We start from the raw sequence: 115343 nt of genomic DNA, 5'->3' as shown, positions 1-115343 counted from the left end.
CCGGACTGTCCGGGGCGGAGCACGTCGTGGTCACCGGCACGCTCTCGAAATCCCTCGGTTCGCAGGGCGGTTTCGTGCTCGGCTCGGCGGCCGTGCGGGAGCACCTGGTGAACGTCGCCCGGCCGTTCGTCTACGACACCGGGCTCGCGCCGGCCGCCGCCGGCGCCGCACTGGCCGCCCTGCGGGTGCTGCGTGACGAACCGGAACGGGTGGACGCCGTCCGGCACGTCGCCGCCTCGCTGGCGCTGGCCGCGTCGACCCCGGAACCGGCCGCCGCCGTGTTGTCGGTGGCCATGCCGAGCGCCGCCGCAGCCGTCGCCGCCGCCCAGGTGTGCGCCGAGGCCGGGCTGCGGGTGGGCTGCTTCCGCCCGCCCTCGGTCCCGGACGGCATCAGCCGCCTGCGCCTGACCGCCCGGGCCACCCTGACCGACGCCGAACTGGCCACCGCCACGGGCACTCTCACCCGCGCCCTCACCACCGCCCTGGCCGCCCGATGACGCGGTGTGCCCAGCCAAAGCACAGAAATATGGCGTCCCACGGCGGGATTTCTGTGCTTTGGTTCGGCACGCCGGATGACGGGGCGGGCCGATGAGCGAGATCGTCGCCGTCACCGGGACGAACACCGAGATCGGCAAGACGGTCGCCACGGCGGCGCTGGCGGCGGCCGCCCTGCGCGCCGGCCGCAGCGTGTGCGTCGTGAAGCCCGTGCAGACCGGCGTACGCGGGGACGAGCCCGGTGACGTCCACGAGGTCGCCCGCCGGGTGGCCCCGTTGGGTGCTCCCGCACTGGTCGAACTGCTGCGTCTGCCCGAACCGATGGCCCCCGAGGCCGCGGCCGACCGGGCGGGCGTCGCCCTGCCGCCGATCGCCGAGCACGCCGAGCGCATCGAGAAGCTCGCCGCCGAGCACGATCTCGTGCTGGTCGAGGGGGCCGGGGGAGTGCTGGTCCGGCTCGACACCCGGGGCGGCACCCTGGCCGACCTGGCCCGGCTCATCGGTGCACAGGCCGTCGTCGTCACCCCACCGGGGCTCGGCACGCTCAACGTCACCGAGCTCACCGTCGAGGCCCTGACCGCCCGCGGCGTCACCACCCGCGGCATCGTCGTCAGCCGCTGGCCGGTGGAACCCGGCCCGGTGGAGCAGCAGAACCTGCGCGACCTGCCCCGGCTGACCGGCGTCCCCCTGCTCGGCGTCGTCCCCGAACTGGCCCCGGGTGACGTCCCGACCATCACTCGTACTCCCGCTGACCACGCGTAAGCGGCCCGTGCGGCTCCCTTACCGGTGGCGTACGGGAGTATCAGCGGGGGAGGGGCAGGCCGTCCTCGAACCGCTCGGCGCGTAGCCGGCCGTCCAGCAACGGACAGCTCGCGCACACCGACCCGGACGACGGGTGCCCCGAGCAGTCCCGGTAGTGCAGGCAGCACGAACCCCGGACGGGGGCGAGAGCCGTTCCGCGGGAGGCGGTCTCGACCTCCTGCGCGACGCCCCGCCGCCGGATCGGGGCGCCCCGTGACACGAGCGCGTCGACGAGGGCCTCGCCGATCTCGCGACCGGCCGCCTGGGAACCGCCGGCCAGCAGCGGGGCGACGGTCGACGGGCCGAGCGCGGTGTCGGCGGCCAGGTTCCACATCGGGACCACACCGAACCGGGTGCGGCGGTGCAGGTCGTCGATCAGCGGGGTCAGCACCTCCAGCGCCCGGTCGGCCAACCAGCCGACGAGCGCGGCGTCGTCCGGTACCACCACGGCGTCCGCGTGCCCGGACAGCGGGTCGTGCGCGCGCATGGCGACCACCGGCGAGCCGACGGCCGCCTGCTCGACGAGGCCGTCGTCGTCCAGACGCAGCAGGAGGGAGCCGGCCGAGACGTCGGGTACCCGGCGCATCAGCGCCAGCCCGACGGCGGGGCGGCCGAGCGCCGCATAGGCCAGCGACGTCGTCACCCGGGCCGCGGAGACGGCGGGTGAGATCCGCAGGTGCGGGGCGGCCGGGGCGAGCATCGCGTCGAGCACCGTCGCGGGACGGTGCCACCCGTCGGGCAACGTCGCCGGGTCGAGCAGGTCCATCGCGTAGAGGAAGGGCCGGTCGGGGCGCAGCGCGCGGACCCGGTGGGCGAGCCCGACCGCCGGGCGCTGGTAGCCGCGCCGGGCGTACCCGGCGGCGCGCGGGCCGACCAGGCTGATCCCCACGGTGACGGTCGACACCCGACCTCCCCTCACGGTCATATGGCTGAGGTTAGGCAAAGCTAATCACATCCATGGGAGAGACTGCGCACGTGCCGATCGTCGTGCTGGCCCGCAACCCGACCGACTCGTTCATCGCAGGGCTCCTTCCCGCGCTCCGGAGGACCGACCTCGGCGTCGTCCTGCTCACCGACCACCCCGACGAGCACGAACGGCGGATCGCGGGGCCGGCCGTGCAGATCGTCGGCTGCGAGGTGACCCGGCTTGACCGTGTTCTCGCGGCCCTTCCGCCCCGCTGCGACGCGGTGCTGAGCAACAGCGACCACCTGCAGACCCAGACGGCCCTGGCCGCCGACTACCTCGGCCTGCCGGGCAAGGACTGGCGCTCGGCGGCGCGGGCCCGGGACAAGGGGCTGATGCGGGCCACGCTCGCCGCCTCCGGGCTGGACGACACCGTCGTGCACCGCCTCCACGGGTCGCAACTCCCGGCGGGAGTGCCGTTCCCGGCCGTGCTGAAGCCCGCCGCCGGGGTGGCCAGCGAGGACGTCGTGCTGGTCCGCGACGCCGCCGACCTGGCCCGACGGGTGCGGGCCGTGCGCGCGCACCGCGACGGCGACCTCCTGGTCGAGGCGCTGCTGGAGGGCCCGCTGCACACGCTGGAGACGCTGGGTGACGCCGCGACGGTCCGCCCGTGGGGCGGGTACCGCACCACGGTCTCGCCGCCGCCGGCGTTCATCGAGCAACGGCTCACCTGGGCGCCGCCCGGACCGGCCGAGGTGGCCGCCGTGCTGGCCCGGTTGCGGTGTCTCGGTGCGGGTTTCGGGGCCTGCCACACCGAGTACGTCGTCACCCCCGCCGGGGTGCGGCTGGTGGAGGTGAACGACCGGTTGATCGGCGACCACTGCGACTTCACCATGGCCGAGATCGTCGGCGAGGACGTCTTCGACCAGGTGGTCGCCGTCCACCTCGGCGCGCCGGTGCCCGGCCAACCGGTGGCCGGAGGTCGCGCCGGGCTGGTGCACTGGGTGCTGGCGCCGGGCGACGGCCGGCTGAGGACGACGGCCCGCGCCGGTGAGCACCCGGCCGCCGGAGGAGCGATGGTCACCTACCACCCGATCCGGCACGACGGCGACGTCGTGCGCGTCACCGGCACCAACCGCGACTACCTCGGGTCCGTGCAGGTCGTGGCCCCCGACGACGTGACCGCCACGCGGGCCCTGGCCGACTTCGTGGCCCTCCACGAATGGGTGGTGCGGTGAACTCGGTCGACTCGATCAACACGGTCTCCGACGGTCTGGCGCTGCGGTTCCTCGACACCCTGCTGCGGGAGGACGTCGCGGGCGTGCGCACCCGCGGCCGGGTCGTCGGCGGGTTGCTGCTGCACGGCCCGTTGCGGGTGCCGGTCCGCCCCGGATCGCCCGAACGCGGCGACCTGCTCGCCGATCTCGTCGTGCGGGCCCCCTGGGTGGAGGTGACCCGCGGCGTGCGGGTGCACCGGTTCACGGGCCTGCCCGGCGTGGTCGCCGGGGTCCGGCGCGGGCTGGCCGGACGCCTGCCGGACGAGGGACTGCGCGCCCTGCAGGCCGAGGCCGGCGCCGCCCTGACCGCCACCCAGGCCCGGGCCCGGGCCCGCCCCCGCGTGCTACGCGCCCTCCGGAACCGGCCGGACGACACCCGCTTCGAGACCCTGGCCGCCTTCGCGGACCACCCGCTGCACCCCTTCTCGCTGGCCCGGGTCGGCGCCGACGGCCGCCCGGTCACGCCCGCGGCGCTGCGGAGGTTCGCCCCCGAGCACCGGCCCGAAGTCGTGCCGCGCTGGCTGGCGGTCCCGGCCGACCGGGTCGAGCAGCACGGCAAGCTGCCCGACTGGTGGCCCGAGCGGCCCGGGGGTGTAGCCGTCCCGGTGCACCCGCACAGTTCCCGCGCCCTGCTCGAAAGGGCCTGCGCGGAAGCCGGGTTTCGCTTGAACGAGCTCGAGCCGGCGGAGCCGCCGCGCGGGGTCCCGATGCTCTCCGCGCGGACGCTGGCCCTGGCCGGGCATCCGGGGACACAGCTGAAGCTGCCGCTGGCGCTCAGCTCCCTCGGCCGGTTGAACCTGCGCCGCCTGGGCCGGGCCGGCCTGGCCGACGGTGCACTCGTGCAGCGCCTGCTGGAGTCGCTGACCGGGCTGAGCGACGGCTCGGACGACGGTCTGGACGACGGGCTGAGCGACGGGCTGTGCGTCGCCGACGAGTCGACCTGGGTGTGGGCCGGGCACCCGATGCTGGCCGCCCTCGTACGGCGGCAGCCGTCCGGCGGCCGGACCGTACCCGTGGCCGCCCTGGCCGCCCGGGGGCTCAGCGGGCGTCCGGTGGCCGCCGAGCTGGCCGACGCCGACGGTCTCGACCTGCGCAGCTGGCTGTCCGGGTACCTCGACACCCTGCTCGTACCGCAGCTGCGGCTGTGGCTGCGCGACGGCGTGGTGCTGGAGTCGCACGGCCAGAACGTGGCCCTGGTCGGCAGCCCCGGCGCCGGTTCCCGCCTGCTGGTGCGGGATCTCGACAGCGGACGGCTCGACCTCGACGTGCTGGCCGACCGGCTGGGGCCGCTCGCGCCGGGCCGGGACGACGTGGCCGACCCGCGCCTGGCCGCCATCGACCCGGGGGAGCTGCGCGACCTGTTCGTCACCACGACCCTGCACCAGGCGGCCGCGTCCGTGCTGACCGGCGTGGCCCGGGCGCTCGGGTGGTCGCCCCGGGCCGCGCTCGGGCTGCTGCCCTCGGCCCTGGTCCGGGCCCGCGACCGGCTCGCCGCCGAGGGGGTGCCCGCGGCCCGGCTCGCACAGGTCGACGCCCTGCTCGGCGCGCGACGGCTCCCCGTGAAGTGCGGGATGTCCGCCGCGACGCTGCTGCCCAAGTCGGTGACCGGGCCCGGGGACGTGAACAAGTACTACGCCGCCGACGGGCCCACCTACCTGAGCGTCGAGACCGGCTCCGCCCCGGACGTATCCGAGGCCTTCGACCCCGACGCCGCCACCACGTCCGCCCTGCTGTCCTGCCTGACTCGCGAACTCGCCGTCCCGGCCGGCCGGGCCACCCTGGAACGGGGGACGCTCCGTCTGTGGACCGGCGCCGGTCTGCTCCAGGTCGCCGCCCGTGGCCTCGACCCGGCCACGGCGCGCCCCTTCGGCGCCCCCACGCTGGCGTCGGGACCGGCGCCGACGCCCGTCACCTGGTCGCAGCTGGCCGCCCTCGTCGACGCCGAACTCGCCGACCGGGAACCGGCGGACCGCTCGGGCGGGCCGGGCGGGTCGGGCGGGTCGGGCGGGTCCGGCGGGTCGGGCCTGGCCGAACAGGTCCGGGCCAGCCACGCCCTGATGACCGCCTTCGGTGAGCACCCGCCCGCCGCGGAGCCGCTCGACCTGTACCTGGCGAGCGAACAGTCCCTCGTGGCGGGGCACCGCCACCATCCCGCCCCGAAGGCGCGGACGGCGTCGGTCGCCGAGGCCCTCGAGTTCGCCCCGGAGACCGGAGCCCGGTTCGGGCTGCACCACCTCGCGGTCCGCGCGGATGCGGCCTGGGCGCGCACCACCGGGCCGGGGGCGGCCCGGCTCGATGCGCTGGTGGCGGACGACGTGCGCGTGCCGGACGGGTACCTCGCCCTGCCCGCCCACCCCTGGCAGGTCCGGCTGCTGCGCCGCCGGCCGGCGACCGCGGCGGCCTTCGAGCGGGCCCTGGCGGACGGCGTCCTGCTCGACCTCGGGCCCGGCCGTCTGCCCTGGACGCCGACCGCCTCCGTCCGCACCCTCGTCCGGGCCGACGTCGGCGCCGCCGCCGGGTTCCTCAAGGTCGGCCTGTCGGTGCGGATCACGAACTGCGTCCGGGTCAACCCACGCCCCGAACTCGATGCGGCGGTGGCCCTCACCGGCCGGCTCGTCCCGCTGGTGGCCGACCTGGCCGCGACCAGTCCGGGGGTCACCGTGATGCGCGAACCGGAGGGGCGGACGCTGCTCATCGACGGCCCGCTCGCCGACGGCCTGGGCGTGCTGATCCGTGAACCCGTGCTGCCCGACGACGGCGTCCGCGCCGTCCTGGCCGCCGCGCTGGTCGAACGCCGCCCGCTCGACCGGTTGGACCAGGTGCTCACCCGGGTCACCCGGCAACCGGGGCAACTGCTGGACTGGTGGCGGCGTTACCTGCGGCTGCTGCTGCCGCCCGTCTGGCGGGCCCTGGCCCGGCACGGGGTCGTTCTGGAGGCCCACCTGCAGAACGTCGTCGTCGGTCTCGACGGGCACGACCGCCCGGTCCAGCTGTGGTTGCGCGACCTGGAGGGGGCGAAACTGACCGGGCCGCAGCATGAGTCGTTCCTCGCGGCGCTGGCCCCGGCCACCGCGGCCCACCTGCGCTACACGCCACGGCAGGCCTGGCACCGCGCGTCGTACTGCCTGCTCGTGAACCACGTGGCCACCGTGCTGGGCGCCCTCAGCGACCGGGCCGGGGCGGGGGCGACCGTCGAACGTGCCCTGTGGGGGGCGGTCACCGACGAGCTGACCCGCTGCCTCGCCACGACCGGTGACCTGCCGGGCGAGCCGCTGACCGCCGTCCTGGCCGGGGCCCCCGTGCCCGCGAAGACGAACCTGCTGACCCGCTGGCACGACCTGCCCGACGGCGAATCCGGGTACGTCCCGGTTCTTCTCCCGTTGGGAACCGGCCGGTGAACCGGATCGACGAGCTCGCGGCGCAGCTCGCGGCCGTCGGTGACCTGCCCGCCTTCGTGACCGACCTCCAGGCGTTGGGGGAGCAGGGCGCAGCCATCCGGGCGGCCCTGGGTCCGGACGTCGAGTGGTACTACGCCGCCAAGGCCAATCCCGACCCCCGGGTGCTGCAGGTCCTGACCCCGTACGTCGACGGCGTCGAGGTCGCATCCCTGGGGGAGCTGCGCCACGTGCGCGCGCACCTGCCCCGGGTACCGCTCGCGCTCGCCGGCCCGGTGAAGCCGGAGCCCGTCCTGGCCGCCGCGCTGGCGGCCGGGGTCGAGCTGGTCCACGTGGAGAGCGTCCGGGAACTGACGACGCTCGCCGCCGTCGCCGAGGACCGCGTGGTCGACGTCCTGCTGCGCGCCAACCCGGCGCTCGCGGTGGCGGAGGGGGCCGCCCTCGTCATGGGCGGCCGCCCGTCCCCGTTCGGCCTCGACCCCGCCGCCCTCGACGCCTGCGCCGCCCTGCTGCCGCAGCTGCCCGGCGTCCGGTTCCGCGGCCTGCACACCCACCTGGCCAGCGGCCTGACCGCCGCCCAGCACCTCGAGCTGGCCGCCGGCGTCCTCGAGTGGGCCACGGCCTGGTCGGCACGCCACGGCCTGCCGCTGGAGGTCGTCAACCTCGGCGGCGGGATGGCCGTCGACTACCGGGCCGACCGGCGCGAGCCGGGCGCCCGGTTCGACTGGGCCGCGGAAGGCGCCGGACTGCAGGCGCTCTCAGCCGCCTACCCCGGCGTCCGGTTACGCCTCGAACCGGGCCGGGCGGTGTCGGCCTACTGCGGCCACTACCTGGCCCGCGTGGTCGACGTCCGGGCCTCGCACGGCGAGTGGTTCGCGGTCGTGGACGGCGGGACGCACCACCTGCGCACCCCGGCGGCGCGCGGCCACAGCCAGCCGCTGAGGGTCGTCCCGCTCGGCGAGAACCGTTCGCACGTGGCCCCTCTGACCGTCTCGGGGGCGCTCTGCACGCCCCGGGACGTGCTCGCGCACCTCCCGGAGGGGGCGACGGTCGGTCCGGGGGACGTCGTCGTCTTCGAGATGGCGGGCGCCTACGGCTGGAACATCAGTCACCACGACTTCCTGATGCATCCCCATCCGTCGTTCCACCACGTCGGCTGAGCGACAGCACCTGCACGGCGAGCGCGACCCCGGCCGCGGAGAACGCACCCAGCGCCCCCCACCGGTCGGCCAGGACCCCGGCCGCCGACGCGCCGACCGCGATCCCGGTGACGCCCGCGGAGGCCAGCAGCGCCATCGCGGTGGCCACCCGGCCGGCCGGGGCCAGTTCCCCGACCCACGAGTTCAGCGTGATCATCGCCGGGCTGACGAACACGCCCGTGAACAGCACGGCGGCCGCGACCAGCGGCAGCGAACCCGCCCGCGCCGCGGCGCCCATCGCGAGAACGCCCATCAGCAGGCCGGTGCCGGACACCAGCGTGCGCACCCGGTGGTCGAACCGGGCCGGGACGCGCGCCATGAGCACCGCGCTGAAGGCCGAGCAGACCGCCATGCCGGAGTAGAGCAGCCCGCCCGCCGACGGCCGGTCGACGGCCTCGGCGAACGCGGTCAGGGCGGTCTGCGAGGCGCCGAACAGCACGCCCACCGCGCTCATCGACAGCAGCGGCACGAGCAGGCGCCGGACCAGCGCGGAGACGCCGTGACGGTCGGCCCGGGACCCGGCGACCGGTTCCGGACGCGGCAGGGCGAGCGCGTGCGTCGGGTGCAGCGCGAAGGCCAGGCCGGACCCGGCGGCCAACGAACCGGCCACGGTCAGCGCCGCGGCGGGCCCGGCGAACGCCGTGAGCAGCCCCGCCAAGGCGGGGCCGGCGATGTACGAGACCTCGTCGGTGAGGCCCTCCCAGGACATGAACACGCGGGTCAGCTCGTCCCGCGGGGCGCGCCCGGGCCGCAGGGCGGTCAGCGCGATCCACCGGGTCCGGGACATGGCCCCGATCTGCGGCGCGGTCACCCCGGCCAGGACCCCGAGCCCGATCAGGGCCGCGGCCCCGCCGGTCACGGGCAGGGTGAGCAGAGCGCCGGCGTTGAGAAGCGTGGCCAGGGTGAGCACCGGACGCTGGCCGAACCGGTCGACGAGCAGGCCGCTCAGCGGCGCGCCGAGCGCGGTGCCGAGCGCGCACCCGGTGACGGCCAGCCCGGCCGTCGCGAAGGAGCCGGTCCCGGCCGCCACGAAGGCGAGCACGGCGATCGGGGTCATGGCGGACGGGAGCCGGGCGAGCAGGGCGATCGGCAGGTACGCCGATCCCGCCAACCGGGGGAGGTCGCGGTAGCCGGTGCGCGTCTGCGCGGTCGACGCAGTCGGCGCATGGGGAACGAGGAGAGTCATTTCAGGGCACCACCGGTGTACGTGGCCTGCCACCCCACCACTGGCAAACCGGGGACCCTGTGCAGCGAGCGGACGGCCGCTCGCATGGTCGAGTGTACTCGAACCGGGCCCGCCGGATTCACCGGCCCGTGGCATCCTCGAGCCCGTGGAGATCCGCGTGATCGACGGCGAATCCGCCCGGTCGGCGCCGGAGTCCGACCTGGCCGGGTGGCTCGCCGCTGCGGGGGATGTCGAGGGGGATCCGGGTCGGGCCGCCGGGCTGCTGTGGGTCGATGTGCCGTGCGACGACCCGGAGGGCGAGCGCGTGCTGCGCGAGGTGTTCGAGTTCGACCCGCGGGCCGTGCGCGACTGCCTGCGGCGCAACCCGACGCCCAAGTTCCACATCTACGACGGCCGGCACGTGTTCATGGTGCTGCACGTGCCCTACCCGGGGGCGCAGGGCCACGTGCACTCGATCGAGCTGGACCTGTTCATCGGACCCGGGTACCTGGTCACCGTGCACGGGCCGCTGAACCCGAAGGTCGACCCCGGGGTCGCCCAGATCGAGGTGGACGCCGTGGCGCGGCGGCTCTCGGACGGCCGCTGGCTCCCGTCGTCGATCGACCAGCTGGTGCACGCCGTCGTGACCGGCCTGAACCGGCAGATGAACGCCCAGCTGGCCCAGTTGCGCTACGAGACGTGGGAACTCGAGCGCCAGGTGACGTCGGGGGCGCTCGGCGACCCGGAGGCGTTCCTGGAGGAGATGTTCAGCGTCCGGCTCGGGTTGCAGGCGATCCGGACGATGGCGGCCCTGAACCACACCGTCTACGCGCGGATGAGTCGCCTGCGGGTGCTCGGCGACGAGGCCCGGTTCACGGTCAAGGACTCGCTCGACCAGTTCGAGCGGGTGATGGCCTCGGCCGACATCCAGACCGAGTACCTGCAGGGCGTGATCGAGTTCTACCAGACCCGGATCAACACGAAGATGACCGTGGCCGCCGAGCGGCTCGCGGTCATCGCGGCGGTCACGCTGCCGGTGACGGCGCTGTCCTCGATCATGGGCATGAACGTGATCGTCAACGACAGCACACACTGGGGCGAGCTGATCGTGCTGCTCGCCGTGATGCTGACGATGTCGGCCGTGCTGCTCGTCTGGGCCCGTCGTCAGGGTTGGTGGTAGCTGCCTACCCCTGGTTGAAGGCGACCGTCAGTTGCTCGACCGACAGCGGCGTCGAGGGCAGCGGGGCGTCGTCGGCCCGCCCGCTCAGGCCCGCCCACAGGACGGCGAACTGCCGGCGCCACTGCTCGGGCGCCAGGTCGGCGGTGATCGAGCCCGCGCTGGTGACCATGAAGACGGCCAGCATCACGTCGGCCAGTTGGACGTCGGGCCGCAGCGACCCCTCCTGCTTGGCCCGCTCGATGACCCGGTTCAGCACGGGCACGATCGTCGCCTGGTGCTCACCCATCCGGGCCGCGCAGTCGGCCTGGCTGAACATGAGCTCCTTGAGACCTCGGTCGCGCACGTGGTTCTCGATCAGGGTCTCGATCAACCGCCGGAGCCCGGCCCCGGCGTCGCGGGTGGCCTCGCACTCCTCGACCAGCGTGACCATGGCGTCGAGGTGAGCCTCGAAGAGAGCCAGCAGCAGGTCGTCGCGGTGGGGGAACCGCCGGTAGACGGTGCCCACCCCCACGCCGGCCTCGCGGGCGATCTCGTCGAAGCCCGCCTCGAGCCCCGAGCGCGCGTACACCACGGCGGCCGCCGCGAGGATCCGGCGCCGATTGCGTTCGGCGTCGGCCCGCAGCGGCCGCGCGGCGGCCGTATCGAGCGTGTCGGTCAAGGTCAGCCCATCATCGCCGCGTTGACCTCGGCCTGGGCCTCGGCGTCCAGCGGCTCCGGCTTCGACCTGGGCAGCAGGATCGCGGCCACCACGATGGCGATGGCCACGAACGCGACGGCCCAGATGAAGGTGTTGCCGAAGGCGTTGGCCAGCAGCGGGTCGATCACCTTGCGGACGTTCTCGGGCAGCGAGGCCGTGTCGCCGATGTTGGCGCTGCCGGAGGCGCCGGGCACGGTGGCGAACTGGGACACGATCTGACGGGTCAGGATGACCGACAGCACCGCGGTGCCGAAGGACGCGCTGACCTGCTGCACGATGTTGAGAGTCGTGCTGGCAGAGGGGATGTCGGCGTGCTTGAGGGTCTGCATGGCCCCCGAGAACGTCGGCATCATGCTGAAGCCCATGCCCAGGCCCATGACGAACAGCAGCCCGCCGAAGGCCCAGTACGACGTGTCCGCGGCCAGCTGGGTCAGACCGATGAACGACGCCAGGACGGCGAGCAGCCCGAACGGCACGATCCGGCCGATGCCGGTGCGGTCGGCCAGGGTGCCGGCGATCGGCATCGCGATCATGGCGCCCAGACCCTGCGGGGCCAGCAGCAGGCCGGTCGACAGCGCCGTCTCCCCGCGGACGGTCTGCAGGTACAGCGGGGCCAGCAGCATGCCGCCGAACACCGACACGATCAGCAGCGCGAGCGTGATGTTCGAGGCCGCGAACACGCGGTTCTTGTAGAGCCGCAGGTTGACCAGCGGCTCCTCGGCGGTGAGGGCGTGGGCGATGAAGAGACCGAAGACCACGACGCCGGCGACGATCGGGACCAGCACCTTGGCGTGGCCGAAGCCACCCTCGGTGGCCGACTCCGCGAGGCCGTAGATGATCGCGGCCAGGCCGGGGGACAGCAGCAGGACGCCGAGCCAGTCGAGGCGGTGCTCCGGCGACGGGGTGTCGGCGGGCAGGACGCGGATTGCCGAGACGATGGCCGCGGCGGCGATCGGGACGTTGATGAAGAAGATCCAGCGCCAGCTCACGGCGTCGACGAGCCAGCCGCCGAGGATCGGGCCGAGCACCGGGCCCAGCAGCATCGGGATGCCGATGACGGCCATGACGCGCCCGAGCCGCTGCGGGCCCGCCTTGCGGGTCAGGATCATCATGCCGATGGGCATGATCAGCCCGCCGCCGAAGCCCTGCAGCACCCGGAAGAGGATGAGCTGCCAGTCGTTCTGGGCGAGGCCCGAGAGCACCGAACCGACCGCGAACAGCGCGATGGAGGTCATGTACACGCGCTTGGTGCCGAACCGTTCGGCGGTCCAGGCGCTCAGCGGGATGACGGTGGCCAGGGCCAGGGTGTAGCCGGTCGCGACCCACTGGATCGTCGACAGCGGCGACGAGAACTCCTGGGAGAGAGTCTTGATCGCGACGTTCACGACGGTGACGTCGAGGATGGACATGATCGCGCCGAGGACGACGACACCGGCCACGGCCAGTACGTCGCGGGTCAGCCCCTCGTCTACGGCGGGTGCCTCCGGCGTGGCCGGGGCAGGCGTTTCTGACATTTCGCTCCTCGGTAGAGGTGTCCGCGCCGATGGGGCGGGCCTCGGGATGTACGGTCGTCGTCGACCTGTAACCACCCTAGACCAAAGCGGAAAGACTTTTCCACTTTACTGTCGCCTGCACGGGTCAACTTCCCTCGGCGCCGTTACTGTTCCCGGTATGGCCTCGGGCGCCGACCTCGTGATCGGTGTCGACATCGGCACCACCAGCACCAAGGCGGTCGCCTTCGACACCGGTGGGGCACCGCACGGTTCGCACGGCGTCGAATACCCGCTGCACGAGCCCCATCCGGGGCATGCTGAGCAGGATCCGGAGGAGATCCTGGCCGCCGTCCTGGAGTGCGTGCGCACGGTGGCGGAACCGCTGGCGGGCCGGGTGGCCGGGCTGTCGTTCAGCTCCGCCATGCACAGCCTGATCGGGCTCGACCCCGACGGCGTGCCGCTGACCCCCTCGATCACGTGGGCCGACTCGCGGGCGGTCGCCCAGGCCGAGCGGATCCGCGCGTCCGCCGGTGGCCTGGCCCTGCACCGGCGCACCGGGACGCCGGTCCACCCGATGGCGCCGCTGGCCAAGCTCGTCTGGTTCCACGAGCAGGAGCCGAAACTGGCCGAGCGGGTGGGCCATTGGGTGCAGATCAAGGACTACGTGCTGAGCCGGCTGTGCGAGGCGCTCGTCGTCGACCGGTCCCTGGCCTCGGGCAGCGGCCTGATGAACATCGGGACGCTGGCCTGGGACGACGAGGCCCTCGCCCTCGCCGGGGTGCACGCCGAACAACTCCCGGAGCTCGTCCCCACGACGCACGTACTGCCCGGACTCGGTGCCGAGGCCGCGCAGGCGACCGGGCTCCCGGCGTCCACCCCGGTCGTGGTCGGCGCCGGTGACGGCCCGCTCGCGAACCTCGGCCTGGGTGCCGTCCGGCCGGGCGTCGCCGCGTGTTCGATCGGGACCAGCGGAGCCATCCGCGTGATGGTCGAGCGGGCGGGCGTCGACCCCCTCGGCGGGGTCTTCTGCTACGCCCTGACCGACGACCGGTGGACCGTCGGCGGCGCGATCAACAACGGTGGCAACGTGCTCGGCTGGACCGGCGAGTGCCTGGCCCCCGACCTCGGCGAGCACCCGGAGGAGGAGCTGCTCGCGCTGGCCGCGACCGCGCCGCCCGGGTCGGGAGGGTTGATCATGCTGCCCTACCTGCTCTCCGAGCGGGCCCCGCACTGGAGCGCCCTGCCGCGCGGCGCCTACGTCGGGCTGACCAGCGAGCACCGGCGCCCCCACCTGGTCCGGGCCGCGCTCGAGGGTGTGTGCCAGCAGCTCGCCCTGGTGCTCGGTTCCATCCGGGCGGCCGGCATCGACATCCGGGCCGTGCGGGCCACGGGCGGGTTCGCCCGCAGCCCGCTGTGGCGGCAGATGCTGGCCGACAGCCTGGGGATGCCGGTCGAGTTCCCGGCCGGTCACGAGGGCTCGAGCTTCGGGGCCGCCCTGCTCGGCCTGCAGGCCCTCGGGATGCTCGAAAGCATTGATGCCGCAGCGGAACTCGTGCAGATCCAGGACGTCGTCCAGCCCGACCCCGCAGCCCGGGCCGTCTACGCCGCACTCCAACCCACGTTCGCCGAGCTCTACCAGGCGCTGGTCCCCGCCTTCACCACGTTGCGTCGGCTGGCGCCGTCCCTGCCCCTGGGGGACCCTCGCTAGCAGAGCCCCTGGAGGAGTCATGAACGTGCTCGCCGCCGACGCGCCGGCCTCCGGCAACACGCAGCTCCTGACCGCCGCCCTGCTGGGCATCGCGGTGGTCGTCCTGCTCATCACGTGGGCCAAGGTCCACCCCTTCCTGGCCCTCATCCTGGGGGCCGCGGTGCTCGGTCTGGTGGCGGGTTTCTCGCCCGAGGAGACGATCGACAGCTTCACGGGCGGGGTGGGGACGACGGTCGGCGGCGTGGGGCTGCTCATCGCGCTGGGCGCGATGATCGGCGGGCTGCTCGCCGAGTCCGGTGGGGCGGACCGCATCGTCGACGCGGTGGTGGGCCGGTTCGCCGGTCATGCGCTGCCGTGGGCGATGGCCGGGGTGGCCGCCCTGATCGGGTTGCCGCTGTTCTTCGAGGTCGGGGTCGTGCTGCTCGTCCCCGTCGTGCTGCTCGTCGCGACCCGGACCGGCCTCCCCGTCCTGGCGATCGGCATCCCGGCCCTCGCCGGCCTGTCCGTGCTGCACGGGCTGGTCCCGCCGCACCCCGGGCCGCTGGCCGCGATCGACGCGCTGAACGCCGACCTGGGCCTGACGCTGCTGTTCGGCCTGATCGTCGCGGTGCCGACCGTCGTGCTGGCCGGGCCGGTGTTCGGCGGCCTCGTCTCGCGCTACGTGCACACCGAGGTGCCTGCGGCCCTGGTGCCCGGCCGCGACCAGCAGGAGCGCGCCGAGGGGGCCGACGGTGTCGACCGGCGTCCCGGGGTGGCCGCCGCAGTCCTGGCCATCCTCCTGCCGGTCGTCCTCATGCTGCTGCGGGCGATCGCGGAACTGACACTGCCGGAAGACGATTCGGTCCGCAAGGCGCTCGAGGTGGCCGGTGAGCCGGTGGTGGCCCTGCTGGCCGGGGTGCTGGTCGCGATGGTGACGCTCGGCTACGCGACCGGGCGCAGCCGGGCCGAGGTGTCGGCCACGCTCGGCGGGGCGTTGCCCGCGATCGCCGGGATCCTCCTGATCGTCGGCGCCGGCGGCGGGTTCAAGCAGGTGCTGGTCGACGCCGGGGTGGCCCAGGTCATCACCGACTGGGCCTCGGGCGCGAACCTCTCGGCCCTCGTGCTGGCCTGGCTGGCGGCGGTCGGCATCCGCGTGGCCACCGGGTCGGCCACCGTGGCCACCATCACGGCCGCCGGCATCGTGTCGCCGCTGGCGCAGAACCTGGACAAGCCGGAGGTGGCCCTCATGGTGCTGGCCGTCGGCTCCGGGTCGCTGTTCTTCTCGCACGTCAACGACGCCGGGTTCTGGCTGGTCAAGGAGTACTTCGGGATGACCGTGGGGCAGACCCTGAAGACCTGGTCGGTGATGGAGACCATCATCTCCGTGGTGGGCCTCGCCGGGGTGCTGCTGCTGAACCTGGTGGTCTAGCTCGTCGAGCCGTCCGTGCCCCGGCCGGTCTCCTGCTGGAGCCGGTCGATGAGCTCGGAGGCCTGGGCCTTGGTCAGCTCGTCCGGGATCTGCTCATCGGCCTCGCGGGCCAACGTCGCCAGGTAACTCAGCTGCGGCCCCGTGGCCGGTTCGTCCCCGGTCACCCACTCCTCGACCGGCTTGCTGGCGTCGGCGCCGGTCGGGCCGGCGGTGGCGGGGGCGGACGGGCTGTCGAGGCCGGGTTCCTCACTCATGCGGCGACGCTACGTCGGGCCGGCGCAGGGTGCATGACGACCGGTCATGTTCCGGGACGGTTCCGAGCCTGTTCCGACACTGTTCCGGTCCACCCACAACTCGATCACGAAACGGCCACAGACCGCGGATTTCGTCATTTACCCGCTTGTTCGGATGGTCAAAGCGTGGCCGCAGGTTTACTGTCCAACAAATTCGCGTGGTGCGCCTGGGTCGAGAGGAGGCTGCGGATGAGTGCCCCGCTTGATCTTTCCGGCAGTGCCGCCGAGGCCCAGCCGGAGGCCGTGGTCACCGGCGGCGTGCCGGTCACGGGCCGGTCGCTCGGACAGATCGCCTGGATGCGGCTGAAACGGGACCGGGTCGCCCTCACGGGCGGCGCCGTCGTCCTGTTCCTGGTCCTGGTGGCGGTCTTCGCGCCGCTGATCGTGGCCCTGCTGGGCCACCCCCCGAACGAGTTCCACCAGGACCAGGTGAGCCCCGACCTGCAGATCGCCACCGGCCCGTTCGGCGGGGTGAGCAAGGACTTCCTGTTCGGGGTCGAGCCGATCAACGGCCGTGACCTGTTCAGCCGGGTCGTCTACGGCGCGCGGATCTCGATGATCATCGGGGTGTTCTCGACGCTCTTGTCGGTGGTCATCGGGGGCACGCTCGGGGTCACGGCCGGGTACTTCGGCGGCTGGGTCGACACGGTGCTCAGTCGGCTGATGGACCTCTTCCTCGCCTTCCCGATCCTGATCTTCTCGATCGCGATCGCCGGGGTGGCGCCCGACCGGGCCTTCGGGGTCTCCGGCGACGCCCTGCGGGTCCTGCTGCTGATCTTCATCATCGGGTTCTTCCAGTGGCCCTACATCGGCCGCATCATCCGGGGCCAGACCCTCTCCCTGCGCGAGCGGGAGTTCGTCGACGCGGCACGGTGCCTCGGCGCCTCGGACGCGCGCATCCTGCGCGCCGAGCTGCTGCCCAACCTGTTCGCGCCGATCCTCGTCTACTTCACGCTGCTCATCCCCACGAACATCCTGTTCGAGGCGGCCCTGAGCTTCCTCAACGTCGGCATCCGGCCGCCCACGGCGACCTGGGGGCAGATGCTCTCGGACGCCACGCAGTGGTACCAGTCCGACCCGTGGTTCATGGTCGTGCCGGGCACGGCGATCTTCATCACCGTGCTGGCCTTCAACCTGTTCGGTGACGGCCTGCGCGACGCGCTGGACCCGCGGGGCGGCTGACCGCCGTCCCTCGAAGCTTTCTGCCCAGTTCCCGACACGACGAGGGTTCCGACCTCGTCTGAGAAGAAAGTGGTGGTGGATTCTGATGATCCGTAGGCGCTCAGCTGTGGCCGTCGCGGCTGCGGCCGCCGCGAGCCTCGTGCTCGCCGCGTGCGGCGGGGGCTCCAGCGGGGGAGGGTCGTCCTCCACGGAGCTCAAGCAGAACGCAGGCCTCAACGCTCTCGTCAACCCGTCCGACGCCAAGGGCGGCACGATGCGCATCGCCCAGTCCGGTGACTGGGACTCGCTGGACCCGGGCAACATGTACTACGCGTTCGCGTGGAACTTCGCCCGCCTCTACACCCGCAGCCTGACGACGTTCTCGCCCGAGCCCGGCCCGCCCAAGGTGGTCCCGGACCTGGCCGAGTCGCTCGGCAAGTCGAGCGACGACGGCAAGACCTGGACGTACACGCTGCGCCAGGGCGTCAAGTTCGAGGACGGCACGCCCGTCACCTCGAAGGACGTCAAGTACGGCGTCGAGCGCTCGATGGACAAGACGACGTTCCCCAACGGGCCGACGTACTTCAACGACTGGCTGGCGCTGGGCAGCTACAAGAACGCCTACGACAGCAAGGGCAAGACCGACCCGGCCATCGAGACGCCTGACGACCGGACGATCATCTTCCACCTGAAGAAGGCCTACACGGGCTTCGACTTCTTCGGGACGATCCCGGCGACGGCCCCGGTGCCGGCCGACAAGGACACGGGCAGCAAGTACCAGGAGCACGTCGTCTCCAGCGGCCCGTACATGTTCAAGACGTACAGCGCCGGTAAGGGCTTCACCCTCGTCCGGAACCCGAACTGGGACCAGGCGACCGACCCGATCCGCAAGGCGCTGCCGGACGGCTACGACGTCAGCGTCAACGTGAACGCCGACGACGTCGACAACCGGCTGCTGGCCGGGGACCTCGACATGGACGTGGCGGGCGCCGGTGTCCAGCCGGCCGCGCAGGCGAAGATCCTGGCCAACAAGGACCTGACGGCCAACACGGACATCATCCCGGAGACGCGGCTCAACTACCTGACGCTGCACGACACGGTGAAGCCGTTCGACAACATCAACTGCCGCAAGGCGATCGAGTACGGCGTCAGCCGGCAGAGCTACTACCGGGCCTACGGCGGCAAGACCGGTGGCGAGATCGCCACCAACATCACGCCGCCGAACATCGCGGGCGCCAAGTCCTTCGACCTGTACCCGCGGGCCAACAACGGCGCCGACGTGGCCAAGGCCAAGGAGGCACTGGCCGCCTGCGGTCAGCCCAACGGCTTCTCGACGACCATGGCCTACCGCGGTGAGCGGCCGAAGGAGAAGGCCGTCGCTCAGGCGGTCCAGCAGGACCTCGCGGCCATCGGCGTGAAGGTCACCCTGAAGACGTACCCGGCGGCCGACTACTTCGCTCTCTACGCCGGCAACAACGCCTTCGTGAAGAACAACAAGATCGGCCTCAACACGATGGCGTGGGGTGCGGACTGGCCCGACGGCTTCGGCTTCCTGAGCCAGATCGTCGACCCGCGGGTCATCCGCCCGGCCGGTAACACCAACCTCGGTGTCACCGACCCGGCCGTGGCCACGGCGATCGACAAGGCGCTCACCGCGCCGGACCTCGCGGCCCAGCAGGCCGCCTGGGTCGAGGTCGACCGCAAGACCATGGAGGGCGCCTACATCGTGCCCGGGTCGTGGGGCTCTGCCCTGTACTACCGGCCGACCAACGTCACCAACGTGTTCGGTCCGGGTGGTTACGGGATGTACGACTACCTGAACATGGGTCTGAAGAGCGCGTCCTGACGGACGTTCTCGACCCGTAACAGGTAGGCCGACCACGGTGGTCGGGGTGGTGCTCGCGGGCGCCACCCCGACCACCCGGTGTCGGCGTGGGCCAGGCAAGGGAGGTGGGTAGGCGTGCTCGCGTACATCGTGCGACGACTGATCGGCGCGGTCCTCGTGCTCCTCGTCATCACGGCGATGGTGTTCATCATCTTCTACGAGGTGCCGAAGCTGGGCGGCGCCTCGTCCAACGACCTGGCCGCCCGCTACGTCGGCAAGAGCGCCACGCAGGAGCAGATCGAGGCCGCGGCCGAGAAGCTGGGTCTCAACGACCCGATCTACGTGCAGTACGGCAACTTCCTCAAGGGCCTGTTCGCCGGCGAGGACTACGACACCGGCGTGGGCACCGACCACTGCTCGGCGCCCTGCCTCGGCTACTCCTTCCAGACCCAGCAACCGGTCCTGCCCGACCTGATGAGCCGGCTACCGGTCACCTTCTCGCTGGCCATCGGTGCGGCCGTGATCTGGTTGACCCTGGGCGTGGGCACCGGCGTCCTGTCGGCGCTGCGCAAGGGCACCGTCTTCGACCGGGCGGCCATGGGCGTCGCGCTGGCGGGCGTCTCCCTGCCCATCTTCTTCACCGGCCTGCTGTCGCTGTCGGTGCTCAGCTACCGGTTCGGCTGGTTCCCCGGCGGCGGGAGTTACACCCCGTTCCACGAGAACCCCCTGAATTGGGCCTACGACCTGTTCCTGCCCTGGGTCACGCTGGCGTTCCTGTACGCCGCGCTGTACGCCCGGCTGACCCGCGCCGGCGTCCTGGAGACCATGAACGAGGACTACATCCGCACGGCCCGCGCCAAGGGGCTGCCGGAGAAGACGGTCATCGGCAAGCACGTGATGCGCTCGGTCCTGACGCCGGTCCTGACGACGTTCGGTCTCGACATCGGTGTCCTGCTCGGTGGCGCGGTGCTGACCGAAACCACGTATTCGCTACCGGGTCTCGGGTCGTACACGGTGCAGGCGCTGGGCCACAACGACCTGCCCAAGCTGCTGGGGGTCACCCTGCTGCTGGCCATCTTCGTGGTGTTCGCCAACCTGATCGTCGACGTGCTCTACGCCGTCGTCGACCCGAGAGTGAGGCTCTGATGGCCGAACCGGTCCTGGAGGAGATCCCGCCGTTGTCCGGTGGCCGGGCCTATCTCGAGGTCGAGGACCTGAAGGTCCACTTCCCCACGGACGACGGTCTGGTGCGCTCGGTCGACGGTGTGAGCTTCCGGGTGGAGCGCGGCCGCACCCTGGGCATCGTCGGTGAGTCCGGTTCGGGCAAGAGCGTCACCAGCCTGGCCGTGATGGGACTGCACGGGGCCGGCTCGCGCGGCGGGCGGGCCCAGGTCAGCGGCGAGATCTGGCTGGACGGCGAGCAGCTGGTCGGGGCCGACCCCGAGCGGGTGCGGACGCTGCGCGGCCAGAAGATGGCGATGATCTTCCAGGACCCGCTGTCCTCCCTGCACCCCTTCTACCGGGTCGGGGCCCAGATCGTGGAGGCCTACCGGATCCACAACGACGTCTCGAAGGCCGAGGCCCGGCTGCGGGCCATCGAGCTGTTGGACCGGGTCGGCATCCCCGAGCCGCAGAAGCGGGTCGACGGCTTCCCGCACGAGTTCTCGGGCGGGATGCGCCAGCGCGTGATGATCGCGATGGCCCTGGCCTGCAACCCGCAGCTGCTGATCGCCGACGAACCGACCACGGCGCTCGACGTCACCGTGCAGGCCCAGATCCTCGACCTGCTGCGCAGCCTGCAGGCGGAGTTCAACTCCGCGATCGTCATCATCACCCACGACCTCGGTGTGGTGGCCGAGCTGGCTCACGACGTGATGGTCATGTACGCCGGCCGGGCCGTCGAGCAGGCCTCGGTCGAACAGATCTTCGCCCGCCCCGAGCACCCCTACACGTGGGGCCTGCTCAGCTCCATGCCGCGGCTGGACCGGGCCCGCCAGGAACGCCTGATCCCCGTGAAAGGCGCTCCGCCGAGCCTGATCTCGCTCCCGCCCGGGTGCTCTTTCAGTCCTCGCTGCCCCTATGAGCCGCGCACGAACGGAAAGGCCACGCAGTCGATGCCGGAGTTGCGTCCGACCACCGAGCCGGGGCACCTGGTGCGCTGCCACCTCCCGGCGGCCGAGCGGCAGGAGATCTGGCGCGAGGAGGTGCAGCCGTCGTTATGAGCGAAACCACCCAGTCGCCCACCCAGGCGCCCGCGCAGCCGGGTGAGGAGCTGATCCGCGTCGAGGGGCTGCGCCGGTACTTCCCGGTGCGCGGCGGCCTGTTCGGCCGGGTCCGGGGCAACGTCCAGGCCGTCGACGGCCTCGACTTCTCCGTGTACTCCGGCGAGACCCTCGGCGTGGTGGGGGAGTCGGGCTGCGGCAAGACGACCACCGGCCGGCTGCTGGTGCGGCTCGACGAGCCGACCGAGGGCACCATCCACCTCAACGGCCAGGACATCACGCACCTGTCGCAGGCCAAGCTGCGGCCGCTGCGCCGCGACGTCCAGATGATCTTCCAGGACCCGTTCTCGTCGCTGAACCCGCGGCACACGGTCGGCACGATCATCGGGGCGGCGTTCCGGCTCCACCACCTGGCCGAGCCGTCGCAGATCAAGCCCAAGGTGCAGGAGCTGCTCGAACTCGTGGGCCTCAGCCCCGAGCACTACAACCGCTACCCGCACGAGTTCTCCGGCGGTCAGCGGCAGCGCATCGGCATCGCCCGGGCGTTGGCGCTGCGGCCGAAGCTGATCATCGCCGACGAGCCGGTCTCCGCGCTCGACGTCTCCGTGCAGGCCCAGGTGATCAACCTGCTGGAGGACCTGCAGGACGAGTTCGGCCTCACGTACGTCGTGATCGCGCACGACCTGTCGGTGGTCCGGCACATCAGCGACCGGGTCGCCGTCATGTACCTGGGGAAGATCGTCGAGCTGGCCGACCAGGCCGACCTGTACGAGCGGCCGATGCACCCGTACACCAACGCTCTCCTGTCGGCCGTGCCCGCCCCCGACCCGGACATCGCGAACCGACGCGAGCGGATCCGGCTGAACGGCGACGTCCCGAGCCCGCTGAACCCGCCGCCCGCGTGCCGGTTCCACACCCGCTGCTGGAAGGCGCAGGAGATCTGCCGGACGACGGAGCCGCCGCTGGCAAGTGTCCCGGGAGCCCCCGAGACCCAGCTCGTGGCCTGCCATTTTCCGGAGAACGCGCCCGCCGGCATCGAGGTCGCCCCCCCGGCGGTCGCAAAGTAGCGCTCAGGCGTGCGCGTGCCGGATCGTGTCGATCAGCTCGGCGTAGCGGCGGGCGCTGGCCCGCACCCGACGCTCCATCGTCCTCCGGTCGACCTCGACCAACCCGAACCGGGGGCCGAAACCGTGGTCCCACTCGTAGTTGTCGAGCAGGCTCCAGTGCAGGTACCCGCGCACGTCGACGCCCGCCGTCAGGGCCTCCGCGAGGCTGCGCAGGGTGGCCTCGATGTACCAGGTGCGGCGTGAGTCGTCGGCGTCGGCCAGCCCCGACTCCGTGACGTAGAGCGGTAAACCGTACCGGGACAACGACTCGAGCACCGGCCCGTGCAGCTCCGGCACCAGGGGCCAGCCCATGTCGCTGCGCGGCACGTCCGGGCCGCGGCGGGGGCCGACGGCCACCCGGTTGTAGTACTGGACTCCCAGCCAGTCGCAGGTCGGGGTGAGCCGGTCGAGGAACCAGTCGTTGTACAGCCGCGACGCGGCCCGCGCGACCGGCTCCAGCACGGAAGTGGTTGCCACGAAAGGGTTCTGGCTGCAGCAGTAGCCTATCGAGAACCTGCTGTCGGCCTGCCGCAGAGCCGCCGTGGCCAGCCGGTGCCCGTCAGCCAGCCCTCGTCGCACCCGCAGGTAGCGCCGCACCGCCAGCCGTCCACCCCCGGGCCACACACCGGCCAGGCACGTCTTCATCGACAGCACCTCGGGCTCGTTGAGCGTGCACACCGACTCGACCCGCCCGCGCAGGGCCTGGCCCACCACACCGCAGTAGATCCCGAACCGCTCCGCCACCTCCGGGGCCGACCACCCGCCCGCCGTCGCCACCCAGCGCGGGAGGGTGAAGTGGTTCAGGGTGATCATCGGCTCCAGGCCGAGCTCGCGGCAGGCGTCGACCACGTCCGAGTAATGCTGCAACGCATCGGGATCGTAGACGCCGGGCCGGGGCTCGACCCGGGCCCACTCCACCGAGAACCGGAACGCGTCGAGCCCCAGGGAGGCGGCCAGCCGCAGGTCCTCGCGGTAGCGGTGGTAGTGGTCGACCGCCGCGCCGCTGACCTCCGGCACGTGCCCGGGTTCCCACGCCGTCCAGTCGTTGTCGTTGCCACCCTCGACCTGGTGCGCGGAGACCGCCGCGCCGAACAGGAACCCCGGGGGGAAGGCCCTCCCGAAACCCGTCGCCGAATCAGTCACAGCGCACGGTGAGCCGGCGGTAGGCCGGGTTGATCACGCCGACCGAGTAGCGCCGTCCGGTCACCGTCCAGGGCCGGCCCACGGCGATCAGCTCGCGCAGGAACATCGCGATCTCCGCCCGCGCCACGGGCGCCCCCACACAGATGTGCCGGCCCGCGCCGAACCACAGCTGCTGGTAGCCCGGCCCGGGGGCGCGCGTCACGTCGAACGGCCCGCTCGCGTTGTTGGCCGTGTGGATGAGCATCAGCACCCGGTCGCCGTCGTGCAGCTGCCGCCCGTGCAGCGCGACGTCACCGGTGACGTGCCGCCCGACCACCGTGGCCGGTGAGGTCACCCGCAGCACCTCGCGGACGACGTCCGCCAGTTCGGGCTCGGGCAGCTCGCCGCCGTGGGCGGCGGCCGAGGCGAGAACCCCGTGCTGCTGGCCGGTGTCGTGCAACAGCGCCACCGCCCGCGTCATCGAGGTGGCGCCGGTCTCGGTGGCCGCCACGAGCATCAGCACGCACAGGCCGCGGGCCTCGGCGAACGACAACCCGATCTCGCGGCAGCGGCCCAACATCGTCGTGTCCGGCGCGGTGCGGAACGCCCGCTCCATCCCGACGGCGAGCCGGTCGACCAGGCGCCGGCTCTCGGCGATCACCGCCTCGTCCTGGTGCGTCGACATCAGGGTCTTGATCGCCAGCCCGGTGAAGTCGCGCACCACGTCGAATACCTGCTGGTACGAGTCGTCCTCGGGGGCCTGTGGGTCGTGTCCGGCGCGCGGGGCGAAGTCGGTGGTGCGGGCCAGGTCGAGCCCGACCAGGTCGGCGGCCATCCGGCCGACCAGCACGCGGGTGACGTAGGCGACGTCCACCTCCTCGCCGGCGGCCAGCCGGTGCCGCATCCGCGCCAGGGCCGGCCCGAACGAGCTCTCCACCAGCGCCCACGAATTCGCCTCGGTGAAGAGGTCTTTCGTCCGCAACCGGGTCGAGCGGTGCCCGGCGTCGGTGAACATCTCGTCCACCTCGGCGCCCAGCACCTGCCGCCACAGGTGCCCCGAACCGCCCTCCTCGAACACCGTGAAGTGGCGGGCATCCGTGAGGACCGTGCGGGCGACGTCCGCATCACTGACCACCCACCCGAGCTTCGGGAACCGGCGTACCGGGCCGAACACGGCCCCGGCCCGGAACAGGGCCCAGGCGCCGGGCCGGGCCAGGTACTGCAGCCGGGCCTCGTGCCGGTGGGCCGCACGCAGGTTGGTCAAAGTGCTCATCAGGACTCCAGTTCCACCACGAGCTTCGCGTACGCGGGGGTCAGCACGCCGCGGCCGTACCGGCGCTCGACGACCCGCCAGGGCGAGCGCAGCCGGGCCATCGCCTCGAGGAACACCCCGATCTCGGCGCGGGCCAGGGGTGCGCCCATGCAGATGTGGCGGCCGCCGCCGAACCAGACCTGGCGGTTCTCCGGCACCGGGTCGCGGTCTAGGTCGAACCCGCCCGCGGCGTTGTTCGCCGGGTGGATCAGCAGCAGGACCCGGTCGTCGGCGCGCAGCGTCCGGCCCTCGACCGTGACGTCGCCGGTGACGTGGCGACCGATGACCGGCGCGGGTGAGGTGACCCGCAGCGTCTCGGCCACCGCGACCGCCAGGAGAGTCTCGTCGTCCGGGGCCGCCCGCAGCCGGTGCTGCAGGCCCGTGTCGTGCAGCAGGGCGAGCGCCCGGGTCATGGACGTCGCCCCGGTCTCGGTGGCCGCGACCAGCATCATCGCCGCCAGGCAGCGGGTCTCGCCGACGGTCAGGCCGACGTCGCGGCAGCGGCCGATGACTGTGTCCGGCGCCGCCACGCCGAAGGCGGCGTCGATCCCACCGGTCAGCTCGGCCAGGTAGCCCTGGGCGGTGGCCACGGCGTCCGCGGGGACCTCCGTGGACCCCAGCGTCCCGAGGGCGAGCGTGGTCAACCGGCGGACCAGCTCGAAGATCGCGCGGAACCCGTCGTCCGGATCGCCGTCCGAGGCCGGGGCGAACCGGGGGTCACGGGTCAGGTCGACGCCGACGATGTCGGCGGCCATCCGGCCGACCAGCACCCGGGTGGCGTCGACGACGTCCACCTGCTCCCCGGCGTCCAGGCGTTGCCCCAACCGGGTCAGGGTGGGGCCGAACGACCGCTCGACGATGCCCCGGGAGTTCTCCTCGGTGAACAGGTCCCGGGTCCGGCGACGGATGTCCCGGTGCCCGGCGTCGTTGAAGATCGCCTCGGCGTCCGGGCCCAGCACCTGCGACCAGAGGTGGCCCGCGCCGCCCTCTTCGAAGACGGAGAAATGGGTCGAGTCGGTCAGCACGCCGCGGGCCACGGCCGGGTCGCTCACCACCCAGCCCAGCCGGGGGATCCGCCGGACGGAGCCGAGCCGGGGGCCCAGCCGGAACAGCAACCAGGCCGCCGGTCGGGCCGCGAACAGCAGCCGGGACTCGTGCCGGCGGGCGGTCCGCTGCAGGTCGAGGGCGGTCACCGGGCGGATGATGCGCTACGACCGCCGCACGGGGCAAGAGCACCTCGGCGTAGCCGTTGACCCGTTCACAGGCGACTCCTACCGTGTGGCTCCGGTTACCGGATGGGGTGTTCATGGGGTTCGAGGGGCGACTGTTCGTCGTCATCCCGGCGTTCAACGAGGTCAAGGGCATCACCAGGACGTTGGAGGCCCTGGCGGCGCAGGGGGACCGTGACTTCGAGCTCGTCGTGGTCGACAACGACTCCACCGACGGGACGGCCGAGCTCGTCCGGGCCTTCCCGGGGCTGTCGGCGCACGTCATCCACGAGGCGCAGAAGGGCACCGGGGCTGCGGCCGACACCGGGATGCGCGCCGCGATCGAGCTGGGAGCCACCCATCTGGCCCGCACCGACGCCGACTGCCTGCCGCTGCCGGACTGGACGGCGGCCGTCAAGCGCGCCTTCGGTGAGGGGCTCGACCTGGTCTCCGGCCAGCTGCTGCCCCGTCTCGACGAGCCGGACGTGAAGCGTTACCAGCGCTGGGTGCTGCTCGGCGCCGTCGAGCTGGCCTCCGCGGTCGGCAAGGTGCGCCCCGGCAACCGGGACCCCGAGTACCTCGGGCCCTACGTGATGACGCCCGGCTGCAACATGGCCATCACCGCCGACCTGTACCTGAGGGCGGGCGGGTTCCCGCGGACCAAGATCGAGGACCTGCACGAGGACCGGGCGCTGGTCAACGCGGTCCGGAAGCTGACCACCGCCTACGGGTTGCGCCGCTACGTACGGGTGCGCGGCTCGTCCCGCCGGGTCGGCGCCTGGGGGCTGAGGAACACGCTGGCCTGGTACGCCGACCACCGGTACCGGCCCGAGCACGTGGACATCCGGTGAGCGGCCCGTCCGATGCGTTCGGCGGGGACGTCGTCGACCGCTGGGAGCGGAAGGTCCAGCTGGGGGCCCACCCGCTGGCCTACCCGTTCATGCGGGCCATCGCCCGGCGCGGCCCGGTCGTGCGGGTCCCGCGGATCGGGGTGGTGGTCAGCGACGCGACGCTGGCCCGACAGGTGATCACCGACACGGAGACGTTCAGCAAGGCCGCCAAGGGCTCGCCCGCCGACCTCTGGACGCCGGTGCTCGGCCCGGCGGTCCTGCTGAACATGACCGGCGACGACCACGCGCGGATGCGCAAGCAGCTGTCCGGGATGTTCACGCCCGGCTACGTGCGACGGGTCTGCGAGCGGACGCTGTCGGGCGTGCTCGAGCGGATGCGCGCCGACCTGGTGGCGGGCCGGGAGGTGGACGTCGTGCTGCAGGCCCGGCTGTGCGCCGGGGCCGTGATCAGCGAGATGGTCGGGATGCCCTACGATCCGGAGGCTTTCGAGGACCTGTACGAGCGCACCACCAGCATCACCGGGCTGGTCCGGTTGCACCGGGCCGGGTTCACCCGCAAGCAGGTCGTCTACGCGCGGTCGGTGCTCGACGAGCTCACCGCGCCGGCCGAGATCGCCTACCACCGCACGGACGTCGAGACGGTCGCCGGCCGGATGCGGGAGCTCGGGCTCAGCCCCGAGGAGGCGCGCTCCACCGTGGCCGCGTTCGTGCTGACCGGCACCGAGACCCTGGTGTCCTTCATCCCGCGCCTGATCGCGATGGCCTACGACGGCGGCTGGCTGGACCGGATGGCGTTCCAGCCCGAGGTCGTGGACCCGGTGGTCACGGAGGCGTTCCGGGTGGCCGTGCCCTCGCCGGTCATGTTGCGCGGGGTGGTCGCGGAGGGACGCGTCGGGTCCGTCGACGTGCACCCGGGCGACCGGATGGTGATCTCGACGCTGTCGAGCGCGCGGGCACTGGGCGGTTTCGACCCGGACCGCCCGCACCCGCCGGCCCTGCGCCAGCTGTGGTTCGGGGCGGGCGTGCACTTCTGCCTCGGGATGCCGCTGGCGATGGCCGAGATCACCCGGGTCCTGGACACGGTGCTGGCGGCGCGGCGAGAGGTGAAGGGGCTGGACGTCGTCCGCCGGGAGGTGGGCCGGCACCGGATGATCCCGGGGTACGAGACGCTGTTCCTGCAGGCCCGGACCACGTGAGCTCAGACCGCGTGAACTCAGACCGCGTGAACTCAGACCGCCTGAACGACGTCCTGGCCGACCTCTTCGCGGCCTGCGACCGGCACGGGCCGCTCCCGGCGCTCAGCACGGAGGCGTCCGGGACGTTGACCTACGGCGAGCTGGCTGCGCAGGTGCGCTCGGTGGCCGCGGGGCTGCGGGCCCGGGGGCTGCAGGACGGCGACCGCGTGCTCTACTCGGTGCGTCCCGAGCCGCTCGGCGTCGTCCTGGCGCTGGGCATCGTCGCCGCCGGGGGAACGGTCGTCTTCGCCGACCCGGGAGTCACGCCCTCCCTGTTCGCCGCGCGACTCGAGTTGGCGGCCCCCCGGTGGGCCGCGAGTGAGTCGCTGCTCTACTGCGCGAGTGGTTTCCGGCTCACCCGGGCGCTGGCCCGGCGTCGTGGGCTGCTGCTGCCCCGGCTGAGTTCCCTGACGTTGCAGCACCTCTACGTCGGCCGGTGGTTGCCCGGCGTCCCGCGCGGCGCGGTGAACGCCCGCGACCTCCTGACCGCGGCACCCGCTCTCGAGGTGTCGGCCGCGCCCGAGCAGGAGGCCGTCATCGTCTTCACCTCGGGGACGACGGCGGCGCCGCGGGCCATCGTGCACAGCCGGGGTTCGCTGGGGGCGGCCGCCGCCTCCATCCGCCGGCGTTCGCCCGCCGGCCCGGGGGACGTCGTGCACACCGACCAGCTGATGGTCGGCCTGCCCACGCTGACCACGGGCGCGCACTGGACCATGCCGCCGTTCGGGCTCGCCGCGCGGGCCGACGTCGTGCGCTACGCGGCCGGGCTCGCCCGGGCCACGGCCACGTTCACGGTGCCCGCCGACTTCGCGGTGCTGCTCGACGCGGTCGAGGCCGGAGTCGTGCCCGCGCCGACGGCGCTGCGCCGGGTGCAGCTCGGGGGAGCGCCGGTGCTCGCCCCGCTGCTGGAGCGGGCCGCGAAACTCCTTCCGGGCGTGGAGTTCGAGGCGGTCTACGGGATGACGGAGATCGTCCCCGTGACCGTCGTGTCGGGGGCCGAGAAGGTGGCCTTCGACGGGCCCGGCGACCTGCTGGGGGAGCCGCTGCCCGGGATCGGGGCGCGCATCGCGGACCACGGGGAGCTGCTGCTGTCCGGGCCGCCGCTGGCCCCGGCCATCCTCGGGGAGGGGCCGCTGCGCGAGCACCCGACCGGCGACCTGGCCCGGTGGGACGGCGACCGGCTCGTGCTGGTGGGCCGCAAGAAGGACATGATCATCAGGCGGTGGACGAACGTGTACCCCGGCCTCTACGAACCCGCCCTGTCCCGGTTGCCCGGCGTCGCGGCCGCGCTGCTCGTCGGGCTGCCCGACGAGGTGGGTGACGAGCGCGTGGTGCTGGCCGTCGTCCCGGAAGGTCTTGCCGGAGAGTCCGACTCCGATGTGCGGGTGCTGCCGGACGACGGTCTCGCGGCCCGCGTGCGGGCCGCGGCCGCCGACGTCCTGGACGTCGACGCGATGCCCGACGACGTCGTCCTGATCTCGGCGGTGCCGGTGACCGGCCGGGCCCGTAAGCCCGACCGGCCGGCGCTGCGGGAGCTGCTCAGTCGCCCTTCACGTTGACGAGCTGCCGCAGCGTGTGCCGGATCTCGACGAGGTCCTCGGCGTCGGCCATGACCTGATCGATGTCCTTGTACGCCGCGGGGATCTCGTCGACGAAGGCGTCCGTGTCCCGGTACTCGATACCCGCCATCGCCTTCCGCAGGTCCACCTGCGTGAACTGCTTCCGGGCCGCCGACCGGCTGTACTGGCGACCGGCGCCGTGCGGGGACGAGTTGAGGGACAACGGGTTGCCCTTCCCGGTGACCACGTAGCTGGCGGTGCCCATCGAACCCGGGATCAACCCGGGCCGGCCGGCATCCGCCTTGATGGCCCCCTTCCGGGACACCCACACCGTCTTCTTGAAGTGCTCCTCCTGCTCGGTGAAGTTGTGGTGGCAGTTGATCGACTCGTCCGCAACCACGGGCTCGCCCATGAACTGCCCGATCACGTCCACGACCCGGTCCATCATCTCGGCCCGGTTCTGGAACGCGAAGTCCTGCGCCCACCGCATCTGCCGGATGTAGGCCCAGAACTCGTCGGTGCCCTCCACCAGGTAGGCCAGGTCCGGGTCGGGCAGCTGGATCCACCACTGCCGGCACAGCGCCCGGGCGACCGCGATGTGGTGCTGGGCGATCTTGTTGCCCACACCCCGGCTGCCCGAGTGCAGGAACAACCACACCCGGTCGGTCTCGTCGGCCGTCACCTCGATGAAGTGGTTGCCCGACCCGAGCGTGCCCAGCTGGAGCCGCCAGTTCCCGGCGTACTGCGCCGGGTCGAAGCCCAGCGAGGCCGCCTGGTCGGCCAGCGCGTCCGTCCGGGCCCGGGCGGTGGTCGTCAGCTCCCGGTTGTACCGGCCGGCCGACAGCGGCACCGCCGCCTCGATCCCCTCCCGCAGCGCGCTCAGCGACCCCACCGCCAGCACCTGGCCGACGGACCACTGGGTGCGCACGGCGACCATCCCGCAGCCGATGTCGACGCCGACCGCGGCGGGGATGATCGCCCCGAGGGTCGGGATCACGGACCCGACCGTGGCGCCCTTGCCCAGGTGGGCGTCGGGCATCAGGGCCAGGTGCGGGTGGATGAAGGGCATGGCGGCAGCCTGCTCGGCCTGCGCCCTGGTCTTCTCCTCCAGGATCGAGGCCCAGCTGAAAAGCCGCTTGCTGAGCTGGTTCACGGTCATGGTCGACGATGATGACGGATGAACCCCACTTGGGCACATGAATTACGCGCGCGCCGCCTTGGCGAGGTTGCAGGCCTGGCAGAGGCCTTGGGCGTTGTCGGCGCACGTCTTTCCGCCGGCTGCGGCCGGGGTGATGTGGTCGATCTGGCGGATGGGCGCGGCGCACCAGGGCGTGGTGCAGTACTGGTCCCTGGCCACGACGAATCGGCGCAGTCCTTCCGGGAAGAACCTGCTTCGCGATTCCATCGCCACCAGTTGCCCGGTGTCGGGTTCGGCCCACAACCTTCGGATCCATCGTTGCGCGTCTCGGTCGGGTGGGTCGGCCAGCTGCCGGGCCAGCGGTGCCGGTATCGGCCCGAACCCGTTCACGTGCCCCGGCTCGTCACCCCCGCCCAGCGTCCGAGCCGGTATCACCAGCTGCACCTCGACCGGCACCGGTTCACTCGAACCCAGGACCCGCTCGCGCAGGGTGTCGGCCATGACCTGCCCCTTGCTACGCCCATCGCCAGGGTCGACCGCCGCCGCATCCGCCGCCCGGGTCAACGCGGCGTAGACCGCGACCCCTTCGGCGACCGGCAGGACCGCGGTCAGGATCGTCATGCAGTCCGGCGCCGGCCGCAGGCTCACCCGCCGCTGCACCTGCGCGGCCTTCGCCCGCTTGTAGGCCAGGCCCGGTTCGAGCGCGAACCCCAGCTTCCGCGCCTGACGCGCCACCCCGGCGTCCCCGACCCCCGACAACCGCAGCCGGGCATCCACCAGCGCCCGGTTCTCCCGCGACAGCAACGCCGTCTCGCGCACGGCGATCGTGGCCCGCCACTCGTTCGTCTCACCCGCCCGCAACGCCGCCAGGGTGCAGGGCATCTCCTCGACCAACACCCTCGCGACCCCGACCAGCGGTGCGGGTCTTCTGCGGCGACTCGTGCCGCGCCGCGGCCACGTCGGCCACGACCCGCCGGGACTCCTTACCCACCGCATACACGACAGTCGTCTCGGCCTGCACCGCAGCCGCCGCCGCCTTCAGGACCTCCAACGTCTCGATCAGCTCCAGCCGACCGGCATCATCCGCGGGCAGCTCAGCGCCGACGAGCCAGTCCGTGAACTCACGGACCTCGGCAGCCGTCGACGGCAAGGCGTGTGGGAACTCAAGAACAGCCACCACGCACCCCGTTTCCCCGCCGAGCCCCTCGAACCTCTGTTCGATTCTTGCCCATCACCCGGCCCGGCGCAATACCTCACGCGAATCTGTGGACAACCCCAAAAGTATTACAGATGAGTGGGTTTCCCTCTTGCTCCGATGCCTATCGGCCTAGCCAGCTTCCACTTCGAGCTTCGACAGTGCTCTGTTGCGTCGCTTCAACAGGTCTTCCACGGCATCAACGCGCACAGCGTCCTGGCCGTAGAGTGCGAGGCCCCGTTCGGCCCACCACAGACACGCTGTCCAGTTCTTGATCTTCTGCTGACGGATGGCCATCTGGCGATAAGTCTCGAGCAGCGGGACCTTGCCCCACTTCCGGCGGAAAGCCGCGCAAATGGTCTCCATCTCGGCGTCGTGCCGACGGCAGGCGTCGTCATACCGCGCCAACGCATCGTCGCGTAGTTCTCGCATGCGGTACAGGCGCGTCTCGAGTTCTGAGAACTGAAAGTGCCTGTCCAGCGGGTCGGGGTCCTGAGCCAACTGTCGTTCCAGGTAGTCGACTGCGAGTTCGTCACCATTCGGGATGCCGTGATACCAGGAGAGGTCGTACGTGTCGTCGTCGAGATCGGATGCCCAAGCCTCGGTCAATCCCGTGCGCATCGAACCCAGTGGATCGACCGCGACCGCCCGACTGCGGTCCCCGTAGGTCGGCCCTGAAGGAGGGGTGACCCCGAATGCAGCCGGATCGTGTTGCAGCCATACGCCGAGACGACCCGGGCCGTCGTCGTAATACCCACCACCGACGATCACGCCTCGCAGGGCCACCAGGCCACCGCAGGCACGCATCAGACCGTGCAAGCCCGAGAGATACTGTGCAGCCTGCCCTCTTGAAAGGTAGCCGACGACACCGCCTCGGACTCGTACTGCGATGGCGTTGGCGTCGAAAGGATTGTCCGGTTCGGGGACCAGAACAGCAATGATCGGGTGCCGGACCCGCTGGCCTGGTCGTGCTCCGCACAGTCGCCAGAGCCAGTCCTGGTACTGGGATTCGCCCACGACCTCCAGGTCGTCATATCCCTCATGCAGTACTTCAGCGGCCGATGCCGCTCCGGCTCTCGCGCCACCACGAATCCTGTCGAGTAGTCCCATTCCTCGCCCCGTAGCTGCGGTCCTGATGCGATCGGACGATCATGGCACTGCTACGTCCGCCGTAGGGGCTCCTGGGCGAATCCCTGTGTCTTCAGGACAGGATGTCACCCATGGACCTGGTCAGGATGTTCGTCAACGGGCAGGGCATGCGCGGCGGCGAGTTCAACGACGCGTTTTCCGACGCCCGCTTCGTTGGGGAGGTGTTCAGCGCGCCGCGGTACCGCTTCTACGCGGTCCGGGACACGTTCCCCGGGCTGCACCCGGCGCAGGAGCCCGAGCTCGGACGACGGGTGCTCGGCGAGGTGTACGAGTTGCCGTACCTGATGCTCGCCGAGCGCCTCCTGCCGCGCGAACCCCCGGAGCTCGAGCTGACCGTCATCGAGCTGGAGGACGGCACCGGCTCTCTCTCGATGCGGATGCGTGACGACGCGGTGGGCGCGCCCGGCGTCGTCGACATCAGCGACGTCGAGGGCGGCTGGCGCGCCTACCGCGGTTGAGTCATTCCAGGGAGGCGAAGGTTGCCTGCTCCGAACGGAACTCCTCGGTGCCGTCGACCGGGGCGAGCTGGATGACGAAGTCGGGCAGAGCGTAGGACGACAGGTTGCCGTCGGAGTCCCTCGACTCCGGATCGTCCTCCCACGCGAGGAGCGCCGCCCGCACGGCGTACAGGCCGGGGACGAGATTGACGGTGACCGGCGCGTCCTCAGTGTGCCCGACGAATTCGATCCCGCTCAGACAGACCGTGCCGACCGGACGGCGCCATCGCGACCGCCGGTCCGTGACCGACAGCAAATACGGCTCGCTCGTGACGACCGTGTGCCGGGCTTCCCGCTCGGTCGGACGGTTCGGTGCCGTCACGAGCCGGACACCGTAGGCGCCGTCGTGACCGATGTTGACCGGCACCAGTTCGCCGCCACGGATTGCCTCCGCCAGGCGGTCCTCGACGCGCCGCTCCCACTCGGCGTAGCCGTCGACCCCTGCGAACGTCCCGGCATCCCACAGGGCGAGCATGCCCGCGCCGGTGTGCGCGGTCGTGGTGACCTCCGCCGGAGAACCCGGCATCAGTCCACCTCGACCGCGGCCTGAGCGAACTGGGCCGAGTAGAGCGCCGCGTAAGCCCCACCTGCGGCCAGCAGCTGCTGGTGCGTGCCCTGCTCGACGATCGCCCCGCCGTCCATCACCAGGATCACGTCGGCATCCCGGATGGTCGAGAGCCGGTGCGCGATGACGAAACTCGTGCGCCCGGCGCGCAGCGAGTTCATCGCCCGCTGGATCAGCACCTCGGTGCGGGTGTCGACCGACGACGTCGCCTCGTCGAGGATCAGGATGGACGGCTCGGCGAGGAACGCCCGGGCGATGGTGATCAGCTGCCGTTGCCCGGCGCTGACGTTCTCGCCCTCGTCGTCCAGCACGGTGTCGTAGCCCTCGGGCAGTGTCCGGACGAACTGGTCGACGTGCGTGGCCTGGGCGGCCGCGACGATGCGCTCCTGCGAGACGTCGGGCGACCCGTAGGCGATGTTGTCCGCGATGCTGCCGCCGAACAGCCAGGCGTCCTGCAGCACCATGCCGGTGCGGGCCCGCAACTCCTCCCGGTCCATGGTGGCGATGTCGACGCCGTCGAGCCGGATCTGCCCGCCGGTCACCTCGTAGAACCGCATCAGCAGGTTGACCAGCGTGGTCTTGCCGGCGCCGGTCGGCCCGACGATGGCCACGGTCTGGCCGGGTTCGACGGACAGCGACAGGTCGTCGATCAGCGGCTTCTCCGGGTCGTAGCGGAACGACACGTGGTCGAACTCGACGCGCCCCCGTACGTGCGTGGGTCGGGCGGGGGAGGCCGGCTCGGCGCTCTGCTCCTCGGCGTCCAGGAGCGCGAAGACCCGCTCCGCGGAGGCGATCCCGGACTGCAGCAGGTTCGCCATCCCGGCCACCTGCGACAGCGGCTGGCTGAACTGCCGGGAGTACTGGATGAAGGCCTGGACCGACCCCAGCGACAGCGACCCCGACGCCACCCGCAGGCCGCCGACCACGGCGACCAGCACGTAGTTCAGGTTGCCGATCAGCATCATCGACGGCTGGATCAACCCGGACACGAACTGCGAGCGGAACCCGGCGTCGTACAGCGCCTCGTTGTGCTCGTCGAACGTCCGGCGGGCCTCGTCCTGCCGGCCGAACGCGGTGACCAGGGCGTGCCCGGTGTAGACCTCCTCGATGTGGCCGTTCAACCGGCCGGTGGCCGCCCACTGCTTGATGAATTGCGGCTGGGCCCGCTTGCCCAGGAAGCTGACCACGAGGATCGACACCGGCACGGTCACCAGCGCGACGAGGGCCAGCAGCCAGGAGATCCAGAACATCATGGCCAGCGTGCCCACGATGGTGAGCAGGGAGTTCACCATCTGGCTCATGGTCTGCTGCAGGGTCTGGGCCAGGTTGTCGATGTCGTTGGTGACCCGGCTGAGCACCTCGCCGCGCGGGCGCCCGTCGAAGTACGACAGCGGTAACCGGGACAGCTTGTCCTGGGACGCGCCGCGCAGGTCGCGCATCGCCGACTGCACGGCGGCCGTGGTCAGGCGGGCCTGCACGTACATGAACGCCGACGCGATCACGTAGATGACCGCCACGAGCACGAGAACCCTGGCCACCGCTGCGAAATCGATGCCCGTGCCGGTACCCAGGTCGAGGGAGCGGAACAGGTCGGCCTGGGTCGTGTTCCCCTGCGCCTCCAGGCCGGCGACGGCCTGCTCCTGGGTCACGCCGCGTTCGGCCAGCTGCCGGTTGATGACCCCGGCGAAGATGAGGTCGGTGGCGTGCCCGAGGATCCGCGGCCCGAGCACCGAGAAACCGACCCCGATCGCGCCCAGCACAAGGGCGCAGAGCACGAGAACCCGCTGTGGGCGCAGCATCCGGACCAGCCGCCGGGCGGAGCCCTTGAAGTCGAGCGCCTTCTCGGTGGAACGACCGCTCATGAACGCGGCGGGGCCGCCGCGGAAGCCGGGACCGGCGGCCGGGCCGGGACCGCGCGGTGGGCCTCCGGCCGGGGGACCTCCGGCCGGTGAGCCGGGCCGCTGCGTGGTCGAGCTGCTCATCAGGCGGCCTCCTGCTCGGTCAGCTGGGACAGGACGATCTCGCGGTAGGTCTCACACGTCTCCATGAGCTCCTCGTGCCGTCCGGTGCCGACGACGCGCCCCTCGTCGAGGACGACGATCCGGTCCGCGTGTCTGATGGTGTTGACCCGCTGCGCGACGATGAGCACCGCAGCGTCCGAGGTCCGGCGCATCAGCGCCTGCCGCAGCGCGGCGTCGGTGGCGTAGTCGAGGGCCGAGAACGAGTCGTCGAACAGGTAGAGCGCCGGACGGCGTACGAGGGCCCGCGCGATGGCCAGCCGCTGCCGCTGCCCGCCCGACACGTTCGTCCCGCCCTGGGCGATCGGCGTCTCCAGCCCCTCCGGCATCGCCGAGACGAAGTCCCGGGCCTGGGCGACGTCGAGCGCCTCCCACACCTGCTCGTCCGTCGCCGCGGGATCGCCGTAGCGGACGTTCGAGCCCACGGTGCCGCTGAACAGGTAGGGCCGCTGGGGGACCAGACCGATCGACGACGCGAGCACCGCCGGGTCGAGTTCGCGGACGTCGACGCCGTCCAGCAGCACCTCGCCGGCGGTGACGTCGGCCAGCCGGGGGATCAGATTGATCATCGTCGTCTTGCCCGCGCCGGTGCTACCGATCACCGCGGTCACCTGGCCGGGTTCGGCGACCAGCGAGACGCCGTGCAGAACGGGTTCGTCGGCGCCGGGGTAACGGAACTCGACGTCCCGCAGCTCCAGCCGGCCGCGCGACCGGCCGGCCGGAAGCCGCGGCGCGACGGGCGGTTCGAGGCTCGACTCGGTGTCCAGCACCTCGACGATGCGTTCGGCCGAGGCCTCGGCGCGGGGGAGCATGACGAACATGAAGGTGGCCATCATGACCGCCATCAGCATCTGCATCAGGTAGCTGAGGAACGCCGTGAGGGCCCCGATCTGCATGCCGCCGGAGTCGATCCGCAGCCCGCCGAACCAGATGACCAGCACGCTGGACAGGTTGATCACGAGGATCACCAGCGGGAACATCATCGACATCAGCCGGCCCATGGCCATCGACACGTCGTACAGGTCGTCGTTGGCGCCGGCGAAGCGGCGGCGTTCGAAGCCGTCGCGGACGAAGGCCCGGACCACCCGGACGCCCGCGATCTGCTCGCGTAGCACCCGGTTGATGCCGTCGACGCGGTCCTGCATGTCGCGGCCCAGCGGGCGCATCCGGCGCACGATGGCGGCCACGCTGAGGCCCAGGACGGGTACGACGAGGACGAGCAGCAGCGACAGCGGCGCATCCTCGTGCACGGCCATGATCGCGGCGCCCACACCCATGATCGGAGCGGCGGCCATCATGGTCAGCCCCATCAGCGTCAGCATCTGGACCTGCTGGATGTCGTTGGTGGAGCGGGTGATCAGCGAGGGCGTGCCGATCTGTCCGATCTCCCGGGTGGAGAACCGCTGCACCCGGTCGAAGACCGCGGCGCGCAGGTCACGGCCCAGCGCGGACGCCGAGCGGGCCCCGGCGTACACCGCGCCCACCGTGCAGATGCCCTGGACCGCGGACACGGCGAGCATCCAGGCGCCGAGGCGCCCGATGTACCCGGTGTCGCCCGTGACGACGCCCTTGTCGATGATGTCGGCGTTGAGCGCCGGCAGGTAGAGCATCGCCATCGTCGCCACGACCTGCAGGGCGACGACAGCGGTGATCCAGGAGCGGTACGGCTGCAGCTTCTCGCGCAGCAGGCCCGTCAGCATCCTCTGATCCTCCCCAGGTGAAGCATTGCCATCAAATGGATTTCAAGGAACCGTGCAGGAACAGGTCGATCAGCTCGGCCATCTCGGCGGCCTCGTCGTGCTCGCCGTCGCCCAGGCTGCCGGGGCGGCCCTGGGACATGGCCAGGAATGCGAAGGCCCGCGCGGCGGTGGGCAGCGGCACCCGGAAGCGGTCGGCGTCCGGCTCCATCAGGACGACGAGCCGCGCCGCGGTCCGGGCCAGCGACTCCTCACGGCTGCGGTGCAGCTGCAGCCGCTTGTCCTGACTCGCGGGGTCGTCGCGGGCCACCTTCAGGCCCGACATCATGAGCGCCTGGACGACGACCCCGACCCGCCGGGCGTGGGCCGTGAGGGTGAGTGCAGCCTCCAGGAGCCGCTCCTCGAGCGTCTGCTCGAGCTCGATCGCGTCGAGTGCCTCGTGCACGTACTCGGGGCGCATGGCCTCGGTCATGCAGGCTCGCAGCAGGGCCGCCTTGTCCTCGAAGGCCCGGAACACGGTGGCCTCGCCGATGCCCGCCGCGCGGGCGATCTGCTGCGTGGTGACCCCGGGCCCGAGCTCCGCCACCAGGGGCAGGGCCGCGCGCACGATCATCTCCCGGCGTTCCTCGAGGGACATGCCGGGCGCGCGCCGACGGGGGGTCTCGACCACGGCACCACTATGCGGAGTGAGTACTCACTCCGTCAAATCACGGAGGTCGCTCCACCCGGTCAGACCTCGTTCCTGGGCTCGTTCGGCGACCCGCCGCCAGGCGGGGGAGGAGCTGAGGACGTAGGAGTCGATCAGGCCGACCATCACGTCGTCGGGGGTGGCCGCCTCCGCGGTCGGGGCCGGTGAATCCCGCACGAAGGCGGCCAGCTCATCCGCGATCCGCTCGATCCGGGGATCGTCCACGTCGGCGTCGAAGAGCTGGTCGAACCCGAGGTACAGGGACCGGAACCGCTCGTCCTCCAGCCCGGCCCGCTTCTCCGCGATCCAGCCCTCGATCACCTCCGGTGTGCGGGCGGCGATCAGGATCCAGCCCTGCCGTTCCATCTCCACAGTTCGCTCGCTGACCCCGATCCCGCGCAGCAGCTCGAGGTAGCCGACGACAGCCTCCGGCAGCCCCAGGGTCTCGCCCGACGCAAGCAGCGCCACGCTGCGTCGGTGCTTCTGGAGCTGCCGGATCCGCTGCCGCAGATCGCCGTCGATCTCGGCCAGCGCGGCGGTGAAGTGGGCGTCGTCGGCGGCCAGCAGGTCCTTCACCCGCGCCAGGGGGACACCGGCCTCGGCCAGGGTCCGGATCCGGATCAGGTCGACGACGGCCTGCGCGTCGTAGCGTCGGTAGCCGCTGGGGTCCCTTTCGGGCTCCGGCAGCAGGCCGCGCGCGTGGTAGTGCCGCACGGCCCGCACGGTGACTCCGGCGAACGCCGCCAGCTGGCTGATCGTGATCACGGGACGACGGTAATCGGCCGGGCGGCCGGCTCAGCCGACCACACGGGACCGGTAGAGGCGCCGCGCCCACAGGTATCCGAGCGCCGCGATCCCGGTGGACCAGCCGAGCGCGAGCCAGACGTCGGACGCCTCGACTGCGCCCGCCAACGATCCACGCACCGCTTCCATCACCGGGGTGAACGGCTGGTACTCGGCGAACCAGCGCAGCCCGGCCGGCATCGAGTCGGTGGGCACGAAGCCACTGCCCAGGAACGGCAGGAAGACCAGGAACATGGGCGTGTTGCTGGCCGTCTCCACACTGTCGGCGGCCAGGCCGAGCGCCACCGTCAACCAGGTCAGCGCGAACCCGAAAGCGCCCAGCACACAGACGGTCACGAGCCAGTCCGGAACCCCGGCCGACGACCGGTAGCCGAGGGCGACGGCCACGAGCGCGCTGACCGCGACGGCGAGCGCCGTCTGCGCCATCGCACCGAGCACGTGCCCGGTGAGCACCGAGGCCCGGGCGATGGCCATGGTCCGGAACCGGGCGATCACCCCGCCGGTCATGTCCGTCGCGATCGAGACCGCCGTCCCCAGCGCGACGCTCGCCACGGCGATCACGAGGATCGCCGGGACGATGTAGATCAGGTACTGCGACCGGCCGCCGCCCAGGCTCGCGCCGAGGCTGCCGCCCAGCACGTAGACGAACAGCAGCAGGAACAGGACCGGTTGGGCCAGAAGCATGATCGTCAGCGACGGGTAGCGGCGCATGTGCAGCAGCTGCCTGCGGAACATGGTCAGGCTGTCTCTCATCGGGAGCCTCCGGTCAGGGCCAGGAACACGTCGTCCAGGTCGGGGGTGTGCAGGCTGAACGTCTCGACGGATGCGTCGTCGAGGTGGGACAGGGCGGCCCGGACGGCGCCGAGCCCGTCGGTCGGTACGCGCAGCTCGAGCGCGTCCGGGTCGGTCTCGACGCCGCCGTGGCCGGCGTCGGACAGGGCGGCGGCGGCCGCGTCGAGCGCGGCCCGGTCGGTGAGGACGACGTTCAGGTGGCCACCGGGGATGCCGCGCTTGAGCTGGGCGGGGGTGCCGTCGGCGACGATCCGGCCGTGGTCGAGGACGGCGACCCGGTCGGCGAGTGCGTCGGCCTCCTCCAGGTACTGGGTGGTGAGGAAGACGGTGACCCCGCCGGCCACCAGCTCCCGCACGCCCTGCCAGAGGTCGCGCCGGCTGCGCGGGTCCAGCCCGGTGGTCGGTTCGTCGAGAAAGATCACCGGTGGGCGACCCATCAGGGTCATGGCCAGGTCGAGGCGCCGCTTCATCCCACCCGAGTACGTGCTCGCGGGCCGGTGCGCCGCCTCGACGAGGTCGAACCGCCGCAGCAGGTCGGCCGCCCGGCGGTCGCGTTCGGCCCGTCGCAGGTGCAGCAGATCGCCCATGAGGCGCAGGTTCTCGGCACCGGTGAGCAGCTCGTCGATCGCCGAGAACTGCCCGGTGACGCCGATTCTCGCACGGACGTCGTCCGCCTGGGAGACGACGTCGTGGCCGCCGACGGCGGCCGTCCCGGAGTCGGGGAGCAGGAGGGTGGTGAGGATGCGCACGGTGGTGGTCTTCCCGGCGCCGTTGGGCCCGAGCAGCGCGAAGACGCTGCCGACCGGCACGTGCAGGTCCAGGCCGTCGAGGACCTTCCGCTCCCCGAAGGAGAGGGTCAGCCCGGCGGCTGTGATCGCTTCTGTACTCATGCGAGCAGGGTCGGGGGTTGACCCTGCGTCAAGGTCAAGCGTCAGGTGAAGGCGTTGTCCGTCGAGACGACGTAGGCGTCGTAGAAGGCGCCCGGGTCCTCGGTCATGTCCTCCCGGAGGATGGCGGCCGTGCCGCCGAACGGGGCCAGGACGCCGCTCAGCTCGCGGGCGAGGCCGGGCCGGGCCTCACCGCGGTCGGGCCAGTCCACGGTCAGCGTCTGGTCGATGGAGAAGGTGGCCACGCCGCTGACCCGGGGGAAGTGCCACCCCATCGGCGACCAGTCGTCCGTCCGGTCCTTCCCGCCGTGCCCGTTGCCGCACCAGACCAGGACCCGGTGGCCGCCGTCGGCGACCGCCGCCAGGTTCTGGGCCTGGGCCAGCTCCCGCCGCTGCCCGAACTCGGTGCTGCCGGCCTCCTCGCGGGTCATCCGGTCCCAGTCGGCGACGATCTCGTAGGGGTGCACACTCCAGCCGAGATCCTTGGCGGCGCGGGGCAACTCGTCGTCGGTGATGGACTCGACGGCCAGCCGGCGGACGCCGAGCGCGTGGGCGGCCCGGACCATCGCGACGCCGACCCGACGGGTGCGTGGGCAGTACCGCGCCCCCGCCCGGGCCTCGTTCAGCATCACCACTGCGGACCGCTCGAAGGCGACCCGGGTCAACTCCTCGACGGTGAGCCAGGGGGCGGCACCTACCACGGTCCGTCTACCAAATGCGCACCCGGTCGGCCTCGTCCAGCCACAGCGCGTCGCCCGGCGTCACGTCGAACGCCGCGTGGAAGGCGTCGATGTTGCGGACCACCGCGTTGCAGCGGAACTCCTCGGGCGAGTGCGGGTCGAGCGTCAGCCGGCGCTTGACCTCCTCGTCGCGCGACTTGCCCCGCCACGCCTGCGCCCACGCCCAGAAGAAGCGCTGGTCGCCGGTCATCCCGTCGAGCTGCGGGGGCCGGGCCCCGTCCAGGGCGATCCGGTAGGCCGCGTAGGCGATCGACAGCCCGCCCAGGTCGCCGATGTTCTCGCCGATGGTCAGCTCCCCGTTCACGTGCTGGCCCGGCGTCTGCCGCGGCTCCAGCGCGTCGTACTGGGTGATCAGCGAGCTGGTGCGCTTCTCGAACTCGGCCCGGTCGTCGTCCGTCCACCAGTCGACGAGGTTGCCGTCGCCGTCGTACTTCGAGCCCTGGTCGTCGAACCCGTGCCCGATCTCGTGCCCGATCACCGCCCCGATCGCGCCGTAGTTGACCGCGTCGTCGGCGTCGATGTCGAAGAACGGCGGCTGCAGGATGGCGGCCGGGAAGACGATCTCGTTCTGCACCGGGTTGTAGTAGGCGTTGATCGTCTGCGGGGTCATGAACCACTCGTTGCGATCGATCGGCCCGCCGAGCTTGCCGAAGTCGCGGTTCAGCTCGAACTCCGCTGCGCGCCGGGCGTTCCCGACCAGGTCGTGGCGGTCGATCTCGAGCGCCGAGTAGTCGCGGAACTCGTCGGGGTAGGCGATCTTCGGGGTGAACGCGGCCAGCTTCGTCAGGGCCCGTTGCCGGGTGTCGGGGCCCATCCACTCCAGCTCCGAGATGCTCTGCCGGTAGGCCTCGACCAGGTTGGCCACCAGCTCCTGCATCCGCTCCTTGGCGGCGGGGGAGAAGTGCCGTTCCACGTAGAGCTTCCCGAGCTCCTCGCCGAGGGCGCCCTCGACCATGCCCAGCGCGCGCTTCCACCGGTCGCGCAGCTGCGGGGCGCCGGTCAGGGTGCGGCCGTAGAAGTCGAAGTTCTCCTGCACGAAGGCGTCCGACAGCAGCGACGCGGCCCCGGTCACCTGCCGCCAGGCCAGCCAGGTCTTCCAGTCCTCCAGGGGTTCCTGCGCGAGCAGCTGCGACAGGCCCTCGAAGAACGGCGGCTGCCGGACGACGACCTCGTCGAAGGCGCCGTCGGGGGCGCCCAGCGCACCGGCCCAGGCCGACCAGTCGAAGTCGGGGGTCAGCGCGGCGAGTTCGGCCCCGGTCAGCTTGGTGTAGGTCTTGTTGGCGTCGCGGTTGGTCACCCGGTCCCAATGGTGGCTCGCGATCTTCGTCTCCAGCGCCAGGATGCGCTGCGCGCTCCCGGCCGGGTCGGGACGGCCCGCGAGGGTGAGCATGCGCTCGACGTGGCCCAGGAACTTCTCCCGCACCTGCGCGTGCTGCTCGTCCCGGTAGTAGGACTCGTCGGGCAGGCTCAGCCCGCCCTGCCCGACGTACACCACGTAGGTGTCGGACTGCTTGGCGTCGTTGTTGACGAAGAAGCCGAACGGCGCGCCGCTGCCGGCCCGGTCGAGCTCACCGAACAGCCGCACCAGCCCGGCCCGGTCGGTGACGGCGTCCACGGCGGCCAGGTCCTCGGCGATCGGGGTGATGCCGCGGGCCTCGATCCCCTCCTCGTCGAGGAAGGAGGCGTACAGGTCGCCGACCTTGCGGGCGCCCTCGCCCTCCAGCGCGTGGATGGCGGCGGCCTCGGCGATCTTCTTCAGCTGCTCCTCGGCCGCGTCGCGCAGCGCGTAGAACGTGCCGTGCGAGGCGCGGTCGTCGGGGATCGCGAACTCGTCCAGCCATCGGCCGTTCACGTGCCGGAAGAGGTCGTCCTGCGGCCGGACGCCGTCCAGCACGTACGCGCTATCGATCCCCGACTTCATCGGTCTCCTTCTGCTGGTCCTGGTGTCCAAGTATGCCTGTTCGACCCCCCACCGCCCGGGTGACGGGGTGGGCGACCGGGCCCGCGCCGGGCCACGCCCGGGGACACTCGGGTTCATGTCGGTCGTGAGCCCGGGGGCCGTGGGACGGGCACCCGTTCGGGTGATCCGTCCGCTGGCGTCCTCCGACGTGAACGACGGCGTCCTGGCCCGGCTGCGGGCGGTCGTGGCCGCCCAGCCGGAGGCGCTCGCGGTGTGCGACGCCGACCGGCGGCTCTCGTACCGGGAGCTGGCGACGGTCGCCGCGCACGTGCGCGCCCGGGTGGCCGAGGCGCTGGACGACGGGCCGGGCGGCCGGAGGCCCGGCGAGCCCGTGGGCGTGCTGTTCGGGCACCACGCCGGGGCGGTCGCCGCGGTCCTCGGTGTCCTGGCCTCGGGGCACCCCCTGCTCGTGCTCGACGCCCGCACCCCGGCGGCGAGGCTGCGCGGCCTCGCGGAGCGGGTCGCCGTCCGGTACGTCCTGAGCGACCCGGGCCACGCCGGGGTCGCGGCCGAGGTGGTCGAGCACGTGCTCGTCGTCAGGCCCGATGAGGCGGCGGAGGCCCGCCCGAACCCCGAGGGGCTGTTCACCGACCCGCCCGACCCGGCCGCGCCCGCCGTCCTGTCGTTCACCTCCGGCTCGACCGGACGCCCGAAGGTGGTCGTCACCGCGCACCGGCAGCTGGTCGGGGACGCCTGGGCGAACTCGACGGCCGGCGGCTGCTACGACGCCGACGACGTGGTGGCCCACACCCTGCCGATGGCCTTCCACGCGGGGCTGATGGCGACGGTCGCCGGTCCGCTCGTGGGCGCGACGCTGGCGCTGTACGACGTCCGCGAGTCCGGGCTCGCCGGCCTGCCGGAGTTCCTGGCCGCCCACCGGGCCACGGTCGTGCACGCCAGCCCGGCCATCCTGCGCGGGCTGGTCGAGGCCCGTCCCGACCCGGCTCAGCTGACCACGGTCCGCTCGCTGACCACGGCCGGCGAGGTCGTGCACGGGCGGGACCTGGCCGCGGCCCGGGCCGTGCTGCCGGCGGGGTGCACCTTCTACAACCGGTACGGCTCGTCCGAGACGGGCCTGATCGCGCAGTACGTGATCGGGCCGCAGGACCCGACCCCGGAGGGGCCCGTGCCGGTCGGGACCCCCGTCGGGACGACGCGGGTGGTCCTGGTCGACGACCACGGCGACGAGGTGCCCGCGGGCGTGAGCGGGACGGTCGTCGTCCGGCGGGAGCACCTCGCCGACGGTTACGCCGGCGACGCGGCGGCCACCCGGTCGGCCTTCGGCCGGTCCGAGGGCCTGCGCAGCTTCCGCAGCAGCGACCTGGCGCGCTGGGACGACGCCGGCCGGCTCGTGCTGCTCGGCCGCCGGGACCACAGCGTGAAGGTCCGCGGGTACCTCGTGGAACCCGGTGAGGTCGATGCGGTGCTCTTCGCGATGCCCGACGTGCGGGAGGCGCTGGTCCTGGGCCGGCCCGACGCGCTGGGCGCGATGCGGCTGGTCGCCTACGTGGTGGCCCGCCCCGGCGCCGTGCTGAACGCGGCGACGGTCCGGGCCCGGCTGCGGGAGACCCTGCCCGCGTACATGGTTCCGGCCACGGTGGTGTTCCTGGAGGCGTTGCCGCGCACCGAACGCGGCAAACTCGACCGGTCCGCGCTGCCCGACCCGCCGCCTGTGAGCCCCGGGCGCAGCGACGGCAGCGACGGCACCGACGTCAGTGACTGGGAACGGGTGGTCGCCGACGCCTTCGCCGCGGCGCTCGGGCTCGACGACCTCGGGCTCGACGACGACTTCTTCGAGCTGGGCGGTGACTCGCTGGCCGCCGAGGCGCTGGTCGCGACGCTGGCGGACCGGGTCGGCGTCGACCGGGGGACGGTGACCGGCAACCTGCTGGCGCAGGCTCCCACGGTGCGGCAGTTCGCGGCCCGGCTGCGTCGCCGCCCGGAGCCGGGCGCCGACGTGCTCGTCCCGGTCCAGCCGGCCGGCTCGCGGCCACCGCTGTTCGTCGCGGCCGGTGGGGGTGGGCTGGGGCTGACCTTCATGGCGCTGGCCCGTGCGCTGGGTCCGGACCAGCCGGTGTACGCGCTGCAGGCCCGCGGGCTGGAACGGCGGGCGGTCCCCGACTGGTCCGTGGCGGCGATCGCCCGGCGTAACGTGCGCGAGCTGCGCCGGGTCCAGCCGCACGGGCCGTACCGGCTGGCCGGGCACTCGTTCGGTGGGCTCGTCGCCTACGAGATGGCGCAGCAGTTGACCCGGGCGGGCGAGGAGGTGTCGATGCTCGTGGTGATCGACTCCTTCCCGCCCGACCCGGCGCTGTTCGTCCCGGACGGGACGCTGACCTGGAAGGACGCACTCGGCCTGCCCCTGACCGGCCTGCGCGGGGCACCCGACGAGCAGTACTGGCGGTTCTACCGGCTGTCGGGTGTGCTGCACCGCCGGTACCGGGGGCGGCCCTACGCCGGGCCGACCGTCGTCCTCGTGGCCGAGTCCCCGCAGAAGGTGGAGCGTTCGGCGTGGGGGCGGTTCCTGACCGGTCCGTGGCGGTTGGCCGAGGTGGCGGGTGATCACCTGTCGGTGCTGCGCGAACCGTACGTCGCCGCCACCGCCGCGGTGATCGCGGCGGCGCTGGAGGAGTAGGCGTCAGGCGTTCTGCAGCGAGCCTTCCAACCCGGCCACGTCGAGCACCCCGCCCCGCGGCGCGGCGTCCAGCAGCGCGCGCAGCTGGTCCAGGATCGGCGCCGGGTCGGGTCGCTGGAACACGTTGCGCCCCAGGCAGAGTCCGGCCGCCTGGCTGTCCGCCACCACCTTGGCCAGGTGGGTCAGCTCCTCGTCGGACGTGAGCGCGCCGCCGGAGAACAGGATGGGCAGGTCCTCCCCGATCCCGTCGAGCAGCTCATCCAGGTCGTCGAGGTGCTCGGGCGGGGCCGTCTTGACCGCGTGCACCCCGAGTTCGTAGGCCACCCGCAGGTAGTGCCGGTGCAGCCGCATCGGCCGGCCGGGGGCGTCGTCCGCCGGCCCGGCCGGGTAGACCATCACCAGGACGGGCAGGCCGAACCGCTCGGCCTCGTCCACCACCCGGCCGAGCTGGCTCAGGTTGTGGCCGTGGTTGTCCGGGCGGTAGTTCACCTGCATGGAGACGGCGTCGGCGCCCAGCCGGACGGCGTTCTCGACCGTCGTGACCATGTGCTTGGTGTCCGGGTCCTCGCCGATCGCCGTGCTCCCGTTGAGGTGGATCATCACGCCCAGACCCTGCAGCAGCCCGTGGGTGGCCAGCTTGTCGACCATGCCCTTGTGGGCGATGACCCCGTCGATGGCCGGGTGCCGCAGCCAGCCCGAGATCTCGTGCACGCTGGACAGGCCGGCCACCGAGCCCATGGTCAGGCCGTGGTCGATGGGGACGATCAGCGACCGCCCGCTCGTCGGGGCGACGAAGCGGGACCAGCGCAGGTCCTTCGCCGGCGCCGACATCAGTACTCCTCGATCGTCTCGTCGACGGGCAGGCCGACGTGCCGGCCGGGGGTCGACACGTGGCCCAGGACCTTGTCGCCGGGCTTCAGCTCGGTGACGTTGGCCGGCTGGCCCTCGGCCGAGTAGACCCGCACGTGCCAGTCGTCCTGCATGATCACGTTGACCCGCTCGCCCCCCTCGAACTCGACCTCGATCAGGCGCAGCGGCCGGATCTCGATCTTGGACCGTCCGACCGGCACCTCACGGGTGCGTCCGTCGAGGCCGACGACGGTGGCCGGCCAGCCGCCCTTGAGCTCGCTCAGGTAGTTGGTCCGGTTGTTGCCCGCGTACACGTAGCTGTGCACGCCGCCCGCGTTCACCCGGAACGGTCGCAGCTCCATGTAGGGCAGGTAGAAGACCTCGGGGCAGCACAGCACGCCGCCCTGCGACGTGGACCCGATCAGCATGCCCTCGGTCGGTTCGAACAATGTGGCCAGGTCGATGCAGGCGCGGTGCCCCATCCCGATCGGGACCGACCGGATCACCGTGGCGACACTGATCGCGATGCGGGGGTCGGAGGCCTCCTTGAGAGCGGCGGCGAACTCGTTGAGCGCGTCGTCGTCGTCGTCGGGCGAGAACAGGACCCCGTCGCTGCCGACCTCCATCACGCCGAGGGCCACCACCGCGTCCTCGGAGTCCTTCGGGTCGGTGATCTCCTTGATCACGATGGTGTGCGACGCCTGCAGGGAGGCGATCACCAGCTCGAGCGGGATGTTGGTCGGGTCGGGGAAGCGCATGGCCAGGAACCGGTGCGCGCGGCCCAGTTCGATCGCGGCCTTGAGGCTGTCCTGGTCGTGCGCGGACATCCGCAGGCAGGTGGCGATGCCGTCCTGTGCGGCCTGCTGGAGGACCTTGGTCTGCTCCGAGGACACGACCCACTTGCGGCGGTCGTCGCCCTGGGGGATCAGCCCGGCCTCCAGGACGCCCTGCAGCTCGGCCTTGTCGGCCACGTGCAGCACCCGGGTGACGTCACCGGGCAGCCTGCCCACGTACCGCTCGGCGGTCGCCGGGTAGAGCACGACGGCGGTGTAGCCCGCGCCCAGCACCCGTCCGAGGAATGCGTCGCCACCCTTCCCCTTGCCCAGCGTGGCGGTGTCGAACCACGCGTGGACCTGCGTGGACTCGTCCTTGACTGTGCTCATCGTCGAGTTCCCCTAAAAGCGTGTGGGTCCGCGGGTGGAATCCCGGGACAGCGGCAATGTAGGCCGCCGGGTGTCCCTTTGCGCCGGGTTCGATGAACCTGTGAAGGATTTGTCTGAGGGCCCGCTGAGAGGCGTTTGTCACGCCCGCGAGAATGTGCATCGTTGACAATTACGGACTAGGTGGGGGATAGCAGGTAGTACGTTCAGAAGTTATGACCTTGCCCCCGCTGGACGCCTCGGTGGTCGAGGCCGGGTACTTCGCGCGGCTGGCCCAGGTCGTGAGCATGCAGCCGGACAAGGTCGCGGTGATCGACGACGTCCGACGCCTGACCTACCGCGAGTTCGCCGCCGAGGCGGCGGGAGTGCTGCGCGTGCTTCGGGACGACGCCGCCGGGCCTGCCGGGTCGGGCGGATCCGTGCCGGTCGCGATGCTGTTCGACCACCGCACCGAGGCGGTCACGGCGCTGATCGGGGTCCTCGCCGCGGGCCGACCGGTGCTCGTCCTCGACGCCCGCACCCCCGTGCCCCGGCTGCGGGCCTTCGCCGAGCGGGTCGGCGTCGGCCTGGTCCTCGCCGACCCGGCGAACGCCGAGGCCGCCGCGCAGCTCGGCGTGCGGGTCCAGGTGCTGGACGCCGGGCTGGCCCCGGCCGACCCCACCGACCTGTGGCGCAACCCGCCGCCGGGCGACGTCCCGGCGGTGCTCTCCTTCACCTCCGGCTCGACCGGCGTCCCGAAGGTCGTGGCCACGGGCACCCGGCAGCTGGCCGGTGACGCCTGGGCCAACTCGACCGCCGCCGGCTGCTACGGCGCCGACGACGTGATGGCCCACACGCTGCCGCTGGCCTTCAACGCCGGCATGTGCGTCAGCACCTGCGGGCCGCTGGTCGGCACGACCATGGTGATGTACGACGTGCGCAGCTCGGGGATCGCCGGCCTGTCGGACGCGGTGGCCATCCACGGGGTGAGCGTGATGCACGCCAGCCCGGCGATCCTGCGGGGCTTCGTGGAGAGCCGGCCCGACCCGGCCAAGCTGGCCACGCTCCGCTCGCTGACCGTGGCCGGTGAGAGCGCCTACGGCACCGACATCGCGGCGGCCCGGGCCGTGCTCCCGCCCGGCCTCACCCTCTACAACCGGTACGGCTCGTCGGAGACGGGGCTGATCGCCGAGTTCGTCCTGCGCCCCGAGGACCCGACGCCCGAGGGGGCCCTGCCTGCCGGCCGGCCCGTCGGGCACACGAGCGTGGTCCTGATGGACGAGGAGGGCGGGAAGGTACGCCGCGGAGAGGTGGGCCGGGTCGTCGTCCGGCGCGAGCAACTGGCCCTCGGGTACTGGGACAACCCCGAGGCCACCCAGGCCGCCTTCGACGTCACCGCGGACGGGTGGCACTGGTACGCCAGCAGCGACATCGGCCGGATCGACGACGAGGGCCGGCTGCACCTCCTGGGCCGCCGCGACCACAGCGTGAAGGTCCGCGGCTACCTGGTCGAGCCCGGTGAGGTCGACACCGCCCTGTTCGGGCTGCCCGACGTCCGCGAGGCGGTGACGGTGGGCCGGCCCCGGCCGGACGGCACCGGCACCCGGCTGGTGAGCTACGTCGTCCCGAGCGGTGAGCGCTCCAGCGGGGCCGGGATCCGGGCCGCCCTGCGGCAGGTCCTGCCCGGCCACATGGTCCCCGAGACGGTCGTCTTCCTGACGGCGTTGCCGCGTACCGAGCGGGGCAAGCTCGACCGGGCGGCGCTGCCCGAGCCGCCCGCGGTCGTGGTCGGCAAGGGGCTGGAACGCCGTGACGAGTGGCAGCTGATCGTGGGTGAGGTCTGGCAGGACGTCCTCGGCCTCGACCAGATCGGCCCGGACGACGACTTCTTCGAGCTGGGTGGTGACTCGCTCGTCGCCCAGCAACTGATCACCGCCGTGATCAAGCGGTTCGACCTGAACGAGGACGACGTCACCACCACGATGCTGGCCCAGGCCCCCACCCTCGGCGGCTTCGCGAGCCGGTTGAAGCGCCCCGCCGCCCAGCTCGGGCACGGCACCCTCGTGGCCCTGCGGGAGACGGGCGAGCGGCCGCCGCTGTTCATGGTCGCGGGCGGTGGTGGGCTGGCCGTCGGGATCCAGCCGCTGGTCACCCATCTCGACTCCGACCAGCCCGTCTACGCCTTCCAGGCGCACGCGCTCGAGCGGCGCGGCATCCCGGACTGGTCGGTCGAGGCGATGGCTCGCCGGCACGTCCGGACGCTGCGCGAGTTCCAGCCACGCGGGCCCTACCACCTGGGCGGGCACTCGTTCGGCGGGGTCGTGGCGGTCGAGATGGCCCACCAGCTGCGCCGGGCCGGGGAGGACGTCGACCTGCTGGTGATCCTCGACTCCTACCCGCCGGATCCGGCGAAACTGCCCGCCACGGAACGCGGTTCACTCGCGAAGCGGATCCGGGAGACGGTCAACGTGTCCCTGACCGGGGTCGTGCACTCCTCGGGCCTGCGGCAGTTCTGGCGGTTCCACGCCCAGAGCCAGGTGCTGGCCTCCCGGTACAAGGCGCCGCCGTGGCCCGGCCGGACCCTGGTCGTCGTCGCGGCCAGCGAGGACCGGGCGATCCGCTCCGACTGGGGCCCGTACCTGTCCGGCGAGTGGGACATGCTCGACGTCGGCGCCGACCACCTGTCGATGATGCGCGAGCCGTGGGTGGCGATGATGGGCAAGGCGATCCAGGCCCTGCTCGACGAGGTCCAAGGGGTGCGCGCCGGGCCGGCCCGGCTGTCCGGACCTTTGCCGTAACACGGTCACTTTAGGGTTGACCGGGTGACCGATCGACCTGCTGAGACAGTGGTGGCCGCCGACCTGGCCGTCTCCGCGCTGGGTGAGTGCCGGGTCGACTCGCCGCTGCTGCCCCTGCTGGACACCCGCCAGGTCAGCGTCAACTACGTCGACGAGAGCGACCGCGTCCTGCTCGACGACACGCTGTCCACACTGGTGGCCCGCGAGGGCGAGGGCGGCCCGCTGGGGTTCGAGCCGGGCGGCCCGCGGCGCAAGATCTACTTCGACCCCACCAAGACCCGGGTCGGCATCGTCACCTGCGGCGGGCTGTGCCCCGGCCTGAACAACGTGATCCGCGGCCTGGTGATGGAACTGACCCTGCACTACAAGGTCAAACGGATCTTCGGCTTCCGCAACGGGTACCAGGGTTTCATCGCCCGCTACGGCCACCCCGTCGTCGACCTCACGCCCGACGTCGTGCGCAACATCCACGAGGACGGCGGCACCATGCTCGGCACGTCGCGCGGGTCGCAGGACCCGGAGGAGATCGTCGACTGCCTGGAGCGGATGAACATCAACGTCCTGTTCGTGATCGGCGGCGACGGGTCGATGCGCGGGGCGGCCCGCATCGCCGAGGTCGCCGCCGCCCGCGGCGAGCGGGTCGCGGTGGTGGGCATCCCCAAGACGATCGACAACGACATCCCGTACATCGACCACTCGTTCGGGTTCCAGACCGCGTTCGGGACGGCGGGGGAGACGATCCTGGCCGCCAAGTCCGAGGCCCGCTCGGCGCCGGGCGGGGTGGGGCTGGTCAAGCTGATGGGGCGGCACTCGGGTTTCATCGCCTGCTACGCCGCGCTGGCCCGCAACCACGCCGACTTCGTGCTGATCCCCGAGGTGCCGTTCGACCTGGACGGGCCCGACGGCCTGCTGGAACAGCTGCGGCGGCGGGTCGAGGTGGCCGGCAACGCCGTGGTGGTGGTCGCGGAAGGCGCCGGGCAGGAACATTTCCCGTCGTCGGAGAACGGGTCGGACGCCTCCGGCAACGCGAAGCTGCGCGACGTCGGGGTACTGCTCAAGGAGCGCATCACCGAGCACTTCGCCGGCTGCGGGACCGAGCTGAACCTGCGCTACATCGACCCCAGCTACACGATCCGCTCGGTGCCGGCCAACCCCTACGACAGCGTGTACTGCCTCCGTCTGGCCCACGCCGCCGTGCACGCCGCCATGGCCGGGCGGACGGCGATGGTGATCGGCCGCTGGCACGGGCGGTTCGTGCACGTACCGATCACGCTGGCGGTGTCCGGCACGAACAAGGTAGACCCGCACGGCGACCTCTGGATGTCTGTGCTCGAGGCAACTGGCCAACCCGTGAGACTCACCGCCTGACCTGCGGCTATCGTCCTCGTTCGTGATCAGAGCCCGGGCGCGGTACCGCTTCGACAACATGATGGCCCGCGGCGTGACCGCGCAGGTGCTGCTGCTGGCCTCGGCCACCGTGGTCCTGGTGCTGATCGCCACGGTCGCGACCGTGCTGCTCGGGGTGCAGCCCGTGGACGACGACGGCCGGGCCGAGTCGTTCGGAAGCGTCGTCTGGGTCTCGCTGATGCATTCGCTCGACGCGGGCATGGTGGGCGGCGACGCGCTGACCTCCTGGACCTACCTCGCGGTCATGCTGGTGGTCACCATCGGTGGCCTGTTCGTGGTCGCGGCGCTGATCGGGGTCCTGAACCAGGGTTTCGGCGACATCCTCGAGGGGCTGCGGCGGGGGCGCAGCGCCGTGGTGGAGCGCAACCACACGGTGGTGCTCGGGTGGAACTCGAAGCTCTTCGCGCTGCTGACCGAGCTGGCCGAGGCGAACGCCAACCGGCGCGGGGCCTGCGTGGTGATCCTCGCCGACCGCGACAAGGTCGCCATGGACGAGGAGATCGCGGCCGCGCTCGAGGGCACCCGCCTGCGCGTGGTGACCAGGCGCGGTGACGCGCTGACCATCGACGACCTGCACCTGGTCTCCCCGGCGACGGCCCGGGCGGTCGTCGTCCTGGCCCCCGAGCACCGCCCGGACGGGGCGCCCGCCACCCCGAGCGAGGCCGATGCAGTGGTGATGAAGTCCCTGCTCGCCCTCCGCAAGGTACTGGGGGACAAGCACGTCCACGTCGTCGCCGAACTGCTCGACGAGCGGACCGTACCCGTGGCCCGGATGGTGACCGGGCCGGCGGCGGCGCTGGTGACCACGGGCCCGCTGATCAGCCGCCTGCTGGTCCAGACCGGCCGGCAGTCGGGGCTGGCCGAGGTCTACGGCGAACTGCTCGACTTCGCGGGCGTCGAGATCTACGTGACCCCGGTGCCGAAGCTGGCCGGGACGACGTTCCGCGACGCGGTCTTCCGGTTCGGCTCCTCGACGCTGATCGGGGTGCTCACCGCCGACGACACCCTGATGCTGCCGCCCCCGTGGGAGCGGGTCTTCGAGGCGGGCGACCGGGTGGTCGCGATCAGCGAGGACGACGACACGGTCGTGCTCGACGGAGCGCCCGGTCCGGCGTCCGAGGCCCGGACCGCGATCGTGCCGCCGGGGCCGGGCCGGGAGCCGCACCCCGAGCGGGTCCTCGTGCTGGGCAGCAGCCCGCGCCTGCCGCTCGTGCTGCGCGAACTCGACGGGTTCCTGCCCCCGGGCAGCGCGGTGCTGGTGGTGGGCGAGGAACCCGAGCCCCAGCCGCTGGACCACGCGACCCTGGAGGTGCGCGACGGCGACCTCTCCGACCGGGGCGTGCTCGACGCGCTCGACGTGCCGTCCTTCGATCACGTGCTGCTGCTGTCGGAGTCGCGGGGCCGCTCGCAGGACATGGCCGACGCCCGCACGATGGTCTCGCTGCTGCACCTGCGCGACATCACCAAGGAGACGCCGGTGCCGATCACCAGCGAGATCCTCGACGTGCGCAGCCGCGACCTGGCCAGCGGCGGCGACCGCGACGACTTCATCGTCAGCAGCAGGCTCATCTCGCTCGTGATCTCGCAGATCGCCGAGAACCCGTACTTGGCCGCGGTTCTGGACGACCTGCTCAGCCGCGACGGGCACGAGCTGTACCTGCGGCCGGTGACCGACTACGTCGAACCGGGCGAGTGGACGTTCGGCACCGTGTGCGAGGCGGCCCTGCGCCGGGGCGAGCTGGCCATCGGCTACCGGCGGGCGGGCGGCGACCGGGCGACCGTGGTCAACCCCGCCAAGAGCGCGACGGTGCGGTTCGCGAAGGACGACCAGGTCGTCGTCCTGGCTGAGCAGTAGGGCTTACCGGACGCCCCGCGGCCGGAACTGGATGCTGATCCGCGGGCCGGTGGGCCGGGCCGACTTCGGGACGGCGTGCTCCCAGGTGCGCTGGCACGAGCCGCCCATCACGATCAGGTCGCCGTGGCCGAGGTTGTGCCGGATGCTCGCGCCGCCCGTGGCGGGGCGCAGCAGCAGGGCGCGCGGCGAGCCGACGCTGACGATGGCCACCATCGTGTCGTGCGTCGACCCGCGCCCGATGCGGTCGCCGTGCCAGGCCACGCTGTCGCGCCCGTCCCGGTACAGGCACAGCCCCGCGGTCACGAACGGCTCGCCGAGTTCGTCGGCGTAGTGGGCGGACAGCCGCTCACGCATGAGCTCGAGTGACGGGTGGGGGAGCGGGTCGGCTTCGCCGTAGAAGCAGAGCAGCCGCGGGACGGCGACCTCCCGGTCGTACATCTGGCGCCGTTCGGCCCGCCACGGCACCACGTCGATCAACGTCTCGAAGAGCCGGTCGGCGCCGTGCACCCACGCCGGGCGCAGGTCCACCCAGGCTCCGGCTGACAGGTCCTCGCGTCGGGGATCCAGGCCGCCCGGCCCGATCTCGTCGCGGCCGTCGGACGCCAGGTCCAGCAGCGACCCCTGGAAGTCGACCATGCCCTCGACGGTAACACGATATTCGAACAGATGTTCGATCTCTGGCGGGATCCTGCGGGGCCGTGTCAGCATGGACGGGTGATGGACCAGGCCTGGCTGCTCCCCAGCCTGCTGGAGGTCGCGGCCGTACTCGCGGTCGTGGTGCTCGTCGCGCTGCTCGCGCGCATCGCGCTGACGGTCCTCGGGATGGTGAACGCGCCGGTCGCCCCGGTGCGGGTGCGCACGCGGGACCGTGCGCAGGGCGAGCACTGGGCGCCCGACGCGCCGGGTCGCCCGCAGCCCCGGGCGCCGGACTGCGGCCCGTACTTCGACTGAAGTCCGGCCCGCGTCCACCATTCTGGAGTTTCCGTGCCCGTCCCTGCCCTACCCATGCCTGCTCTGATCGTCCTGCTGACCGTCCTCGTGCGGGTCGCGTTGCTGCCGCTGTCCGTACGCATCGTCCGGGCCGACCTCGCCCGCCGCGCCCTCGCGCCTCGCGTGGCCGAGCTGCGCATGCGCCATCGAGGTGATCCGCAACGGCTCACCGAGGAGCTGCTCGCCGCGCACCGTGACGCGGGGATCTCCCCGTTCGCGGGTCTCGGCGCCGCGCTCGCCCAGGCGCCGGTGCTCTACGGCCTCTACCGGCTGTGCAGCTCGTCCGTCGTGGCGAACGCGACCCTGTTCGGGATGCCGCTCTCGCAGCACGGTCTCGCGGCTGTGGCATCGGCCGGGTTCGTGTCGGCGCCGGCCGCGGTGTTCGTCGTGGCCGTGCTGATGTTGATGCTGGTGGCGACCTGGTCGGGGTCGACCGCGGTCGCGCGGCTGGACCCTCAGACCGATCAGGCGGGGCTGAACCGCACTCTGGCCCGGGTCCTGCCGTTCACGACCGTCGGTGCCGCCTTCGTCATGCCGTTCGCGGTCGTCCTCTACCTGCTCACCTCGACGGCCTGGGCCACCGCCGAACGCCGCTACCTACCGCTCATGCTGGCGAAATGAACACTCTGGGCCGGAAATCGGCCGAGAAAATGTGCATCTGGACAGCATGAGCAGTCATGGCCGGCCGGGCCAGGTCTTGCCGGCCCACGGGTCGTAGTCGACCTCCAGGGGCTCCTGCGGCGGGCGCTGGGCTTCGGGGACGTGCTGCAGGTTGAGCCGGATCCGGTACCAGAGCGACGAGCTGCCGCGCATGCCGTCGAGGAGCACGTCGGCGGGCTCCAGCAGTGCGAAAACCGCACCGTGCCGGGACTTCCAGCGCTCCAGCCCTTCCAGTGCCTCGGCCTTGGTCTTGGCCCGGGCGATCTCGATCAGCGGCATGGTCATCGTCCGCCCGCCGGTGCCCTTGGGTGGCTTCTCGGCCGGTCCGAGCTCCTCGGCCCGGGCCAGCAGCGCGTCGAGCGAGCCGACGGCGGCGTCCATGCCGAGCCAGGGGTCGCCGTCCGAGAAGCGTTCCACGGCAACGGACATCGTGTAGAGCAGTGGATCGCACGCGGGTACCTCGTCCCACGTCAGGGGCAGCGAGACCCGTGCGTCGGGCGTGGGTCGCACCGACCAGACGGAGGCGACGGTGCGGTCGTAGGCGTTCTGGTTGAAGTCCGTGAACACCTTCGCCCCGCGCTCCTCCTTCCACCACTTCGCCGTGGCGATCTCGGGGGCCCGCAGCTCGACCTCGCGTGACACCGTCTCGGCGGCCGTCCGCAGCTCGCGGAACGTCCAGTCCCGCGCGATCCGCACGTTGATGTGCATGCCCCGCGAGCCCGACGTCTTAGGCCAGCCGACCAGCCCGTGGTCCTCGAGCACGGACCGCACGACCAGGGCCACGTCCACGATCTGTGACCACGGGACCCCCGGCATCGGGTCGAGGTCGATGCGCAGCTCGTCGGGGTGGACGAGGTCGTCGTCGCGCAGCGGGTGCGGGTTGAGGTCGACGCAGCCGACGTTGATCGCCCAGGCCAGCCCGGCGGCGTCCGACACCACGGCCTCCTCGGCCGATCGGCCGGAGGCGTACTTGAGCTCGGCCACCCCGACGTACGGCGGCCGGTTCGCGGGCGCCCGCTTCTGGAAGAAGGCCTCCTCCTCGATGCCCTTCACGAACCGTTTGAGCACCATGGGCCGCCCCGCGACCCCACGCAGCGCGCCGTCGGCCACGGCCAGGTAGTACTGGACCAGCTCGAGCTTCGTGATCCCCAGCTCGGGGAACACGACCTTGGCCGGGTTGGTGACCTTCACCTCCCGGCCGTCGACCTCGATGACCTGCGCGGCGGACGGCACGCACTCACGATAGGAGAGACGGCATGCGAGTGGGATTCGGACTGCCCGTGGCGGGTTCCTGGGCCACCCGGGAGAACTTCGTCGAGATCGCCACGACCGCCGAACGCCTCGGCTACCACTCGGTGTGGACGTTCCAGCGGCTCGTCTCGCCCGCCGACCGGTCGATCCCGCCCACCTACTGGTCGGTGGTCGACCCCGTCGTCGCCCTCGGCGCCGCGGCCGCCCTGACCGAACGCGTGGAGTTGGGCGTCGCCGTCCTGAACATGCCGTTCTTCTCGCCGCCGTTGCTGGCCAAGCAGCTGGCCGCGGTGGACGTGCTGTCCGGCGGCCGGCTCGTGGCGGGGCTCGGCAACGGCTGGCAGCCGATCGAGTTCGAGGCCAGCGGGGTGCCGATCGAGGGCCGCGGGGTCCGGGCCGAGGAGTACCTCGGCGTCCTGAGACGGTTGCTCGGTCCGGACCCGGTGGCCTACGACGGGCCGCTGTACCGGCTGCAGCCCGCCGAGGTGCTGCCGAAACCCGTCAACCCGGAGGGGATTCCGATTCTGCTGGGCGGAGATGCGCCGACGGCGTTGGCCCGCGCCGGCCGCCGGGCCGACGGGTGGATCAGCAGCAGCCGCGTCCCGCCGTCCGAGCTGCACACGCGCATCGCGCAGGTGAAACGGGCCGCGCAGGACGCCGGGCGCGACCCCGACGCCCTCCGCTTCGTCTGCCGGGGGGTCGTGGTGGGCGGCGAGCGCACGCGCCCGCTGAGCGGGCCGCTCGAGCAGGTGCGGGACGACGTCGCGCAGCTGGCCGAGCAGGGCGTCACCGAGGTCTTCGTCGACCTGAACTTCGACCCCTCGATCGGGCACCCGGCCGCCGACCCCCGGGCCTCGATGGACCGCGCCCGCGAGGTGCTCGAAGCCCTGCGGCCCTAGGAGCTTCCGGACGAGCTGAGCAGCGGCATCCAGCCGCCCGCCGGCAGGTCGTGCGCGGCGTCGGGGCCCCACGAACCCTGCTCGTACGGCTGGACCGCCGGCCGGTCGGCGAGCAGCGAAGTAGCCGCCTTCCAGGCGTGCTGCAGGCCCTCCCGGCTGGTGAACAGCGCCTTGTCGCCCGCCATCACGTCGAGCAGCAGCGTCGCGTACGCGGGCAACGGCTCGGCCCGGGGCACGCGCTCGAGCGGCAGGGCCGCCGTCCCGGTGACCAGCGCGCCCTCCGGGCCGGGTTCCTTCAGCACCATGCCGATGTCGATCTGGCCGTCCCCGGCCAGGGACACCCGCAGGAACGACCCGCGCACCGGGACGTCGCCCACCGGGCCGTCCGGCTCCCGGAACACCAGGGTCACCTGCTGGGCCGAGGCGGCCAGCCGTTTCCCGGTGCGCAGCAGGAACGGGACGCCGTGCCAACGGTCGGTGTCGACCCACAGCCGGGCCGCGACGAACGTGTCGGTCGTCGAGTCGTCGGCCACGCCCTCGACGTCGCGGTACCCCTGGTACTGGCCCAGCACCACGTCGTCCTTCGCCAGTGGCCGGAACGCGGCGATGACCGCCTCCCGGGCCTCCTGCAACGCGAGCGCCCCCGACCCCGCGGGGGGTTCCATCGCGACCTCGGCCGCCACCTGGAAGAGGTGCGTGACCAACATGTCGAGGGTCGCCCCGGTGGCGTCGTAGAACTGGGCCCGGTCGTCGATGTCGAGGGTCTCGGGGACGTCGATCTGCACCTGGGCGACGTGCTCGCGGTTCCAGACGCCGGTGAAGAGCTGGTTCGCGAACCGCAGCACGTGCAGGTCCTGGGTGGCCTCCTTGCCGAGGAAGTGGTCGATCCGGAACACCTGGTCCTCGTCGAGCACCTCGTGCACGGCGGCGTCGAGTTCCTCGAAGCCGGACGGTGAGGTCCCGTAGGGCTTCTCGTAGACGACGCGGGCGCCCTCGGTCAGCCCGTGCGCCGCGAGGGCCTTCGTGACGGGCAGGAACACCGACGGCGGCAGGGCCAGGTAGAAGACCAGCTGGACCTCATCGGCGGAGTCCCCGGCCTCCTTGCGGATCTCGGCCAGCACGTCGGGGAGGGCGCCCGGGTCGTCGGCGCTGAACCCGCCGCCGGCGAACAGGACGCGGGAGGCCACGTCGTCCCAGTCGAGGTCGTCGGGATTGGGGGCGGAGTCGTCGGCCTCGAGGGCGTCGCGCACCGCCTTCCGGAAGTGCTCGTGCGGGTGGTCGCCGCGGCCGTTGCCGACCAGCCACCACCGGTCGGGCAGCAGGTCGCGGTCGGCGAGGGTGAAGAACGCCGGCAGCACCAGCCGGTGGGCCAGGTCGCCGGTGGCGCCGAAGAGGACGAAGACGGTAGGCGCAGCTGAAGAGGGCACACCCCCAAAATGCACCGACCCCCGGCACTCCGCACGCCACGGGGGACGGGCGGCGGGTGCGGCGGGGGTCGGGCCTCACCTCGGGCTACGGGGGGACAGCCACGAGGTGCCTCGAACCCGGGGCCTCAGCCCTGGGTGATCTCGACCTTCCGAGGCGCGGGGGCGGCCGCGCGGGGGAGGGTCACGGTGAGGACGCCGTCCGCGAGGGTCGCGGAGACGTCGTCACGCTGGACGTCGCCCGGCAGCGAGCGCCGCAGCGTGAACGTCTCGCCGCGGGTGGCGGTGACCACGAGGGTCTTCTCGGCCACCTCGACGGAGACGTCCTCGCGCTTCACGCCGGGCAGCTCGACGGTGACCGTGTAGGCCTCGTCGGTGCTGCTGACCTCGGTGACGGGCGCCCAGCGGCGGGTCGGGGCGGCGGTACGGGGCGCGAAGAACGCCCGGACCAGCTGCTCGAACTGGGGGTCATAGGTACGGACGACAGGCAGAGCCATGGCAGCTCACCCTTCCTCTAGCGGGTCTGATCGGTAGGACGTTCGATCTGCTCAACGAGGCTTGAGCGAAACTGATTCCCCAAAGTTGAGCGGGGTTCGCTCAAGGCGAACGTGAGCCGATGTTAGCCACGAACGCGGCGACCGGGGGGATGACCATGGCGATCAGCGACATCACGACCGCTCCCGTCGTCGAGAACGTCCGCACCCACACCCAGGCGACCGTGATCAGCACGAGGCACAGGGCCATCAGGGCCAGGTAGCGCCGGACCCGGACGTCCTGCGGGATCGGCACGGGGGTCTGCAGGGCCCGGTCGGGCCGGGCCGGTTCGTACGGGGGGACCCGCGCGCCCGGCTGGAAGTGCGGGCCCTGGCGGATCCGGTGGACGACGACCGCCACGTCGACGGCGGCGCTCAGCCCGATCGCCGCGAAGAGCACGGCGGCCCCGACCCACTCGTACAGTCCGAAGACGATCGTCCCGGACAGGCCGCACAGCAGCCCGAAGGTCGCCAGCACCAACCGCAGCCCGAGTGCACTGCGGGCCGTGTCGGGTTCGCTGCCGGTGCGGGGCGGGCGAGGGGCCACGTCCTCAGTATGAACCGATTCGTAGGACCACTTAGGCTGGCCCGCGTGACGTCTGCTCCGGCTCCGGCCGTGACGAGCGCGAAACCCGGAGCCGGGCTCACCGCCGTCCTCGCCCTGTCCTGCGGCCTGACCGTCGCCAACCTGTACTACGCGCAGCCGCTGCTGGACGCCATCGCCCGGCGGTTCGACGTCGCCGAGGGCACGGCGGCCTTCGTGGTCACGGCGACGCAGGTCGGGTACGTGCTCGGGCTGCTGTTCGTCCTGCCCCTCGGCGACCTGGTCGAGACCCGGCGGCTGGTCTCCCGCACCCTGGTGCTGACCGCGCTGTCCGCCGCGGTGTGCGCGGCGGCGCCCAGCTACGGGGTCTTCCTGATCGGCAGCCTGATCCTGGGCATCACGTCGGTGGTGGCGCAGGTGCTCATCCCGTACGCCGCGCACCTGGCCGACGACGCCTCCCGCGGCCGGATGATCGGCATGGTGATGACCGGGCTGCTCACCGGCATCCTGCTGGCCCGCAGCTTCTCCAGCGTGGTCGCGGGCGCGTTCGGCTGGCGGTCGATCTTCGCCGTGTCGGCCGTGCTGATGCTGGGGCTGGCCGTGGCGCTGCCGCGCATCCTCGTGCCGCGCGAGCCCGAGCACCGGATGAGCTACGCCCGCCTGCTCGGCTCCGTCGTCGCGCTCGTGCCCGAACTGCCGGCGCTGCGCCGCCGGGCGCTCAGCCAGGCCCTGATGTTCGGCGCGTTCAGCGCGTTCTGGAGCGCGGTGGCCTTCGAGCTGATCAACGACCACGGCCTCGACCAGTTCCAGATCGGCCTGTTCGCCCTGGCCGGCGCCGGCGGGGCGGTGGCCGCGCCGGTGGCCGGCCGGTTGGGCGACCGGGGCCACTCGACGATCGGCGGTGGCCTGCTCATCCTCCTGGGGATCGCGGCGATGGCCGCCGCCGGGCTGGGGCGCGACCGGCTGTGGGTGCTCGTCCTGGCCGGGTTCGCCGTCGACTTCGCGGTGCAGGGGCACCAGGTACTCAGCCAGCGCGAGATCTACGGCCTGCGGGCCGATGCGCGCTCGCGGATCAACACCGTGTTCATGTCGAGCGTGTTCACCGGCGGGGCGATCGCCTCGGCCGGCACCGGCCTGCTGCACGATTCGGGCGGGTGGACGGCGGCCACCTGGCTGGGCGGTGGGTTCGCCGCGGCCGCGTTCGTGATCTGGGGTCTGGCGGCGCTTCGCGCCCGAAGCAGGGAGGTGCGATGACCGACTACGGTCACGACCTGGAGTTCGGCTCGTTCATCACGCCTCTCGCCGACGGGCACGAGACCGTCGTCGCGCTGGCCCAGCTCACCGAGCGGCTCGGCCTCGACCTGGTCACCTTCCAGGACCACCCGTACCAGGCCCGGTTCCTCGACACCTGGACCCTGCTGTCCGTGGTGGCGACCCGGACGACGAGCGTGCGGGTCAGCCCCAACGTCGCCAACCTGCAGCTGCGCCCGCCGGCGGTGCTGGCCAAGGCCGCCGCGAGCCTCGACCTGCTGTCGGGTGGTCGGGTCGAGCTGGGCCTGGGGGCGGGCGCGTTCGGCGACGCGGTGGCCGGTTACGGCGGGCCGAGACTCGGCTCCGGGCAGGCGGTCACGGCCCTGGCCGAGGGAATCGAGATCATCCGCGGGATCTGGGACACCACCCGACGCTCCGTGCGCGTCGAGGGCGACGTGCACCACGTGTCCGGCGCGCATCCCGGCCCCGCGCCCGCGCACGACATCGGCATCTGGGTCGGCGCGTACAAGCCGCGCATGCTCGCGCTCACCGGGCGGCTGGGCGACGGCTGGCTGCCCAGTGCCGGCTACCTACCGCCCGACGGGCTGGCCGACGCCAACGCCCGGATCGACGAGGCGGCGCAGGCGGCCGGCCGCGACCCCCGGGCGATCCGGCGGCTCTACAACATCAGCGGAAGGTTCGGCAGCGCAGGCGGTTTCCTGGCCGGGCCGGCCGAGGTGTGGGCCGAGCAGCTGGCCGACCTGGCGCTCGGCGAGGGCATCGGCACCTTCATCGTCGCCGCCGACGACCCCGACGACCTCCGGCGCTTCGCCGGGGAGGTGGCTCCCGTCGTCCGGGAACTGGTGGACGACGAGCGCCGCGGGGTGCGGGCCGCCGCCCCCGAGCCGGAGCGCGAGTCGGTGAATCTCGTCGAGACCGTCGTCCCCGCCTCGGCTTTCGACGTGGCGCCCACCCCGGACGACGGGCGGCGGCTCAGCGATGCCGCCACGTTCCGGGAGCTCGGCTGGGACGAGTCGACCCGGCCCACCGGGCCCGCTCCCGACCCGGACCGCCGGTACACGAGGCACGAGGTGGCCACCGGCCAGCACCTGGTCGACGTGCACGACCACCTGCGCCAGGAGCTCGCCCAGGTCCGGAACATCGTCGACCAGGTCGCGGGCGGCTCCGTCGACCCCGGCGTGGCGCGCTCGGCGATCAACGAGATGACGTTGCGGCAGAACAACTGGACGATGAGCACGTACTGCCAGTCCTACTGCCGGGTGGTCACCACGCACCACACCCTCGAGGACCAGAGCATGCTGCCGCACCTGAAGGCCAGGGACCCGCGCCTGGCCGGCGTCGTCGACCGGCTGGAGGCCGAGCACCACGTGATCCACGAGGTGCTGGAACGGGTCGATGCGGCCCTGGTGGGTTTCGTGGCCGATCCCCAGTCGCGTCAGAACGTGGTCGTAGCAGTCGATCTGCTCACTGACGTGCTGCTGTCGCACCTGTCGTACGAGGAGCGGGAACTGGTCGAGCCGCTGGGCCGGCTGGGAATGTACTGAGCCCGGTCGTCCGCCGCTCGAGCCAGGCCGCGAACTGCTCCAGCGGCAGCGGGCGGCTGTGCAGGTACCCCTGCGCCTCGTCGCAGCCGATCTCGTGCAGCGCCTGCAGCGTGTCCTGGTCCTCCACGCCCTCGGCGACGATCCGCATCCCGAGCCGGTGGGCCAGCTCGATGGTGCCGATCACGATGTCGCGGGTGCGCTCGTCGTCCAGCAGCCGGCGCACGAACGAACGGTCGATCTTCAGCTCGCAGGCCGGCAGGTCGTTCAGGTAGCTGAGCGACGAGTAGCCGGTGCCGTAGTCGTCGATGCTGATCGCGAACCCGCGGTCCGCGATGGCCCGCATGGTGCGCATCGAGACCTCGGGGTCGAGCATCAGGCTGGTCTCGGTCATCTCCAGAACCATGCGCTGGGGCGGCAGCTCGCCGGCCAGCACGTCGTCGAGCACCTCGAGCAGGTCGGGCTGGACCAGGCAGCCGGCCGACAGGTTCACCGAGACCCGCAGGTCGTGGCCGGCCCGCTGCCAGCGCAGACATTGGGCGACCGCCTCGTGCACCACGCGGGCCGTCAACCGGGACATCAGCCCGTTCTGCTCCACCAGGTCGATGAACCGCAGGGGTTCCACGACGCCCAGCCGCGGGTGGTGCCAGCGGACCAGCGCCTCCGCCCCGATCACCGTGTTCGTCCCCAGCGAGACCTGCGGCTGGAAGTAGACCTGCAGCTCCTCCGCCGAGGGTGAGCCGGGGGCGAGCAGCCGGTGCAGGTCCTCGACCAGCTGCATCTGCTGCTGGGCGCGGGCGTCCAGGCCCGGGTCGTAGACGCCGACCCCCGCCCGGGAGGCCTTGGCCTGGTACATCGCGGTGTCGGCGCGACGCAGCAGCTCCCCGGCGGTCATCCGCTCGACCGGGTCCTCGGGGCCGCCGCGCGCACTTGGGTGCGCGGCCAGTCCGATGCTGGCCCGCAGCCGCACCGACCGGCCGTCGACGTGCTGGTACGGCCCGGTGTGCGCGGCCAGCCGGCCGGCCACGTCCTTCGCCTTGTCGAGGGTGGTGCGCGGCAGCAGGACGGCGAACTCGTCGCCGCCCAGCCGGGCCAGCATCCCGCCGCCCGGCAGCAGTCCGGCGAACAGGCCGGCCACCTGACGCAGCAGCTCGTCCCCGACGGAATGCCCGTACCGGTCGTTGACGACCTTGAACTCGTCGAGGTCGACGAGCAGCAGCGAGATCGGCTCGTCCCGCTCCAGCGCCGCCTCGAGATGGGCCAGCAGGGCCCGCCGGTTCGGGACGCCGGTCAGCTCGTCGGTGAGCGCCTCGTACCGGGACCGGGTCAACCGGGTCAGGTCCTTGACCATGGTGGCGAACCGCAGGCAGCCGCCGGCACAGGCCAGCGAGGCCAGCACGGCGACGGTCAGCCCCGTGTGCAGCCGCCCGGCCGCCACCAGCATCGCGATCCCCGCCACCAGGACCAGCACGACGCCGCCGGTGCTCTGCTCCAGCGACGCCTGGGCCATCTGGTTGCGGCGCGGTCGCAGCGTCGCCGCGAGCACGATCAGTTCGGCGCCGAGCAGGACGGCGACCTGGCCCATCGAGCCCACCGGTGACCCGAACCGCAGGCTGAGCAGCGCGACGACCAGCATGGTCACCGGGGCCACCGCGGTCAGCCACATCCGCACGTCCCGGCCGAGTTTCGCGATCGTGGCCAGCGACAGGACGGTCCCGATCAGCACGGCGGCGGCCGCCGCCAGCCACAGCTGGGCCTGCCGCTCGGCCCCCGCGAGGCCGCGCCACGGCGTGCCGGTCAGCGCGTTGCCGAAGGCCACGCACACCAGGACCGCGCTCGACCCCGACACCCAGTCGCCCGGGTCGGACAGGAAGGTGCGCATCCGGTTCCAGTGGATCAGCCCCTGGTAGAGGGGGACGCAGGCCAGCGTCGAGAGCGTCGCGAACGCGATGCCACCCGCGTGGCCGAACGCGCTCTCGCCCGTCAGCACCCGGGCCAGCGCCCCCGCCTGGCCGAGGGCCACCCCGGACGTCAGGGCCGCCGTCCCCAGCAGGACCATCCGCCAGACGGCCTGCTCGTTGAGCACCGTCGCCTCGCGTCGCCGCACCCGCCAGACCATCCCGGTGGCCACCACCGCGGTCAGGCACGTCAGGGCGCCCGCGAGGGTCTCCGGGAGCTGCGCCATGGACAGGACATCGACAGCCGGGGGCGTCTTCGCGACCCGTCGTAGCTCTGTGTCACACGATCGGCCTCGGCCTATCCCTCGTCCGGCCCAACCGGCCTCGACGGTGTGACGACGTCCGGGGCGCGCGCGGGCCACCACCTAACCTGGCGGGCGTGCCGATCCGCGACTCCGTCCTCGCCCTGCTCGTGACCGTCATCTGGGGAGCGAACTTCGTCGTGATCGACGAGGGGCTGGACGGGATGCCGCCCGTGCTGTTCGTGGCGATCCGGTTCGTGGTGGTGGTCTTCCCCGCGATCCTGTTCGTGAAGCGCCCGGAGGTGCCCTGGCGGGTGCTGGGCACTGTCGGGCTGTTCCTCAGCATCGGACAGTTCGGGCTGCTCTACTCCGCGCTGAAGGTCGGGATGCCCGCCGGACTGGCCAGTCTCGTGCTGCAGGCCCAGGTGCTGCTGACCGTGCTGCTGGCCGCCCTGAGACTGCATGAGCGGCCGACCACCCGGCAGCTGGTCGGAGTCGGGCTGGGCATCGTGGGGCTGGCCGTGGTGGCGGGCGGCCGGTCGGCGGCCACCCCGTGGCTGGGGCTGCTGCTCACCCTGGCGGCCGCGCTGTCGTGGGCGACGGGCAACATCGCCGCCCGGCAGGCCCGCGTCGCCTCCGGTCTGTCCCTGACCGTGTGGTCGGCGCTGTTCGTGCCGGTGCCGATGTTCCTGCTGTCGCTGGCGCTCGACGGGCCCACCGCCGTGGGCCACGCGCTCGGGCACCTGAGCACGGCCAACGTGCTGTCGACGCTCTACACCGCCGTCCTGGCCTCCCTGGTCGGCTACGGCATCTGGAACACGTTGCTCGCCAGACACGCCGCCGCCCAGGTGGTCCCGTTCACCCTGCTGGTCCCGGTGACCGGCATGCTGACCGCCTGGCTGGTGCAGCAGGAACGTCCGGGGCCGCTCGAGCTGACCGGGGGTGTGGTGCTGCTGCTCGGGGTGGCGGTCACGGCGGTCGGCGGGTGGCGGGGCGAAAGGAAAGCCGAGCCGCTGCCGATGGAACCACTGACCGAGGGACGGGCTCGCTGAGACCCCTGGTGACCTCCCCGGGCGGCCGGCGGGGGTGCCATGTCCGCATCGACGCCTGCGACCACGGACGCAGCGGAGGACGACGGGCGGTCCCAGGTCCGGGTGGGGCAGAACGTCGTCATGTCCGTCTACGGGGAATCGATCCCGGGTCGCATCGTCGCGGTCCACGACGCGATGACGGAGATGCGGGTCCTGCAGCCGCAGGCGGCCCAGGTGCTCGGCACCGCGGCGGCCGAGGGGGAGGCGGTCGTGGCCCTCGCCGCCGCCGCCCTGGTGATCCCGGTCGTGTGCTGGGCCGTCGGGGACCGGCTCCGCTGGCGGGCCCGGGGCCAGGCTCGGCTGCTGCAGCGCCGGAAGCACCAGCGGGTCGGGCTCGACGTCGCCACCCTGCTCAGCTGGCGGGAGGCCGCCGGATCTGCGATGCGCCGGGTGGTCTGCCGGACGGCCGACCTCTCCGAGGGCGGGGTCCGGCTGCAGCCCGCCTCCGTGGTCTGGCCGAGTGTCGGGTCTCGCGTGACGGTCACCCTCGACCTCGCCGATGGGCCTGCGCACGTCGCCGCCGAGGTACTGGGAACGACCGAGGACTACGGCCTGCGGCTGCGGTTCTCGCCCGGCGCGGATGTCGCGGCCGTGCGCGAGGCGGTCGAGCGGGTGGTCCGTTCGTCCCGGAATGAGGTGTTCGGGACCTAAGGCCCGGTCGAGTCGGGACCAAGGTCCCGTCTTCCGTGGTGAGCGGGTGATCTTCGCGCTGGTTGTTCAGCGCCTCGCCGACCGTACCGAGAACTACTCCGTCAGAGCCAACCACGGACTGACAATCCCTCACCGGTCCTCAGTCCGAGGAGTCTCAATGTTGCGGCGTACCCGTCTATCCGTCCGGATCAACCTGCTCGTCGGGGTGGTCGCGCTCGCCGTCGGTGTGCTGGTTCTGGCCGGCTACTCGTCGATGCAGGGCCAGCGGCACGTGCAGCAGCAGCTGCTCGCCCAGTCGGATCTCAACGACGCCGCCCGGATCGTGCAGTACGACTTCGCCGACTTCAACGGCTGGCAGACCGCCTACACCCTGGACGCCAGCCGGGTGGGCCCCTCGGCCGCGGCCGACGGTGCCCCCTCGCGCAAGGCGTTCCTGGCCTCCGTCGAGCGCACCCGGCAGGACCTCGCCGCGCTGGACAAGGCGACCCGCCAGGACCCGACGGTCGACAGCGCCAACGTCGACTCCGCCAAGGCCGCCCTCGACGAGTTCATGGTCAACGACGCGAAGATCGTCGCGCTGCTCCGCCAGGGCACGGCGGAGGCGACCCGGCAGGCCGACGACCTGGTCGGTAAGACCGAGATGGCCGTCTTCCAGCGCGGCGCGAAGGCCGTCGCCGCGGTCGCCGCCGACATCGCCGCCGAACAGGACAAGCTGATCGCGCAGGCCAACGACGAGGCCCGGCGGGACACGATGCTGGGCATCGGCCTCGGCGTCCTGGCCCTCCTCGTGATCACCGTCCTCGGCCTGGCCATCGGACGCTCCGTGCGGGGGCCCGCGGAGAACATCCGCACCGCGGCCGAGCGTCTCGCCGCCGGTGACCTCGACTTCGACGTGGACGAGACCGGCAGCGACGAGCTCAGCCAGGCCGGCCGAGCGATGGGCCAGGCCCGGGGCACGCTGGCCGGACTGGTCGAGCAGATGAACCGGATGGCGGCCGAGCACGAGGCGGGCGACATCGACGTCGTCGTCGACGCCGACTCCTTCCCCGGGGCCTACGGCGTCGTCGGCCGCGGTGTCAACGACATGGTGGCCTCCCACATTGCCGTGAAGAAGCAGGCCATGGGCGTCGTGAAGGCCTTCGGGGAGGGCGATTTCGACGCTCCGATGCCGCAGCTGCCGGGCAAGAAGGCGTTCATCAACGACACGATCGAGCAGGTGCGGGGCAACCTGCAGGGGCTGATCGAGCAGATGAACCGGATGTCCGCGGAGCACGAGGCGGGCGACATCGACGTGGTGATCGAGACCGACCGTTTCCAGGGCGGTTTCCGGGAGATGGCCGCGGGCGTGAACGGGATGGTCGCCGGTCACATCGCGGTGAAGAAGCAGGCCATGGCGGTCGTGAAGGCCTTCGGGGAGGGCGATTTCGACGCCCCGATGCCGCAGCTGCCGGGCAAGAAGGCCTTCATCAACGACACCATCGAGCAGGTGCGGGGCAACCTGCGCGCCCTGATCGAGGATGCCACCATGCTGTCGGAGGCCGCCGTGCAGGGCCGGCTCGACGTGCGGGCCGACGCCTTCCGGCACGAGGGTGGCTTCCGCCGGATCGTCCAGGGCGTCAACGACACGCTGGACGCCGTCATCGGGCCGCTCACGGAGGTCGGCGAGGTACTCGCGGCCATGTCCGACGGCGACCTGACCCGGACCGTGGACACGACCTACGCCGGCCGCCTGGAGGAGCTGCGCGTCGCCGTGAACAACACGGTGCACACGATGGCCCGCACCGTCGGTGAGGTGATCGGGGCCACCGACCAGCTGAGCAACGCGGCCGAGCAGATCAGTGGCGCCTCGCAGGCCCTGTCCCAGGCGGCCACCGAGCAGGCCGCGACGGTCGAGGAGACCGGGTCGAGCGTCGACCAGATGGCGGCCAGCATCAACCAGAACAGCGACAACGCGAAGGTCACCGACGACATCGCCGGCAAGGCCGCCCGTGAGGCCGCCGAGGGCGGCGAGGCGGTGCAGGAGACCGTCGAGGCGATGAAGACGATCGCCGCGAAGATCGCCATCATCGACGACATCGCCTTCCAGACCAACATGCTGGCCCTCAACGCCACCATCGAGGCGGCCCGGGCCGGTGAGCACGGCAAGGGCTTCGCCGTCGTGGCGACCGAGGTCGGCAAGCTGGCCGAGCGCAGCCAGGTCGCGGCCCAGGAGATCGGTCAACTGGCGACCGGCAGCGTGCAGACGGCCGAGCGGGCCGGTGCCCTGCTCGGGGAGATCGTGCCGAGCATCCGCAAGACGTCGGACCTGGTCCAGGAGATCTCCGCCGCCTCCTCCGAGCAGGCGTCGGGTGCCTCGCAGATCACCACGTCGATGTCGCAGATGAACCAGGTGACGCAGCAGAACGCCTCGTCCAGCGAGGAGCTGGCCGCCACCGCGGAGGAGATGACCGCCCAGACCGGTCAGTTGCAGGAGCTGATGCGCTTCTTCCGGGTGCCGGGTTCGGCCCGTCCGGGCGGATTCGCTCCCACCCGGGGTCCGGCGGCGGAGCCCGTCGTCGCGGGCATGCCGGCTCCCCGGCAGGCCGACGAGCTGTCGTTCGACGACGCCGACTTCGACCGGTTCTGAGGCCGCCATGACGACGACCGCGACCGGGCAGGCACCCGGCACCGTCCCGGCCCCGGCGGAACCACGCGACGACGTGGTGACGGACGAGCGCCGGTACCTCACCTTCACGCTGCAGGACGAGCTGTACGCCATCGACATCCTGCAGGTCACCGAGATCATCGAGTTCCGGTCGCTGACCGTGGTCCCGATGATGCCGCCCTTCATCCGCGGGGTGCTGAACCTGCGCGGCCGGGTGCTCCCGGTCGTGGACCTCGCGGCCCGGTTCGAGCACGGGGCCACGGAGGTCCGCCGCCGGACGGCGGTCATCGTGGTGCGGGCCGGAGGCGAGGGCACGGCGACCCAGGACGTGGGCGTCATGGTGGACGGCGTCAACAAGGTCATCCATCTCGGGGCCGACGACATCGAGCCGCCGCCGGCGTTCGGGGCCGGGGTGCGGACCGACTTCATCAGCGGGATGGCCCGGGCCGACGCCGGCTTCCTGATCGTCCTGAACACGGCGCAGGTCCTGGCGGGTGCGGCCGAGCTGGCCGACGCCGTGCGGGCCGACGCCGTACGGGCCGACGCCGTGCGGGCCGACGCTCGCGCGGACGGAGAAGCGGGCGGATGACGCCGGGGCCCGTGCCCGCGGCCGCCGCCGTCGGGCGGTCCGGCATCGACGCGGCGGACTTCGCCTGGATCCAGGAGTTCGTGCGCCGGCGCACCGGCATCGTGATGAAAGCCGGCAAGGAGGCGCTCGTCCTCGGCCGGCTGGATCGGCGGGTGCGGCATCACGGTCTACCCGACTTCGCCTCCTACGTCAGGCTTCTCGCGCGGGCGGAGGCCGGGCAGGGCGCGGTCGAGGAACTGCGGGTGGCCACCGACCTGTTGACCACCAACGAGACGTACTTCTTCCGCGAGCCGCAGCACCTCGAGCTGCTGCCGCGCCTGCTCCCGGCCCCGCCGCCGGGCCGTCCGATCCGGGTGTGGAGCGCCGCGAGCTCGACGGGCGAGGAGGCGTGGTCGATCGCGCTCGTCCTGGCGGACACCCTCGGTCCCTCCGGCTGGGAGATCGTGGGGACCGACGTGTCGGGGCGCGTCGTGCAGACCGCCAACCGCGGGTTGTACCCGCTGGCGGCCGCCGAGAAGATCCCGCGCCGGCTGCTCAAGGCTTACGGGCTGAAGGGTCGGGGGGCGCACGAGGGCCGGTTCACCCTGCGGTCGGACCTGCGCGAGCGGGTCTCCTTCCGGGAGGCCAACCTGATCGAGAAGCTGCCGTCCCTGGGGCAGTTCGACATCGTCTTCCTGCGCAACGTCCTGATCTACTTCGACGAGGACACCAAGCGCCACATCCTGAGGCAGATCCACACCCTGATCCGGCCCGGCGGCCACCTCGTCGTCGGGCATGCGGAGAGCATCACGGGACTCCTGGACGGCGTCGCCCCCGTGGTGCCCTCGGTCTACCGGGTCGAGGGCGGATGAGCCCCGGTGCGGGCGGGCCGGCCGGCCGGGACCACCCGTCGCCCGTCGTCCTGCATCCCGGGGACTTCTTCTTCGGCCGGGCGCCCGGCCGGGTGGAGACCCTGCTCGGCTCGTGCGTCGCCATCACCCTGTGGCATCCCGCGCTGCACGTCGGGGGGATGTGCCACTACCTGCTGCCCAGCCGGTCCCGCACCGGCGAGGAGGCCGGGCGCCTCGACGGCCGCTACGCCGACGAGGCGCTGGAGATGTTCCGGCGCAGCGCGTCCCGGTTGTCGACCGACCTGGACGAGTACGTGGTGAAGATGTTCGGCGGGGGACGGCAGTTCGACTGCGATCCCGTCGCGCACCGGATCGACGTCCCGGCGCGCAACGTGGCGGCCGGCCGCGCGCTGCTGAGGCGAGCGGGCCTCGTGCCGGCCGCCGAGCACGTCGGTGGCGTCGGGCCCCGGACCGTCCGGCTGAATCTGCACAGCGGCCGGGTGGAGGTCCGGCATGCCGGTGCCGATGTACCTGATCTGTGGATGAGCGAGGGGGTCTCGGCGTGACCGGGCGGATCAAGGTACTGGTGGTCGACGACTCGGCCGTCGTGCGTCAGGTGCTCTCCAGCGTCCTGGCGCACGATCCCGACATCGAGGTGGCGAGCGTCTCCGACCCCATCTTCGCCATGGAGCGGATGAAGAAGGACTGGCCCGACGCCCTCGTCCTGGACATCGAGATGCCCCGGATGGACGGGCTCACCTTCCTGCGCAAGCTGATGGCGGTCCGCCCGACCCCGGTCGTCATCTGTTCGACGCTCACCGAGAAGGGCGCGGAGACCACGATGCAGGCGATGGCCGCCGGGGCCATCGGTTTCGTCACCAAGCCGACCAGCGGCCTGCGGGACTTCCTCACCGAGGACGGCGGGGAGATCGTGCGGGCGGTCAAGGCGGCGGCCGCCGGGAACGTCCGCAGCCTGCGCGCGACCACGGACACCCTGGCCCGTCAGGTCCCGCCCCAGTCCCGGGGCGCGGGCGACGCCGCCGCCTCGAAGGCCCCGGCGCGGGGCCCGCTGAGCGTCACCACGGACCGGTTGGTCGCCATCGGCACCTCCACCGGTGGTACGCAGGCGCTCGAGCTCGTGCTGTCGGCGCTGCCGCGGGTCAACCCGGGGATCGTCGTCGTCCAGCACATGCCCGAGAAGTTCACGGCGGCCTTCGCCGCCCGGCTCAACCGGGTGTGCGCGGCGGAGGTCGCGGAGGGCCGGGACGGGGAGCGCATCCTGCCGGGGCGCATCCTGATCGCCCCCGGTGGCCGGCACATGGAGGTCGAGCGGGTGGGCGCCCAGTACCGGGTGAAGATCACCGACGCGGAACGGGTCAATCGGCACCGCCCGTCGGTCGATGTGCTCTTCGAGTCGACGGCTCGCCACGCCGGGGCCAACGCACTGGGTGTGATCCTGACCGGGATGGGGGACGACGGGGCGCGGGGGCTGCTGAAGATGCGCACCGCCGGGGCCCGGACCCTCGGTCAGGACGAGCGCTCGTGCGTCGTGTACGGGATGCCCGGGGCGGCGCAGCAGCTGGGCGCGGTGGAGCGGGAGTTGCCACTGGACGAGATGGCCGGGGCGATCGAGAACTACTCGAGGAGTATGCAGTGACGCTGATCGTGGGCTCGGCCCTGATCCTGGCCCTCGCGGCGGGCGCGGTCGGGGGCTTCCTCCTGGGCCGCCGCCGGCCCGTCGAGGTCGCCGCGACCGGCCCGGACGTGGACGGCTTCGTCACCAGCCTGGTCGAACTCGGTGAGACGCTGCCGCCGGTCTGGGCGCGGCAGGTGGACAGCTCACGGCGTCAGATGGAGGACGCCGTCGGCGAGCTGACGGCGACCTTCGGGCAGATCGTGATCCTGCTCGACGAGGCGGTGAACACCTCCCGCGGAGCGATCGCCGCCGGCGACGTCGATGTGTTCGCGTCGGCCCGCGGGCGGCTCGCGGAGGTCGTCGAGGCGCTGGAGGAGACGCTGACCCAGCGCCAGCGGACCCTGCAGGAGCTGGGGCAGCTCGTCGAGCTCAACGGACAGATGAAGAAGATGACCGACGAGGTCACCCGCATCGCCGCACAGACGCACCTGCTCGCCCTCAACGCCGCGATCGAGGCCCGCCGGGTCGGCGACGCGGGGCAGGCGTTCGAGGTCGTGGCGATGGAGGTACGGCAGCTCGCCGACTCCTCCGGCCGGGCCGGGGAACGCATCAACGACCTCGCCGAAGAGGTGGGCCGCGCGATCCGCGGTGCCCTCGACATCGCCACCGAGACGGCCGAGGCCGAGGGCAGCATGGTGCTCGACGCCAACTCCAAGGTGCAGGGCGTCCTGGACGACCTGCTCGGCTTCGTCGGCGGGTTGCGTTCCTCCTCGGAGCAGCTGGGGCAGGTCACCGAGGGGATCAAGGACCAGATCGCGGAGTCGTTGGTGCAGTTCCAGTTCCAGGACCGGGTGGGCCAGACCCTCACCCACGTCCGGGACTCCATCGAGACGTTGCCCGCGGTCCTGGCCGGCGCGCCCACGCTGGAGGCGGTCGACTCCGCCGCGCTGCTGGAGCAGTTGGCCGGCAGCTACACCATGGTCGAGGAGTACGAGCTGCACGGCTCGCCGACCTCGGCGATCCCGCCCGCCCGGACAGCCCCCGGCGCCTCGTCCGCCCCGTCGTCCGATTCCGACATCACCTTCTTCTAGGAGCCCTCGACATGAGCAAGACCATTCTCGTGGTGGACGACTCGGCCTCGGTCCGTCAGGTCGTCGGGATCGCCCTGCGCGGTGCCGGTTACGAGGTCATCGAGGGGGTGGACGGGGCCGACGCGTTGAAGAAGCTCGACGGCCGCAAGGTGCACCTGATCATCTCCGACGTGAACATGCCCAACATGGACGGCATCACGTTCGTCAAGGAGACGAAGAAGCTGGCGGACTACCGCTTCACCCCGATCATCATGCTCACCACCGAGTCGGAGGAGAGCAAGAAGAAGGAGGGCCAGGCGGCGGGCGCGAAAGCCTGGGTCGTCAAGCCCTTCCAGCCGGCCCAGATGCTGGCCGCCGTGTCCAAACTGGTCATGCCGTGACCTCGTCGACGACGGCCGCCGCGCCCCTGACGCTGCCCGCGCCGCACGAGCTCACGGTCGCCCACGCAGCGGCGGTCAAGGACTCGTGGTTCGGCGCGCTGTACGCCGCGGAGCCCGTCACCGGCCGGACGGTGGAGCTCGACCTGTCCGAGGTGACGGAGCTGGACACGGCCGGTCTGCAGCTGCTGCTGATCGTGTACCGCGAGGTGGCGGCGCGGGGCGAGTCCCTCACGCTGGCGGGTCTGACGGAGCCGGTCCGCCAGGTCCTGCACCGGGTGGGGTTGCGCGAGGACCTGACGATCGGGGGTGGTGACCGGTGAGCTTCGAGGCCGAGATGGAGGCCGCCCTGGTCAATTTCCGGGTGGAGGCCGCCGAGCTGCTGGAGGCGATGGAGACCGGTCTGCTCGCGCTCGAGGGTGGCGACCACGACGCCGAGACGGTCAATTCCGTCTTCCGCGCGGCGCACACCGTGAAGGGGTCGGCCGGCCTCTTCGGCCTGGACGACATCGTCTCCTTCACCCACGTGATGGAGAGCGTGCTGGACCGGATGCGCGACGGGGAGATCGAGCCGTCCAGCGCGGTGGTCGGCGCCCTGCTGCCGTGCACCGACCACCTGGGGGCGCTCATCGCCCGGCTGTCGGGTGGCCCCGAGCCCGACCCGGCCGCCGGCGAGCGCCTGCTGAGCGCGCTGACCCCGTTCCTGGTACCCGGTCAGGCCTCGGCCGCAGACGTCGAGCCGGCCACCGAGAACGCCGCCGACGGCGGCCCGGCCGCCGAGGCGGCCGACGTTCTGGTGCTCAGCATCCGCTTCGGGGTCGAGTCGCTGCGCAACGGCATGGACCCCCTGTCCTTCCTCGGGTACCTGTTCACGCTGGGCCACCCGGAGGCCGTGCGCACCGTGCACGAGTTCCTGCCGGAGGCCGACGAGCTCGACGCCGAGTGCTGTCACCTGGCGTTCCTCGTGGCCCTGCGGACCGACGAACCCCTGGCGACGGTCCTGGACGTGTTCGAGTTCGTCGCCGACGACAGCGACATCCGGGCCCTGCCCGCGGGCGCCCCGCCCGAGGACGTCGAGGCGCTCGTGGACTCCTACGGCGAGCTGGCGGGTGTGGTGCGTGAGTTCCTCACGCAGATCACGCCGGTGGCGGCGGACGAGACCCCCGTACCCGCCGTCCCGGCCGTTCCCGCCGACTCGGTGGCGCCGGTCGCCACCCCGGCTGCGCCGGGCGGTGCGGCCCGGCCCGTGCCGGCCGCGCCGTCCGCGGAGGCCCAGTCGATCCGCGTGGACGCGGGGCGGCTCGATCGCCTCGTGGACGCCGTGGGTGAGCTGGTGATCGCCGGGGCCGGCGCGGGCATGCGCGTGCGCACCAGCGGTGACGAGCAGCTGGAGAACGCCTTCGCCGAGGTCATGCGCCTCGTGGAGGAGGTCCGCGACAGCACCCTCCAGCTGCGGATGGTGCCGATCGGGACGACGTTCAGCCGCTTCCAGCGCGTCGTGCGTGACGTCAGCTCGGCGCTCGGCAAGGAGGTCACCCTCGCGATCAGCGGCGGGGACACCGAGGTCGACAAGGCGCTGGTGGAGCAGATCGGCGACCCGCTCATGCATCTGGTCCGCAACGCCCTCGACCACGGTGTCGAGTCGCCGCAGGTGCGCCGTGAGCGGGGCAAGAACCCACGGGGCACGTTGACGCTCAACGCCTTTCACGACTCGGGCAGCATCGTGATCGAGATCAAGGACGACGGGGCGGGCATCGACGCGGCACGGGTGCACGAGATCGCGGTGCAGCGTGGGGTGATCGCGCCGGGCACGGTACTCACCGAGCAGGAGACCTTCGCCCTGATCTTCGAACCCGGTTTCTCGACGGCGCAACAGGTTTCCGACCTGTCCGGCCGGGGCGTGGGCATGGACGTGGTGAAGCGCAACGTGACGGCGCTGCGCGGCACCATCGACGTCAGCAGTCGGGCCGGTGAGGGGACGACGTTCCGGATCCGTCTGCCGCTCACCCTGGCGATCATCGACGGCTTCATGGTGGGGGTCGGCGACGCCACGTACGTGATCCCGCTGGACCGCGTGCTGGAGTGCGTCGAGCTGCCGGCCCAGAACGGGCGGCAGGAGGTCATGAACCTGCGCGGTGAGGCGCTGCCGTACGTCAGCCTGCGGTCCCTGTTCGGCCTGCCGGGCCACCGGCCGCGCCGGGAGAACGTCGTGGTGGTCGAGTACGCGGGCACCAAGACCGGCCTGGTCGTGGACACGCTGCGCGGCGAGTTCCAGACCGTGATCAAGCCGCTCGGGGACATGTTCGGTCAGGTCCGAGGGGTCGGCGGGTCGACGATCCTGGGCAACGGCGACGTGGCGCTCATCCTCGACATCCCGATGCTCGTGCAGCACGCCACCGAGGTGCTCGGCTCCGTCCCGGCCTGAGCCGAGGGGGTCACAGGTGGACCGGCAGCCGGACGGGTAGCGCCTCCAGGCCGTGGAAGGTGGACGACGCCCGCCACCTCGGGCTCGGATCGCGCCGCTGCGCGCCGGGGAACCGGGCGAAGAACCTCGTCAGCGCCTCGGCGGCCTCCAGCCGGGCCAGCGCGGCCCCGAGGCAGAAGTGGATGCCTGCGCCGAAACCGAGCCCCGCCGGGCCGTTCCGGGTCAGGTCGACCCGGTCGGGGTCGGGCCAGCGGCGCGGGTCGCGACCGGCGGCGTCGACCAGCAGGAGGACCTGGCTGCCCGCGGGCACCTGGACGCCGCCCACCGTCTGGTCGCCGAGCGCGGTCCGCCCGATGAGCTTCACGGGGCCGTGCAGGCGCAGCAGCTCCTCCACGGCCCGGGCCGGGTCGGCGTGCAGGTGCGTGACCTGGTCGGGGTGCTCCATCAGCGTCTGCGCGCCGTTGGCGATCAGGTTGGCGGTGGTCTCGTGCCCGGCCGCCAACAGCAGCACGCACGTGCCGAGTACCTCGTCGAGGCTCAGGTCGGTGGCCAGCAACGAGCTGATGAAGTCCGTGCCGACCGTGCCCTCCGGGCCGGCGGCCCGCCGCTGCGCCAGCACCGGGGTGAGGAACATCGTCACCTCGAGCGCGGCGGCCACGGCCTCCGAGAGATCGTCCGGGCCGGCGTCGATCTCCAGCAGTTTGACCAGGCGTGGGGTCTGCTCGAGGAACACCTCGGCGCCGTCGACCCCGACGTCGAGCAGTTCGGCGATCACCGCCATCGGCACCAGGTAGCCGAAGTCGGCCAGCAGGTCGACCTCCTCGCCGTCGGCGACGAGCGCGTCGAGCTCGTCCAGGCAGGCCTCGACGACCGCGGCCACCCGGGGCCGCAGCGCCTCGATGCTGCGGGCGGTGAACGAGGGCGCCACCAGCCGGCGCAGCCGGGTGTGGTCGGGCGGGTCGCGGAACAGCATCAACGTGCTGGGCACCTCGGTGGCCTCCGGCGGGGCCAGCGGGCTGTTGGCGGGGTCGCTGCTCCAACCGGAGCCGCGCAGCACGGCCGACGCCTCCTCGAAGCCGGTCACCACGAACGCGCCAGTCCCGGCGTCCCACCGGACGGGCGCCACGTCCACGGCGCTCACCGCGAAACCCGCTCTCGCCAGGCTGCTTCCAGCTCGCCGTAGGGTGTGCTCGGGGGAGCGTCGAGGTCGAGCTCCTCGCGGATGCCGGCCCACGCGCTGCTCGCGCCCAGGGTGCCCAGGACGGCCGTCATGCCCAGGTCGATGCGGGTCAGGGCCAGGTACTCGCCGGGCAGGATCAGCTTCTGCACCGTCTCGGCCCGCGGCCCGCGCGGCGAGAACTCCAGGTCGACCAGTCGGCCGGCGTACTCGGTCGTGTACCGGAAGGGCTGCGGCTCCAGCACGGGCGCCAGCGACTCACGCGCCCACTCCAGGATGCCCGCCGGGGTGGGGGAGTCGGCCGGGTCGACGAAACCCTGGTCGGCATAGAGCTTCAGGACCAGCTCGCCGTCACCGTCGATCGCCGCCTGCACGGCCCGGCGCATCCAGTCGACCTGCTCGGGGCTGAAGTGCTTCACGCACCCGAAGTCGAGGAACGTGACGGTCCCGTCGTCGTGGAACAGGTAATTGCCCGGGTGCGGGTCGGCGTTGAACACGGCCATCCGGCGCAGGCTGCCGAGGGTGAACCGGTAGATCGCCTCGCCCCACCGGTCCTTCAGCTCCTGGGGCGCGGACTGCGCGGCGGCCCAACGCATGCCGGTGCTGCGCTCGCTCGTCAACACCCGCCCGGTGCTGAGGTCGGGCAGGACGTTCGGGACCCGGATGAACGGGTGCCCGGCGTAGGCGTCGGCGAACGCCTGCTGGTTGGCGGCCTCGGCGCGGTAGTCGATCTCCTCGCCGATCCTCATCGTCACCTCACGGGCCAGCGACCGGGCGTCGGTGCGCCCCAGGTCGGGCAGCAGCCCACGGACCAGCTGGAAGAACGTGGCCAGCAGTTCGGCATTGGCCAGGTCGGCCCGGATCGCCTCGTCGACGCCCGGGTACTGCACCTTCACCACGACGTCGCGCCCGTCGTGGGTGCGGGCCGCGTGCACCTGCCCGATCGACGCGGCGGCCAGCGGTTCCGGCTCGAAATGCGCGAACACCTCGCCCGGCGGCGCCCCGAGCTCGGCGGCGACCACCCCGGCGGCGACGTCCGGGTCCATGGGCGGGGCGTCGTCCTGCAGGCGCGCCAGCGCGGCCTGGTAGACCGACTGCCTCCCGCCGTCCACCAGCGAGCCGAGCGAGACGAACGACAGGATCTGCCCGGCCTTCATCAGGACGCCGCGCGAACGCCCCAGCGACTCGGCGTAGCGCTGGGCCGCGCGCTCGCGCGAGGCCTGGTCGGATGCGTTCCCGCGCCGCCGGCGCAGGGCCGAGACGACCGCCTCACCCGCGGTCCGGCCGGTCAGCGCCACCAGCGGGGCGGCCCGCGCCACCCGCCCCGTGCGCACTGCGGGGGCGGGCCTGTCGTTGTTCGGCATGGGGCCAGTGTCCGACAGGGGTCGGACGGCCACCAGCCGCGGGGGCCCGGGGCCCTGGCACGGGGGTGGGGTACCCGGCGCGGACCTGGTTGCGGCCCTCCTGCTTGGCCCGGTACAGCGCCCCGTCGGCCGCCGCGACCAGTTGCGCGGGAGTGATCCCCGGGGTCAGCTCGGCGACCCCGAAGCTGGCCGTGACGGGCACCGGGCCCGGTGCGGCCTCGACGACCTGGCGCAGCTTCTCGGCCAGCACCTCCGCGCCGCGCTCGCGAGGCAGCAGGACGGCGAACTCCTCACCGCCGTAGCGGGCGACCGTCGCCCCCTGCGGGGCCGCCGCGACCAGCACCGCGGCCACCGCCTGCAGCACCTGGTCGCCCGTCTGGTGGCCGTAGGTGTCGTTGACGGCCTTGAAGTGGTCGACGTCGACCAGGACCAGCCCGCCGCGCCCGGCCGCGGCCATCGCGGCCAGGGTCGAGTCGAACCGGGGCCGGTTGGCCAGGCCGGTCAGCCCGTCCGTGGTCGCCGAGCGGCGCACCGCCTCGAACAGCACGGCCCGCGACATGGCCAGCGCCGCGGTCGCCGACGCCTGCCCGGCGGTGGCCAGCACCCGTCGGGTGACCCGGATGCCGCGGCCCCGGTGCTCGAACACGATCCACGTCCGGGTGGTGCCACCGACGCTCAACGGCAGGACGACGACCCGCCGGGCCCCGGGCAGGGCGCCGGCCAGCCAGGGGTCGAGGCGGGGGTCGAGGGTGAGGACGCGCACCGTGTACCCGGCCCGGTCGGCCAGGGCCAGCAGCGGCGACGGTTCGCGCCCCGCCGGGCGGTCGGCGACGACCGGGCCGACGGCGTGCAACGCGCTCAGCTCGCCCTCCGACCACTGGCAGGCCAGGACGCGTCCCGCGTCCAGCTCGCGGGCCACGAACCCCACCGTGCGGGCCACGACGGCCGAGGCCGCCTCGTCGCGGTGCAGGGCGGCGGCGAACGCCTGCAGGGCCTCCGCGTCGTAGCGGCGGCGGCGCAGCTCCCGCTCGTTCACCGACGCCGCGACGCAGGTGGCCAGGGTCAGGATCCAGATGAGCACCAGCTGCACGGCGAGGCCGTGCTGCTGCGGGGCGCCCGCCGGGAACAGGCCGGAGGCGGTGCCGCGGTCGTCGACGAGGATCAGGAGTGACTGCCAGATGGCCAGTTTCACGCCGGTCCGGAAAGAGGCCAGCAGGCAGGCGGCGGTCAGGAACGTGGCCAGCACGAGGTCGGCGCCCCAGGTCGGGCCCAACCCGTGCCGCACGACCTGCACCGCTACGCCGTCCAGGCACAGCAGCAGTCCGAACCCGGCCACGACGACCGAGCGCCACCGCACCAGGATCAGGGCGCCACCGGCGAGCGCCGCGCCCAGCACGTACGTGAGCGGCAGCACCAGCTGGGCCGGGGACGTGAGCCGGTCGGCGGCCAGCGCCACCGGGACCAGGAGGACGGCGAGGACGGCGCGCAGCGCCGACAGCAACGTCACCCGCACGGACAGGGGGACGACGTCCCCGCTCGCCGCCCGTCCGCCGGCGGTCGTCCCGGCGGCAGTCACAGGTCCTCGCTGCGCTGGTAGCGGACGGGGAACGGCAGGGTGAGGTCGCGGCCGGTGCGGGACGCGTCGGCCAGCTTCGGGTCACGCCGGTCGATCAGGTGCTGCATCAGCAGGAAGGCCAACGCCACCAGCACGGGCCCGAACAGGAACTGCGGCTGCTCGACGATGCTCTGCAGGGTGCGCCCGACGCGCAGCACGAACTCCGGCTGCAGGGTGAGCGCCGGCGTCCCGTCGCCCGCGCCCGTCCCGCCGGCCCCGCCCGAGCCGCCGGGGGCGATGATCGCCGGGGCCGTCGTCGCGCTGCCCGACGGGGTGGCCGCGACCGAGGCGTCCGGTGTGCCGTCGCCACCGATGCCGGGCGCCGTGGTCGGGGCGGTCGTCGGGTCGGAACCCGGGACGTCTCCGCTCCCGCTGTCCTCGCCGCCGGCGCCGCCGCCCGAATCGCCGCCCGAGTCGCTGCCGCCGTCCTCGCCGTCCTGGCTCCCGCCGCCGGAGCTGCCCGGATCGGCCGGGGTCGTCGTCGGGGCGGTCGTCGTCGGGCTGGTCGTGGGTGTGGGCGTGACGGACGGCGTCGGGGTGGGGGTCGGCGTGGGCGTGGGGGTCGGCGTGGGACTGGCCGGTGGGGTCGAGGTCAGCCGCCACGAGAACGTCGCCTGCGCGTGGTGCCCCATCGCGGTCACGGCCGTACCGGCGGGCATGGTCACGGTGAACCGGAAGGTACGGGCCGGGGTCTGGTCCGGCTGCCAGCCGGTGCTCACCCCGTCGCTGGAGCCGGAGAGGTCGGCCAGGTGGGCCAGCGTGCCGGTGTAGACCCGGCTGCCCGAGAACCCGGAGCAGTCGCCGTAGGAGCCGCCGCTGCCCGCGTCGATCGCCACGGTCAGGTCTGCGGCCAGGTCTCCGGTCAGGTTGTCGGCGGCGACCAGCACCCGGTCCCCGGCCACCGCGCCCGACGTCGAGATCGTGATGCACGCGCTCGCGCCGACCCCGGGAGACAGGTTGGTCAGGGCCGGGAACAGGGCGACACCGCCGCTGTCGTCGACGAGCGAGGCGGTGGCCGCGGCGCTCGAGGTGGGGGCGAACGCGGCCAGCAACCCCACGGCGCCGAGTGCGAGTACTCCGGCGGCCGAGGCGGCCAGCAGAGGGCGCGCGCGAACCACGAGATGCCCTCCGCCTCGGTGAGTGTTGTTTCCCCAGGAGGCATATCGGTTCGTACGGCCCTCCGGTTGAGGGTGCCGGGCACGCCCTGTGACCGTTCACCCGGGCGGATGCGGCCGGCCGGGTGAAGGGTGCGCGGATGGTGACCGGAGCGCTCATGTGTGCGCCCTACCCGCCGATGGATCTTGTGGCACTCGGGGTCGGCAGCGGTCAGACCGCGGCGGAGGAGATGGTGTCGGTGACCGGTCGGCGACTCGACCTGGTGCGTCCCGTGGCGGCGCGGCCTTCCGTCGTACCCGCGCAGCCATCCGTCGTGCCCGCACCGGCCACGCACGGCACCGGGCGCAAGATCGCCCTGACCCTGGCCCTGCTCGCGCTCGTGGCCGGCTTCGGCACGATCGGCTCGTGGGCCGCCTGGACGGTCAGCGACTCCAACTCGGGCAACACGTTCAGCACCAGCACCGTCCTGCTCCAGGACAACCAGGGCGGCCAGGCCGGCTCGGCGACGTCCACCGGTACGGCGATGTTCAACGTGACCAACCTGTCGCCCGGCTCGTCGGCGACCACGGCGTGCATCGGGGTGAACTTCTCGGGTGCCTCGGCGTCCACCCTGACCCTGGCGGCGACCTTGGGTGGGGCCGGCCAGTCCACGCTGCAGAGCGAGTTGACGATGAACGCCGCCACGTACAACACGAGCGGCACGGTCAGCGTCACGGGCGGGTCGAACACGAACAACGGCAGCTGCGCCAGCTATCCCGCCGGTGGCACGAACACCACGATCGGCAGTCAGGGGGCGACCCTGCAGAGCTGGGCCGCCGGCGGCCCGTACACGATCTCCTCGCCGGTCACGAACACCTGGTACAAGTTCACCGTCAGCGGGCTGCCGAGCGGCGACACCAACTGCAACACCTACTGCAACAAGACGATCACCGTGTCCCTCACGTGGACGCTCACCACGACGTGAGCGTGAGAGACGTCAGAGTGGTCGCGGACCGGGCGTCGACGGTCGCGCTGGGCCTGGCGCTGCTCCTGCTCGGGGGCCTGCTGTTCGCAGGCCTCGACGGGGTGCGGCCCCTGGTGATCCGCAGCGGGTCGATGACCCCGACGATCGGCGTCGGCGACGTCGTGCTGTCCCGGTCGGTGCCGGCCGTCTCGATCCGGGCCGGGCAGGTGGTCACGTTCCACGACCCGTCGCGGCACGGGGAGCTGGTCACCCACCGCGTGCGGGCCGTCTCCTACACCCCGTCCCAGGTGGACGTGGAGACCCGCGGGGACGCCAACCAGGTGTCCGAGAAGTGGAGCGTCCCGATCGGCGGCAGCGTCGGCCGGGAGGTGTTCGTCGTCCCGAAGGTCGGCCTGGTCGTCCCGTTCGCGCAGTCGCCGTGGACCCGGATGGCGGTCGTCGTACTGGTCTGCGGGTGCCTGGGAAGCGTTCTGCTGCGCAAGATCTGGGCCGAGGCATGAGAAGGGTCCTGACCGCGGCGTTGAGCCTGCTGACGCTCGTGGCCGTCGCGGCCGGCGTCCGGTTCACCGCGGCCGGGTGGAGCGCCGCCGACGCCAACCCCGGCAACACGTTCACCACCGGCACGTGGACCAGCCCGCTCAACGTGTGGGGGTGGGGCGCGAACGGGCGCACCAGCGTCCTGATGCCCGCGGCGAGCACCGGCACCGCCGGGGCCGCCCGGATGCCCGGCCCCGAGACCTGGTCGAGCGTGAGCGGCGGCTACACGTCGACCTGCGGCCTGACCACCGCGGGCGCGCTGTACTGCTGGGGCGACAACGCCTACGGCCAGCTCGGCGACGGCACCACGACCGACCGGTGGGAGCCGGTCGCGGTCGCGGCGGGCACGCAGTGGTCGAGCGTCTCCAAGGGGTACGTGAACACCTGCGCCATCAGGGCGTCCGACTCGACGGCCTGGTGCTGGGGGTACAACCCCGACGGCGAGGTCGGCGACGGGACGACGGCCAGCCCGGTCACCACGCCCGTCCAGGTCAGCACCACGGGGGTCAGCTCGTGGTCGATGCTGGCGGTCGGGCAGTACTTCACCTGTGGCATCAAGACCGACGGCACCCTGTGGTGCTGGGGCTACAACGCCAGCGGCCGGCTCGGCGACGGCACGACGACCAGTCGCAGCGTGCCCACGCAGGTCGGCAGCGGCACGTGGCTCACGGTCGACGCCGACTACCACAGCGCCTGCGCCGTCAAGGCCTCCGACCAGAGCCTGTGGTGCTGGGGGTACGGCGGCATCGGCCAGCTCGGCAACAACTCCACGGCCGACCAGTCCTCGCCGGTCACCGTCTCCGGTGGTGGCACATGGAGTTCGGTGGCGCTCGGCTGGGACCACGGCTGCGGGCTGAAGACCAACGGCACGATCTGGTGCTGGGGGTACGGCGGGCACGGCGACCTCGGCCGGGGCAGCGTGACCGACTCGTCCGTGCCCGTGCAGGAGAGCACCGGGTCCACGGCGTGGACGGCCCTGACCTCCGGTGGGTACTCGTCCTGCGCGCAGCGCAGTTCCGGCGCCCTGTACTGCTGGGGCGACAACGACCACGGCCAGCTCGGCGACGGCACGACCAGCGACCAGCAGACCCCGGTCGTCTCCGGCAGCGACACCACCTGGGGCTCGATCTCCGCGGGCTACAACCTCTTCTGCGGGGTGCGCGACGACCAGGCCGTGTGGTGCCAGGGCGACGACGCGCTCGGCCAGCTCGGCCAGCACTACAACACGTCGGTCGGGTCGCCGACCCCGGTCGGGGCCTCGGCCATGTCGTGGAGCACCGGGTCGGTCGGCTACGAGGGTGGCTGCGGCATCGCACAGGCGGGCACCATGTGGTGCTGGGGGGACAACACCTACGGTGCGGCAGGTCAGGGCGACACCGGAACCGACTACGACTACCCGGTGCAGGCCGGCTCCTCCTCGGCCTGGAGGTCGGTCTCGGTCGGCACCTGGACCGTCTGCGCGACGCGCACCGACAACTCTCTGTGGTGCTGGGGGACGGCGACCTACGGCCAGACCGGCGTCTCGGGCGCCACCGGGTCCATCACGACGCCGACGGCGGCCGCGGCCGGCACCTGGTCGAGCGTGTCGGTCGGTGAGACGCACACGTGCGGGGTGCGCACCACGGGCGCCCTGGCCTGCTGGGGCGACAACACCGACGGCGAGCTCGGCATCGGCAGCACGACCGATCAGGACACCCCGCAGGCCGTCACGGTGTCCGGCGTCAGCAGCTGGGCGAGCGTGTCGGCCGGCTACTACTCGACGTGCGCGATCGCCGCGACCGGCGCCAATGCGGGCAGCCTCTACTGCTGGGGTAAGGGCAACTCGGGGCAGATCGGCAACGGCGGCACCTCCGACGTGACCAGCCCGGCGAAGATCGGGTCGGCGACCTGGTCGGCCGTGACCGTCGGGCGGGCCACGGTGTGCGGTGTGCGGACCGCCGGCACCCTGTGGTGCTGGGGCCTGAACGACTACGGCCAGCTCGGCCAGGGCGGCACGGCGGGCACCCCCGCCTCGGTGAGCTCGCCGCAGCAGGTCGGGTCGGCGTCCACCTGGACGCAGGTCTCCTCGGGCTGGGGCATCTCCTGCGGGACCCGCGCCGACAAGAGCGTGTGGTGCTGGGGCCGGGACGACGACGGCGAGCTCGGCGACCGTGGCTCCACCACGGTGACCAGCCCGCAGCAGATCCCGGGGTTCACGGCCACCTGGCTGGAGTCGCACACCAGCGCCCGCACGACGCTGGCCATGTAGGCGCGCGCCACTCCTCGATAGTCTGCCGGGATGTTCGAGTTCATCACCCTGGAGCGCGGGGGCGTCGACGGCGTCGACAAGAGGGTCGCCACGCTGACCCTGAACCGGCCGGAGGCGATGAACGCCTACCACGTGGCGATGAAGGACGAGATCCTCACCGCCCTCGACGAGGTGGACGCCGACGACTCGGTCGCCGCGCTCGTCGTCACCGGGGCGGGGCGCGCGTTCTGCGCGGGCATGGACCTGTCGAACCCGGAGGCGTTCTCCCGCCGGGACGAGACCGAGGCCGAGCGCCGCCGCGACAGCGGCGGCTACATCGCGCTGCGGCTGTACGACCTCACCAAGCCGGTGATCGGGGCGATCAACGGGGCCGCCGTCGGCGTCGGGGTGACCATGACGTTGCCGATGGACATCCGGCTGGCCAGCACCAAGGCCAAGTTCGGCTTCGTCTTCTCCCGCCGGGGGATCGTGCTGGAAACCGCCTCGTCGTGGTTCCTGCCCCGGCTCGTCGGCCCGCAGCAGGCGGCCGAATGGGCCTACACCGGGAGGGTTTTCGACGCCGCCGAGGCCTTGCGCGGGGGTTTGGTACGTTCGTTGCACGAACCCGACGAGTTGCTGCCCGCTGCCTACGCGCTGGCCGAGGAGATCGCGGCCAACACCGCGCCCGTGTCGGTGGCGCTGAACCGGCAGCTGCTCCTGCGCGGTCTCGGGTACGACCACCCGATGCGCTCGCACATCGCCGAGTCGCGGGCGATGTACGAGCGGGGGCGGAGCAAGGACATGGACGAGGGCGTCGCATCGTTCCTGGAGAAGCGGTCGGCGGTGTACCCGAACACCGTCCCGGCCGACCTGCCCGACGTGTTCGACGACTGGGACCCGCCTGCTTTTAGGATCTGAGCATGCCGCTGCCGGGGGTACCGCTGGAGAAGCTCGGATTCCTGACCATCGGCCTGTTCGACGGCGCCGACCCGGGGCCCGGGCACGAGAGCACGCTGCAGGTCATCGAACTCGGCGAACGGCTCGGCTTCGACAGCGCTTGGCTGCGGCACCGGCACGTCCAGTACGGCATCTCGTCCCCCGTCGCCATCATGGCGGCGGCCTCGCAGCGGACGTCACGCATCGAACTCGGCACCGCGGTCACGCCGCTCGGCTGGGAGAACCCGCTGCGGCTCGCGGAGGACCTGGCCACCGTGGACGTCCTGTCGGGCGGGCGGATCAACCCGGGGGTCAGCGTCGGTCCGCCGATGCGCTGGGACGACGTCCGCGACGCCCTGTATCCCGACACCGCCGACGTCGAGGACTTCTCCTACGAGCGGGTCCTGCGGTTCCTGCGGTTCGTCCGTGGTGAGCAGGCCAGCACGTTCAGCGGGGTGCAGGGCATCGAGACGTTCTCGTCGCGGGTGGAACCGCACTCACCCGGGCTGGCGTCCCGGGTCTGGTACGGCGCCGGATCGCTGCGCTCGGCCGTGTGGACGGGGGAGACCGGGCTGAACCTGCTCGTCTCCAGCGTGGTCAAACCCGAGGGGGATGACGGCCCGTGGGACTTCGGGGCGATCCAGGCGGAGCAGATTCGCGCCTACCGCACCGCCTTCGCGGCGGCCCACCCCGAGCGCGGGGCGGGCCGGGTCTCGCAGGGGCTGGTCGTCGTCCCCACCGACTCGGCCACCGCGGCCCAGCGGGAGAAGTACGCGGCCTACGTCGAGTCGCGCACCGCCCGCACAGCCGAGCCGCAGGGGCCGGCGCGCCTGCTCTTCGCGAGGGACCTGCTCGGCACCAGCGACGAGATCGCCGAACAGCTTTACGCGCACGAGGGTTTCCGCGAGGTGAGCGAGGTGGCGTTCGCGCTGCCGTTCTCGTTCGAGCACGAGGACTACGTGCAGATCCTCACCGACATCGCCGAGCGCCTCGGCCCCGCGCTGGGCTGGTCAGCCGGCTGATCGTGGGGCCGACGCTCATCATTGGGGTACTCAGCGGCCCTTAGAGGGCGCCGAAAGTACCCCTATCTTCTTCTGAGGCCATAGGTCAGTGGGGGCCGCTGCTCGCGCGGCCGTACCGCTCGTACACGGCGGGGCCGAAGGAGCGGGTCTCCAGCAGCTCCAGAGGAACGGTCCTCGTGACCGGCGGCAGCAGGGGCGTCCCGCCGCCGACGATGACCGGCAGCCGGAAGATCCGGAACTCGTCGACCAGGCCGAGCTCGATCGCCTGGCCGGCCAGATTCGCGCCGCCGATCTCGACAGGCTTGCCTCCGGCCAGCGCCTCGTCCACCTCGTCCGCCACCGATCCCTGCGCGAGCCGCGCGTTGCCCTCCACGGACTCGAGCGTGCGGCTGAACACGATCTTGGGCAGGGCGGTCCAGATGTCGGCGAACGCGGAGAAGTCGTCGCTGCGGCGCATCGCCGGATCGGTCTCCCAGGCCCGCATGTCCTCGTAAAGCCTTCGGCCGCAGAGGTATCCGCCCAGCGAAGCGACCCGCTCGGTGTGGAACCGGAACAGCTCGTCGCTGGGGGCGCCCCAGTCGAAGCCGCCCTCGCGGTCCTTGATGAACCCGTCGACGGAGACGCTCATCGAGAAGATCAGCACGTGGCCACCCTAGGCCCGGATGTCTAGGTTGGCCCGATGGACGACATGACCCAGCGGTTGCTGGACGGGGCTCGCACTGCGGAGATCGTCGATCTGGACGGGGGCGCCCTCCCCGCGTCCGCGCTGCTCGACGTCCTGACCGGTGCGACGGCCGAGCGCGTCCACCCGCGCGGAGTGCGGGTGCGCAACGCCCGGGTCACGGGCGACGTCGACTGGGACACCCTGCGCCTGGCCGCCGACCTCGGGTTGCGGGCCGTCGCCGAGGGCGTCGAGGACGAGACCACGCTGGGGGAGCTGGAACGCATGGGGTGCCGGCACTTCCAGGGTTTCCTGCTCGGGCGGCCCGCTCCGGCCGGAGCCGTCCCGCAGCTGGCCCGGCGGGTCGACCTGCCGGTCTAGAGAGTCCGGGCCGCGGCCTGGCGGAGGTCGAGGTCCTGGACGGCGCGGCGGGCCGTCTCCTCGTCGATCTCGCCGAGCACCAGCCCGGTCTCGACGGCGTGCCGCTGGGCGTCGAACTCCTCGTCCGAGAAGGGTTCTGCGTGCTCGACGGCGCCCGCCACCAGTTCGCGGGCGCGGGCGCGCATCCGGGCGTCCTCCGCGTCGTCGGCCGCCGTGTCGAACCGCAACCGCCGGATCAGCCTGGGCAACGTCGTCCCCTGCACGAGCAGCGTTCCGAGGGTGACGATCAGCGCGATCGCGGCGATCGCGTCCCGGCCGGGAAAGGGCTCGCCCTCACTCGTCAGCTCGGGTACGGCGGCGGCTGCGGCCAGGGTCAGGATGCCGCGCATCCCGGTCCAGCCGACGACGACCGTCTCCTTCGCGGTGGGCGGGACCTGCCACGGCTGCGGCCAGGAGCCGTCGCGCCGGACGGGCGCCGGGAGGTCGCGTCCGTCCTCGGCGGGAGTGCCTCTGCGGAACCGCCGCTCGGCCCGCTCCCGATACCTCGCGTCGAGCCGGGCCCGCAGCGCGGGATCGCGCTCGAGGCGGCGCTCGACGGCGCGGTGCCGTAGCCCCCACCAGCCGAAGACGCCGGACACGTAGGCCATCCGGAACACGATCGCCACCACGAGCAGGACGCCGGCCGCGACCAGGGTGCGGCCCAGGCCGGGCCCGCTGTCGGCGTCCCGCAGGTCCTCCAGGACGAAGCGCAGCTGGAGGCCGATGTAGGCGAACACGAACGTCTCGAGCAGGAAGTCGAGCACCGGCCAGAGGTTCGCCTCGCGCAGCCGGGTACGGTACGCGCCGGCGTACTCGTGGTTCGGGTCGAGCGCGACGTTCACCGTGATCCCGAGGGCGGCCACCACGACGGCGAGGATGCCCGAGGCGTGCAGCTGCTCGGCGGCCAGGAACCCGGTGAAGGGGACCAGCAGGACGAAGGTGGTCTCGAGCGTCGGGTCGCCGAGATGCGGACGGATGAGCAGGGTCACCGTGACCAGGACCGCCCCGATCAGAATGCCGATCCCCGCGTTGTACGCGAAACGTCCGACCCCCGAACCGATCCCGGTCCGGTCGCCCTCGGTCGCGGCGACCGCGATGCTGAACAGGGTGAGGGCGGTCGCGTCGTTCACCAGGCTCTCGCCGGTCAGGATCGACACCACCCGCCGGGGCATCCCGAACTCGCGGGCCCCGGCGACGATCGTCGCCGTGTCGGGCGGGGCCAGCACGGTGCCCAGGGTCAGCGCGGCGGCCAGCCCGATGCCCGGCAGCAGCCACGAGGAGACCAGGCCGAGCGCCCCGGCGGTCAGGACGACGAGGGTCACCCCGAGCGTGAAGATCGGCCGCAGGTTCTGCCCGAGCCCCGTGACGTACGCGCCGCGCGCGGCCGAGTACAGCAGGGGCGGGACGACGAGCGCGAGGATGAGCTCGCCGTCCAGGACCAGGCGGGGCATGCCCGGGATGAACCCGGCCGCGGTGGCCAGCAGGACGATGACCATGCCGGACTGGACGCCGCGGCGCTTGGCGAACGCGGCGACCACCACCCCGGCCGCGGCGATGAGCAGGACCTGGACGCCGTTCACGAACCGTGAGCGTACGCGCTGAGACCAAGATCGCCGACCGGGTGCGCCAATCCCGAGTGGGGCTCGTGATCGGTGCACTCAGGCGGTGATCTTGAGGGCGGCGCGGATCTCGGCGATCACCTCGCGCGCCGGTTCACCAGGTCGTCCCAGGTGAACCGGAGCACGCGGTACCCGGCGTTGACCAGCGCGTTCTGGCGACGCCGGTCGTGCACGAAAGCGTTCCGGCCGCCGTGCGCCGCCCATCCGTCGACCTCGACAACGATTCGTTCCGCGGCGAACAACACGCCGGCCACCGCCACCATCACTCCGGCCACCCGGACCGGCTCGTTCGCCTCCCAGCCCGTGATCCGGCTGCGACGCAGCAAATCGTGGAGGCGATGTTCGGCGACGCTCGCGGCGCCCGTGCGCGTCAGGGCCAGGAGCGCGAGCAGGTTCGGTGTGCCGTCCCGGCCGAAGCGGGCCCGGGCAGCAGCCGCGAGCTGTGAACGGTCCAGCACGCCCCGCGTCGCCAGCCACCCCCAGAGGTCGATCGCCCGGTCGCGGGGGAGAACGGTCAGGCAATCGATCGCCGCGCGGGGGCGGTTGGTGACCGGGATCCCGTTGAACCGCAGCGTCTGGAACGGGGTCCAACTCCGGTGAGCGACGATTCCGCGGGTCCGGCTCTGACGGGAGACGAGGACGTGACCGGCGCGGTCGTCGGCCAGTGCGGAGTTCAGGTCGGCAGCGAGTGGGAAACCGTGCAGCCACCCCGCGGTCAGGTGGCTGACGACCCCGTCGGGCGCGGACAGGTGCGTGGCCCAGGCGAGGGCCGCCGGGGTCACCTGGTGACTCGCCTCGCACAGCCCTCTGCCGAGCAGCACCTTCCACTGCCCGTCGGCCAGCCGGCGCCGAATCCGGTAGTCGGACCACCCGGCCGCCCTGGCCTGCGCCCTGGTGAACACCCCCGCCTGGCGGCTCGATTGAGGTGGGACGCGAGTGTGGGTCATGTGATCAGCCTGGCCGGATCGCGAATTCGGTCGGCGTCGAAGCGGTTCCGCCTGTGCACAAGTCGCGCACCTGGCGGCTGTGGATGGGGGTCCCACCGGGCTAGATCATCGCGTGTGTGCGAGAAGTGCTAGTTCGACTGCGGGTCAGTGCACTGAGGCGATGATCTTGGCCGCCACCTACTTGCTGAAGCCGGCCGTGAGGCCGCTGACCAGCTGCCGCCGCCCCAGGACGTAGAGCACGACGATCGGCAGGGTGGCCAGGACGACTGAGGCGAGCACGGCCGGGATGTCGATCTGGAACTGCCCCTGGAAGGATTGCAGCGCCAGGGGGAGGGTCCGCTGACTCGGGCTCTGGGTCAGGATCAGCGGCAGGATGAACCCGTTCCACACGGTCAGGCCGTTGTAGATCGACACCGTGACCAGCGCGGGCCGCACGAGCGGGAACGCCAGGTTCCAGAGCGTGCCCCACTCGCTGGCGCCGTCCAGCCGCATCGACTCGAACAGCTCCTTCGGCACGTCGCGGATGAAGTTGGCCAGGATCAGCACCGACAGCGGGATGGCGAACGCGATCGACGGGAGCACGATGGCCAGCAACGTGTCGTACAACCTGAGCCTGATGATGATCAGGTACACCGGGATGACGACCGCCTGCAGGGGCAGGGCCAACCCGGCCAGGAAGAGGATCGTCGTCCAGCGCAGGAACCAGCCCGACCCGCGCACGATGGCGAACGCCGCCATGAACGAGATCGTGACCGCCGGGATGATCGTGCCGACCGTGACGATGACGCTGTTCAGGAAGTAGCGCGGGAAGTCCGACTCCAGCACCCGCTTGTACGGTTCGAGGCTCGGGTCGGGCGGGGGCCGCATGGTGTTGGTGGCGAAGTACGTGCTCTGGTCCTTGAAGCTGGTGATGATGATCCAGTAGATGGGCACGATCACGATCGCCAGCCACAGGATCGAGATCAGCGCACCGAGCCAGTTGGGACGTTGTCCGCCGCGGGTCCTCACCTAGGCTCCTTCCAGCTGGCTGTCCGACGCCGAACCGCCGCCGATGCGGCGGAACAGCAGCGACAGCCCGAGTCCGAACAGCACGAGGATCACGGCGATCACGCTGGCCGGGCCCATCTGGTTGCCCCGGAACCCGCGGATGTACATCTCCAGGGCCAGGGTGCGGGTCGCGTCGCCGGGCCCGCCGGCCGTGAGCACCCAGATCAGGTCGAAGAAGGTCAGGGACCCGACGACCATCAACGTCGACGACGTGACGATCGTGTAGCGCAGCGTCGGCAGCGTGATGCTGAAGAACGTGCGCACCCGGCCCGCGCCGTCCAGCTGCGCGGCCTCGTACAGCGACACGGGGATCTGCCGGATCGCCCCCTGGTAGAGCAGCGCGTGGAACGGGATGAACTGCCAGGACACGATGAAGATCAGCACGCCCATCGCGAGCTTCTCCCCGCCGAGCCAGTCCTGCGACAACCACGAGATGCCGAGTCCCGTGCCGAGCCCGAAGTTCGGGTCCAGCAGGCCCTTGTACGTGATGGCCAGCGCGGCCGAGCTGAACAGCAGCGGGATGAAGTAGACGACGGCGATCCACTCCCGGTACCGCTGGTGCCCGGCCAGGAACGCCCCGATCAGGACCGCGGCCGGGGTCTGCACCGCCCAGGACAGGACCATGATCAGGAACGTCACCCACAGGGCGTGCCGCAACGCCGGGTCGGTGAGCGTGTCGCGCCAGTTGCCGAGCCCGGCCGGGTGGATGGCCCCGATGCCGTCCCACTGGCTGAAGCTCAAGTAGAAGATCCCGATCAGGGGCACCACGCCGAACGCGACGAAGAACAGGAGCGCCGGGACCGCGAGGTAGTTGACCGAACCGCTCCGCCCGGCCCCACCGGACCTGCCGGACGCCGGGACGACGCGGGCCGCCTCGAGGCCGGGCGGAGCGACGGTCACTTGTTCGTGACCTTGTTGAGGTTGGTGGCGAACTGCTGCGGGGTGACCTTCAGCTGGAACAGCTTGGCGATGTTGTCCAGCAGCACCTCCGCCGCCGCCGGGCTGAGTGCCTGGTCCCACGACTGGGCGAAGACCTTGGCGTTGGCCGAGGTGTCGTAGATGAACTTCAGCCAGTCCGCGTCCTTGGCGCCGGTGAAGAGGGAGTCGGAGCCCTTGACCACCGGCACCGAACCGGTGCCCACCCACTCCTTCTGCTCGAACGCGGAGTTGACCTGGGTGGTGAAGAACTTCTTCGCGACCTCCTTCTCGGCGTCGGTGGCCTTCGAGGAGATCGACAGGTACTGGCCGGGGTTGCCGACCGTGTCGCTCGGGTCGCCCTTGCCGCCCTCGACCGGCGGGAAGTTCATGTAGCCGAGGTTGCCGCCCGAGACGAACTTGCCGCCCTGGTCCTTCATGCTGCCGTACGTCCAGGCGCCGTGGACCATCATCGCGGCCTTGCCGGTGTACAGCAGCGCCTGGTCGGCGTTCTGGTCGGCCACGGTGGAGGAGAAGCCCTTCTGGAAACCCTTGGCCTTGACCAGTTCCTGCGTCTTGGTGAGCGCGTCGATGGCCGCCGGGTTGTTCCAGGCGTCCTTCTCGCCGGCGAAGATGGCGTCGAAGACCTCGCTGCCGCCGATGCGGTCGAAGAGGAACTCGAGCCACATCATGTTCGTCCAGCGGGAGCCGCCGGCCAGGGAGAAGGGGGCGATGTTCTTGGCGTTGAAGCGGGGGACCAGCGACATGATCTCGGCCCAGCTCTGCGGCGGAGCCGCCTGGCCGATCTTGTCGAAGGCCTCCTTGTTCCAGTAGAAGACGATCGGCGTCACGGTCTCGGTCGGGATCGCGTACAGCTTGTCGTCGATGGTCGCCGCGCCGAACGCGGAGGGGAAGATCTTGTCCTTCACGGCGGCGTTTTCACCGAACCACGACGTGAGGTCCTCGACCTGCCCGGCGTCGACCCAGCTCTTCAGGCCACCGCCGCCCCAACCCCACATGATGGTCGGGGCCTGGCCGGCGCCCAGGGCCGTTTTGATCTTCGTCTTGTAGTCGTCGTTGGCGAAGAGCGTCAGCTTGATCTGGCTGTTCGGGTTGGCCTTGTTGAAGGCGTCGACGTTGGCCTGGCGCACGGTCTCCTGTGGCTTGCCCGACAGGCTCCACATGCTGGCCGTACCGGAAGCGGCTGAGCCGCTGCTGCTTTCAGAACTCTTGGGGCCCGAGCTGCCGCACGCGGCGACACCGGCCGCGACCGGCGCCGCCAGGGCGAGGCTGAGGAAGCTGCGTCGGGTGGTCTTCGAGAAATCCACGTTGATCTCCGTTGCACTCGCGCCTCGCGCGGCGGCGGGCGGATGGGACCGGACACGCGCCGCGTCCAGTCATGTCCCGGAGGTGCGGCATTCCGGCGACAACTTTCGACGGCGACCGCAACCGAACGTAGGTTTCGAGAATTCTGGTGTCAAGAGGGTTGCGCAAAAGTTACGGACGACCGAGAGTTGGTGCCCAGTGATCTGCGAAAACACGCTCTGAAACAACAAAGTCGGCCAGCGGTTAAGGTGGTGCCATGTTCGAAACTTTCGAAGGGCAGGCCTGGTCCGACCCGGCGCTCGAACCGGACCGCCGCGTCGCACTCCTCCTGGCCGAGCTCACGCTCGAGGAGAAGGTCGGTCAGCTCGGGAGCCGCTGGCTCGGCAACGACATGCAGGACGAGGACACGCCGCCGGACGCTGACGCGCTCAACGTCGCGCCGATGCAGGACGTGTTCGCCGCCTCCGGCACCGTCCCGCTGGAAACCGCTGCGGCACAGGGGATGGGCCACCTGACCCGGATCTACGGCAGTCGGCCCGTGAGCCCCGAGGAGGGGGCGGCCGAACTGGTCCGCCAGCAGCGCATCGTGGTGGCGAACTCGCGGCTGCGGATCCCGGCGATCGTGCACGAGGAGTGCCTGACCGGCCTGACCAGCTACGGCGCCACCGTCTACCCGGCCCCGCTGGCCTGGGCCGCGACCTTCGACCCCGAACTGGTCGAGCGGGTCGGTTCCGCCATCGGCCGCGACCTCGCCGCCCTCGGCGTCCACCAGGGCCTCGCGCCGGTGATGGACGTCGTGCGCGACTACCGGTGGGGCCGCGTCGAGGAGACGATGGGTGAGGACCCGTACCTGGTCGCCACCACCGGTGCCGCCTACGTGCGCGGCGTGGAGGGCGCGGGCGTCATCGCCACCCTGAAGCACTTCGCCGGCTACTCGGCCAGCCGCGGCGCCCGCAACCACGGGCCCGTCTCGATGGGCCGGCGCGAACTGCTGGACGTCGTGCTGCCGCCCTTCGAGCACGCGATCCGCCTCGGCGGGGTCGGCTCGGTGATGAACTCCTACTCCGACGTGGACGGCGTACCGGCCGGTGCCGACCCGTGGTTGCTGACCGAGATCCTTCGTGATGCATGGCATTTCGACGGAACCGTGGTGTCCGACTACTGGTCGGTCCCGTTCCTGGCCACCATGCACCGGGTCGCCGCGGACTTCGCCGACGCGGGCGTGCTGGCCCTGCAGGCCGGGATCGACGTCGAGCTGCCCGACACCCTCGGGTTCGGCCCGACGCTCGTCGAGGCGGTGCGCGACGGCCGGCTCGACGAGGCGGTCGTCGACCGCGCGGCCGCGCGCATCCTGCGGCAGAAGGTCCGGCTCGGCCTGCTGGACGACGGATGGACGCCGGAGGGCTCGGTCGCCGGCGCCGCCGCCGTCGAGCTGGACTCGACCGCCAACCGGGCGCTGGCCCGCGAGGTGGCCGAGCGCTCCGTCGTCCTGCTCGACCCCGGCACCGCCCTGCCGTTGCTCGGCGACGACCGCCCGGCGGCGCTGTCGAGGGTGGCCGTCGTGGGGCCGACCGCGGCCGACCCGCGCACGTTCATGGGCTGCTACGCCTTCCCCAACCACGTGCTGCCCCGGTACCCGGGGCTGGGGCTCGGGCTCGACGTCCCGACCGCGCTCGACGCGCTGCGCGCCGAACTGCCCGGGGTGGACGTCGTGCACGAGACGGGCTGCGAGGTGACCGGTTCCGAGCGGGGCGGCTTCGCCGCGGCCGTGGACGCCGCCCGCGGGTCGGACCTCTGTCTCGCCTTCGTCGGTGACCTGGCGGGGTTGTTCGGGTACGGCTCGTCGGGTGAGGGGTGCGACGCCGACGACCTGAACCTGCCCGGCGTCCAGGCCGAACTGCTGGCGGCCCTGCTCGACACCGGCACCCCCGTGGTCGTCGTCGTGGTCTCCGGAAGGCCCTACGCACTGGGCGATTTCGCAGACCGGGCGGCGGGGCTCGTGCAGGCCTTCATGCCCGGCGAGGAGGCGGGGGCGGCGATCGCCGGGGTGCTGTCCGGGCGCACGGTGCCGACCGGCAAGCTGCCCGTCCAGATCCCGCGTACCCCCGGCGGCCAGCCCGGCACGTACCTCCAGCCGCCGCTGGGCACCGAGGACGCGGGCATCAGCAGCCTGCACGCCGCCCCGCTGTTCCCCTTCGGGTTCGGACGCTCCTACACGACGTTCGCGCTGTCGGACCCCGAGGTGAGCGCCGCGGAGGTGCCCACCGACGGGGAGCTGACCCTCGGCGTCCGGGTCACCAACACCGGGCCCCGCGCCGGGGCCGAGGTGGTCCAGCTCTACCTGCGGGACGTCGTCGCGCCGGTCGCCCTACCCACCCGTCGCCTGATCGGTTACGCGCGGGTCGAGCTGCGTCCCGGCGAACAGGCCGACGTACGCTTCACGGTGCATACCGACCGCACGGCGTTCACGGGGCGCGACCTGACCCGCGTCGTCGAACCAGGGGAGCTGGAGCTGCTCGTGGGAACCTCAGCGGGCGACCTGCCCGGTCGCGCGACCGTGCACCTGACCGGGCCGGTGCGCACCGTCGGGCACGACCGGGTGCTGCTGACGCCGGTCGATGTGAGGCCGGTCGACGTCAGGCCGGTCGGCCGTGACTGAACCCCGGGCCCCCCGCGCGACACTGTCCACGATCGCCGAGGCGGCCGGCGTCTCGATCGCGACCGTCTCCAAGGTGCTCAACGGCCGCTCGGACGTCGCCCCGAGCACCCGCGCCCTGGTCCAGGAACTGTTGCGCCAGCACGACTACGTGGGCCGGCAGCGCACGGAGCCCGACGGCCAGCGGTCGGCCCGGGCGTTCCAGGTCAGCGGGCCGAGCGTCGAGCTGTTGTTCCACAACGACCTCAACGCGTACGGCGTCGAGGTGGTGCAGGGCGTGCTGGACGCCGGGGCCGCCGCCCAGGTGGCCGTGATCGTCAGCCGCCGCGAGGACCAGCCCGCCGGGGGCACCGGGGCCGACTGGGTCGCCGACCTGGTCCGGGCCGGTCGCCGGGCGGTCATCTCCGTGGTCGACGAGCTGTCGGCGGACGACATCGCCGCCCTCGACAAGGTGCGGCTGCCGCTGGTCGTCGTCGACCCGCTGAACCTGCCCGACGCGCAGATCACCAGCATCGGTTCGACCAACTTCGCCGGGGGCCTGTCCGCCACCCAGCACCTGCTCGAGCTGGGGCACCGCCGCATCGCCTACATCGGCGGGCCGGTCACCGCCGCCTGCAACCAGGCCCGGGCGGCGGGTTTCCGGGCCGCGGTCGAGGCCGCCGGCGAGGAGGTGCCGGACGCCTACGTGCGCACCGGTGACTTCATGTTCGACAGCGCGCTCAAGCAGGCGATGGTGCTGCTCGACCTGCCCGAGCCGCCGACCGCGGTGTTCGCCGGCAGCGACGAGACCGCCCTGGCCGTGATCGAGGCGGCCCGCTCGCGTGGGCTGCGGGTGCCCGAGGACCTCAGCGTGGTCGGTTTCGACGACACGTTGATGGCCAAGATGTCGTCGCCCGCGTTGACCACCGTGCGCCAGCCGCTGCGCGAGATGGGGGCCGTCGCCCTGCGCACCGCGCTGCGCCTGGTGGCCGGGGAGGAGCTCGACTCCCACCATGTCGAGCTGGCCACCCGGCTGATCGTGCGTGACTCCACGGAAGCTCTGCGCGAGGAGGCGTGATGAGTGACGTACTGTTCCCGGCCGGGTTCGCCTGGGGGACGGCGACCGCCAGCTACCAGATCGAGGGCGCGGTCAAGGAGGGCGGCCGGTCGCCGTCCATCTGGGACACGTTCTCCCACCTGCCGGGCCGGGTCGCAGGCGGCGACCACGGCGACGTCGCCGACGACCACTACAACCGCTATCGCGAGGACGTCGCGCTGCTGGCCGACCTCGGGGTCACGCACTACCGGTTCTCGCTGGCCTGGCCGCGGTTGCAGCCCGCCGGCCGGGGCGGGCTGAACCCGGACGGCGTCGACTTCTACTCGCGCCTGGTCGACGAGCTGCTCGCGCACGACATCCAGCCGTGGGTCACGCTCTACCACTGGGACCTGCCCCAGGACCTGGAGGACGCCGGGGGTTGGCCGGCGCGGGACACGGCGTACCGCTTCGCCGACTACGCGGCCGCCGTGCACCGCCGGCTGCACGACCGGATCCGGTACTGGACGACGATGAACGAACCCTGGTGCTCGGCGTTCCTCGGGTACGCCTCCGGGGTGCACGCGCCCGGGCGCACCGAACCGGCGGCCGCGCTGGCCGCCGCGCATCACCTGATGCTCGGCCACGGGCTGGGCGTGCAGGCCATGCGGGCCGCGGATCCCGACGCCTCGTACGGCATCACGCTCAACCTGACCCCGACGGTGCCCGCCACCGACTCACCCGCCGACGTCGACGCGGCCCGCCGGGTCGACGCCGTGTCGAACCGGATCTTCCTCGACCCGATCCTGCGCGGTCGCTACCCCGAGGACCTGCGGGCCGACGTCGAGGCCGTCAGCGACCTGGGTTTCGTGCAGGACGGCGACGAGATCGTGACGGGGACCCCGCTCGACGTCCTGGGCGTGAACTACTACTTCCGGGCCGCGGTGTCGGCCGACGAGGGGAGCCTCCGCTACGAGGGCGCCCCCTCGGCGTGGGTGGGCAGCGAGGACGTGCGCCAGGTCGGGACCGGGTTGCCGGTCACGGACATGGGCTGGGAGATCGACCCGACCGGGCTGTACGACGTGCTCACCGGGCTGGCCCGCGACTACGACCCGATCCCGTTGTACGTGACGGAGAACGGCGCCGCCTACCCCGACGTGGTCTCGCCCGACGGCGCCGTGCACGACCACGAGCGGATCGCCTTCCTGGACGGGCACTTCCGCGCCGCGGCCCGGGCCATCGACGACGGCGTCGACCTGCGCGGCTACTTCGTCTGGAGCCTGCTCGACAACTTCGAGTGGGCCTACGGGTACGCGAAACGCTTCGGCCTGGTGCACGTCGACTACGACACCCAGGTGCGTACGCCGAAGGACAGCGCCCTCTGGTTCGCCGAGGTCACCCGTCGGAACGGCCTGCGGGGGCCGGGCTGAGCAGCCCCAGGTCGCCGTCGAGCCGGCGGTACAGCACGCACCCGCGGCCGGTCGCCCGGTCGGTGAAGAAGAGGTACGGCTCGTCGAGGATCACCAGCCGCGTGACCGCCTCCTCCTCGGTGAGCACCGGCGGCGGCTCGGTGTCGAGGTGGACCGCGGTCTCGAACGGCACCAGGTTCCACGGCTCGGGGACGGTCTGCAGCAGGGCGTAGCCCGCGTCCGCGTCCCGGACGACGACACTGTCCGTGCCCGAGCTGTCCTCCACGAACAGGTGGAAGTCGTAGTCCATGAACTCCAGCTCGTCGACCGCGACATCGATCGTGCAGGTCGACAGCAGCGCGGACTTGCGGCGGCTGACCCGGGGTTCGGCACCGGGGAGCGGGGCCGGGTGGGCCGCCCGGTCGCGCGGCCGGCGGTCGAGGTTCTCCAGACGTGACCGCAGCCGGTCGGCGAGCCGGTCGACGGCCTCGGCCACCGTCGTCCCCCGGGTCTGCACCCGCACCGGGCGCCCGGCGACGTCGAGGCGCACCTGGGCCACGATCACGGCCGGCTTCTCGTGCTCGTGCCGGGACAACCGGCCGCGTACGTGACCGACGGGCCCGGGGGCCCCGCGCAGGGCGGACTGGAGCCTGGTCTCCAGGTAGTCGGCCCCGTCCGGCGTGACCTCGCCGTGACGCTGCACGTCCAGTTGCCAACGTTCGCTGAGCATCGAACTGCCTCTCGTCCTGCGCGGCCGGGCGCCGTCGCGGGCCCAGCCTGCTGCTGAACGGGGTCGGGCAGTACGGCCGGACGGTCTGCCGGACAGGGACTTTCGACCTGCCGTCGACTCCCGGCCCGACCGGGTCAGGTCGAGCGGGTGACCTCGAGCAGCGGAGCGGCCACCGCCCCGGACAACCGGCGGCTGGCCGACCCCAGCGCCCGGGGCGGTGCGTCGTGGTTGCCGCGGTCACCGAGCACCAGGACGGCGCACGAGCGGAACGGTTCGACCTCGGGGTCGACCTCGTCGAACGAGAGCACGTGACAGGCCACCCGAAGCCCCGGTCGCCGGACGGCCAGGTAGGCGCGGGCCTCGTCGAGCGCCCGGCGCGCCACCTTGCGGGCCTGGCGGCCGTAGGGCGGGCGCTCGCTCAGGCACTGGGCGTCGTCCTCGACCCGGATCAGCGTCACCAGCGACAGCGGCACGCCGCGCCGCTCGGCCTCCGCGGCCGCCGCGTCGAGCACCTCGGGGCCCTGCCACCGTCCGTCGTAGCCGACCACCACGCGACCCTGCGTCATGTCGATCTCCCTTCCCTCGAGCTCAACGTGACTCTGCCACCGCCGGTTCCACGGCGTCAGGGGCGAAAGTCCCGCACGGGAAGGCCGTTCAGGGCCCGGCTCAGAGGGCGACGAGCCGCCGGCCGGTCACCCGTTCCAGCGGGATGGCGATGACCAGGTCGTGCTCGCCCCGCACCCACGGGTCGTCCGGGATGCGGGCCGGGTTCGCGACCGTGCTGCGCCCGATGACGGTGATGCTCCAGCCGGTGCGGGCGACCGGGTCGATCTCGTCCACCTGGAGGGCGACCACGGTGTTCAGCGCGGCCCGCGCCGCGCGGGACCGGAAGGACACCCGCACGAGGAGGGCCTCGTCGTCCAGCCGGATGTTGACGGGGATCACCTCCGGCAGGGCGCCGTACGTGTAGACGAGCCGCCCGAAGGGGGCGGCGGCCAGCAGCCGGCGGGCCTCGACGGGGCTCATGTCCTCCGTCGACCGTGCGGCCGGCGGGCCGGGGGACGCATGGGTGGTCGGCTTGCTCATCCCTCGACGGTAGGCAGGCGGGGACGGCCCGGTCAGGGCCGGAAGTCCCGTTCCCGGTGGGACCCGCGGGTGGCAGGCTGGGGCCATGGCAGCCCTCAGGTCGAACCCGAAGCTGTACGTCGCAGGCCGGTTCGTCGACGGCACCGGCGCGGGGGCCACCCCGGTCGTCTCGCCCGTCACCGGGCAGACGCTGGCCGAGCTGCCGGACGTCGGGCGCGCGGACGTCGACGCGGCCGTGGCGGCCGCCCGGGTCGCCTTCGACGACTACCGGCACTGGACGGCGTCCGAGCGGGCGCAGCTGTGCCACCGGGTGGCCCGCCTGATCGAGGCCGACGCCGCGGAACTGGCCCGGCTGACCACCCTGGAGCAGGGCAAGCCGTACGCCGCCGAGGCGGTCGTCGACGTCGAGGACACGGCGGCGCTGTTCACCGACTCGGCGGAGGACGCGAAACGCCTCTTCGGCGAAGTGATCCCGTCGACGTCGCGGACCAAGCGGATGTTCACGTTCCGGGTCCCGGTCGGGGTCTGGGCCGCCGTGACGCCCTGGAACTTCCCACTCATGATCATGACGGAGTTCGTGGCGCCGGCCCTGGCCACGGGCAACGCGGTGGTGGCCAAGCCGCCGGGCCACACGCCACTGGCCTGCCTGCGGCTGGGCGAGCTCCTCACGGAGGCGGGCGTTCCCGAGGGCCTGGTCTCGATCCTGCCGGGCGACGGCCCGGTGGGGGAGCAGCTGGTCACCCACCCGGGGGTCGACGCGATCGGGTTCGTCGGGTCGAGCGCCACGGCCGAGCGGATCGTGCGGGCGGCCGGGTTGAAGCGGTCGATCATCGAGGCCAGCGGGAACGGGCCGGTCGTCGTCCTGGACGACGCCGACCTGGAGCACGCGGCCGAGGCGGCGGTGTACGGCGCGTACTGGAACGCCGGCCAGGTGTGCTGCGCCACGGAGCGGGTGCTGGTCCAGGCCGAGGTGCACGAGGAGTTCGTCGCGGCGGTGCTCAAGGCGCGCTCGGCGGCGGTGCTCGGCGACCCGTTCGACGACGCCACCACGATGGGCCCGCTGAACAACGAGACCAGCGCCGCGAAGATGGACCGGCACGTCGCCGACGCCGTCGCCCAGGGCGCCTCGGTGCTGGCGGGCGGGGCGCGCCGCGCGGGCATGCCGACCGACCTCTACTACGAGTTCACGGTGCTGGACGACGTGACCCCGGCCATGGCCGTGGCCCGCGAGGAGTCGTTCGGCCCGGTACTGCCGATCGTGCCGGTGGCGGGCGGGGACGACGAGCTGCTGCGGGTCGCCAACGCCGACCCGCTGGGCCTGCAGGGGGCGGTGTTCACCTCGTCGCTGCCGCGGGCGTTCCGGTTCGGTGAGGAGCTGCGCTGCGGTTCCGTGGTGGTGAACGACTCGACCGACTACTTCGAGGGGGCCCAGCCGTTCGGCGGGGCGGCCGGGAGCCGGACCGGCTGGGGCCGGGTCGGCGGCCTGGCCCAGCTTCGGGACATGACCGACACTCGGTGCATGATCGTCGGGCTCGACCGAGGCATGTGAAATAGCTCACACGCGTTTCCGCAGGCTGTCCGGACAAAGTGCCGGGAGTAACACGCTGAACGCCTGGCTGTTACCGCAGGGTCCACTACCGTCGAGCCCCAGTACACCCCGCAGTCGCAGGGGACTCGGACGCAGGAGGTTCCGACGTGGCAGACGTTTTGGCAGTGCTCGACGAGGCGGGTGTGAAGAACCCGCACGTGCGTGAGTACGTGGCCTACTGGGCCGAACTCACGGGTGCCGCCCGCGTCGAGGTGGTGAGCGCGGCGGACGACGCGCGCCTGCTCCAGGAGGCCGTGGCCGCCGGTGAGCTGCTGCCCGCGGGCGACAACCTCTACTACTCGCGCAGCTACCAGAAGGACACGGCGCGCTCCGAGGAGCGCACGATCGTGGCCTCGAACAAGGAGTCCGACAAGGGCGCCTACAACAACTGGCGGCCCGCCTCGGAGATGAAGCCGAAGCTGGAGTCGCTCATGCGCGGCGCCTCCGTGGGCAAGACGATGTACGTCGTCCCCTACCTGATGGCGCCCCCCGGCTCGCCGCTGGAGGCGTACGCGGCCGGCGTCGAGCTGACCGACAGCCGCACCGTCGTCCTGCACATGATCCGGATGGCCCGCGTCGGCAAGGACTTCATCGAGAACCTGGCCGACCCGAACAGCTTCGTCCGGGCCGTGCACGTGACCGGTGACCTGGAGAACCTGGGCCACGGCACCCCCGACGACAAGCGCTACTTCGTGACGATCGGCGACGAGCGCACGATCCTGCACTTCGGGTCGTCCTACGGCGGCAACGCGCTGCTGGGCAAGATCGCCCACGGTCTGCGCCAGGCCGCCTACGACGGCTGGGCGAGCGGCAAGTTCCTCGCCGAGCAGTTCATGCTGTTGGGCATCACCGACAAGGAGACCGGGAAGAAGTACCACATCTGTGGTGGCTTCCCGAGCGCCTCGGGCAAGACCAACCTGGCCATGACCCTGGCGCCGGACGCGCTCGGCGACCGGTACCACGTGGAGTTCTACGGCGACGACATCGCGTGGCTGTGGGTGGACCCCACCGACGGCAAGCTCTACGGGATGAACCCGGAGTTCGGCGTCTTCGGGGTCGCCAAGGACACGAACGAGGTCACGAACCCGACGGCGCTGGACGCGATCGCTCCCGGCACCGGCGCGATCTTCACGAACATCGCCTACAACGAGAAGACCCACGAGGTCTGGTTCGAGGGGCGCACGAAGAACCCGCCGGAGGACCTCGACGGCTGGCTCGACTGGAAGGGCGAGCGCATCGCCGACCGCGAGCCGGGCGACGACTCGCCGTGGGCGCACCCGAACAGCCGGTTCACCACCACGCTGGCCAACGTGCCGAACGTGGCGCCGGACTTCGAGGACCCCAAGGGTGTCCCGATCGACGCGATCATCTTCGGCGGCCGCACCCGCGACCGCGAGCCGCTGGTGCGCGCGATCAAGGACCTGGCCGAGGGCGTCTACGACGGCCTGACCCTGGGCGCCGAGGCGACCTTCGCCGCGGACGGCCTCGACGGCCAGCTGCGCTACGACCCGATGTCGATGCGGCCGTTCATGTCCTACCCCGAGGGTGACTACGCGGCGCACTGGCTGAAGATCGTCGGCGCGGCCACGGAGCAGCCGATCTTCGCGCACGTCAACTGGTTCCAGCGCGGCGACGACGGCCGGTTCCTGTGGCCGGGCTACCGCGAGAACCTGCGCCCGCTGCTGTGGCTCATGCAGCTGAAGAACGGCGAGGTCACCGGCGTCGAGACGCCCGTCGGCATCATCCCGACCGTCGAGGAGCTGAACCTCGAGGGCCTGGAGGTCGACGCCGACGACCTCAACACCATCCTGACCATCGACGTCGAGCGGTGGAAGCAGGAGATCGGGTTCCGCGAGAAGCACCTGGCCGGGTTCCCGAACCTGCCCGAGGAGATCTGGGCGGCGCACCGCCGCGTGGCGGACGCCCTCAACGCCGAGTGATCCGCAGTTAGCCGCAGAGAGCGGGGTGATCAGGGCCGGGAACGGCTCCGATCACCCCGCTTTCTGCTGCCCGCCGCGGTGCGCTCGTCGGTCAGGGCAGGCCGCGGCGGGTCCGGGTCAGTTCGTGCATCATCGCCCAGGCGTCGGCGACCGGCCCTAGGTGGGCGAGCTTGTCGGGGTTCACGACCGTGCGGATCGCCTGCACCCGCCCGCCGAGCACGTCCAGCGCCATGGCCCCCGCGACCCGCCCGTCCCGGTCGCGCAGCATCGCGCCGGGCTGGCCGAACCGACCGAACCGCTGTCGGTCACGGGACGAGGCAGCCCCGCGGGCCGTGACACGGACCTCTAGCGCAGCAGCTGGCGGGCCATCACGATGCGCTGGATCTGGTTGGTGCCCTCGTAGATCTGGGTGATCTTGGCGTCGCGCATCATCCGCTCGACGGGGAAGTCCTGCGTGTAGCCGGCCCCGCCGAGCAGCTGGACGGCGTCGGTCGTGACCTGCATGGCGACGTCCGCCGCCTTGCACTTGGCCGCCGCGCCGAAGAAGCCGAGGTCGGCTTCGTTGCGGTCGGACTTGCCCGCCGCCACGTAGACGAGGGCCCGGGCCGCCGCGAGCTCCATCGCCATGTCGGCGAGCATGAACTGCAGGCCCTGGAACTCGGCGATCGCCTTGCCGAACTGGCGGCGCTCCTTCACGTAGGCGGTGGCCACGTCGAGAGCGCCCTGGGCGATGCCGAGCGCCTGTGCGCCGATGGCCACGCGCGAGTGGTCGAGGGTGCGCAGGGCGATCTTCAGGCCCTCGCCGGGGGCGCCGATCATCCGGTCGCCGGGGATGCGCACGTGGTCGAGGATGACCTCGCGGGTGGGGGAGCCCTTGATCCCCAGCTTGCGCTCCTTCTCGCTGAAACTCACCCCCTCGTCGGTCTTCTCGACGACGAAGGCGCTGACGTTCGCGCCCCGCCGGCCGTCGGGGTCGGTGACCGCCATGACCGTGTAGTACTCGGACTCGCCGGCGTTGCTGATCCACGCCTTGGTGCCGGTGAGCACCCAGTCGTCGCCGTCGGGCACGGCGCGGGTCTTCATCGACGCGGTGTCGCTGCCCGCCTCACGCTCCGACAGCGCGTAGGAGAACAGGGCGTCACCGTTCGCGACGGGGGTCAGGTACTTGTGCTTCAGCTCCTCGCTCGCGCCGAGCATCAGGGGGAGCGTGGCCAGCTTGTTGACGGCCGGGATCAGCGAGGACGACGTGCAGGCCCGCGCGATCTCCTCGATCACGATGCAGCTGGCCAGCGCGTCGGCCCCCACCCCGCCGTACTCGGCCGGGATGTGCGGGGCGTGGAACTGGCCGTCGATCAGCGCCTGGTACGACTCCTGCGGGAAGCTGGCCGTCGCGTCGACCTCGGCCGCGTGCGGGGCGATCTTGTCCTCGGCGAGGTGCCGCACGGCGGCGCGCAGCTCCTCGTAGTCCTCGGGCACGCTGAAGAGGCCGGGGTCGTTCGTCTGACTCGCCATGGCCCCATTGTCGGCCCTCGCCGGGGGGTCAAGCGGAGGGGGTCTCCTGTCCGGTTGATCACACGGCTGCGCGAGGGTTCAGGGTTCGAGCGCGTACCCGACCGTCACCCCGGCCGTGACCGTGATCCGGCCCGGCGGCAGGCCCGGGTCCGCGACGTCGGCCTTGAAGGCGACCGCGGGCCCACCTCCGCCCGCATCGCCGTCCTCGATGTGCAGCACCCGGCCCACCCGGACCCCGCCCGCCTCGGCGAGGAGTTCCGCCTTCCGCCGGGCCGCCTGCATCGCCGCCCGACGAGCGTGGTCGAGCAGGGCCTCCCGGTCGGCGACGTCGAAGTCGACGGACTGGATGCCGGTCACCCCCGCGGCGATCAGGTCGACCATCAACTGCGGCGCGTCGTCCGGGGTGCGGGTCTCCACGACGAACGTGGCGTCGCACTGGTGGCCGTCGAGGACCTGACGGCCCTCCGGGTAGCTCCAGACGGTGGTGAGGCGCAGATGGGCGTCCAGCACGGCGTCGGCCGCCACGCGGTGTTCGCCGAGCACGGCCCGCACGGCGGCCACAACGGCCCGCGCGCCGGCGAACGCCGCCGCCGGCTCGGTCGCCAGGTGGGTCACGCCGAAACCGATCCGCACCAGGTCCGGGGTGGCCTGCGCCGTGCCGGTCGCGGTGACGGACAACCCCCAGGGCGTGGCGATCACGACGACAACTCCCTCAGGTGGGGGACCGACCAGCGCCGGTCGAACAGGCTGGAGTCGCTCTCGTCCTCGGTGCGCAGGCCCTCGATCAGCCGGACGTAGCCGGGCAGGTCGAGGCCCCGCAGCAACTCGAGCAGGTCGGCCGCCGCTCCCACGGCCGGGGCGACGGGGGCCACGAAACGGTCGTACAGGCCGACGATCTGGTGGACCATCGCCAGGTGTCCGGCGCCGGGGTCGACGGACGGGAAGTTGGTCGCGGCGAAGTCCTCGGTGAAGACGATCGGCTCGACGGCCAGGGCCTGAGCGCCGTAGCGCTGGGTGAGGTGGATGAGCAGCTCGACGTCGAACGTCGCGTCGAAGCTGGACATCTCGGCGAGCACGGGCGCCAGCGCCGCCGCGTCGAAGGCCTTGAACCCGGCCTGCGTGTCGAGCACGTGGGCCAGGTCCGGGATCAGCAGGGCCCGCACGAAGTGCCGGAACAGGATGATCACCTTGTCCGGTTTCCCGCCCGTGCTGCGGGGTTCCGTGGAGATCCCGTCGGCGCGGACCAGCACCGCACCGGGCATCCCGTAGCGCTGCCCGAGAGTCGCGGCCACGCCGTCGGTCTCGAGGATGGGCCCGGCCAACGTGCCCGACATCGCCAGGTTCGAGGACAGGTCGGCGTCGGTGTAGGCGACGACGTGCCGCGCCTCGGGCGGGGTCTCGGCCCGGACGGCGTGCGCCAGGCCCGCGAGGATCGAGCCACCTTTGCGGGACTGGGCGGGGGAGGTCAGGACGTCGAACGCTCGCCCGATGCCCCGGCCGCCGCTCGCGATGTCGGCCAGGACGTCGGCCAGGCGGAGCACCGTCACGCCGCGGTGCCCGGCCGGCGGGTACCCCTCGGCCGCGACGATCTCCTGCATCACCTCGGAGCTCGACGGCACGTCGGGGCAGCCGTCGTCGACCGCAACGATGCTCCACGTGACCGGCAGGCCCGCGGTCAGCCAGTCGAGCTGCCGGACCTTCTCACGGACGAAGTCCTCACCGTGCTCGTGCTGCTCGCGCGGCACGATGCGACCCGTCTCGCCGTACATCGCCCACACCACGCTCAGGTGCACCGCGCCGCGCTCCGAGGCGGCCGCCAGTCGCGTGCGGGAGGCGGCCACGGCGGCGGCCTCGGCGGCGACGGCCGGCCCGCGCCCGTCGTCCACCGGTTCCCCGGCGAGCAGGCGGGTGGCGAGGCCGAGGACCGCGCCGTTCTGCTCCGAGTCGGTGAGGTCGCGGACGGTGTCCGTGGTCGGCATGGGCCCGAGCATCCCACCTGTGCGTTTCGTCCTTCACCCGATCGGGCGCCGAAAACGGAGAGACTTTTCCCTTTAGCTGGGTTATAACCGGAGGGTGCATCCGAATCTGACCCTGACCGGATGGCCCGCCCGGCGGCACGTGCGGCGCGGGTTCGTCGAGGCACTGCTCGTGCTCGGTGCCTTCGGGCTGTACAACCTCGGTCGCGTGCTCGCCGTCTCCGGGCGCCCGCGGGCCGACGGCGACGCCCGGCACGTCCTGGCCGTCGAACGGTGGCTGCACCTGCCCACCGAGGCGTGGGCGCAGGACCTCGTGCTCCCGCACCCGGCGCTCCTGTGGTTCGCCGACCACTACTACGAGTTCGTCCACTTCCCGCTCACCGCAGGCGTTCTCGTGTGGCTGTACCGGCACCGCCCGGCCGCCTACGAGTGGGCCAAGTACGCACTCCTGATCGGGACCGGGCTCGGCCTGCTCGTGCACATCGCGTTCCCCGTCACACCGCCGCGGCTGATGCCGAGCCTGCACATGGTGGACACCGGCGTGCAGTCCGGTTCGTCGGTCTACCAGGCGCCGGTGCTGTCCAGCCTGTCGAACCAGTACGCCGCCATGCCCAGCCTGCACGTCGGCTGGGCGTTCCTGCTCGCCGTCGTGATGATCGCGGCCACCCGCGGCCGGTGGCGCCCGCTGTGGCTGCTGCATCCGCTGGTGACCCTGGCCGTCGTCGTGGTCACCGCCAACCACTACTGGCTGGACGCCGTCGTCGGCGTCGCGTTCGTGGGCGTCGGTCTGGTGCTGGGCGCGGGGGCGGTGGCGGGCAGGGAATGGGACCGGCCGGCCCGGGTAGTACCGGTCTGATCGCAGGAGGCGACATGACTGGACGACCGACCCTGGCCATCGGGCTGGTGAGGATCCATCCGAACATGCTCCCCATGGCCCGCAGCGCTCTGTCCGTCGCGATGGGCGGCTTCGCGGCGCAGCGGGGGATGGCCCTGGAGGCGGTGGTCGGGGTGGGCGGTTCGCCGCTGCAGGACGAACTGGCCGTCCGGGCCCTGCTCGACCGGCTGCAGGAGCGGCAGGTGGGGGCGGTGGTCCTCGCGGACGACGTCCCGGCCTCGGTCCTCGTGCTCCTGCGTGCGCTGCCCGTGCGCATCGTGCAGGTGCCGAGCTCCGGGCTGACCCGCCGCGACTGATCCTCGCCCGGGCGGGTAGTGATCGGAGCATCAGCCGCGGACCCGAAGCCGAGGAGGTCGAGATGCGCGATGACGACGCGCAGGTCACCCGCGACCTGCTCAAGCGGGTGCTGGCCCTGCAGACCGAGGTCGACCAGCTGAAACGGGCGATGGAGACCCGCTCCGAGATCGGCATCGTCCTCGGCCTGCTGGCCGCGGGCTTCTCCCGGTCGACCGCCGACGGCTGGCGGATGCTGCGCGAACTGTCCAACTACTGCAACGTGCGGCTCGCCGAGGTGGCCCGGCTGCTGGTGGCCGTGCACGACGGCACCCCGCTGAACCGGGACGAGCGGCGCACCGCGACGCGCGTGGCCCCCGCCCTCGACGGCGTGATCGAACGGGCCCGGTCCCGCGAGGCGGCAGCCGGCGACGGGGTGCGCGCGGCGGGTGCGAGCGGGGGTCCCGCCCGGTCCGGGGGCGACGGGCCCGTGGCGGCGTGACGGGCTCTCCGGGCCGCCGCCGGGGAGGGGAGCGGCGGTCCGGAGCACACGCCCCTGCGTGCTAACCTCGACTCCGCTCTCCGGCTCCCCGCCGGGGTCGCCCACGTCCGGGTGGCGGAATTGGCAGACGCGCTAGCTTGAGGTGCTAGTGCCCGAAAGGGCATGGGGGTTCAAGTCCCCCCTCGGACACTCAGAACACATTGTGTAATGGGTGCGCAGAGCGCTGGACGGTCACGCCTCCCGTCGCTCACCAGGTCGGCCACCGGCGCGGGCCGCCAGCGCGGCGAGCCGCGCGTTGTAGTCCTTGAGGGCGGCGTCGCCGTCCCGGTCGGCCTGGCGGTCGAAGCGGCGGGCCTCCCGTTCGGACTCCCTCGCCCACAGCACCGCCACGGCCAGGGCCAGCAGCGGGGTAGGGATGTCCCCCGTGGCCCACGCGATGGCTGCGCCCGTGTGCTGGTCGTGCAGCAGGGCGGCGGTGTCGGTGATCCCGAGTTCGCGCCACCAGCCCGCGGCCAGCACCGTGCTGCTGCTCATCAGGACGACACTGAAGAAGGCGTGCACGGCCATGGTCATGATCAGGACGAGCAGCTTCAGCGGGTATCCGCTGCGCTGCGCCCCCGGGTCGGTGCCGATCAGCGACCAGGCGAAGAGGTAGCCGACGACGAGGAAGTGCGCCGTCATCAGCATGTGGCCCGTGTGGGTGGCCATCGCCAGTGGGAACAGCCGTGTGCTGTAGAAGACCACCAGGCTGCCGCTGAACAGCAGGCCGGCCACGGCCGGATGGCTGAGCAGCTGGTTGAGCCGCGAGTGGACGACGGTCAGCAGCCACTCACGGGGCCCGGCGCTGGAGTCCGCCCGGGCCGGGACGGCGCGCAGGGCCAGGGTGACCGGAGCCCCGACGACGAGCAGGGGCGGGACGCCGAGCATCAGCATCATGTGCATCAGCATGTGGCCGCTGAACGAGGTCATCCCGTACACGGTGGGTCCGCCACTGGTGAGCCAGGCCAGCAGCAGGCAGCCGACCGCCCAGGCCGTCGTGCGCCACCAGGGCCAGGCGTCGCCGCGTCGGCGCAGGCGGGCGGCCCAGGTGAGGTAGACACCGGCCAGTGCCGCGCTGATCGCCAGCAGCAGCCAGTCGACGTACCACTCGGTGAACACCGTGGTCGCTGACATCGGGGGCGGTGGGGCGAAGCCGACGAGGGCGCGGTAGGCGGCGTGCGGGCCGGCGGCCACGCTCTGCGGGACGGGCGGGGCGCTGCGCGACAGGGCCACGGCCGCCCCCGTCGCCAGACCCATGACCGCGAGCTCCGCGGCCAGGAGTCGTACGAACGGTCTCACGGCCCCCGGGTCGCGCTGCAACCTCGGCAGCGTGACCCGCCGGTGCATCCACCCGGCGAGCCCCAGGGCGAACAAGGCGCCGGTCTTGGTCAGCACCAGGACGCCGTAGCGCGTGTCGAGTCCCCGGAGCCCGCCGACCCGCAGCCAAGCGCTGTCGAGGCCGGAGAGGGCCACCGCCGCGAAGCACCAGGCGGCCACGACGGAGAACCGGGCGGCGATCCGGTCCAGGCGCAGCGGGCCCACGGAGCCGGTCATCCCAGGGAGGACGAGCATCAGGAGCGCCGCTGCGCCACCGACCCACACCGTGACGCCGACCAGGTGGGCCGCCAGGCTGTTCACCGCGTTCATGTGGTCGTTCGATCCCGAGGCGTGCCCGCCCAGCGCGAGCGGCGCCAGGGCGGCGAGCGAGGCCACTGTGGCCCAGGCGGCCGTCGTCAGCCGGCCCGCGAACAGCGCGAGGTAGGCACAGAGCAGGACGACGGCCAGGGTCACCAGGTAGATCTGGCCCAGTTCGATCTGCCCGGCGAAGAACACCAACTGCCGGCCGAAACCCGGCTGATCCAGCGGGATGCCCGTGATGTCGCTGCAGGTGAGCACCTCCATCGCCACGATCGAGGCGCCCCAGGCGCAGGCCGCCAGACCGCCCCACCGCACGACCCGCCCCCGCAGTCCCCGCAGCGCGAACCGGTCCTGCCCGTCGTCCGGCAGCATCGTCACGGCCACGACCAGCAGCCCGATCGTGCCGGCCGCGCACAGGTCGTGCACCGCGCGCACGACGGGCAACCCGTAGCGGACCACCGGCCCCGGGTCGAGGAGCTGCTGCCCGGCCAGCTCCCCGGTCAGCCCGAGGCCGGCGAGGGTGGCGAGTGCGGCCAGCACCGGCGCGGTGACGAGCCCGGCGCGGGCCCAGGGCCGAGCGGCCCCCGGCTCCGCGGGCGGGGGCGACGCGGAGGGCGCCCGCGGGGAGGCGCTGGACGGGGTGGGCTCGGCAGCCGTCGGCACAGGGCATCTGCTCTCAGGCGGTACGCCGTCGCGTGCTGGTGGCCGCTCGCGACGCCAGGGGTGATCATTGATTGAAGGCAAATATTGCATAATGCATGGATTATGACGTCGCTCCCCCTTCTCGTCCGCCGCTCGATCCCGCCTCGCCCCCTCCGCGGGTGGGGTGAGGCGCTGCGTGGGTCGGAGTCGGGTCTGCTCATGCTGGCCCTCGTCGTCGGCGCGGGCGCCGGCCTCGGGGCGGTGGCCTTCCGCTGGCTGATCCTCGCCGTGACGAAGATCTTCTCGGGGTACGACGACTACTCGGCGGTCGGTCGGGCGGCGAACCCTCACGTGCCGTGGCTGGGCCCGTGGTTCCTGCTGCTCGCACCGGTGATCAGCGGGCTCCTCTACGGACCGCTGGTCTACCGGTTCGCCCGGGAGGCGCGTGGGCACGGCGTCCCGGAGGTGATGTACGCGGTGGCCCGTCGGGGAGGGCGCATCGCCCCCCGGGTGGCCGCCGTCAAGGCCCTGGCCTCGGCGTTGTGCATCGGCGGGGGAGGATCGGTCGGCCGGGAGGGGCCCATCGTCCAGATCGGGTCGGCGCTCGGGTCGACCGTCGGGGGGCTGGCCCGGCTGGAGGAGGAGCGGTTGCGGGTGCTGGTCGCATGCGGCGCGGCCGGCGGCATCGCGGCGACGTTCAACGCCCCGCTCGCGGGCGTGTTCTTCGCGATGGAACTGATCCTGCGCGATTTCGCGGGCCGCGCGTTCGGCATGGTCGTCCTGTCGTCGGTGACCGCCAGCGTGATCGGCCGCGCGGCCCTCGGCGACGAGCCGTTCCTGCACCTCGCGGCCTTCCGCGTCGACCACCCCTCGCAGTACGGCTGGTTCGTCCTGCTGGGGGTCGTGGCCGGGGCCGTCGGGGTCGCCTTCACCCGGGTGCTGTACCTGATCGAGGACGCCTGCGACCGGGTCTGGCGGGGCCCGGAGTGGCTGCGCCCCGCGGTCGGGGGCCTCCTGCTGGGGGCGTTGCTGCTGGCCGTGCCGCAGATGTACGGCGTCGGCTACCCCGTCCTGGGGCGGGGGATCGCGGGGGACTACACGGTCGCCTACCTGCTCCTGCTCCTCGTGGCCAAGGTGGTGGGAACCGGCCTCACCATCGGGATCGGTGGCTCGGGAGGCGTTTTCGCGCCCAGTCTGTTCGTCGGGGCCATGCTCGGTTCGGCGTACGGCCAAGCCCTCGAGTGGTTGTTCCCGGCGACGGCCGGCTCACCCGGGGCCTACGGCCTGGTGGCCATGGGAGCGGTGTTCGCCGGCGCGGGACGGGCCCCGATCACCGCCGTGATCATCATGTTCGAACTCACCGGCGAGTACTCGATCATCCTGCCGCTGATGGCCGCCATCGTGGTGGCCACCGGCATCAGTCGTCTGTTGATGCGGGACACCATCTACACCTTGAAGCTGCGCCGTCGCGGCGTGGATCTGGATGCGGCGACGCCGCTCGGCGTCCCGGTGGCGGGCCTGCTGGAGCAGCGGCCCGGATCGGTCGATGCGGACGCCACCGCCCTCGAGGCCGCCCGGCTCCTGACCGCGACGGGGCACGCCCAACTGCCGGTCACCGATCCGCACGGCGCCTACCTGGGCGTGGTCGAGGCGCGCCGGCTGACCGAGGTGCTGGCCGACGGGCGGCACGACGCCGCGGCCGTGGACCACCTCCTCGATCACCCACCGACCCTCCGCCAGGACGACGACCTGGACGCGGCCCTGGAGGCGCTCGACCGGTGGCCCGGTCCCGTCCCCGTGCTCGCCGCGGACGGCACGACGGTGGTCGGTTGGCTGACGCACCGCACCGTCCTGGCGGCGGTGCGCGACGTGCGGCTGCGGGCTCCCGCCGCGACGGGTCGCCCTCCATCCGTTCCTTCAAGCCCGACCGGATCAACAGCGCATTCGCCGGCAGGGCCGTGAAGAAGCCGATCACCATCGCCACCTGCATCAGGAACCAGTAGCTGGCCGTGGTCTTGGCGGGGCCACCGGCCCCCAGTAGAGGGCCGTGACCGGGTAGACCGGGTTCATGATCCACAGCTTCTGCCGGGCGCCCCGCGCGATGTCGGCCGTGATCAGTCCGGCGGACACGAAGGCCGACCCGAGACCGATCCAGGCCAGGACCTCGAGCCAGGCCAGTGGCTGGGTGTGCATCATCGCCTGCCTTCTTCCGGGGACTGCGGGGCGAGGGCCACCATCGGAAGCTGCTCGACCAGCCGCCGTCGGGCCGCCGGGGTCCCGTCGTACGGCCAGCCGACGAGGGCCGACAGGACCCGCCGGACCACCGGACCCGCGAGCCGGTTGCGACGCTCGTACCCGCCCAGAAGGGATTCAGCCTCCTCGGCCGGCACGGACCGGCAGCGGGCCGCGAAGTCGCGCCGGCCCAGATGGACCCGCGCCGGGCCGCCGGAACGCAGGTTGAGCAACCAGTCGGAC

At 72.2% G+C, this 115343-nt stretch carries 100 protein-coding genes, 1 tRNA gene and 1 pseudogene (2 of these 102 running past the window's edge); 53 read left to right on the top strand and 49 right to left on the bottom strand.

What is annotated here, in order from left to right; all coding sequences use genetic code 11:
• Both ACIB24_RS10715 and bioD read left to right on the top strand, forming a co-directional pair.
• A protein-coding gene (locus ACIB24_RS10715; RefSeq protein ID WP_398279403.1) for an 8-amino-7-oxononanoate synthase crosses the window boundary here: on the top strand, positions 1-497 show its 3' portion. The gene continues 646 nt to the left of window position 1, outside the view; the window shows 497 of its 1143 coding nt (coding positions 647-1143); its start codon lies off the left edge, out of view; the stop codon is at positions 495-497.
• A gap of 91 nt (positions 498-588) precedes the next feature.
• Positions 589-1257 carry a dethiobiotin synthase gene (gene bioD, locus ACIB24_RS10710; protein ID WP_398279400.1) on the top strand — a complete coding sequence of 223 codons (669 nt, stop codon included), beginning with the start codon at positions 589-591 and terminating at the stop codon, positions 1255-1257.
• 40 nt (positions 1258-1297) lie between these two features.
• Here bioD and ACIB24_RS10705 read toward each other — a convergent pair whose 3' ends face one another.
• Positions 1298-2200: a (2Fe-2S)-binding protein gene (locus ACIB24_RS10705; RefSeq protein WP_398279397.1), complete on the bottom strand. Its 903-nt coding sequence runs from the start codon at positions 2198-2200 to the stop codon at positions 1298-1300.
• 53 nt (positions 2201-2253) lie between these two features.
• Between ACIB24_RS10705 and ACIB24_RS10700 the strand changes: the two genes are divergently transcribed.
• Genes ACIB24_RS10700 through ACIB24_RS10690 form a run of 3 tightly spaced genes read left to right on the top strand, consistent with a single transcriptional unit; the run spans position 2254 to position 8032 of the window.
• A complete protein-coding gene (locus tag ACIB24_RS10700) occupies positions 2254-3438 on the top strand; it encodes an acetyl-CoA carboxylase biotin carboxylase subunit family protein (RefSeq protein ID WP_398279395.1) in 1185 nt (394 codons plus the stop codon).
• Positions 3435-6875 carry an IucA/IucC family protein gene (locus ACIB24_RS10695; protein ID WP_398279392.1) on the top strand — a complete coding sequence of 1147 codons (3441 nt, stop codon included), beginning with the start codon at positions 3435-3437 and terminating at the stop codon, positions 6873-6875. The genes ACIB24_RS10700 and ACIB24_RS10695 overlap by 4 nt, the downstream gene beginning before the upstream one ends.
• Positions 6872-8032, top strand: coding sequence for an alanine racemase (locus tag ACIB24_RS10690; protein ID WP_398279389.1), 1161 nt, complete (start codon positions 6872-6874; stop codon positions 8030-8032). The genes ACIB24_RS10695 and ACIB24_RS10690 overlap by 4 nt, the downstream gene beginning before the upstream one ends.
• On the opposite strand, the gene ACIB24_RS10685 is transcribed toward ACIB24_RS10690, so the two are convergent.
• Entirely contained in the window at positions 7977-9257 is a 1281-nt protein-coding gene (locus ACIB24_RS10685) for an MFS transporter (RefSeq protein WP_398279386.1), read from the bottom strand. The two genes, ACIB24_RS10690 and ACIB24_RS10685, sit on opposite strands and share 56 nt — an antisense overlap.
• Positions 9258-9402: 145 nt before the next feature.
• Between ACIB24_RS10685 and ACIB24_RS10680 the strand changes: the two genes are divergently transcribed.
• On the top strand, positions 9403-10416 hold the full coding sequence (locus ACIB24_RS10680; protein WP_398279383.1) for a magnesium transporter CorA family protein: 1014 nt from the start codon (positions 9403-9405) through the stop codon (positions 10414-10416).
• A gap of 4 nt (positions 10417-10420) precedes the next feature.
• Here the strand turns inward: ACIB24_RS10680 and ACIB24_RS10675 are convergent, their stop codons facing one another.
• On the bottom strand, positions 10421-11074 hold the full coding sequence (locus tag ACIB24_RS10675; protein WP_398279380.1) for a TetR/AcrR family transcriptional regulator: 654 nt from the start codon (positions 11072-11074) through the stop codon (positions 10421-10423).
• A 2-nt stretch (positions 11075-11076) separates the two neighbouring features.
• Positions 11077-12627 (bottom strand): DHA2 family efflux MFS transporter permease subunit, encoded by a 1551-nt coding sequence (locus ACIB24_RS10670; RefSeq protein ID WP_398279377.1) that lies wholly within the window; start codon positions 12625-12627, stop codon positions 11077-11079.
• Positions 12628-12784: 157 nt separating this feature from the next.
• Here ACIB24_RS10670 and ACIB24_RS10665 point away from each other — a divergent pair, with 157 nt between their 5' ends.
• A complete protein-coding gene (locus ACIB24_RS10665) occupies positions 12785-14314 on the top strand; it encodes a gluconokinase (RefSeq protein WP_398279374.1) in 1530 nt (509 codons plus the stop codon).
• A gap of 19 nt (positions 14315-14333) precedes the next feature.
• Complete coding sequence (locus ACIB24_RS10660; RefSeq protein WP_398279371.1) at positions 14334-15722, top strand: GntP family permease; 1389 nt, start codon at positions 14334-14336, stop codon at positions 15720-15722.
• Here the strand turns inward: ACIB24_RS10660 and ACIB24_RS10655 are convergent.
• The gene (locus tag ACIB24_RS10655; RefSeq protein ID WP_398279368.1) at positions 15719-15976 is read right to left on the bottom strand and encodes a DUF3072 domain-containing protein; all 258 of its coding nucleotides are present in this window, start codon (positions 15974-15976) and stop codon (positions 15719-15721) included. The two genes, ACIB24_RS10660 and ACIB24_RS10655, sit on opposite strands and share 4 nt — an antisense overlap.
• 228 nt (positions 15977-16204) lie before the next feature.
• Here ACIB24_RS10655 and ACIB24_RS10650 point away from each other — a divergent pair, with 228 nt between their 5' ends.
• The 5 genes from ACIB24_RS10650 (at position 16205) to ACIB24_RS10630 (ending at position 22290) form a co-directional block, all read left to right on the top strand.
• The gene (locus tag ACIB24_RS10650) at positions 16205-17197 is read left to right on the top strand and encodes an ABC transporter permease (RefSeq protein ID WP_398279365.1); all 993 of its coding nucleotides are present in this window, start codon (positions 16205-16207) and stop codon (positions 17195-17197) included.
• Positions 17198-17282: 85 nt separating this feature from the next.
• Complete coding sequence (locus tag ACIB24_RS10645) at positions 17283-19022, top strand: ABC transporter substrate-binding protein (RefSeq protein WP_398279362.1); 1740 nt, start codon at positions 17283-17285, stop codon at positions 19020-19022.
• A gap of 114 nt (positions 19023-19136) precedes the next feature.
• The gene (locus ACIB24_RS10640; protein ID WP_398279359.1) at positions 19137-20147 is read left to right on the top strand and encodes an ABC transporter permease; all 1011 of its coding nucleotides are present in this window, start codon (positions 19137-19139) and stop codon (positions 20145-20147) included.
• Positions 20147-21223 carry an ABC transporter ATP-binding protein gene (locus tag ACIB24_RS10635; RefSeq protein WP_398279356.1) on the top strand — a complete coding sequence of 359 codons (1077 nt, stop codon included), beginning with the start codon at positions 20147-20149 and terminating at the stop codon, positions 21221-21223. The genes ACIB24_RS10640 and ACIB24_RS10635 overlap by 1 nt, the downstream gene beginning before the upstream one ends.
• The gene (locus ACIB24_RS10630) at positions 21220-22290 is read left to right on the top strand and encodes an ABC transporter ATP-binding protein (RefSeq protein ID WP_398279353.1); all 1071 of its coding nucleotides are present in this window, start codon (positions 21220-21222) and stop codon (positions 22288-22290) included. Before ACIB24_RS10635 ends, ACIB24_RS10630 begins: the two co-directional genes overlap by 4 nt.
• Before the next feature lie 3 nt (positions 22291-22293).
• Here the strand turns inward: ACIB24_RS10630 and ACIB24_RS10625 are convergent, their stop codons facing one another.
• From ACIB24_RS10625 to ACIB24_RS10615, 3 genes are read right to left on the bottom strand one after another with little or no spacing between them, the layout of a single operon-like run.
• Positions 22294-23472 (bottom strand): glycoside hydrolase family 1 protein, encoded by a 1179-nt coding sequence (locus ACIB24_RS10625; protein ID WP_398279350.1) that lies wholly within the window; start codon positions 23470-23472, stop codon positions 22294-22296.
• Positions 23465-24724 carry a cytochrome P450 gene (locus ACIB24_RS10620; RefSeq protein ID WP_398279347.1) on the bottom strand — a complete coding sequence of 420 codons (1260 nt, stop codon included), beginning with the start codon at positions 24722-24724 and terminating at the stop codon, positions 23465-23467. Before ACIB24_RS10620 ends, ACIB24_RS10625 begins: the two co-directional genes overlap by 8 nt.
• The gene (locus ACIB24_RS10615) at positions 24724-25956 is read right to left on the bottom strand and encodes a cytochrome P450 (protein WP_398279344.1); all 1233 of its coding nucleotides are present in this window, start codon (positions 25954-25956) and stop codon (positions 24724-24726) included. Before ACIB24_RS10615 ends, ACIB24_RS10620 begins: the two co-directional genes overlap by 1 nt.
• A 113-nt stretch (positions 25957-26069) precedes the next feature.
• On the opposite strand from ACIB24_RS10615, the gene ACIB24_RS10610 reads away from it, so the two are divergent.
• Genes ACIB24_RS10610 through ACIB24_RS10600 form a run of 3 tightly spaced genes read left to right on the top strand, consistent with a single transcriptional unit; the run spans position 26070 to position 29616 of the window.
• The gene (locus ACIB24_RS10610) at positions 26070-26822 is read left to right on the top strand and encodes a glycosyltransferase family 2 protein (RefSeq protein WP_398279341.1); all 753 of its coding nucleotides are present in this window, start codon (positions 26070-26072) and stop codon (positions 26820-26822) included.
• Positions 26819-28018, top strand: coding sequence for a cytochrome P450 (locus ACIB24_RS10605; protein WP_398279338.1), 1200 nt, complete (start codon positions 26819-26821; stop codon positions 28016-28018). The genes ACIB24_RS10610 and ACIB24_RS10605 overlap by 4 nt, the downstream gene beginning before the upstream one ends.
• A gap of 26 nt (positions 28019-28044) precedes the next feature.
• A complete protein-coding gene (locus ACIB24_RS10600; RefSeq protein WP_398279336.1) occupies positions 28045-29616 on the top strand; it encodes a class I adenylate-forming enzyme family protein in 1572 nt (523 codons plus the stop codon).
• Here ACIB24_RS10600 and ACIB24_RS10595 read toward each other — a convergent pair.
• From ACIB24_RS10595 to ACIB24_RS10580, 4 genes are all read right to left on the bottom strand, one after another.
• The gene (locus ACIB24_RS10595) at positions 29597-30775 is read right to left on the bottom strand and encodes an RtcB family protein (RefSeq protein WP_398279333.1); all 1179 of its coding nucleotides are present in this window, start codon (positions 30773-30775) and stop codon (positions 29597-29599) included. The two genes, ACIB24_RS10600 and ACIB24_RS10595, sit on opposite strands and share 20 nt — an antisense overlap.
• Positions 30776-30817: 42 nt before the next feature.
• Complete coding sequence (locus tag ACIB24_RS10590) at positions 30818-31651, bottom strand: HNH endonuclease (RefSeq protein WP_398279331.1); 834 nt, start codon at positions 31649-31651, stop codon at positions 30818-30820.
• Positions 31602-31931 (bottom strand): hypothetical protein, encoded by a 330-nt coding sequence (locus ACIB24_RS10585; RefSeq protein WP_398279328.1) that lies wholly within the window; start codon positions 31929-31931, stop codon positions 31602-31604. Before ACIB24_RS10585 ends, ACIB24_RS10590 begins: the two co-directional genes overlap by 50 nt.
• Positions 31932-32081: 150 nt before the next feature.
• Complete coding sequence (locus ACIB24_RS10580) at positions 32082-33059, bottom strand: HIRAN domain-containing protein (protein WP_398279325.1); 978 nt, start codon at positions 33057-33059, stop codon at positions 32082-32084.
• A gap of 110 nt (positions 33060-33169) precedes the next feature.
• On the opposite strand from ACIB24_RS10580, the gene ACIB24_RS10575 reads away from it, so the two are divergent.
• Positions 33170-33556, top strand: a complete 387-nt coding sequence (locus ACIB24_RS10575) for an allophanate hydrolase-related protein (protein WP_398279322.1) — start codon at positions 33170-33172, stop codon at positions 33554-33556.
• 1 nt (position 33557) lies between these two features.
• On the opposite strand, the gene ACIB24_RS10570 is transcribed toward ACIB24_RS10575, so the two are convergent.
• The 9 genes from ACIB24_RS10570 to ACIB24_RS10530 are packed head-to-tail and all read right to left on the bottom strand — an operon-like array spanning position 33558 to position 43707.
• Positions 33558-34121, bottom strand: a complete 564-nt coding sequence (locus ACIB24_RS10570; RefSeq protein ID WP_398279320.1) for a hypothetical protein — start codon at positions 34119-34121, stop codon at positions 33558-33560.
• Positions 34121-36142 (bottom strand): ABC transporter ATP-binding protein, encoded by a 2022-nt coding sequence (locus ACIB24_RS10565; RefSeq protein WP_398279317.1) that lies wholly within the window; start codon positions 36140-36142, stop codon positions 34121-34123. The genes ACIB24_RS10570 and ACIB24_RS10565 overlap by 1 nt, the downstream gene beginning before the upstream one ends.
• Positions 36142-37878, bottom strand: a complete 1737-nt coding sequence (locus tag ACIB24_RS10560) for an ABC transporter ATP-binding protein (RefSeq protein WP_398279314.1) — start codon at positions 37876-37878, stop codon at positions 36142-36144. Before ACIB24_RS10560 ends, ACIB24_RS10565 begins: the two co-directional genes overlap by 1 nt.
• Positions 37879-37909: 31 nt before the next feature.
• On the bottom strand, positions 37910-38545 hold the full coding sequence (locus ACIB24_RS10555) for a TetR/AcrR family transcriptional regulator (protein ID WP_398279311.1): 636 nt from the start codon (positions 38543-38545) through the stop codon (positions 37910-37912).
• Positions 38546-38569: 24 nt separating this feature from the next.
• Entirely contained in the window at positions 38570-39328 is a 759-nt protein-coding gene (locus tag ACIB24_RS10550) for a MerR family transcriptional regulator (RefSeq protein WP_398279308.1), read from the bottom strand.
• A 30-nt stretch (positions 39329-39358) separates the two neighbouring features.
• Positions 39359-40120 carry an ABC transporter permease gene (locus ACIB24_RS10545; protein ID WP_398279305.1) on the bottom strand — a complete coding sequence of 254 codons (762 nt, stop codon included), beginning with the start codon at positions 40118-40120 and terminating at the stop codon, positions 39359-39361.
• Positions 40117-41049 (bottom strand): ATP-binding cassette domain-containing protein, encoded by a 933-nt coding sequence (locus ACIB24_RS10540; protein ID WP_398279302.1) that lies wholly within the window; start codon positions 41047-41049, stop codon positions 40117-40119. Before ACIB24_RS10540 ends, ACIB24_RS10545 begins: the two co-directional genes overlap by 4 nt.
• A 41-nt stretch (positions 41050-41090) precedes the next feature.
• The gene (locus ACIB24_RS10535) at positions 41091-41747 is read right to left on the bottom strand and encodes a hypothetical protein (protein ID WP_398279299.1); all 657 of its coding nucleotides are present in this window, start codon (positions 41745-41747) and stop codon (positions 41091-41093) included.
• A 7-nt stretch (positions 41748-41754) separates the two neighbouring features.
• Positions 41755-43707 (bottom strand): M13 family metallopeptidase, encoded by a 1953-nt coding sequence (locus ACIB24_RS10530; RefSeq protein ID WP_398279296.1) that lies wholly within the window; start codon positions 43705-43707, stop codon positions 41755-41757.
• A 115-nt stretch (positions 43708-43822) separates the two neighbouring features.
• On the opposite strand from ACIB24_RS10530, the gene ACIB24_RS10525 reads away from it, so the two are divergent.
• Positions 43823-46381: an AMP-binding protein gene (locus ACIB24_RS10525; protein ID WP_398279293.1), complete on the top strand. Its 2559-nt coding sequence runs from the start codon at positions 43823-43825 to the stop codon at positions 46379-46381.
• 3 nt (positions 46382-46384) lie between these two features.
• Here ACIB24_RS10525 and ACIB24_RS10520 read toward each other — a convergent pair whose 3' ends face one another.
• Together ACIB24_RS10520 and ACIB24_RS10515 are read right to left on the bottom strand one after the other, a co-directional pair.
• Positions 46385-47212, bottom strand: a complete 828-nt coding sequence (locus ACIB24_RS10520) for a class I fructose-bisphosphate aldolase (RefSeq protein ID WP_398279290.1) — start codon at positions 47210-47212, stop codon at positions 46385-46387.
• Positions 47212-48393: a 3-dehydroquinate synthase II gene (locus ACIB24_RS10515; protein ID WP_398279287.1), complete on the bottom strand. Its 1182-nt coding sequence runs from the start codon at positions 48391-48393 to the stop codon at positions 47212-47214. The genes ACIB24_RS10520 and ACIB24_RS10515 overlap by 1 nt, the downstream gene beginning before the upstream one ends.
• A gap of 212 nt (positions 48394-48605) precedes the next feature.
• On the opposite strand from ACIB24_RS10515, the gene ACIB24_RS10510 reads away from it, so the two are divergent.
• From ACIB24_RS10510 to ACIB24_RS10500, 3 genes are read left to right on the top strand one after another with little or no spacing between them, the layout of a single operon-like run.
• Positions 48606-51167 carry an AMP-binding protein gene (locus ACIB24_RS10510; protein WP_398279284.1) on the top strand — a complete coding sequence of 854 codons (2562 nt, stop codon included), beginning with the start codon at positions 48606-48608 and terminating at the stop codon, positions 51165-51167.
• A 24-nt stretch (positions 51168-51191) separates the two neighbouring features.
• Positions 51192-52535, top strand: coding sequence for an ATP-dependent 6-phosphofructokinase (locus tag ACIB24_RS10505; protein ID WP_398279281.1), 1344 nt, complete (start codon positions 51192-51194; stop codon positions 52533-52535).
• Between the two features lie 22 nt (positions 52536-52557).
• On the top strand, positions 52558-54429 hold the full coding sequence (locus tag ACIB24_RS10500) for a CASTOR/POLLUX-related putative ion channel (RefSeq protein ID WP_398279278.1): 1872 nt from the start codon (positions 52558-52560) through the stop codon (positions 54427-54429).
• 3 nt (positions 54430-54432) lie between these two features.
• On the opposite strand, the gene ACIB24_RS10495 is transcribed toward ACIB24_RS10500, so the two are convergent.
• Positions 54433-55065, bottom strand: coding sequence for an alpha-ketoglutarate-dependent dioxygenase AlkB (locus tag ACIB24_RS10495; RefSeq protein WP_398279276.1), 633 nt, complete (start codon positions 55063-55065; stop codon positions 54433-54435).
• Positions 55066-55146: 81 nt separating this feature from the next.
• Here ACIB24_RS10495 and ACIB24_RS10490 point away from each other — a divergent pair, with 81 nt between their 5' ends.
• On the top strand, positions 55147-55380 hold the full coding sequence (locus ACIB24_RS10490) for a hypothetical protein (protein ID WP_398279273.1): 234 nt from the start codon (positions 55147-55149) through the stop codon (positions 55378-55380).
• A 33-nt stretch (positions 55381-55413) separates the two neighbouring features.
• Complete coding sequence (yidC, locus tag ACIB24_RS10485) at positions 55414-56040, top strand: membrane protein insertase YidC (protein ID WP_398279270.1); 627 nt, start codon at positions 55414-55416, stop codon at positions 56038-56040.
• A 54-nt stretch (positions 56041-56094) separates the two neighbouring features.
• Here the strand turns inward: yidC and ACIB24_RS10480 are convergent, their stop codons facing one another.
• Entirely contained in the window at positions 56095-57312 is a 1218-nt protein-coding gene (locus ACIB24_RS10480; RefSeq protein ID WP_398279267.1) for a DNA polymerase domain-containing protein, read from the bottom strand.
• 23 nt (positions 57313-57335) lie between these two features.
• Between ACIB24_RS10480 and ACIB24_RS10475 the strand changes: the two genes are divergently transcribed.
• Complete coding sequence (locus ACIB24_RS10475) at positions 57336-58229, top strand: TIGR03619 family F420-dependent LLM class oxidoreductase (RefSeq protein ID WP_398279264.1); 894 nt, start codon at positions 57336-57338, stop codon at positions 58227-58229.
• Here the strand turns inward: ACIB24_RS10475 and ACIB24_RS10470 are convergent.
• The 3 genes from ACIB24_RS10470 to ACIB24_RS10460 all read right to left on the bottom strand — a co-directional run bounded on the left by ACIB24_RS10470 (position 58226) and on the right by ACIB24_RS10460 (position 60733).
• Positions 58226-59656 (bottom strand): glucose-6-phosphate dehydrogenase, encoded by a 1431-nt coding sequence (locus ACIB24_RS10470; RefSeq protein WP_398279261.1) that lies wholly within the window; start codon positions 59654-59656, stop codon positions 58226-58228. The two genes, ACIB24_RS10475 and ACIB24_RS10470, sit on opposite strands and share 4 nt — an antisense overlap.
• Positions 59657-59781: 125 nt before the next feature.
• Complete coding sequence (locus ACIB24_RS10465) at positions 59782-60150, bottom strand: Hsp20/alpha crystallin family protein (protein ID WP_398279258.1); 369 nt, start codon at positions 60148-60150, stop codon at positions 59782-59784.
• A gap of 100 nt (positions 60151-60250) precedes the next feature.
• A complete protein-coding gene (locus ACIB24_RS10460) occupies positions 60251-60733 on the bottom strand; it encodes a DUF6343 family protein (RefSeq protein ID WP_398279256.1) in 483 nt (160 codons plus the stop codon).
• Between the two features lie 45 nt (positions 60734-60778).
• Here ACIB24_RS10460 and ACIB24_RS10455 point away from each other — a divergent pair, with 45 nt between their 5' ends.
• Positions 60779-61984: an MFS transporter gene (locus ACIB24_RS10455; RefSeq protein ID WP_398279254.1), complete on the top strand. Its 1206-nt coding sequence runs from the start codon at positions 60779-60781 to the stop codon at positions 61982-61984.
• Entirely contained in the window at positions 61981-63546 is a 1566-nt protein-coding gene (locus ACIB24_RS10450; protein WP_398279251.1) for an LLM class flavin-dependent oxidoreductase, read from the top strand. The genes ACIB24_RS10455 and ACIB24_RS10450 overlap by 4 nt, the downstream gene beginning before the upstream one ends.
• Here ACIB24_RS10450 and ACIB24_RS10445 read toward each other — a convergent pair.
• Positions 63467-65728, bottom strand: a complete 2262-nt coding sequence (locus ACIB24_RS10445) for a putative bifunctional diguanylate cyclase/phosphodiesterase (RefSeq protein ID WP_398279248.1) — start codon at positions 65726-65728, stop codon at positions 63467-63469. The two genes, ACIB24_RS10450 and ACIB24_RS10445, sit on opposite strands and share 80 nt — an antisense overlap.
• Before the next feature lie 152 nt (positions 65729-65880).
• Here ACIB24_RS10445 and ACIB24_RS10440 point away from each other — a divergent pair, with 152 nt between their 5' ends.
• The 11 genes from ACIB24_RS10440 (at position 65881) to ACIB24_RS10390 (ending at position 77077) form a co-directional block, all read left to right on the top strand.
• The gene (locus tag ACIB24_RS10440; RefSeq protein WP_398279245.1) at positions 65881-66795 is read left to right on the top strand and encodes an EamA family transporter; all 915 of its coding nucleotides are present in this window, start codon (positions 65881-65883) and stop codon (positions 66793-66795) included.
• Positions 66796-66834: 39 nt separating this feature from the next.
• On the top strand, positions 66835-67485 hold the full coding sequence (locus tag ACIB24_RS10435; protein ID WP_398279242.1) for a PilZ domain-containing protein: 651 nt from the start codon (positions 66835-66837) through the stop codon (positions 67483-67485).
• Between the two features lie 157 nt (positions 67486-67642).
• Complete coding sequence (locus tag ACIB24_RS10430; RefSeq protein WP_398279239.1) at positions 67643-70111, top strand: methyl-accepting chemotaxis protein; 2469 nt, start codon at positions 67643-67645, stop codon at positions 70109-70111.
• Between the two features lie 7 nt (positions 70112-70118).
• On the top strand, positions 70119-70718 hold the full coding sequence (locus tag ACIB24_RS10425) for a chemotaxis protein CheW (RefSeq protein ID WP_398279236.1): 600 nt from the start codon (positions 70119-70121) through the stop codon (positions 70716-70718).
• The gene (locus ACIB24_RS10420) at positions 70715-71569 is read left to right on the top strand and encodes a CheR family methyltransferase (protein WP_398279233.1); all 855 of its coding nucleotides are present in this window, start codon (positions 70715-70717) and stop codon (positions 71567-71569) included. The genes ACIB24_RS10425 and ACIB24_RS10420 overlap by 4 nt, the downstream gene beginning before the upstream one ends.
• Positions 71566-72114, top strand: coding sequence for a chemotaxis protein CheD (locus ACIB24_RS10415; protein WP_398279230.1), 549 nt, complete (start codon positions 71566-71568; stop codon positions 72112-72114). Before ACIB24_RS10420 ends, ACIB24_RS10415 begins: the two co-directional genes overlap by 4 nt.
• Complete coding sequence (locus ACIB24_RS10410) at positions 72111-73205, top strand: chemotaxis response regulator protein-glutamate methylesterase (RefSeq protein ID WP_398279227.1); 1095 nt, start codon at positions 72111-72113, stop codon at positions 73203-73205. Before ACIB24_RS10415 ends, ACIB24_RS10410 begins: the two co-directional genes overlap by 4 nt.
• A complete protein-coding gene (locus ACIB24_RS10405; RefSeq protein WP_398279224.1) occupies positions 73202-74275 on the top strand; it encodes a methyl-accepting chemotaxis protein in 1074 nt (357 codons plus the stop codon). The genes ACIB24_RS10410 and ACIB24_RS10405 overlap by 4 nt, the downstream gene beginning before the upstream one ends.
• A gap of 11 nt (positions 74276-74286) precedes the next feature.
• Entirely contained in the window at positions 74287-74655 is a 369-nt protein-coding gene (locus ACIB24_RS10400) for a response regulator (RefSeq protein WP_398279221.1), read from the top strand.
• On the top strand, positions 74652-74975 hold the full coding sequence (locus ACIB24_RS10395; protein ID WP_398279218.1) for an STAS domain-containing protein: 324 nt from the start codon (positions 74652-74654) through the stop codon (positions 74973-74975). Before ACIB24_RS10400 ends, ACIB24_RS10395 begins: the two co-directional genes overlap by 4 nt.
• Complete coding sequence (locus ACIB24_RS10390; protein ID WP_398279215.1) at positions 74972-77077, top strand: chemotaxis protein CheA; 2106 nt, start codon at positions 74972-74974, stop codon at positions 77075-77077. The genes ACIB24_RS10395 and ACIB24_RS10390 overlap by 4 nt, the downstream gene beginning before the upstream one ends.
• A 10-nt stretch (positions 77078-77087) precedes the next feature.
• Here ACIB24_RS10390 and ACIB24_RS10385 read toward each other — a convergent pair whose 3' ends face one another.
• From ACIB24_RS10385 to ACIB24_RS10370, 4 genes are read right to left on the bottom strand one after another with little or no spacing between them, the layout of a single operon-like run.
• Complete coding sequence (locus tag ACIB24_RS10385; protein ID WP_398279212.1) at positions 77088-78218, bottom strand: cytochrome P450; 1131 nt, start codon at positions 78216-78218, stop codon at positions 77088-77090.
• Positions 78215-79618, bottom strand: coding sequence for an ABC1 kinase family protein (locus tag ACIB24_RS10380; protein ID WP_398279209.1), 1404 nt, complete (start codon positions 79616-79618; stop codon positions 78215-78217). The genes ACIB24_RS10385 and ACIB24_RS10380 overlap by 4 nt, the downstream gene beginning before the upstream one ends.
• Positions 79524-81194 (bottom strand): GGDEF domain-containing protein, encoded by a 1671-nt coding sequence (locus ACIB24_RS10375; protein ID WP_398279206.1) that lies wholly within the window; start codon positions 81192-81194, stop codon positions 79524-79526. Before ACIB24_RS10375 ends, ACIB24_RS10380 begins: the two co-directional genes overlap by 95 nt.
• Positions 81191-82351 (bottom strand): hypothetical protein, encoded by a 1161-nt coding sequence (locus ACIB24_RS10370; protein WP_398279203.1) that lies wholly within the window; start codon positions 82349-82351, stop codon positions 81191-81193. The genes ACIB24_RS10375 and ACIB24_RS10370 overlap by 4 nt, the downstream gene beginning before the upstream one ends.
• Positions 82352-82488: 137 nt before the next feature.
• Between ACIB24_RS10370 and ACIB24_RS10365 the strand changes: the two genes are divergently transcribed.
• Genes ACIB24_RS10365 through ACIB24_RS10345 form a run of 5 tightly spaced genes read left to right on the top strand, consistent with a single transcriptional unit; the run spans position 82489 to position 88035 of the window.
• Complete coding sequence (locus ACIB24_RS10365) at positions 82489-83313, top strand: hypothetical protein (RefSeq protein ID WP_398279200.1); 825 nt, start codon at positions 82489-82491, stop codon at positions 83311-83313.
• Positions 83314-83315: 2 nt separating this feature from the next.
• Positions 83316-83813 carry a signal peptidase I gene (locus ACIB24_RS10360; protein WP_398279197.1) on the top strand — a complete coding sequence of 166 codons (498 nt, stop codon included), beginning with the start codon at positions 83316-83318 and terminating at the stop codon, positions 83811-83813.
• Positions 83810-86098: an RCC1 domain-containing protein gene (locus ACIB24_RS10355; RefSeq protein ID WP_398279194.1), complete on the top strand. Its 2289-nt coding sequence runs from the start codon at positions 83810-83812 to the stop codon at positions 86096-86098. The genes ACIB24_RS10360 and ACIB24_RS10355 overlap by 4 nt, the downstream gene beginning before the upstream one ends.
• 30 nt (positions 86099-86128) lie before the next feature.
• Positions 86129-86995, top strand: coding sequence for a crotonase/enoyl-CoA hydratase family protein (locus tag ACIB24_RS10350; protein ID WP_398279191.1), 867 nt, complete (start codon positions 86129-86131; stop codon positions 86993-86995).
• Between the two features lie 2 nt (positions 86996-86997).
• The gene (locus ACIB24_RS10345; protein WP_398279188.1) at positions 86998-88035 is read left to right on the top strand and encodes an LLM class flavin-dependent oxidoreductase; all 1038 of its coding nucleotides are present in this window, start codon (positions 86998-87000) and stop codon (positions 88033-88035) included.
• Between the two features lie 85 nt (positions 88036-88120).
• Here the strand turns inward: ACIB24_RS10345 and ACIB24_RS10340 are convergent, their stop codons facing one another.
• A complete protein-coding gene (locus ACIB24_RS10340) occupies positions 88121-88678 on the bottom strand; it encodes a dihydrofolate reductase family protein (RefSeq protein WP_398279185.1) in 558 nt (185 codons plus the stop codon).
• A gap of 36 nt (positions 88679-88714) precedes the next feature.
• Between ACIB24_RS10340 and ACIB24_RS10335 the strand changes: the two genes are divergently transcribed.
• Positions 88715-89077, top strand: a complete 363-nt coding sequence (locus tag ACIB24_RS10335) for an EAL domain-containing protein (protein WP_398279182.1) — start codon at positions 88715-88717, stop codon at positions 89075-89077.
• On the opposite strand, the gene ACIB24_RS10330 is transcribed toward ACIB24_RS10335, so the two are convergent.
• The 5 genes from ACIB24_RS10330 to ACIB24_RS10310 all read right to left on the bottom strand — a co-directional run bounded on the left by ACIB24_RS10330 (position 89074) and on the right by ACIB24_RS10310 (position 94972).
• Positions 89074-90696 carry a cation:proton antiporter gene (locus tag ACIB24_RS10330; RefSeq protein WP_398279179.1) on the bottom strand — a complete coding sequence of 541 codons (1623 nt, stop codon included), beginning with the start codon at positions 90694-90696 and terminating at the stop codon, positions 89074-89076. The genes ACIB24_RS10335 and ACIB24_RS10330 overlap by 4 nt on opposite strands.
• Before the next feature lie 116 nt (positions 90697-90812).
• Positions 90813-91682 carry a DUF559 domain-containing protein gene (locus tag ACIB24_RS10325; protein ID WP_398279176.1) on the bottom strand — a complete coding sequence of 290 codons (870 nt, stop codon included), beginning with the start codon at positions 91680-91682 and terminating at the stop codon, positions 90813-90815.
• A 177-nt stretch (positions 91683-91859) separates the two neighbouring features.
• Positions 91860-92690 carry a carbohydrate ABC transporter permease gene (locus tag ACIB24_RS10320; RefSeq protein WP_398279173.1) on the bottom strand — a complete coding sequence of 277 codons (831 nt, stop codon included), beginning with the start codon at positions 92688-92690 and terminating at the stop codon, positions 91860-91862.
• Positions 92691-93629, bottom strand: coding sequence for a carbohydrate ABC transporter permease (locus ACIB24_RS10315; protein WP_398279170.1), 939 nt, complete (start codon positions 93627-93629; stop codon positions 92691-92693).
• On the bottom strand, positions 93626-94972 hold the full coding sequence (locus tag ACIB24_RS10310) for an extracellular solute-binding protein (protein WP_398279167.1): 1347 nt from the start codon (positions 94970-94972) through the stop codon (positions 93626-93628). The genes ACIB24_RS10315 and ACIB24_RS10310 overlap by 4 nt, the downstream gene beginning before the upstream one ends.
• Positions 94973-95226: 254 nt before the next feature.
• On the opposite strand from ACIB24_RS10310, the gene ACIB24_RS10305 reads away from it, so the two are divergent.
• Genes ACIB24_RS10305 through ACIB24_RS10295 form a run of 3 tightly spaced genes read left to right on the top strand, consistent with a single transcriptional unit; the run spans position 95227 to position 100068 of the window.
• Positions 95227-97629, top strand: coding sequence for a glycoside hydrolase family 3 N-terminal domain-containing protein (locus ACIB24_RS10305; RefSeq protein WP_398279164.1), 2403 nt, complete (start codon positions 95227-95229; stop codon positions 97627-97629).
• Positions 97622-98683, top strand: a complete 1062-nt coding sequence (locus ACIB24_RS10300) for a LacI family DNA-binding transcriptional regulator (RefSeq protein WP_398279161.1) — start codon at positions 97622-97624, stop codon at positions 98681-98683. The genes ACIB24_RS10305 and ACIB24_RS10300 overlap by 8 nt, the downstream gene beginning before the upstream one ends.
• Complete coding sequence (locus tag ACIB24_RS10295) at positions 98683-100068, top strand: GH1 family beta-glucosidase (protein WP_398279158.1); 1386 nt, start codon at positions 98683-98685, stop codon at positions 100066-100068. Before ACIB24_RS10300 ends, ACIB24_RS10295 begins: the two co-directional genes overlap by 1 nt.
• Here the strand turns inward: ACIB24_RS10295 and ACIB24_RS10290 are convergent.
• From ACIB24_RS10290 to ACIB24_RS10280, 3 genes are all read right to left on the bottom strand, one after another.
• On the bottom strand, positions 100034-100777 hold the full coding sequence (locus tag ACIB24_RS10290; RefSeq protein ID WP_398279155.1) for a sigma 54 modulation/S30EA ribosomal C-terminal domain-containing protein: 744 nt from the start codon (positions 100775-100777) through the stop codon (positions 100034-100036). The two genes, ACIB24_RS10295 and ACIB24_RS10290, sit on opposite strands and share 35 nt — an antisense overlap.
• A gap of 134 nt (positions 100778-100911) precedes the next feature.
• Positions 100912-101343: a universal stress protein gene (locus ACIB24_RS10285; protein WP_398279152.1), complete on the bottom strand. Its 432-nt coding sequence runs from the start codon at positions 101341-101343 to the stop codon at positions 100912-100914.
• A 100-nt stretch (positions 101344-101443) separates the two neighbouring features.
• Positions 101444-101863 carry a pyridoxamine 5'-phosphate oxidase family protein gene (locus tag ACIB24_RS10280; protein ID WP_398279149.1) on the bottom strand — a complete coding sequence of 140 codons (420 nt, stop codon included), beginning with the start codon at positions 101861-101863 and terminating at the stop codon, positions 101444-101446.
• Positions 101864-101948: 85 nt separating this feature from the next.
• Between ACIB24_RS10280 and ACIB24_RS10275 the strand changes: the two genes are divergently transcribed.
• Together ACIB24_RS10275 and ACIB24_RS10270 are read left to right on the top strand one after the other, a co-directional pair.
• Positions 101949-103412 (top strand): aldehyde dehydrogenase family protein, encoded by a 1464-nt coding sequence (locus tag ACIB24_RS10275; protein ID WP_398279146.1) that lies wholly within the window; start codon positions 101949-101951, stop codon positions 103410-103412.
• 146 nt (positions 103413-103558) lie between these two features.
• On the top strand, positions 103559-105391 hold the full coding sequence (locus ACIB24_RS10270; RefSeq protein WP_398279143.1) for a phosphoenolpyruvate carboxykinase (GTP): 1833 nt from the start codon (positions 103559-103561) through the stop codon (positions 105389-105391).
• Between the two features lie 91 nt (positions 105392-105482).
• Here ACIB24_RS10270 and ACIB24_RS10265 read toward each other — a convergent pair.
• The 4 genes and pseudogenes from ACIB24_RS10265 to ACIB24_RS10250 form a co-directional block, all read right to left on the bottom strand.
• Positions 105483-105674: pseudogene (locus ACIB24_RS10265) on the bottom strand (RNA polymerase subunit sigma-24); the annotation flags it as partial.
• Positions 105675-105736: 62 nt separating this feature from the next.
• Entirely contained in the window at positions 105737-106903 is a 1167-nt protein-coding gene (locus ACIB24_RS10260; protein WP_398279140.1) for an acyl-CoA dehydrogenase family protein, read from the bottom strand.
• 78 nt (positions 106904-106981) lie between these two features.
• The gene (locus tag ACIB24_RS10255) at positions 106982-107602 is read right to left on the bottom strand and encodes an SIMPL domain-containing protein (RefSeq protein ID WP_398279137.1); all 621 of its coding nucleotides are present in this window, start codon (positions 107600-107602) and stop codon (positions 106982-106984) included.
• Positions 107599-108882, bottom strand: a complete 1284-nt coding sequence (locus tag ACIB24_RS10250) for a hypothetical protein (protein WP_398279134.1) — start codon at positions 108880-108882, stop codon at positions 107599-107601. The genes ACIB24_RS10255 and ACIB24_RS10250 overlap by 4 nt, the downstream gene beginning before the upstream one ends.
• A 94-nt stretch (positions 108883-108976) precedes the next feature.
• Between ACIB24_RS10250 and ACIB24_RS10245 the strand changes: the two genes are divergently transcribed.
• The 4 genes from ACIB24_RS10245 to ACIB24_RS10230 all read left to right on the top strand — a co-directional run bounded on the left by ACIB24_RS10245 (position 108977) and on the right by ACIB24_RS10230 (position 110738).
• Positions 108977-109735 (top strand): phosphatase PAP2 family protein, encoded by a 759-nt coding sequence (locus ACIB24_RS10245; RefSeq protein WP_398279131.1) that lies wholly within the window; start codon positions 108977-108979, stop codon positions 109733-109735.
• A gap of 14 nt (positions 109736-109749) precedes the next feature.
• Positions 109750-110070 carry a hypothetical protein gene (locus ACIB24_RS10240; protein ID WP_398279128.1) on the top strand — a complete coding sequence of 107 codons (321 nt, stop codon included), beginning with the start codon at positions 109750-109752 and terminating at the stop codon, positions 110068-110070.
• Between the two features lie 62 nt (positions 110071-110132).
• Positions 110133-110549, top strand: a complete 417-nt coding sequence (locus ACIB24_RS10235) for an ANTAR domain-containing protein (protein WP_398279125.1) — start codon at positions 110133-110135, stop codon at positions 110547-110549.
• Between the two features lie 105 nt (positions 110550-110654).
• Positions 110655-110738, top strand: a tRNA-Leu gene (locus ACIB24_RS10230).
• Between the two features lie 42 nt (positions 110739-110780).
• Here ACIB24_RS10230 and ACIB24_RS10225 read toward each other — a convergent pair.
• A complete protein-coding gene (locus tag ACIB24_RS10225; RefSeq protein ID WP_398279122.1) occupies positions 110781-112889 on the bottom strand; it encodes a cytochrome c oxidase assembly protein in 2109 nt (702 codons plus the stop codon).
• Between the two features lie 102 nt (positions 112890-112991).
• Between ACIB24_RS10225 and ACIB24_RS10220 the strand changes: the two genes are divergently transcribed.
• Entirely contained in the window at positions 112992-114830 is a 1839-nt protein-coding gene (locus tag ACIB24_RS10220) for a chloride channel protein (RefSeq protein WP_398279119.1), read from the top strand.
• A 27-nt stretch (positions 114831-114857) separates the two neighbouring features.
• Here ACIB24_RS10220 and ACIB24_RS10215 read toward each other — a convergent pair whose 3' ends face one another.
• Together ACIB24_RS10215 and ACIB24_RS10210 are read right to left on the bottom strand one after the other, a co-directional pair.
• Positions 114858-115064 carry a hypothetical protein gene (locus ACIB24_RS10215; RefSeq protein ID WP_398279116.1) on the bottom strand — a complete coding sequence of 69 codons (207 nt, stop codon included), beginning with the start codon at positions 115062-115064 and terminating at the stop codon, positions 114858-114860.
• A protein-coding gene (locus ACIB24_RS10210; protein ID WP_398279114.1) for a nitroreductase family deazaflavin-dependent oxidoreductase crosses the window boundary here: on the bottom strand, positions 115061-115343 show its 3' portion. 209 nt of this gene lie beyond the right edge of the window; 283 of the gene's 492 nt are visible here — the last part of the coding sequence; its start codon lies beyond the right edge, outside the window — the gene reads right to left on this strand; its stop codon occupies positions 115061-115063. The genes ACIB24_RS10215 and ACIB24_RS10210 overlap by 4 nt, the downstream gene beginning before the upstream one ends.

Origin of the sequence: Spongisporangium articulatum, assembly GCF_044465595.1 — a bacterium.
Classification (GTDB): Bacteria; Actinomycetota; Actinomycetes; order Actinomycetales; family Kineosporiaceae; genus Spongisporangium; species Spongisporangium articulatum.
This window is presented reverse-complemented; position numbering and strand designations above follow the sequence as displayed.

Coding starts and splice junctions, on each gene's coding strand:
- bioD (WP_398279400.1), top strand. CDS start 589: ATGAGCGAGATCGTCGCCGTCACCGGGACGAACACCGAGATCGGCAAG.
- ACIB24_RS10700 (WP_398279395.1), top strand. CDS start 2,254: ATGGGAGAGACTGCGCACGTGCCGATCGTCGTGCTGGCCCGCAACCCG.
- ACIB24_RS10685 (WP_398279386.1), bottom strand. CDS start 9,257: ATGACTCTCCTCGTTCCCCATGCGCCGACTGCGTCGACCGCGCAGACG.
- ACIB24_RS10670 (WP_398279377.1), bottom strand. CDS start 12,627: ATGTCAGAAACGCCTGCCCCGGCCACGCCGGAGGCACCCGCCGTAGAC.
- ACIB24_RS10665 (WP_398279374.1), top strand. CDS start 12,785: ATGGCCTCGGGCGCCGACCTCGTGATCGGTGTCGACATCGGCACCACC.
- ACIB24_RS10660 (WP_398279371.1), top strand. CDS start 14,334: ATGAACGTGCTCGCCGCCGACGCGCCGGCCTCCGGCAACACGCAGCTC.
- ACIB24_RS10655 (WP_398279368.1), bottom strand. CDS start 15,976: ATGAGTGAGGAACCCGGCCTCGACAGCCCGTCCGCCCCCGCCACCGCC.
- ACIB24_RS10650 (WP_398279365.1), top strand. CDS start 16,205: ATGAGTGCCCCGCTTGATCTTTCCGGCAGTGCCGCCGAGGCCCAGCCG.
- ACIB24_RS10645 (WP_398279362.1), top strand. CDS start 17,283: ATGATCCGTAGGCGCTCAGCTGTGGCCGTCGCGGCTGCGGCCGCCGCG.
- ACIB24_RS10635 (WP_398279356.1), top strand. CDS start 20,147: ATGGCCGAACCGGTCCTGGAGGAGATCCCGCCGTTGTCCGGTGGCCGG.
- ACIB24_RS10630 (WP_398279353.1), top strand. CDS start 21,220: ATGAGCGAAACCACCCAGTCGCCCACCCAGGCGCCCGCGCAGCCGGGT.
- ACIB24_RS10620 (WP_398279347.1), bottom strand. CDS start 24,724: ATGAGCACTTTGACCAACCTGCGTGCGGCCCACCGGCACGAGGCCCGG.
- ACIB24_RS10610 (WP_398279341.1), top strand. CDS start 26,070: ATGGGGTTCGAGGGGCGACTGTTCGTCGTCATCCCGGCGTTCAACGAG.
- ACIB24_RS10595 (WP_398279333.1), bottom strand. CDS start 30,775: ATGACCGTGAACCAGCTCAGCAAGCGGCTTTTCAGCTGGGCCTCGATC.
- ACIB24_RS10580 (WP_398279325.1), bottom strand. CDS start 33,059: ATGGGACTACTCGACAGGATTCGTGGTGGCGCGAGAGCCGGAGCGGCA.
- ACIB24_RS10575 (WP_398279322.1), top strand. CDS start 33,170: ATGGACCTGGTCAGGATGTTCGTCAACGGGCAGGGCATGCGCGGCGGC.
- ACIB24_RS10570 (WP_398279320.1), bottom strand. CDS start 34,121: ATGCCGGGTTCTCCGGCGGAGGTCACCACGACCGCGCACACCGGCGCG.
- ACIB24_RS10565 (WP_398279317.1), bottom strand. CDS start 36,142: ATGAGCAGCTCGACCACGCAGCGGCCCGGCTCACCGGCCGGAGGTCCC.
- ACIB24_RS10560 (WP_398279314.1), bottom strand. CDS start 37,878: ATGCTGACGGGCCTGCTGCGCGAGAAGCTGCAGCCGTACCGCTCCTGG.
- ACIB24_RS10545 (WP_398279305.1), bottom strand. CDS start 40,120: ATGAGAGACAGCCTGACCATGTTCCGCAGGCAGCTGCTGCACATGCGC.
- ACIB24_RS10540 (WP_398279302.1), bottom strand. CDS start 41,049: ATGAGTACAGAAGCGATCACAGCCGCCGGGCTGACCCTCTCCTTCGGG.
- ACIB24_RS10530 (WP_398279296.1), bottom strand. CDS start 43,707: ATGAAGTCGGGGATCGATAGCGCGTACGTGCTGGACGGCGTCCGGCCG.
- ACIB24_RS10525 (WP_398279293.1), top strand. CDS start 43,823: ATGTCGGTCGTGAGCCCGGGGGCCGTGGGACGGGCACCCGTTCGGGTG.
- ACIB24_RS10520 (WP_398279290.1), bottom strand. CDS start 47,212: ATGTCGGCGCCGGCGAAGGACCTGCGCTGGTCCCGCTTCGTCGCCCCG.
- ACIB24_RS10515 (WP_398279287.1), bottom strand. CDS start 48,393: ATGAGCACAGTCAAGGACGAGTCCACGCAGGTCCACGCGTGGTTCGAC.
- ACIB24_RS10510 (WP_398279284.1), top strand. CDS start 48,606: ATGACCTTGCCCCCGCTGGACGCCTCGGTGGTCGAGGCCGGGTACTTC.
- ACIB24_RS10495 (WP_398279276.1), bottom strand. CDS start 55,065: ATGGTCGACTTCCAGGGGTCGCTGCTGGACCTGGCGTCCGACGGCCGC.
- ACIB24_RS10490 (WP_398279273.1), top strand. CDS start 55,147: ATGGACCAGGCCTGGCTGCTCCCCAGCCTGCTGGAGGTCGCGGCCGTA.
- ACIB24_RS10475 (WP_398279264.1), top strand. CDS start 57,336: ATGCGAGTGGGATTCGGACTGCCCGTGGCGGGTTCCTGGGCCACCCGG.
- ACIB24_RS10465 (WP_398279258.1), bottom strand. CDS start 60,150: ATGGCTCTGCCTGTCGTCCGTACCTATGACCCCCAGTTCGAGCAGCTG.
- ACIB24_RS10450 (WP_398279251.1), top strand. CDS start 61,981: ATGACCGACTACGGTCACGACCTGGAGTTCGGCTCGTTCATCACGCCT.
- ACIB24_RS10445 (WP_398279248.1), bottom strand. CDS start 65,728: ATGGCGCAGCTCCCGGAGACCCTCGCGGGCGCCCTGACGTGCCTGACC.
- ACIB24_RS10435 (WP_398279242.1), top strand. CDS start 66,835: ATGTCCGCATCGACGCCTGCGACCACGGACGCAGCGGAGGACGACGGG.
- ACIB24_RS10430 (WP_398279239.1), top strand. CDS start 67,643: ATGTTGCGGCGTACCCGTCTATCCGTCCGGATCAACCTGCTCGTCGGG.
- ACIB24_RS10425 (WP_398279236.1), top strand. CDS start 70,119: ATGACGACGACCGCGACCGGGCAGGCACCCGGCACCGTCCCGGCCCCG.
- ACIB24_RS10420 (WP_398279233.1), top strand. CDS start 70,715: ATGACGCCGGGGCCCGTGCCCGCGGCCGCCGCCGTCGGGCGGTCCGGC.
- ACIB24_RS10415 (WP_398279230.1), top strand. CDS start 71,566: ATGAGCCCCGGTGCGGGCGGGCCGGCCGGCCGGGACCACCCGTCGCCC.
- ACIB24_RS10400 (WP_398279221.1), top strand. CDS start 74,287: ATGAGCAAGACCATTCTCGTGGTGGACGACTCGGCCTCGGTCCGTCAG.
- ACIB24_RS10380 (WP_398279209.1), bottom strand. CDS start 79,618: ATGCCGAACAACGACAGGCCCGCCCCCGCAGTGCGCACGGGGCGGGTG.
- ACIB24_RS10365 (WP_398279200.1), top strand. CDS start 82,489: ATGGTGACCGGAGCGCTCATGTGTGCGCCCTACCCGCCGATGGATCTT.
- ACIB24_RS10355 (WP_398279194.1), top strand. CDS start 83,810: ATGAGAAGGGTCCTGACCGCGGCGTTGAGCCTGCTGACGCTCGTGGCC.
- ACIB24_RS10350 (WP_398279191.1), top strand. CDS start 86,129: ATGTTCGAGTTCATCACCCTGGAGCGCGGGGGCGTCGACGGCGTCGAC.
- ACIB24_RS10345 (WP_398279188.1), top strand. CDS start 86,998: ATGCCGCTGCCGGGGGTACCGCTGGAGAAGCTCGGATTCCTGACCATC.
- ACIB24_RS10335 (WP_398279182.1), top strand. CDS start 88,715: ATGGACGACATGACCCAGCGGTTGCTGGACGGGGCTCGCACTGCGGAG.
- ACIB24_RS10325 (WP_398279176.1), bottom strand. CDS start 91,682: ATGACCCACACTCGCGTCCCACCTCAATCGAGCCGCCAGGCGGGGGTG.
- ACIB24_RS10305 (WP_398279164.1), top strand. CDS start 95,227: ATGTTCGAAACTTTCGAAGGGCAGGCCTGGTCCGACCCGGCGCTCGAA.
- ACIB24_RS10295 (WP_398279158.1), top strand. CDS start 98,683: ATGAGTGACGTACTGTTCCCGGCCGGGTTCGCCTGGGGGACGGCGACC.
- ACIB24_RS10290 (WP_398279155.1), bottom strand. CDS start 100,777: ATGCTCAGCGAACGTTGGCAACTGGACGTGCAGCGTCACGGCGAGGTC.
- ACIB24_RS10285 (WP_398279152.1), bottom strand. CDS start 101,343: ATGACGCAGGGTCGCGTGGTGGTCGGCTACGACGGACGGTGGCAGGGC.
- ACIB24_RS10280 (WP_398279149.1), bottom strand. CDS start 101,863: ATGAGCAAGCCGACCACCCATGCGTCCCCCGGCCCGCCGGCCGCACGG.
- ACIB24_RS10275 (WP_398279146.1), top strand. CDS start 101,949: ATGGCAGCCCTCAGGTCGAACCCGAAGCTGTACGTCGCAGGCCGGTTC.
- ACIB24_RS10260 (WP_398279140.1), bottom strand. CDS start 106,903: ATGGCGAGTCAGACGAACGACCCCGGCCTCTTCAGCGTGCCCGAGGAC.
- ACIB24_RS10250 (WP_398279134.1), bottom strand. CDS start 108,882: ATGCCGACCACGGACACCGTCCGCGACCTCACCGACTCGGAGCAGAAC.
- ACIB24_RS10240 (WP_398279128.1), top strand. CDS start 109,750: ATGACTGGACGACCGACCCTGGCCATCGGGCTGGTGAGGATCCATCCG.
- ACIB24_RS10235 (WP_398279125.1), top strand. CDS start 110,133: ATGCGCGATGACGACGCGCAGGTCACCCGCGACCTGCTCAAGCGGGTG.
- ACIB24_RS10220 (WP_398279119.1), top strand. CDS start 112,992: ATGACGTCGCTCCCCCTTCTCGTCCGCCGCTCGATCCCGCCTCGCCCC.
- ACIB24_RS10215 (WP_398279116.1), bottom strand. CDS start 115,064: ATGATGCACACCCAGCCACTGGCCTGGCTCGAGGTCCTGGCCTGGATC.